Origin of the sequence: Streptomyces sp. NPDC057253 (genome assembly GCF_042669125.1) — a bacterium.
In the GTDB taxonomy this organism is placed as follows: domain Bacteria; phylum Actinomycetota; class Actinomycetes; order Streptomycetales; family Streptomycetaceae; genus Streptomyces.
This window is the reverse complement of the sequence record NZ_JBHUXV010000012.1, coordinates 1-113284: the sequence shown is the minus strand read 5'-3', so window position 1 is coordinate 113284 and position 113284 is coordinate 1. Positions and strand designations below refer to the sequence as shown.

Annotated in this window: 102 protein-coding genes, 1 pseudogene and 1 riboswitch (1 of these 104 cut by a window edge); of the genes and pseudogenes, 53 read left to right on the top strand and 50 right to left on the bottom strand. The window is 70.8% G+C overall.

Annotated features, from left to right (window positions below):
- Nucleotides 1-1163, top strand: partial view of a PLP-dependent aminotransferase family protein gene (locus tag ACFULQ_RS09585; RefSeq protein WP_383540496.1) — the 3' portion only. It extends 520 nt beyond the left edge of the window; only the last 1163 of its 1683 coding nucleotides appear in the window; the start codon falls outside the window, past its left edge; it ends in the stop codon at nucleotides 1161-1163.
- 39 nt (nucleotides 1164-1202) lie between these two features.
- On the opposite strand, the gene ACFULQ_RS09580 is transcribed toward ACFULQ_RS09585, so the two are convergent.
- Nucleotides 1203-2057: a hypothetical protein gene (locus ACFULQ_RS09580; protein ID WP_383540572.1), complete on the bottom strand. Its 855-nt coding sequence runs from the start codon at nucleotides 2055-2057 to the stop codon at nucleotides 1203-1205.
- Between the two features lie 135 nt (nucleotides 2058-2192).
- Here ACFULQ_RS09580 and ACFULQ_RS09575 point away from each other — a divergent pair, with 135 nt between their 5' ends.
- The 4 genes from ACFULQ_RS09575 (at nucleotide 2193) to ACFULQ_RS09560 (ending at nucleotide 6649) form a co-directional block, all read left to right on the top strand.
- On the top strand, nucleotides 2193-2582 hold the full coding sequence (locus tag ACFULQ_RS09575; protein ID WP_383540494.1) for a hypothetical protein: 390 nt from the start codon (nucleotides 2193-2195) through the stop codon (nucleotides 2580-2582).
- 12 nt (nucleotides 2583-2594) lie between these two features.
- Complete coding sequence (locus ACFULQ_RS09570; protein WP_383540491.1) at nucleotides 2595-3779, top strand: glutathionylspermidine synthase family protein; 1185 nt, start codon at nucleotides 2595-2597, stop codon at nucleotides 3777-3779.
- A gap of 327 nt (nucleotides 3780-4106) precedes the next feature.
- Nucleotides 4107-4958 carry an LLM class flavin-dependent oxidoreductase gene (locus tag ACFULQ_RS09565; RefSeq protein WP_383540488.1) on the top strand — a complete coding sequence of 284 codons (852 nt, stop codon included), beginning with the start codon at nucleotides 4107-4109 and terminating at the stop codon, nucleotides 4956-4958.
- Nucleotides 4959-5067: 109 nt separating this feature from the next.
- A riboswitch (ZMP/ZTP riboswitch) is annotated at nucleotides 5068-5157 on the top strand.
- A 40-nt stretch (nucleotides 5158-5197) separates the two neighbouring features.
- Nucleotides 5198-6649: a glycine hydroxymethyltransferase gene (locus ACFULQ_RS09560; protein ID WP_383540485.1), complete on the top strand. Its 1452-nt coding sequence runs from the start codon at nucleotides 5198-5200 to the stop codon at nucleotides 6647-6649.
- 36 nt (nucleotides 6650-6685) lie between these two features.
- Here the strand turns inward: ACFULQ_RS09560 and ACFULQ_RS09555 are convergent, their stop codons facing one another.
- The 4 genes from ACFULQ_RS09555 to ACFULQ_RS09540 all read right to left on the bottom strand — a co-directional run bounded on the left by ACFULQ_RS09555 (nucleotide 6686) and on the right by ACFULQ_RS09540 (nucleotide 9762).
- Nucleotides 6686-7414, bottom strand: a complete 729-nt coding sequence (locus ACFULQ_RS09555) for a hypothetical protein (RefSeq protein WP_383540483.1) — start codon at nucleotides 7412-7414, stop codon at nucleotides 6686-6688.
- Between the two features lie 58 nt (nucleotides 7415-7472).
- Nucleotides 7473-8207: a hypothetical protein gene (locus tag ACFULQ_RS09550; RefSeq protein ID WP_383540481.1), complete on the bottom strand. Its 735-nt coding sequence runs from the start codon at nucleotides 8205-8207 to the stop codon at nucleotides 7473-7475.
- A 99-nt stretch (nucleotides 8208-8306) separates the two neighbouring features.
- Nucleotides 8307-9215: a hypothetical protein gene (locus tag ACFULQ_RS09545; protein WP_383540478.1), complete on the bottom strand. Its 909-nt coding sequence runs from the start codon at nucleotides 9213-9215 to the stop codon at nucleotides 8307-8309.
- Complete coding sequence (locus tag ACFULQ_RS09540) at nucleotides 9202-9762, bottom strand: RNA polymerase sigma factor (RefSeq protein WP_383540476.1); 561 nt, start codon at nucleotides 9760-9762, stop codon at nucleotides 9202-9204. Before ACFULQ_RS09540 ends, ACFULQ_RS09545 begins: the two co-directional genes overlap by 14 nt.
- A gap of 142 nt (nucleotides 9763-9904) precedes the next feature.
- Between ACFULQ_RS09540 and trpS the strand changes: the two genes are divergently transcribed.
- Nucleotides 9905-10918, top strand: a complete 1014-nt coding sequence (trpS, locus tag ACFULQ_RS09535; RefSeq protein ID WP_383540473.1) for a tryptophan--tRNA ligase — start codon at nucleotides 9905-9907, stop codon at nucleotides 10916-10918.
- Between the two features lie 213 nt (nucleotides 10919-11131).
- Nucleotides 11132-11716: a 2'-5' RNA ligase family protein gene (locus tag ACFULQ_RS09530; protein ID WP_383540471.1), complete on the top strand. Its 585-nt coding sequence runs from the start codon at nucleotides 11132-11134 to the stop codon at nucleotides 11714-11716.
- Nucleotides 11717-11851: 135 nt separating this feature from the next.
- Here the strand turns inward: ACFULQ_RS09530 and ACFULQ_RS09525 are convergent, their stop codons facing one another.
- The gene (locus ACFULQ_RS09525) at nucleotides 11852-12607 is read right to left on the bottom strand and encodes a decaprenylphospho-beta-D-erythro-pentofuranosid-2-ulose 2-reductase (protein WP_383540468.1); all 756 of its coding nucleotides are present in this window, start codon (nucleotides 12605-12607) and stop codon (nucleotides 11852-11854) included.
- A gap of 40 nt (nucleotides 12608-12647) precedes the next feature.
- Nucleotides 12648-14021, bottom strand: coding sequence for an FAD-binding protein (locus ACFULQ_RS09520; protein ID WP_383540466.1), 1374 nt, complete (start codon nucleotides 14019-14021; stop codon nucleotides 12648-12650).
- A gap of 201 nt (nucleotides 14022-14222) precedes the next feature.
- Between ACFULQ_RS09520 and ACFULQ_RS09515 the strand changes: the two genes are divergently transcribed.
- Complete coding sequence (locus ACFULQ_RS09515; protein WP_383540463.1) at nucleotides 14223-15203, top strand: decaprenyl-phosphate phosphoribosyltransferase; 981 nt, start codon at nucleotides 14223-14225, stop codon at nucleotides 15201-15203.
- Nucleotides 15204-15300: 97 nt separating this feature from the next.
- A pseudogene (locus ACFULQ_RS09510) lies at nucleotides 15301-16170 on the top strand (YihY/virulence factor BrkB family protein); the annotation flags it as partial.
- Between the two features lie 226 nt (nucleotides 16171-16396).
- On the opposite strand, the gene ACFULQ_RS09505 reads toward ACFULQ_RS09510, so the two are convergent.
- Nucleotides 16397-17758, bottom strand: coding sequence for a D-alanyl-D-alanine carboxypeptidase family protein (locus tag ACFULQ_RS09505; RefSeq protein WP_383540461.1), 1362 nt, complete (start codon nucleotides 17756-17758; stop codon nucleotides 16397-16399).
- Between the two features lie 91 nt (nucleotides 17759-17849).
- Here ACFULQ_RS09505 and ACFULQ_RS09500 point away from each other — a divergent pair, with 91 nt between their 5' ends.
- From ACFULQ_RS09500 to ACFULQ_RS09485, 4 genes are all read left to right on the top strand, one after another.
- Nucleotides 17850-18110, top strand: a complete 261-nt coding sequence (locus tag ACFULQ_RS09500; RefSeq protein WP_330264867.1) for an SCO4848 family membrane protein — start codon at nucleotides 17850-17852, stop codon at nucleotides 18108-18110.
- A gap of 6 nt (nucleotides 18111-18116) precedes the next feature.
- Nucleotides 18117-19553, top strand: coding sequence for a metallophosphoesterase (locus tag ACFULQ_RS09495; RefSeq protein ID WP_383540458.1), 1437 nt, complete (start codon nucleotides 18117-18119; stop codon nucleotides 19551-19553).
- A gap of 226 nt (nucleotides 19554-19779) precedes the next feature.
- Nucleotides 19780-21336: an ABC transporter substrate-binding protein gene (locus ACFULQ_RS09490; RefSeq protein WP_383540455.1), complete on the top strand. Its 1557-nt coding sequence runs from the start codon at nucleotides 19780-19782 to the stop codon at nucleotides 21334-21336.
- A gap of 133 nt (nucleotides 21337-21469) precedes the next feature.
- Nucleotides 21470-21868 (top strand): ATP-binding protein, encoded by a 399-nt coding sequence (locus ACFULQ_RS09485; RefSeq protein WP_383540453.1) that lies wholly within the window; start codon nucleotides 21470-21472, stop codon nucleotides 21866-21868.
- A gap of 86 nt (nucleotides 21869-21954) precedes the next feature.
- Here the strand turns inward: ACFULQ_RS09485 and ACFULQ_RS09480 are convergent, their stop codons facing one another.
- Complete coding sequence (locus ACFULQ_RS09480) at nucleotides 21955-23409, bottom strand: sensor histidine kinase (protein WP_383540450.1); 1455 nt, start codon at nucleotides 23407-23409, stop codon at nucleotides 21955-21957.
- Nucleotides 23406-24107 (bottom strand): response regulator transcription factor, encoded by a 702-nt coding sequence (locus ACFULQ_RS09475; RefSeq protein WP_383540447.1) that lies wholly within the window; start codon nucleotides 24105-24107, stop codon nucleotides 23406-23408. The genes ACFULQ_RS09480 and ACFULQ_RS09475 overlap by 4 nt, the downstream gene beginning before the upstream one ends.
- 164 nt (nucleotides 24108-24271) lie before the next feature.
- Between ACFULQ_RS09475 and ACFULQ_RS09470 the strand changes: the two genes are divergently transcribed.
- On the top strand, nucleotides 24272-26704 hold the full coding sequence (locus ACFULQ_RS09470) for an MMPL family transporter (RefSeq protein ID WP_383540570.1): 2433 nt from the start codon (nucleotides 24272-24274) through the stop codon (nucleotides 26702-26704).
- A 6-nt stretch (nucleotides 26705-26710) separates the two neighbouring features.
- Here the strand turns inward: ACFULQ_RS09470 and ACFULQ_RS09465 are convergent, their stop codons facing one another.
- From ACFULQ_RS09465 to ACFULQ_RS09450, 4 genes are all read right to left on the bottom strand, one after another.
- Nucleotides 26711-27454, bottom strand: coding sequence for a TetR family transcriptional regulator (locus ACFULQ_RS09465; RefSeq protein WP_383540444.1), 744 nt, complete (start codon nucleotides 27452-27454; stop codon nucleotides 26711-26713).
- An 11-nt stretch (nucleotides 27455-27465) separates the two neighbouring features.
- Nucleotides 27466-27960: a thiol-disulfide oxidoreductase DCC family protein gene (locus tag ACFULQ_RS09460; protein ID WP_383540441.1), complete on the bottom strand. Its 495-nt coding sequence runs from the start codon at nucleotides 27958-27960 to the stop codon at nucleotides 27466-27468.
- On the bottom strand, nucleotides 27957-28352 hold the full coding sequence (locus ACFULQ_RS09455; protein ID WP_383540438.1) for a hypothetical protein: 396 nt from the start codon (nucleotides 28350-28352) through the stop codon (nucleotides 27957-27959). The genes ACFULQ_RS09460 and ACFULQ_RS09455 overlap by 4 nt, the downstream gene beginning before the upstream one ends.
- 142 nt (nucleotides 28353-28494) lie before the next feature.
- Complete coding sequence (locus tag ACFULQ_RS09450; protein WP_383540436.1) at nucleotides 28495-28905, bottom strand: VOC family protein; 411 nt, start codon at nucleotides 28903-28905, stop codon at nucleotides 28495-28497.
- Nucleotides 28906-29031: 126 nt separating this feature from the next.
- Between ACFULQ_RS09450 and ACFULQ_RS09445 the strand changes: the two genes are divergently transcribed.
- The 4 genes from ACFULQ_RS09445 (at nucleotide 29032) to ACFULQ_RS09430 (ending at nucleotide 33031) form a co-directional block, all read left to right on the top strand.
- Nucleotides 29032-29484, top strand: coding sequence for a TM2 domain-containing protein (locus ACFULQ_RS09445; RefSeq protein ID WP_383540433.1), 453 nt, complete (start codon nucleotides 29032-29034; stop codon nucleotides 29482-29484).
- The gene (locus tag ACFULQ_RS09440) at nucleotides 29456-29908 is read left to right on the top strand and encodes a DUF2752 domain-containing protein (RefSeq protein ID WP_383540430.1); all 453 of its coding nucleotides are present in this window, start codon (nucleotides 29456-29458) and stop codon (nucleotides 29906-29908) included. Before ACFULQ_RS09445 ends, ACFULQ_RS09440 begins: the two co-directional genes overlap by 29 nt.
- A gap of 259 nt (nucleotides 29909-30167) precedes the next feature.
- Nucleotides 30168-30560, top strand: coding sequence for a hypothetical protein (locus ACFULQ_RS09435; RefSeq protein WP_059204791.1), 393 nt, complete (start codon nucleotides 30168-30170; stop codon nucleotides 30558-30560).
- 2 nt (nucleotides 30561-30562) lie between these two features.
- The gene (locus tag ACFULQ_RS09430; RefSeq protein ID WP_383540427.1) at nucleotides 30563-33031 is read left to right on the top strand and encodes a DUF4132 domain-containing protein; all 2469 of its coding nucleotides are present in this window, start codon (nucleotides 30563-30565) and stop codon (nucleotides 33029-33031) included.
- Between the two features lie 31 nt (nucleotides 33032-33062).
- Here ACFULQ_RS09430 and ACFULQ_RS09425 read toward each other — a convergent pair whose 3' ends face one another.
- The gene (locus ACFULQ_RS09425; protein ID WP_383540425.1) at nucleotides 33063-34346 is read right to left on the bottom strand and encodes a M48 family metallopeptidase; all 1284 of its coding nucleotides are present in this window, start codon (nucleotides 34344-34346) and stop codon (nucleotides 33063-33065) included.
- A gap of 901 nt (nucleotides 34347-35247) precedes the next feature.
- Between ACFULQ_RS09425 and ACFULQ_RS09420 the strand changes: the two genes are divergently transcribed.
- Nucleotides 35248-35811: a hypothetical protein gene (locus ACFULQ_RS09420; RefSeq protein ID WP_383540422.1), complete on the top strand. Its 564-nt coding sequence runs from the start codon at nucleotides 35248-35250 to the stop codon at nucleotides 35809-35811.
- Nucleotides 35812-35820: 9 nt separating this feature from the next.
- Here ACFULQ_RS09420 and ACFULQ_RS09415 read toward each other — a convergent pair whose 3' ends face one another.
- From ACFULQ_RS09415 to ACFULQ_RS09385, 7 genes are all read right to left on the bottom strand, one after another.
- Nucleotides 35821-36171 carry a hypothetical protein gene (locus ACFULQ_RS09415; RefSeq protein ID WP_383540419.1) on the bottom strand — a complete coding sequence of 117 codons (351 nt, stop codon included), beginning with the start codon at nucleotides 36169-36171 and terminating at the stop codon, nucleotides 35821-35823.
- A complete protein-coding gene (locus ACFULQ_RS09410) occupies nucleotides 36168-36791 on the bottom strand; it encodes a hypothetical protein (RefSeq protein ID WP_383540417.1) in 624 nt (207 codons plus the stop codon). The genes ACFULQ_RS09415 and ACFULQ_RS09410 overlap by 4 nt, the downstream gene beginning before the upstream one ends.
- Before the next feature lie 165 nt (nucleotides 36792-36956).
- Nucleotides 36957-37736: a succinate dehydrogenase iron-sulfur subunit gene (locus ACFULQ_RS09405; protein ID WP_030316959.1), complete on the bottom strand. Its 780-nt coding sequence runs from the start codon at nucleotides 37734-37736 to the stop codon at nucleotides 36957-36959.
- Nucleotides 37736-39490, bottom strand: a complete 1755-nt coding sequence (sdhA, locus tag ACFULQ_RS09400) for a succinate dehydrogenase flavoprotein subunit (RefSeq protein WP_020135646.1) — start codon at nucleotides 39488-39490, stop codon at nucleotides 37736-37738. Before sdhA ends, ACFULQ_RS09405 begins: the two co-directional genes overlap by 1 nt.
- 19 nt (nucleotides 39491-39509) lie before the next feature.
- The gene (locus tag ACFULQ_RS09395; RefSeq protein ID WP_383540412.1) at nucleotides 39510-39992 is read right to left on the bottom strand and encodes a succinate dehydrogenase hydrophobic membrane anchor subunit; all 483 of its coding nucleotides are present in this window, start codon (nucleotides 39990-39992) and stop codon (nucleotides 39510-39512) included.
- Between the two features lie 5 nt (nucleotides 39993-39997).
- Nucleotides 39998-40378 carry a succinate dehydrogenase, cytochrome b556 subunit gene (gene sdhC / locus ACFULQ_RS09390; protein ID WP_007384241.1) on the bottom strand — a complete coding sequence of 127 codons (381 nt, stop codon included), beginning with the start codon at nucleotides 40376-40378 and terminating at the stop codon, nucleotides 39998-40000.
- A gap of 191 nt (nucleotides 40379-40569) precedes the next feature.
- Nucleotides 40570-41118: a 2-oxo-4-hydroxy-4-carboxy-5-ureidoimidazoline decarboxylase gene (locus ACFULQ_RS09385; RefSeq protein ID WP_383540410.1), complete on the bottom strand. Its 549-nt coding sequence runs from the start codon at nucleotides 41116-41118 to the stop codon at nucleotides 40570-40572.
- Between the two features lie 197 nt (nucleotides 41119-41315).
- Here ACFULQ_RS09385 and ACFULQ_RS09380 point away from each other — a divergent pair, with 197 nt between their 5' ends.
- From ACFULQ_RS09380 to ACFULQ_RS09365, 4 genes are all read left to right on the top strand, one after another.
- A complete protein-coding gene (locus ACFULQ_RS09380; protein ID WP_383540567.1) occupies nucleotides 41316-42923 on the top strand; it encodes a glycoside hydrolase family 20 protein in 1608 nt (535 codons plus the stop codon).
- Nucleotides 42924-43058: 135 nt separating this feature from the next.
- Entirely contained in the window at nucleotides 43059-43826 is a 768-nt protein-coding gene (locus ACFULQ_RS09375; RefSeq protein WP_383540407.1) for a DUF4328 domain-containing protein, read from the top strand.
- Nucleotides 43827-43912: 86 nt separating this feature from the next.
- The gene (locus tag ACFULQ_RS09370; protein ID WP_383540404.1) at nucleotides 43913-44425 is read left to right on the top strand and encodes a hypothetical protein; all 513 of its coding nucleotides are present in this window, start codon (nucleotides 43913-43915) and stop codon (nucleotides 44423-44425) included.
- A 76-nt stretch (nucleotides 44426-44501) separates the two neighbouring features.
- Nucleotides 44502-45113 carry a hypothetical protein gene (locus tag ACFULQ_RS09365; protein ID WP_383540401.1) on the top strand — a complete coding sequence of 204 codons (612 nt, stop codon included), beginning with the start codon at nucleotides 44502-44504 and terminating at the stop codon, nucleotides 45111-45113.
- Nucleotides 45114-45178: 65 nt separating this feature from the next.
- On the opposite strand, the gene ACFULQ_RS09360 is transcribed toward ACFULQ_RS09365, so the two are convergent.
- The gene (locus ACFULQ_RS09360; protein ID WP_383540398.1) at nucleotides 45179-45640 is read right to left on the bottom strand and encodes a DUF1877 domain-containing protein; all 462 of its coding nucleotides are present in this window, start codon (nucleotides 45638-45640) and stop codon (nucleotides 45179-45181) included.
- Between the two features lie 188 nt (nucleotides 45641-45828).
- Between ACFULQ_RS09360 and ACFULQ_RS09355 the strand changes: the two genes are divergently transcribed.
- A complete protein-coding gene (locus ACFULQ_RS09355) occupies nucleotides 45829-46260 on the top strand; it encodes a hypothetical protein (protein ID WP_383540565.1) in 432 nt (143 codons plus the stop codon).
- A 98-nt stretch (nucleotides 46261-46358) separates the two neighbouring features.
- Here the strand turns inward: ACFULQ_RS09355 and ACFULQ_RS09350 are convergent, their stop codons facing one another.
- On the bottom strand, nucleotides 46359-48602 hold the full coding sequence (locus ACFULQ_RS09350) for a peptidoglycan recognition protein (RefSeq protein WP_383540395.1): 2244 nt from the start codon (nucleotides 48600-48602) through the stop codon (nucleotides 46359-46361).
- Between the two features lie 284 nt (nucleotides 48603-48886).
- Here ACFULQ_RS09350 and ACFULQ_RS09345 point away from each other — a divergent pair, with 284 nt between their 5' ends.
- Nucleotides 48887-49504: an RNA polymerase sigma factor gene (locus ACFULQ_RS09345; protein ID WP_383540393.1), complete on the top strand. Its 618-nt coding sequence runs from the start codon at nucleotides 48887-48889 to the stop codon at nucleotides 49502-49504.
- Entirely contained in the window at nucleotides 49501-50415 is a 915-nt protein-coding gene (locus ACFULQ_RS09340) for a hypothetical protein (protein WP_383540390.1), read from the top strand. The genes ACFULQ_RS09345 and ACFULQ_RS09340 overlap by 4 nt, the downstream gene beginning before the upstream one ends.
- Before the next feature lie 48 nt (nucleotides 50416-50463).
- Here the strand turns inward: ACFULQ_RS09340 and ACFULQ_RS09335 are convergent, their stop codons facing one another.
- The 5 genes from ACFULQ_RS09335 to fxsA form a co-directional block, all read right to left on the bottom strand.
- Entirely contained in the window at nucleotides 50464-51378 is a 915-nt protein-coding gene (locus ACFULQ_RS09335; RefSeq protein WP_383540387.1) for an aKG-HExxH-type peptide beta-hydroxylase, read from the bottom strand.
- A 155-nt stretch (nucleotides 51379-51533) separates the two neighbouring features.
- Nucleotides 51534-52796, bottom strand: coding sequence for an FxsB family cyclophane-forming radical SAM/SPASM peptide maturase (locus ACFULQ_RS09330; protein WP_383540384.1), 1263 nt, complete (start codon nucleotides 52794-52796; stop codon nucleotides 51534-51536).
- Nucleotides 52797-52886: 90 nt separating this feature from the next.
- A complete protein-coding gene (gene fxsT, locus ACFULQ_RS09325) occupies nucleotides 52887-56858 on the bottom strand; it encodes an FxSxx-COOH system tetratricopeptide repeat protein (RefSeq protein ID WP_383540381.1) in 3972 nt (1323 codons plus the stop codon).
- Complete coding sequence (gene fsxC, locus ACFULQ_RS09320) at nucleotides 56855-58087, bottom strand: FxsC protein (RefSeq protein ID WP_383540378.1); 1233 nt, start codon at nucleotides 58085-58087, stop codon at nucleotides 56855-56857. Before fsxC ends, fxsT begins: the two co-directional genes overlap by 4 nt.
- 222 nt (nucleotides 58088-58309) lie before the next feature.
- Nucleotides 58310-58480 (bottom strand): FxSxx-COOH cyclophane-containing RiPP peptide, encoded by a 171-nt coding sequence (gene fxsA / locus ACFULQ_RS09315; protein ID WP_383540375.1) that lies wholly within the window; start codon nucleotides 58478-58480, stop codon nucleotides 58310-58312.
- Nucleotides 58481-58947: 467 nt separating this feature from the next.
- Here fxsA and ACFULQ_RS09310 point away from each other — a divergent pair, with 467 nt between their 5' ends.
- Entirely contained in the window at nucleotides 58948-59610 is a 663-nt protein-coding gene (locus tag ACFULQ_RS09310; RefSeq protein ID WP_383540372.1) for an RNA polymerase sigma factor, read from the top strand.
- Nucleotides 59610-60692, top strand: coding sequence for a hypothetical protein (locus ACFULQ_RS09305; RefSeq protein WP_383540369.1), 1083 nt, complete (start codon nucleotides 59610-59612; stop codon nucleotides 60690-60692). The genes ACFULQ_RS09310 and ACFULQ_RS09305 overlap by 1 nt, the downstream gene beginning before the upstream one ends.
- Before the next feature lie 244 nt (nucleotides 60693-60936).
- Here the strand turns inward: ACFULQ_RS09305 and ACFULQ_RS09300 are convergent, their stop codons facing one another.
- Complete coding sequence (locus ACFULQ_RS09300) at nucleotides 60937-61791, bottom strand: L,D-transpeptidase family protein (protein WP_383540366.1); 855 nt, start codon at nucleotides 61789-61791, stop codon at nucleotides 60937-60939.
- A 107-nt stretch (nucleotides 61792-61898) separates the two neighbouring features.
- Between ACFULQ_RS09300 and ACFULQ_RS09295 the strand changes: the two genes are divergently transcribed.
- The gene (locus ACFULQ_RS09295) at nucleotides 61899-63479 is read left to right on the top strand and encodes a methylmalonyl-CoA mutase (protein ID WP_383540363.1); all 1581 of its coding nucleotides are present in this window, start codon (nucleotides 61899-61901) and stop codon (nucleotides 63477-63479) included.
- Nucleotides 63480-63496: 17 nt separating this feature from the next.
- A complete protein-coding gene (gene leuE / locus ACFULQ_RS09290; protein WP_383540360.1) occupies nucleotides 63497-64147 on the top strand; it encodes a leucine efflux protein LeuE in 651 nt (216 codons plus the stop codon).
- Here leuE and ACFULQ_RS09285 read toward each other — a convergent pair.
- Entirely contained in the window at nucleotides 64122-65537 is a 1416-nt protein-coding gene (locus ACFULQ_RS09285; RefSeq protein WP_383540358.1) for an FAD-dependent oxidoreductase, read from the bottom strand. The two genes, leuE and ACFULQ_RS09285, sit on opposite strands and share 26 nt — an antisense overlap.
- Before the next feature lie 69 nt (nucleotides 65538-65606).
- On the opposite strand from ACFULQ_RS09285, the gene ACFULQ_RS09280 reads away from it, so the two are divergent.
- Nucleotides 65607-66263: a TetR/AcrR family transcriptional regulator gene (locus ACFULQ_RS09280; protein WP_383540356.1), complete on the top strand. Its 657-nt coding sequence runs from the start codon at nucleotides 65607-65609 to the stop codon at nucleotides 66261-66263.
- A 326-nt stretch (nucleotides 66264-66589) separates the two neighbouring features.
- On the opposite strand, the gene ACFULQ_RS09275 is transcribed toward ACFULQ_RS09280, so the two are convergent.
- Nucleotides 66590-67462: a class I SAM-dependent methyltransferase gene (locus ACFULQ_RS09275; protein ID WP_383540353.1), complete on the bottom strand. Its 873-nt coding sequence runs from the start codon at nucleotides 67460-67462 to the stop codon at nucleotides 66590-66592.
- Nucleotides 67463-67526: 64 nt separating this feature from the next.
- Nucleotides 67527-68648 carry an acyltransferase family protein gene (locus ACFULQ_RS09270; RefSeq protein WP_383540563.1) on the bottom strand — a complete coding sequence of 374 codons (1122 nt, stop codon included), beginning with the start codon at nucleotides 68646-68648 and terminating at the stop codon, nucleotides 67527-67529.
- 240 nt (nucleotides 68649-68888) lie between these two features.
- Here ACFULQ_RS09270 and ACFULQ_RS09265 point away from each other — a divergent pair, with 240 nt between their 5' ends.
- The 3 genes from ACFULQ_RS09265 to ACFULQ_RS09255 are packed head-to-tail and all read left to right on the top strand — an operon-like array spanning nucleotide 68889 to nucleotide 74381.
- A complete protein-coding gene (locus ACFULQ_RS09265) occupies nucleotides 68889-70352 on the top strand; it encodes a glycosyltransferase family 29 protein (RefSeq protein ID WP_383540350.1) in 1464 nt (487 codons plus the stop codon).
- Complete coding sequence (locus ACFULQ_RS09260; RefSeq protein ID WP_383540348.1) at nucleotides 70349-72682, top strand: glycosyltransferase; 2334 nt, start codon at nucleotides 70349-70351, stop codon at nucleotides 72680-72682. Before ACFULQ_RS09265 ends, ACFULQ_RS09260 begins: the two co-directional genes overlap by 4 nt.
- 7 nt (nucleotides 72683-72689) lie before the next feature.
- Nucleotides 72690-74381 (top strand): hypothetical protein, encoded by a 1692-nt coding sequence (locus ACFULQ_RS09255; RefSeq protein WP_383540345.1) that lies wholly within the window; start codon nucleotides 72690-72692, stop codon nucleotides 74379-74381.
- Here ACFULQ_RS09255 and ACFULQ_RS09250 read toward each other — a convergent pair.
- From ACFULQ_RS09250 to ACFULQ_RS09225, 6 genes are all read right to left on the bottom strand, one after another.
- Nucleotides 74371-75642 carry an NAD(P)/FAD-dependent oxidoreductase gene (locus ACFULQ_RS09250; protein ID WP_383540343.1) on the bottom strand — a complete coding sequence of 424 codons (1272 nt, stop codon included), beginning with the start codon at nucleotides 75640-75642 and terminating at the stop codon, nucleotides 74371-74373. The two genes, ACFULQ_RS09255 and ACFULQ_RS09250, sit on opposite strands and share 11 nt — an antisense overlap.
- Nucleotides 75639-76061 carry a GtrA family protein gene (locus ACFULQ_RS09245; protein ID WP_383540340.1) on the bottom strand — a complete coding sequence of 141 codons (423 nt, stop codon included), beginning with the start codon at nucleotides 76059-76061 and terminating at the stop codon, nucleotides 75639-75641. The genes ACFULQ_RS09250 and ACFULQ_RS09245 overlap by 4 nt, the downstream gene beginning before the upstream one ends.
- Nucleotides 76051-77073, bottom strand: a complete 1023-nt coding sequence (locus tag ACFULQ_RS09240; protein ID WP_383540338.1) for a glycosyltransferase family 2 protein — start codon at nucleotides 77071-77073, stop codon at nucleotides 76051-76053. The genes ACFULQ_RS09245 and ACFULQ_RS09240 overlap by 11 nt, the downstream gene beginning before the upstream one ends.
- Nucleotides 77074-77140: 67 nt before the next feature.
- Entirely contained in the window at nucleotides 77141-77983 is an 843-nt protein-coding gene (locus tag ACFULQ_RS09235; RefSeq protein WP_383540336.1) for an FkbM family methyltransferase, read from the bottom strand.
- 135 nt (nucleotides 77984-78118) lie between these two features.
- Complete coding sequence (locus tag ACFULQ_RS09230) at nucleotides 78119-79462, bottom strand: alpha-2,8-polysialyltransferase family protein (protein WP_383540333.1); 1344 nt, start codon at nucleotides 79460-79462, stop codon at nucleotides 78119-78121.
- Nucleotides 79462-80448 carry a glycosyltransferase family 2 protein gene (locus ACFULQ_RS09225; protein ID WP_383540331.1) on the bottom strand — a complete coding sequence of 329 codons (987 nt, stop codon included), beginning with the start codon at nucleotides 80446-80448 and terminating at the stop codon, nucleotides 79462-79464. The genes ACFULQ_RS09230 and ACFULQ_RS09225 overlap by 1 nt, the downstream gene beginning before the upstream one ends.
- Before the next feature lie 198 nt (nucleotides 80449-80646).
- Between ACFULQ_RS09225 and ACFULQ_RS09220 the strand changes: the two genes are divergently transcribed.
- From ACFULQ_RS09220 to ACFULQ_RS09205, 4 genes are all read left to right on the top strand, one after another.
- A complete protein-coding gene (locus ACFULQ_RS09220; RefSeq protein ID WP_383540328.1) occupies nucleotides 80647-81990 on the top strand; it encodes a DUF6716 putative glycosyltransferase in 1344 nt (447 codons plus the stop codon).
- Between the two features lie 149 nt (nucleotides 81991-82139).
- Nucleotides 82140-83375 carry a cytidylyltransferase domain-containing protein gene (locus tag ACFULQ_RS09215; protein WP_383540325.1) on the top strand — a complete coding sequence of 412 codons (1236 nt, stop codon included), beginning with the start codon at nucleotides 82140-82142 and terminating at the stop codon, nucleotides 83373-83375.
- 14 nt (nucleotides 83376-83389) lie between these two features.
- Entirely contained in the window at nucleotides 83390-84331 is a 942-nt protein-coding gene (locus ACFULQ_RS09210; protein ID WP_383540322.1) for an N-acetylneuraminate synthase family protein, read from the top strand.
- Nucleotides 84332-84434: 103 nt separating this feature from the next.
- Nucleotides 84435-85499 carry a hypothetical protein gene (locus tag ACFULQ_RS09205; RefSeq protein WP_383540319.1) on the top strand — a complete coding sequence of 355 codons (1065 nt, stop codon included), beginning with the start codon at nucleotides 84435-84437 and terminating at the stop codon, nucleotides 85497-85499.
- Between the two features lie 39 nt (nucleotides 85500-85538).
- On the opposite strand, the gene ACFULQ_RS09200 is transcribed toward ACFULQ_RS09205, so the two are convergent.
- Nucleotides 85539-87050, bottom strand: coding sequence for a sensor histidine kinase (locus ACFULQ_RS09200; RefSeq protein WP_383540561.1), 1512 nt, complete (start codon nucleotides 87048-87050; stop codon nucleotides 85539-85541).
- 64 nt (nucleotides 87051-87114) lie between these two features.
- A complete protein-coding gene (locus ACFULQ_RS09195; RefSeq protein ID WP_383540316.1) occupies nucleotides 87115-87795 on the bottom strand; it encodes a response regulator transcription factor in 681 nt (226 codons plus the stop codon).
- A gap of 156 nt (nucleotides 87796-87951) precedes the next feature.
- On the opposite strand from ACFULQ_RS09195, the gene ACFULQ_RS09190 reads away from it, so the two are divergent.
- Nucleotides 87952-91281, top strand: coding sequence for a S8 family serine peptidase (locus ACFULQ_RS09190; protein WP_383540558.1), 3330 nt, complete (start codon nucleotides 87952-87954; stop codon nucleotides 91279-91281).
- A 177-nt stretch (nucleotides 91282-91458) separates the two neighbouring features.
- On the opposite strand, the gene ACFULQ_RS09185 is transcribed toward ACFULQ_RS09190, so the two are convergent.
- The 4 genes from ACFULQ_RS09185 to ACFULQ_RS09170 are packed head-to-tail and all read right to left on the bottom strand — an operon-like array spanning nucleotide 91459 to nucleotide 93434.
- Entirely contained in the window at nucleotides 91459-92118 is a 660-nt protein-coding gene (locus ACFULQ_RS09185; protein ID WP_383540313.1) for a class I SAM-dependent methyltransferase, read from the bottom strand.
- Entirely contained in the window at nucleotides 92115-92372 is a 258-nt protein-coding gene (locus tag ACFULQ_RS09180; RefSeq protein ID WP_383540310.1) for a DUF397 domain-containing protein, read from the bottom strand. The genes ACFULQ_RS09185 and ACFULQ_RS09180 overlap by 4 nt, the downstream gene beginning before the upstream one ends.
- Nucleotides 92369-92575 carry a DUF397 domain-containing protein gene (locus tag ACFULQ_RS09175; RefSeq protein ID WP_383540309.1) on the bottom strand — a complete coding sequence of 69 codons (207 nt, stop codon included), beginning with the start codon at nucleotides 92573-92575 and terminating at the stop codon, nucleotides 92369-92371. The genes ACFULQ_RS09180 and ACFULQ_RS09175 overlap by 4 nt, the downstream gene beginning before the upstream one ends.
- 7 nt (nucleotides 92576-92582) lie before the next feature.
- Nucleotides 92583-93434 carry a helix-turn-helix domain-containing protein gene (locus tag ACFULQ_RS09170; protein WP_383540306.1) on the bottom strand — a complete coding sequence of 284 codons (852 nt, stop codon included), beginning with the start codon at nucleotides 93432-93434 and terminating at the stop codon, nucleotides 92583-92585.
- A gap of 199 nt (nucleotides 93435-93633) precedes the next feature.
- Between ACFULQ_RS09170 and ACFULQ_RS09165 the strand changes: the two genes are divergently transcribed.
- Nucleotides 93634-94035, top strand: coding sequence for an ATP-binding protein (locus tag ACFULQ_RS09165; RefSeq protein ID WP_383540304.1), 402 nt, complete (start codon nucleotides 93634-93636; stop codon nucleotides 94033-94035).
- A gap of 324 nt (nucleotides 94036-94359) precedes the next feature.
- Here the strand turns inward: ACFULQ_RS09165 and ACFULQ_RS09160 are convergent, their stop codons facing one another.
- The gene (locus ACFULQ_RS09160; protein WP_383540301.1) at nucleotides 94360-95226 is read right to left on the bottom strand and encodes an NAD(P)H-binding protein; all 867 of its coding nucleotides are present in this window, start codon (nucleotides 95224-95226) and stop codon (nucleotides 94360-94362) included.
- A 116-nt stretch (nucleotides 95227-95342) separates the two neighbouring features.
- Here ACFULQ_RS09160 and ACFULQ_RS09155 point away from each other — a divergent pair, with 116 nt between their 5' ends.
- The 9 genes from ACFULQ_RS09155 to ACFULQ_RS09115 all read left to right on the top strand — a co-directional run bounded on the left by ACFULQ_RS09155 (nucleotide 95343) and on the right by ACFULQ_RS09115 (nucleotide 105577).
- On the top strand, nucleotides 95343-96116 hold the full coding sequence (locus tag ACFULQ_RS09155; protein WP_383540298.1) for a TetR/AcrR family transcriptional regulator: 774 nt from the start codon (nucleotides 95343-95345) through the stop codon (nucleotides 96114-96116).
- Between the two features lie 329 nt (nucleotides 96117-96445).
- Nucleotides 96446-97663, top strand: coding sequence for a M20 family metallopeptidase (locus ACFULQ_RS09150; RefSeq protein WP_383540295.1), 1218 nt, complete (start codon nucleotides 96446-96448; stop codon nucleotides 97661-97663).
- Between the two features lie 299 nt (nucleotides 97664-97962).
- Nucleotides 97963-99024, top strand: coding sequence for a BMP family protein (locus tag ACFULQ_RS09145; RefSeq protein ID WP_383540292.1), 1062 nt, complete (start codon nucleotides 97963-97965; stop codon nucleotides 99022-99024).
- Nucleotides 99025-99224: 200 nt separating this feature from the next.
- Entirely contained in the window at nucleotides 99225-100796 is a 1572-nt protein-coding gene (locus ACFULQ_RS09140; RefSeq protein WP_383540555.1) for an ABC transporter ATP-binding protein, read from the top strand.
- The gene (locus ACFULQ_RS09135) at nucleotides 100793-101920 is read left to right on the top strand and encodes an ABC transporter permease (protein ID WP_383540288.1); all 1128 of its coding nucleotides are present in this window, start codon (nucleotides 100793-100795) and stop codon (nucleotides 101918-101920) included. The genes ACFULQ_RS09140 and ACFULQ_RS09135 overlap by 4 nt, the downstream gene beginning before the upstream one ends.
- Nucleotides 101920-103203: an ABC transporter permease gene (locus ACFULQ_RS09130; protein WP_383540285.1), complete on the top strand. Its 1284-nt coding sequence runs from the start codon at nucleotides 101920-101922 to the stop codon at nucleotides 103201-103203. The genes ACFULQ_RS09135 and ACFULQ_RS09130 overlap by 1 nt, the downstream gene beginning before the upstream one ends.
- A complete protein-coding gene (locus ACFULQ_RS09125) occupies nucleotides 103200-103592 on the top strand; it encodes a cytidine deaminase (RefSeq protein ID WP_020141239.1) in 393 nt (130 codons plus the stop codon). The genes ACFULQ_RS09130 and ACFULQ_RS09125 overlap by 4 nt, the downstream gene beginning before the upstream one ends.
- 27 nt (nucleotides 103593-103619) lie before the next feature.
- Nucleotides 103620-104897 carry a thymidine phosphorylase gene (locus tag ACFULQ_RS09120; protein ID WP_383540552.1) on the top strand — a complete coding sequence of 426 codons (1278 nt, stop codon included), beginning with the start codon at nucleotides 103620-103622 and terminating at the stop codon, nucleotides 104895-104897.
- 95 nt (nucleotides 104898-104992) lie between these two features.
- Nucleotides 104993-105577: a Uma2 family endonuclease gene (locus ACFULQ_RS09115; protein ID WP_383540282.1), complete on the top strand. Its 585-nt coding sequence runs from the start codon at nucleotides 104993-104995 to the stop codon at nucleotides 105575-105577.
- 1 nt (nucleotide 105578) lies between these two features.
- On the opposite strand, the gene ACFULQ_RS09110 is transcribed toward ACFULQ_RS09115, so the two are convergent.
- Nucleotides 105579-106502, bottom strand: coding sequence for an AEC family transporter (locus tag ACFULQ_RS09110; RefSeq protein WP_383540278.1), 924 nt, complete (start codon nucleotides 106500-106502; stop codon nucleotides 105579-105581).
- Between the two features lie 188 nt (nucleotides 106503-106690).
- Between ACFULQ_RS09110 and ACFULQ_RS09105 the strand changes: the two genes are divergently transcribed.
- A complete protein-coding gene (locus ACFULQ_RS09105; protein ID WP_383540275.1) occupies nucleotides 106691-107035 on the top strand; it encodes an STAS domain-containing protein in 345 nt (114 codons plus the stop codon).
- Here the strand turns inward: ACFULQ_RS09105 and ACFULQ_RS09100 are convergent.
- Both ACFULQ_RS09100 and ACFULQ_RS09095 read right to left on the bottom strand, forming a co-directional pair.
- Nucleotides 106919-107935: a sigma-70 family RNA polymerase sigma factor gene (locus ACFULQ_RS09100; RefSeq protein WP_383540273.1), complete on the bottom strand. Its 1017-nt coding sequence runs from the start codon at nucleotides 107933-107935 to the stop codon at nucleotides 106919-106921. The two genes, ACFULQ_RS09105 and ACFULQ_RS09100, sit on opposite strands and share 117 nt — an antisense overlap.
- Before the next feature lie 204 nt (nucleotides 107936-108139).
- The gene (locus ACFULQ_RS09095; protein ID WP_383540270.1) at nucleotides 108140-109405 is read right to left on the bottom strand and encodes an MFS transporter; all 1266 of its coding nucleotides are present in this window, start codon (nucleotides 109403-109405) and stop codon (nucleotides 108140-108142) included.
- Between the two features lie 63 nt (nucleotides 109406-109468).
- Between ACFULQ_RS09095 and ACFULQ_RS09090 the strand changes: the two genes are divergently transcribed.
- Entirely contained in the window at nucleotides 109469-110419 is a 951-nt protein-coding gene (locus ACFULQ_RS09090) for a LysR substrate-binding domain-containing protein (RefSeq protein ID WP_383540268.1), read from the top strand.
- 243 nt (nucleotides 110420-110662) lie between these two features.
- Here the strand turns inward: ACFULQ_RS09090 and ACFULQ_RS09085 are convergent, their stop codons facing one another.
- On the bottom strand, nucleotides 110663-111418 hold the full coding sequence (locus tag ACFULQ_RS09085; protein ID WP_383540266.1) for an alpha/beta hydrolase: 756 nt from the start codon (nucleotides 111416-111418) through the stop codon (nucleotides 110663-110665).
- A 113-nt stretch (nucleotides 111419-111531) separates the two neighbouring features.
- On the opposite strand from ACFULQ_RS09085, the gene ACFULQ_RS09080 reads away from it, so the two are divergent.
- Nucleotides 111532-112695 carry an adenosine deaminase gene (locus tag ACFULQ_RS09080; protein ID WP_383540263.1) on the top strand — a complete coding sequence of 388 codons (1164 nt, stop codon included), beginning with the start codon at nucleotides 111532-111534 and terminating at the stop codon, nucleotides 112693-112695.
- A 138-nt stretch (nucleotides 112696-112833) separates the two neighbouring features.
- Nucleotides 112834-113196 (top strand): ATP-binding protein, encoded by a 363-nt coding sequence (locus tag ACFULQ_RS09075; protein WP_383540260.1) that lies wholly within the window; start codon nucleotides 112834-112836, stop codon nucleotides 113194-113196.
- Nucleotides 113197-113284: the final 88 nt, after the last annotated feature.

Sequence of the window (113284 nt, the reverse complement as noted above, 5' to 3'; positions counted from 1 at the left end):
CCCGGCCCGGTGTCGCCGGGGCGCCCTCAGCCCCGGAACCCGCCCACCGGCGCACCCCCGCGCTCCCACCACCACCCGCGCTCCGACCCGCCTACAACCTGATCCCCGGCACCCCCGACCTCGCATCCTTCCCGCGCACCGCGTGGCTCAAGGCCGCCCGCCGCGCCCTCGCCGACGCCCCCTACCAGGCCTTCGACTACGGCGATCCGCGCGGCCGAATCGAACTGCGCACCGCCCTCGCCGGCTACCTCGCCCGCGCCCGCGGCGTACGCGCCGACCCCGATCGCATCGTGGTGTGCGCCGGGTTCTCGCACGGCCTGCGCCTGCTCGGCGCGGTGCTGCGGGCCCGTGGCGCACGCACGGTCGCCGTGGAGTCGTACGGCCTCGACGCGCACTGGAACCTGCTCGCGGCCGCCGGTCTGCGCACCATCCCGCTGCCGTTCGACGAACGCGGCACCGACCCGGGGCAGTTGACCGACCAGGGCGCGGTGCTGCTCACGCCCGCCCACCAGTTCCCGATGGGCGGCACCCTGCACCGCGACCGGCGCGCGGCCGTCGTCGACTGGGCCCGCCGCACCGGAGGGCTGGTCGTCGAGGACGACTACGACGGCGAGTTCCGCTACGACCGCCAGCCCGTGGGCGCCCTCCAGGGACTCGACCCGGACCACGTCGTCCACGCGGGAACCGTCAGCAAGTCCCTCGCCCCCGGCCTACGGCTCGGCTGGCTGGTGCTGCCGCCCGGCCTCATGGCGGAGGTCCTGAAGGCCAAGGGCGGCATCGACACCTGCGGCTCCCTCGACCAGCTGACCCTCACCGAGTTCCTGACCTCCGGCGCCTACGACCGCCATGTGCGCTCCGCCCGGCTGCGGTACCGGCGCCGCCGTGACGCTCTGGTCGCCGAGCTCGCCCGCCGGGCCCCCAAGGTCCACGCCACCGGGATCGCGGCTGGTCTGCACGTGGTGCTGCGGCTGCCCCCGGGCACCGAGCGGCAGGCGCTGCGGGCGGCGGCCTGGCACGGTCTCGCCGTGCACGCGCTGCACCGCTACCAGCACCCCGAGGCCACGCTCGAGCGCAGCGACGCACTCGTCGTGGGCTACGGCACCCCGCCGGACCACGCCTGGTCGGGAGCGCTGGAGGCACTGTGCGCGGTGCTGCCCGAATGACACGGCCCATTCATTTCGGCGACGGGCTCCCTGCCCGCTTCACGAAGGCCGTTGGCGCTCGGGATCCGCCGGTGCCTCCCCGAACCTGGCCAGCGCCAACGCCCCCGCGACTGCCACCACGAAGCCCAGCGCCGCCACCCACGCCATCCCCTCCCGCGTGCGGTCCCCGAGCCACACCACCCCCACCAGTGCCGGCCCGATCGTCTCCCCGATCACCATCCCGGCGGTCGCCGTGGTCACCGAACCCCGCTGCAACGCCGACGTCAGCGCCAGAAAGGCCGCGCCCCCGCCGACAAGGAGCGCATAGGTCGCCGGGTCGGCCACCAGATCCGACGGCGCGAGCGAGTCGATCAGCCGGACCGACACCTCGACGACCCCGAACCCGAACCCCGCCCCCAGCCCGAGCGCCAACGCCCGCCCCCGCTCCGGCAACCGCCCGCCCAGCAGCGCCAGCCCCAGCACCGCCAGGGCCGTCCCGAGCATCGCGAACCCGAGGCCCGCCGGCCCGCCGCGATCCCCCTCCGTCCCGGACGCGATCCCCAGCAGCGCCATCCCCGCGCACACCACCCCGACCGCACCCCATTCGGCCCCGCTCAGCCGGACCCGCAGCAGCCGCGCCGAGACCACCGCGGTCACCGCGAGACTCGACGCGAGCGCCGCCCCCACCGCGTAGATCGGGACAGACCGCAACGCGGCGATCTGCAGCAGGAACCCCAGCCCGTCCAACGCCAGCCCCGCCAGATACCGCCACTGCCGCACCGCCCGCAGGAACAGCGTCACCGCGAACGCCGACCCCTCGCTGTCACCGCCGTCCGAATCTGCCGTCCGCGTCGCCATCGCCTGCAACACGGTGGCCGTCCCGAAGCAGACCGAGGCCCCGAGGGCGCACACCATTCCAAAGAGCACAAAGTGACCTTAGGGGAGGCAGTGAAGGGTGGCCCGAATTCGGACGGGCTCTTACTGATCTCTAAGCTGTCCGCCGGACAACGCACACCAGGCCCAAAGCCTGACCAACGGGGAGACACGAACATGGCGGACGCACGCCGACAACTTCGCTCGGGCACCATCGCACTCGGCGGCGTGGGGCTGCTCGCCGCGGCCCTCACCGCCTGCTCCTCCGACCCCGACAAGCGCTGCGTCGACCGGGACAGCTACACCCTCGGCAAGGGCTACCAGGTCGTCGCCGACAAGAACTGCAAGTCCGCCACCTCCGTCAACGGCTCCTACTACTACGGCGGCAAGAAGAAGGGCAGCTGGGTCTCCGGCGGCTCCTTCACCAAGAAGTCCGGCAAGAGCTCCGGCAGTTCGTCCAGCAGCGGCGGCAGTGGGGGCAGCGGCGGGGTCGACCGCGGGGGCTTCGGCAGCGGAGGCGGCGACGGTGACGGCGGTGGCGTCGGCAAGGGCAGCTCCGGCGGCTGAGGGCCGATCACCATGCGCCGTCACACCATCGCCCCGCGCCCGGGCTGGCAGCAGACCGTCGAATCCCAGGGCCTGATCTACCCGCTCACCCGCCATCCCGACGACTCCCTGCGCCCCTACTGGGACGAGAGCGCCTACTACTCCTTCACGCTCCCCGAAGTGGAGGCTTTGGAGGAGGTCGTCGAGGAACTCCACCGCATGTGCCTCGCGGCCGCCGACCACATCGTCACCGCGAACCGCTTCGCCGACCTCGGCATCACCGACCCGCGCGTGGCCGATGCGGTCGCCGAGGCCTGGCACCGGCGCGCCGAACTCCCCTCCGTCTACGGCCGTTTCGACCTCCGGTACGACGGCGAGGGCCCGGCCAAACTCCTGGAGTACAACGCCGACACCCCCACGTCCCTCGTCGAGGCCGCCTCACCCCAGTGGTTCTGGATGGAGGAGCGCTTCCCGGGCGCCGACCAGTGGAACTCCCTCCACGAACGCCTCGTCGCCGCCTGGAAGAAGCAGGCCTCCCTCCTCCCGCCCGGCAGCCCCCTGCACTTCGCGCACTCCTCCGCCGACGAACTCGGCGAGGACCTCATGACGGTCGCCTACCTCAAGGAGACCGCCGAGCAGGCCGGCCTCACCACCGACTGGATCTCCATGGAGGAGATCGGCTGGGACCCGCTTTCCGGGCGCTTCGTCGACAACCAGCTCCGGTTCATCCGCAGCTGCTTCAAGCTCTATCCCTGGGAGTGGCTCACCACCGACCGCTTCGCGGGCCACGTCCTCGACACCCTCGACAACGGCGGCGGCACCGGCAGCACCCTGTGGATCGAACCCGCCTGGAAGATGCTCCTCAGCAACAAGGCGCTCCTGGCGATCCTCTGGGAGCTGTACCCGGACCACCCCAACCTCCTCCCCGCCCACCTCGACGGCCCCCGGGACCTGGCCACGACCACCGGCTACGTCGCCAAGCCCTTGCTGGGCCGCGAGGGCGCCGGAGTCACCATCCACGAACCCGGCACGACCGCCGCTCCCCGCGAAGAAGCCTGCTGCTACCAGGAACTGGCCCCCCTGCCCGACTTCGACGGCAACCGGGTCGTCCTGGGCGCATGGGTCGTCGAGGACGAGTCGGCGGGGCTGGGCATCCGGGAGTCCTCGGGCTTGATCACCGACGAGTACGCCAGGTTTCTGCCGCACGTGATCCTTTGAGGGGACGGCGATGGCGCGTCGGTGAGGGCGGGTGGGTTTTGGGGCTCTGCCGGAGGAGGGCCCGGCTGACCGGCCCCGGCCTCCCGAAGAGACCGGGCGAGAGGGCGTGACCACGAGCCGTCCCCGAGGTCAGGCAGCACCGCCTCTGAAAACGCGTTGTCGCCCCGCGCCCCAGCGCGCTACCGTCGGCGCACTCTGACGCACACGCTCTCCAGAACCATCGCCGCAGAACGGGAGCAGGCCCGCGCACAGCGCGCGGTGTCACGGAGGGGCGGCACCGGATCCGGCCGACCGGCGGATCCCGTACGCCCTCCAGAGGACACTCCCATGAACATCGGCCTCGGCCTGCCCATCGACGACCCCGCCCAGCTGCTCACCTGGGCCCGGCGCGCCGACACCGGCCCCTTCCGCACCCTCGGCCTGCTCGACCGTCTCGTCTACGACAACCCCGAGCCCCTCGTCACCCTCGCCACACTGGCCGGTGCCACGTCCCGCGTCCGCGTCCAGACGGAGGTGCTCCTCGCCCCCCACCACAACACCGCCCTGCTCGCCAAGCAGACCGCGACCCTGGACCGCCTCTCCGGTGGCCGCTTCACCCTCGGCATCGGCGTCGGCGGCCGGGAGGACGACTGCCTGGCCGCCGGCATCGACCTCCGCCGCCGGGGCCGCCGCCTCGACGAACAGATGACCCTGCTGCGCCGCACCTGGTCCGGCGAACCGTACGGCGAAGGTGTCGGCCCCATCGGCCCCGCCCCCGAGACCCCCGGCGGCCCCGAGGTCCTCTTCGGCGGGTTCGCCCCCGCCGCCCTCGAACGCGTCGGCCGCTTCGGCGACGGCTTCCTCGGCGCCGCCCTGCCGCCCTCCTTCATGGCCAACCTGTTCCGCGACGCCACCACGGCCTGGCAGAAGCACGGCCGCCCCGGCCGCCCCCGCCTGGTCGCCCAGGCGAACGTCGCCCTCGGCCCGGACCCCACCCTGGACCGGGCCCGCCGCAGCCTCCGCGACTACTACGCGTTCAGCGGCCACGTCGAGTACATGGAGGCCGGACTGCTCACCACCCCGCAACAGATCCGCGAGGCCACCGACGCCTACTTCGGCATCGGCGCCGACGAGGTGATGCTCTACTGCTGGGCCCCGGACCCCGACCAGATCGACCGCCTCGCCGACCTGCTGTTCTGACGTCGTCCACCGCCCCGGCAGCGAGGTCCGCAAGCCCCGACGGGCCTCGCTGCCGTCGCTCGCATGGTGGACGCCACCCAGGAGCCGTTCCGCCTGCCCGGTAGGCTGGCCGACAGGCCGTGACTGGCGCGCTGGGATGGGACGGACCATCGGGGAGCGGCCTGTGAATGACCAAGTGCCGTGCGCCTGGGCCGAACCGTGATCCGTGACCGCTTCAGCCACGCAGCCCGGAGGCCGCCATGTCAGAGCAGCAGCCCCTGTCCCCCGAGTCCACGGCCTTCCGCGCCGCCCTCGACGTGATCCGTGCCGTCGAGCCGCGCGTCGCCGACGCCATCGGCCAGGAGGTCCACGACCAGCGCGAGATGCTCAAGCTGATCGCCTCCGAGAACTACGCCTCCCCGGCCACGCTCCTCGCGATGGGCAACTGGTTCAGCGACAAGTACGCCGAGGGCACCATCGGCCGCCGCTTCTACGCCGGCTGTCGCAACGTGGACACCGTCGAGTCCCTGGCCGCCGAGCACGCCAAGGAGCTCTTCGGCGCCCGCCACGCCTACGTCCAGCCGCACTCCGGCATCGACGCCAACCTCGTCGCCTTCTGGTCCGTCCTCGCCCAGCGCGTCGAGGTGCCCGCCCTGGAGAAGGCCGGCGCCCGCCAGGTCAACGACCTCTCCGACGCCGACTGGGCCGAGCTCCGCCAGGCCTTCGGCAACCAGCGCATGCTCGGCATGTCGCTGGACGCCGGCGGTCACCTCACCCACGGTTTCCGCCCGAACATCTCCGGCAAGATGTTCGACCAGCGCTCCTACGGCACCGACCCGAGCACCGGCCTCGTCGACTACGAGGCCCTGCGCGCCTCGGCCCGCGAGTTCAAGCCGCTCATCATCGTGGCCGGCTACTCGGCCTACCCGCGCCTGGTCAACTTCCGCATCATGCGGGAGATCGCCGACGAGGTCGGCGCGACTCTCATGGTCGACATGGCCCACTTCGCCGGTCTCGTCGCCGGCAAGGTCCTCACCGGCGACTTCGACCCGGTCCCGCACGCCCAGATCGTCACCACCACCACCCACAAGTCCCTGCGGGGCCCGCGCGGCGGCATGGTGCTGTGCGACGACTCCCTCAAGGACCAGGTCGACCGCGGCTGCCCGATGGTCCTCGGCGGTCCGCTCCCGCACGTCATGGCCGCCAAGGCCGTCGCCCTCGCCGAGGCCCGCCAGCCCTCCTTCCAGGACTACGCCCAGCGCATCGTCGACAACTCCCGCGCCCTGGCCGAGGGCCTGATGCGCCGCGGCGCCACCCTGGTCACCGGCGGTACCGACAACCACCTCAACCTGATCGACGTCTCCTCCTCCTACGGCCTCACCGGCCGCCAGGCCGAGGCCGCCCTGCTGGAGTCGGGCATCGTCACCAACCGCAACGCGATCCCGGCCGACCCTAACGGCGCCTGGTACACCTCCGGCATCCGCATCGGCACCCCCGCCCTGACCACCCGGGGCCTCGGCACCGCCGAGATGGACGAGGTCGCCGGTCTCATCGACCGCGTCCTCACCACCACGGAGCCCGGCACCACCAAGTCGGGCGCGCCCTCCAAGGCAGCGCACATCCTCGATGCGAAGGTCGCGGACGAGATCTCCCACCGGGCCACCGACCTCGTGGCCGGCTTCCCGCTGTACCCCGAGGTCGACCTCGGCTGACCCTTCCTCTCTTGAGTTGTCAAAGAACGGTGACTCCTAGAGATCGATGAGTTCCTGTCGTGGTTCCTCCCGCGGCGGTCCGGCTCCCGGCCGGGCCGCCGCGCGGCGTATCAGCCGGGTGCCGCCGACCCCGGCCGCGAATCCGACGGCGAGCCCCGGCACCGCCCACCAGACACCGCGCGGGTCGGCGCCCCGGCTCCTCTGACCGCCCCCGAGGTGTCCCTCGCCGGTGTCGCCCAACAGCCCTGCCCGGTCCAGCTCTTCGAAGACGGTCCGCTCTGCCCGGTGCCAGCGGATGTCGTCGTCCTCCCGCTCCGGGGCCGGATCCGTGCGCACCCACGGTGCGCCGTCTCCCGTCAGGAACAACTGGTCCTGGCGCTCCACGGCCACATCACCCCCGGGCGCCGAGTCCGTCCGCGGCCAGCCGCCGACACCCGTGAGCCCCCACACCACGGTGATCCGCGCCGGCGGATAACGGCCCTCTTCCCAGGTGTCCGACACCCGCTCGGTGCCCGCGTACGTCGGCTCCAGCAGCTCCCACAGGCGGGCGAAGTACGGCTCGTCGGAACGCACCGCCTCCGTCCGGCCCGTGCCACCGGTGACCACCATCGCCAGGTCGGGCCCGTCGAGGTCCGCTCCCCACGCCGCCGGTGTCGCCGCGGCGGCCGCCGGAGCTCCGCACACGGCCACCGCCAAGACGGCCGGTGCGAGCGCCCATAACGCCCCGCGCGGCCCGAGCCGCAGCCCTCCGTGTCTGTTCCGCACAGCATCCCCCTCGATCGACACAGCCTCGCTATCTCAAGCTCGCGAACACCTCCCTTCGTCACACATCACGCAGTTCCTGCCGCGGCCCCGGCTCCCGGCGCGGGCGCTCGCACCGCATCCGCAGCACCAACGGCCGCAGTGCCAGGGCCAGTACCGCACCTGCCGCCAGGCCGGGAAGCGCCCACCACCACCCGGTGCCGTCATCCGCCGTCGCGGACGAACTCCTGGACACCGGCGTCTCCGCCGCACTCGGAGCCGCCTCCTTGGCGCCGCCCGTCACCTCCTGCTCCGGTGCCGGGAAGATGGCATGGCCCTCTCCGGAGGCCTCGCCCATCAAGCCCAAGTCCTTGAGCAGGGATCGCAGTTGGACGGGGTTCTCGGTGCGGTGCCAGAAGCTGTTCACCGACTCCGGCACGTTCTCCACGGTGTGTATCCACACCTCGCCCTTGTCCGCCGAGGGGAAGACCTGGTCCAGTCGCCAGGGTGAGACGTCGTGCAGCATCCAGGTGACGTTGATCTGCCGGGCGGCGAGGAGATTCGCCTCGGGCGGCCTGGTGCGGGTGCCGGCACCGGGAGGGCCGAGCAACCGCTCCAACTTCTCGTACTCCCCGTCGGAGTAGTACAGCGACGCCGTCTCCCCGCTCTCCGGTGAGACCATCAGCACGCTCGTCGGCCCGCCCGCCGACGCGGTGGGCGCACCCCACAGCGTCAGTACGAGCGCTGCCGCCAACGCCCCCAGCCCCGAAGCCAGTTCACGGCATCGGCCCCTCAGGCCGCCCTCATGCCTCTTCATGCCAGACCCCCACCAGACGATCCCCGTGCGCCCCGTCCCCGGGCCGCTTGTCACTTCTGGTACACCGCCCGGCCCGCCGGGGTTCCCACCCCGCGCGCACTATTTCGGGGTCTTCTCGGCACTCCCGTTCACCGGCCCGTCCACGGACTTCGCGATCTTCAGTGCCCGCTCCTTCGACGCCACGCCCTCCAGCCGCAGCGTCACGCTCGCTCCGCCGCCGCGATGGATCCACAGCAGCGTCGGCCCGGCGGTCCGTTCCGTGCGGGTGAAGCGGTCCCCGTCATCGCCGACCAGCCAGAAGCTGAGCAGATGGGGGCGCGGGAACCACAGGGCGTCGTCCTGCACGCCGTCGGCTCCCGTGGGACCGCCCAGCGCGATCCACTCCGGCGGCTCGCGCAACGTCTTGGCGAAGCTGGGGTCGAGTCGCTGCGGGAACTCGTCCAGCCGGATCGTGCTCCCGCCCTCCCGCCAGCACAGGCTCATCAGGAACCGCCCCTGCGGCTCGGCCGTCACCGTCACCGCACCCGGAGTGCCGAGCGCCTTCGGGACCAGTGGCTCGAACCCGGCCCGCCGCTCCGCCTGCGCGAACGACACCGAGCGACCGCAGCCGGGCACCTCGGCTCCCGGCGAGGGCACCGCCGACGGGTCGTACCGCACCTCGACCCCGCCGAAGTCGAACCAGTCCAGGACCGCGGCCCGCACCGGGGGCGTGAGCGTGAGGACCGCCAGGAGCCCGCACAGCGTCGCGGTCAGCGCACGCCACCGTGCCCGCGTCCACCGGCGCACCGCCCGCAGCCGCTCACCCGGACCCGGCGGCTGGGCCACCGGGACCGGAATCCCCTCGGCGAGTATCTGCTCCAGCACCCGCTCCACCATCGACTCGGACCCAGCCGTGCCCGGCGCGTCCAGCGACCGCCCGAGCGCCCGCAGCTCCTCGGGCAACCGGGACCCACGCTCACGCGCGCTCTCGCCGGCGCCCCCGTCGCCGTAGGACTCACTCACGCTCATCACCTCCTTCCCGGGGCTCGAAATCCGGCAGCAGTTTCCCGAGCCTGCGCAGCGCGCGGTTCAGTCGGGACTTGACCGTCCCCCGGGGCCAGCCCAGGGCCTGGGCCGTCTCGGACTCGTCCATCTCCAGCAGATAGCGGTAGGTGACGACCAGGCGGTGCTCCTCGCTCAGCTTCTCCAGCGCGGACTCCAGCGCGGCGCGGCGCTCTATCTCCACCGCCGCCACCGCCGGGTCCGCCGACTCCGGTATCAGCGGCTCGGCCTCGGCGAAGGCCGCCTCGCGGCCGGCGAGGGTGCGCTGGCGCGCCGCCGTCCGCACTGTGTTCCTCGTCTCATTGGCCACGATCGACAGAAACCACGGCTTGAACGCCGAGCCGTCCTTGAAACGGCCCAGCGCGCAGTAGGCCTTGACGAAGGCCTGCTGCACCACGTCCTCCGCGTCCGCCCCCGCCCCGAGCGCGGCGGCCGCCCTGAGCGCGATGCCCGTATGGGCCCGCACCAGCTCCGCGTACGCCTCCGGCTCTCCGGCGCGTACGCGTGCGATCACCGCGGCCTCATCGACGATGCGGCCCCCCTCCCGCGTCCTCACAGGATTGGTACACCGCCCGGACCGAATCGGTTCCCAGCCGTGGCGCTTCTGTTTCCGACCGGTTCCGGATCGGCACCCGACACCTGAGAGAATGGTGAGCATGGCCTCTGATCGACCCCGCGTGCTCTCCGGAATCCAGCCCACCGCAGGCTCGTTCCACCTCGGCAACTACCTCGGCGCCGTCCGCCAGTGGGTGGCCCTGCAGGAGTCCCACGACGCGTTCTACATGGTCGTCGACCTGCACGCGATCACGATTCCGCAGGACCCGAAGGAGCTCACGGCCAACACCCGCCTGGCCGCCGCCCAGCTCCTCGCCGCCGGTCTCGACCCCGAGCGCTGCACGCTCTTCGTCCAGAGCCACGTCCCCGAGCACGCCCAGCTCGCCTGGGTCATGAACTGCCTCACCGGCTTCGGCGAGGCCTCCCGCATGACCCAGTTCAAGGACAAGTCCGCCCGCCAGGGCACCGACAGCGCGAGCGTCGGCCTGTTCACGTACCCGATCCTCCAGGTCGCGGACATCCTGCTCTACCAGGCCAACGAGGTCCCGGTCGGCGAGGACCAGCGCCAGCACATCGAGCTGACCCGCGACCTCGCCGAGCGCTTCAACGGCCGCTTCGGCGCGACCTTCACGATCCCGAAGCCGTACATCCTCAAGGAAACGGCCAAGATCTACGACCTCCAGGACCCGTCGATCAAGATGAGCAAGTCGGCGTCCACGCCGAAGGGCCTGATCAACCTCCTCGACGAGCCGAAGGCCACCGCCAAGAAGGTCAAGAGCGCGGTCACGGACACCGACACCGTCATCCGCTACGACGCCGAGAACAAGCCGGGCGTCAGCAACCTGCTCACCATCCACTCGACCCTGACCGGCACGAGCATCCCGGAGCTGGAGCAGCAGTACGAGGGCAAGCTCTACGGCGCGCTCAAGACGGACCTCGCCGAGATCGTCGTCGACTTCGTGACGCCCTTCCGGGAGCGCACCCAGCAGTACCTGGACGACCCGGAGACGCTGGACTCGATCCTGGCCAAGGGCGCGGAGAAGGCCCGCGCGGTCGCCGCGGAGACCCTCTCCCAGGCGTACGAGAGGGTGGGCTTCCTGCCCGCCAAGCACTGAGCGCCGCACTCAGTGCCGCACAGGCTCCGGCACCGGCCGTCACCATCGACGTCATCGGCCGCCGGGGCGTACCACCGCACACCAGCACCACCGGGCAGAGCGCTGCACATCACTACGCCCGCGCCTGCCCACAACACAGCCGTGGCCGTACAGTCGATAGCCGGACGGCTGGGAACGAATCCGACAGGACGACAGGGACGAACAGGAGACGACGTGGGGACCGTAACGATCGGTGTGTCGATCGCGGTCCCGGAGCCTCACGGCAGCCTGCTCCAGGAGCGGCGCGCGGGCTTCGGCGACGCCGCGGCTCATGGCATCCCCACGCACGTCACCCTGCTGCCGCCGACAGAGGTCGAGGACAGCGCGCTGCCCGCCATCGAGGCGCACCTCACCGAGGTCGCCGCGGCCGGCCGGCCCTTCCCGATGAAGCTGTCCGGCACCGGCACCTTCCGACCGCTGTCACCGGTCGTGTTCGTCCAGGTCGCCCAGGGTGCCGAGGCCTGCACCTGGCTCCAGAAGCAGGTCCGTGACGCCTCCGGGCCGGTCGCAAGGGAACTCCAGTTCCCGTACCACCCGCACGTCACCGTGGCGCACGGCATCGACGAGGCGGCCATGGACCGCGCCTTCGAGGAGCTCGCCGATTTCGAGGCCGAGTGGCCGTGCACCGGATTCGCGCTCTACGAGCAGGGCCCCGACGGGGTGTGGCGCAAGCTGCGGGAGTTCACCTTCGGCGGCGCGATCGTGCCGCCCCAGGCGGGCCACGTGGAGCGCGGCTCCCTGCCGACCAGCCAGCTGTAACTCCGGTTACGGCCGCCACCGATCAGCTGTAACTACGGCTACGGCCACCACTGACCAGCTGTAACTCCGGTTACGACTGCCACCCAGCAGCCGTAACCCCAGTCACAAACCCCACGCAATCCGCCGTACCCACAGTTACAGCGCCAGCCTCCGGAACACCCCCCGCGGCACATGCCGCAGCACCGACATCACCACCCGCAGCACCCCCGGCACCCACACCGTCTCCGAGCGTCGGCGCAGTCCCAGTTCGATCGCCGTCGCCACGGCCTCCGGGGTGGTCGCGAGCGGTGCTTCCTCCAGGCCGGCCGTCATCCTGGAGCGGACGAAGCCCGGGCGTACGACCATGACGTGCACGCCGGTGCCGTGGAGCGCGTCGCCGAGGCCCTGGGCGAAGGTGTCGAGGCCGGCCTTGCTGGAGCCGTAGATGAAGTTGGCCCGGCGGGCCCGCTCCCCGGCGACGGAGGAGAGCACGACCAGCGAGCCGTGGCCCTGGGCCTGCAACGCGCGCGCGGAGGCCAGTCCGGCCGAGACGGCGCCCGTGTAGTTGGTCTGCGCGACCCGGACCGCGGCGACCGCGTCGCGCTCGTCGTGGGCCTGGTCGCCGAGGATCCCGAAGGCGAGCAGCACCATGTCGATGTCGCCCTCCGCGAAGACCTTGCCGAGCACCGCCTCGTGGGACTCGGGGTCCAGCGCGTCGAAGGCGACGGTGTGGACGTCGGCCCCCAGGGCGCGCAGTTCCGTGGCGGCGCTCTCCAGGGCGGGGGAGGGGCGCCCTGCCAGCCACACCGTGCGGGCGCGGCGCACGACGAGACGGCGGGCGGTGGCCAGCGCGATCTCGGACGTGCCGCCGAGGACGAGCAGGGACTGGGGGAGGCCGAAGGCGTCTTTCACGAGCAGCTCCTTGGGACGGCCCACGGGCCGGCAGGGTCGGCTAGAGGGCGAGGCGGCGGGACAGGTCCGAGGTGAACACCCCGCGCGGATCCAGCTCCGCGCGCAGCGCCCGGAAGTCGTCGAGACGCGGGTACATGGCGGCGAGCAGCTCCGGCCGCAGCCGGGAGTCCTTGGCGAGGTAGACCCGCCCGCCGACGGCGGCCACCTCGTCGTCCAGTGCGTCCAGGAGAGGGCCGAGACCGGGAAGGCGTGCCGGAAGGTCCAGGGCCAGCGTCCAGCCCGGCACCGGGAAGGACAGCCAGCCCGGGTCGGCGTCCCCGAACCGCTTCAGGACGGCGAGGAAGGACGGGCACCGGTGGCCCGAGACCCGCCGCACGATCCGGTGCAGCGCCTCCTCATGGCCGTATCCGACGACGAACTGGTACTGCACCAGTCCGCCGCGGCCGTAGACCCGGTTCCAGTGGGGCACGCCGTCCAGGGGATGGAAGAAGGCGGGGATCCGCTGGAGACGGCCGGTGCGCGCGCGAGGCGCCTTCCGGTACCAGAACTCGTTGAACAGCCCCACGGTCGTGCGGTTGAGGAGTCCCTCCGGGAGGAACGCGGGCGGGGCCGGGAAGCGCGGGGTCCGGAAGGCCAGCGGGTCCCTACGCGCGCGTGTGCCACCTTCGGGCGCCCCCGAAGACCTCAGTGCGTCCAGCGGAGCGTGGTTCCCCCTCGTCAGCACCGCCCGTCCCGTCGCCGCACCGCGGGCCAGCAGGTCGATCCAGGCGACGGAATAGCGGTACGCCTGATCGGTCGCCGTCAGACGTGCCATCAGGTCGTCGAGGTCACGCGCGCGTTCCGTGTCGACCGACATCAGTGAGGTCTCGACCGGCTGGAGCTGGACCGTCGCGGTGAGGATCATCCCGGTCAGGCCCATGCCACCGGTGGTCGCGTCGAACAGGGGCGTGCCCCGGCGCACGGTGCGGATCTCGCCGTCGGCGGTGAGGAGTTCGAAGGACAGCACATGGCGGGAGAAGGAGCCGGACACATGGTGGTTCTTGCCGTGGACGTCCGTGCCGATCGCGCCGCCGACGGTGACATGGCGGGTGCCGGGCGTCACGGGCACGAACCAGCCGAGCGGCAGCAGCACCTCCATCAGCCGGTGCAGGGAGACGCCCGCGTCGCACAGCACGGTGCCGCCGTCCGCGTCGATCGCGTGGACGCGGTCCAGGCCGGTCATGTCGAACACCGCGCCGCCGGCGTTCTGTGCCGCGTCCCCGTACGCCCGCCCCAGGCCTCTCGGAATGCCCCCTCGGGCCCCGCAGCCCCGGACCGCGGCCACGGCCTCCTCGTAGCTTCGGAGGCGGGTCAGACGGGCCACGGTGGGGGCGGTGCGGCCCCAACCCGTGACGGGAACGGTGTCGGCAGACATGCCGGTGACCGTATCGCCGCTATGGCTGCGATTCGTCCGTAAACATCCGCACTCTCCCCGAAATGGGTGATTAATGGGATGTCGCTCAATATTGCCGGAGTTCGGGTCGTGGTCCCGTGAACAGTGAGTCCACATGGACGGCATGGACAGCGCGCGCCGGGGCGCCTGGATGCGTGGTACGACAGGCCCCCGGGAGCACGCATGACGGAAACAGCGCCTCTCCGCAACGCGCCCCGTTCCACACTCCTGGAACAGCGCACCCCACCCCGCAGCACCCCACCGCCCCGCCCCCGCACCCCCGCCGGCCTCCTCCGCGGCCTTCTCAGGGCGGCCCGCCCCAAGCAGTGGGTCAAGAACGTCCTCGTCGTCGCCGCCCCGGCCGCCGCGGGCCGGCTCCTCGACCCGCACGCCCTCCCGCGACTCGCCCTCGTCTTCGCCCTCTTCACCGCCTGTGCCGCCGCCGTCTACCTGATCAACGACGCACGTGACGTCGAGGCCGACCGCGCCCACCCCGCCAAGCGCCACCGCCCGGTCGCCGCCGGACAGGTCCCCGTACCCCTCGCCTACGCCGTCGGCGGCGCCTTGGCCGTCCTCGCGCCGGTCGCGGCGGCCCGGCTGGCCTCGCCCTCGGTCGCGGCGCTCCTCGCGGCGTACATCGGCATGCAACTGGCCTACTGCGTCAGCCTCAAGCACGTCCTCGTCGTCGACCTGGCCGTCGTCACAACCGGCTTCCTGATGCGGGCGGCGGCGGGCGGTCTGGCGCTCGGCATCCCGCTCTCGCGCTGGTTCCTGATCACGACCGGGTTCGGCGCGCTGTTCATGGTGTCGGCCAAGCGCTACTCCGAGGCCGTCCAGATGGCCGGGAAAGCGGGCGCCACGCGCGCGTTGCTCACCGAGTACACCACCGGCTATCTGCGCTTCGTCTGGCAGCTCGCGGCCGGGGTCGCCGTGCTCGGCTACTGCCTGTGGGCACTCGAGGACCACCACGGCCCGCACGGCGGCCTGCTGCCCTGGCGGCAACTGTCCGTGGTGGCCTTCATCCTGGCGATCCTCAGATACGCCGTCTTCGCCGACCGCGGCACGGCGGGCGAGCCCGAGGACGTCGTCCTGGGCGACCGCGCCCTCGCCCTCATCGCCCTGATCTGGCTCGCGATGTACGGCCTCGCGGTGGCCAAGTGGTGATCGCCGGGGACACGGGAAGCGGCACGGGAACTGTCACCCTTGCGCATTTTCGGGGTACCCGCACATCGGTCGTCCGCACGGAGGGCAAGATCCGATCATGGACTGGCTGAAGAGACTCCCCGTCGTCGGGCCGCTCTGGGTGCGCCTGACGGCCACGCACGCGTGGCGGTCGTACGAGCGGCTGGACCGGGTGAAGTGGACCCGGCTGGCCGCGGCGATGACGTTCACCAGCTTCGTCGCGCTGTTCCCGCTGCTCACCGTGGCCGCCGCGATCGCCGCCGCCACGCTCAGCACCGAGCAGCAGAACGAGCTCCAGGACAAGATCGCCGACCAGGTGCCCGGCATCTCCGACCAGCTGGACGTCGGCGCGCTGGTCCAGAACGCCGGCACCGTCGGTCTCATCGCGGCCGCGGCCCTGCTGTTCACCGGCATCGGCTGGGCGGGGTCCACGCGCGAGTGCCTGCGCGCGGTGTGGGAGCTGCCCGACGAGGACGAGAACGTGATCCTGCGCAAGGGCAAGGATTTCGGCATCCTGGTCGGGCTCGGCGGCGCGGTCCTGGTCACGATCGCCATCTCCACGGTCGCCTCCGCGATGGTCGGCTGGATCACCGACCAGCTCGGCATCGACCGCGAGGGCTGGGGCAGCCTGCTCCTTCAGGCCACCGCCTTCGTCGTCGCCGTACTCGCCGACTTCCTGCTCCTGCTGTACGTCCTGACGCTGCTGCCCGGCGTCGAACCGCACCGCCGCCGGCTGTTCGTCGCCGCGCTGACCGGAGCGGTCGGCTTCGAGCTGCTGAAGCTGCTGCTGAGCGGCTACATGCAGGGCGTGGCGACGAAGAGCATGTACGGCGCGTTCGGCGTCCCCGTCGCCCTGCTGCTGTGGATCAACTTCACGTCGAAACTGGTGCTGTTCTGCGCGGCATGGACGGCGACCGGCAGCAAGGCGCAGGAGCTGGAGGACGCCGACCTCGAGGCCCAGGAGCTCGAGGCCCAGGAGCTCAAGGACCAGCAGCTCAAGGCCCAGAACGGCAACGACCAAAAGCTCGACGCCCAGGACCGCAACGACCAAAAGCTCGACGCCCAGGACCGCAACGACCAGGAGCTCGACGCCCAGGAACCCAGCGCAGGAGAACCCAGCGCAGGGGAACCCAGCACCCAGGAACCCGACGACCAGAACCGCAAGCAGCCACAGCTCAAGGACGCGAAGAGCGGCGACGTACCAGATCGGGCAGCGGCCAGCGGCGGTTGACGAGAAACGCTCCGGCCGCGAGCAGCACCAGCAGCCCACCGGTGACCGCGACGGCCGTCCACACGCCTCCGGCGCCGCCGTCGGTCGTGGCGGACGCGACGGGCCTCGCCGACGCCCCGGAGTCCCCCGAGCCGTCGGAGCCCGCGGACCCGCCCCCGGCCTGGCCCGAGGACCCCGGCTGGTTGCCGGACTGCGCGGCACCCTTCGGCGGCACCAGCTCACCCACCGGCTGCACCTTGCCGGCCGCCTTGAAGCCCCAGTCGAAGAGCTTCGCGGTCTCCTTGTAGACCTCGTTGTGCGCTTCCTTCGACGGATTCATGACGGTGACGAGCAGCACCCTGCCGTTGCGCTCGGCGACGCCCGTGAAGGTGGCGCCCGCGTTGGTGGTGTTGCCGTTCTTCACCCCCGCGATGCCCTGGTACTGCGCGATGTCGTAGTCGCCGCTCAGCAGTCGGTTGGTGTTCTGGATCTCGAAGGGCTTGCGGACGGTCTTGCCCTTCTTGTTCTTCGTCGTCGCACCCGGGAACTTCGCGGTGACCGTCGAGCAGTACTCGCGGAAGTCCTTCTTCTGGAGTCCCGAGCGGGCGAAGAGGGTCAGGTCGTAGGCGGAGGAGACCTGGCCGGGAGCGTCGTAGCCGTCGGGGCTGACCACGTGCGTGTCGAGGGCCTGGAGCTCCTCGGCGTGCTCGTTCATCTCGGCGACGGTCTTGGCGACGCCCTTGTTCATCGCCGACAGGACGTGCACGGCGTCGTTGCCGGAGCGAAGGAAGACGCCGAGCCACAGGTCGTGGACCGTGTACGTCTCGCCCTCCTTTATCCCGACCATGCTGGAGCCGGCGCCGATGCCCGCGAGGTCGGAGGGGACCACCTTGTGCTTCTCGGTCTTGGCGAACTTCGGCAGCACGGTGTCCGCGAAGAGCATCTTCATGGTGCTGGCCGGAGGCAGCCGCCAGTGCGCGTTGTGCGAGGCGAGCACCTCGCCCGACTCGGCGTCCGTGACGATCCAGGAGCGCGCGGTGATGTCCTTGGGCAGCACCGGGACCCCGCTCGCCAGATTGACCTGGGTGCCCGCCCGGCCGAGCCGCGCGCCGCCCACGGTCGACATCTTCGCCGGGGGAGTGACCGAGGGACTGGCACTCGGCGAAGCACTGCTCTTCGAAGCACTGCTCTTGGAAGCGCCCCCCGGCGAGGGCGAAGGACTGGGAGCCGCGAGCGCGAGGGGCGCGGTCAGCGCGAGGGACGACAGGGCGGCGGCGGAGGTGACCAGCAGGGATCGCCCGATGGTCTTCTTCTGGGGAGCGGACACGTTCAGGAACGTACATGGCGCGGAGGGTGAAGTCCCACCGCCCTCCCCGCCCCGGCCGCTGAACCGGACAGCGGTCCGCGATACTGGACCCATGAAGCTCAGCCGCCCCGTCTCCTGGTTCCTGCTCGCTTTCGGGGTGTGGAGCTGGATCATCTGGATCACTTTCGTCAAGAACCTCGTCAAGGACGCCAGCGGACTCGCGTTCGACGACGCGGGTGACCCGACGGGGTACTTCTGGGTGCACCTGCTGCTGGCCGTCGTCTCCTTCGTACTGGGGACGGTCGTCGGGCTCATCGGGTTGCGTGGACTGCGCGCACTGCGCGGGAACTCACAGCCGACCCCGGAGAGTTGACACAGCGTGATCATCGTTTTCGCACTGCTCGCGCTGGCCGTCCTGGTGACGGCCAACTGGTACCTGTGGCGCCGCCTGTTCCGCGACACCACCCGCGGCCCCGGCCGGGCCCGCCGGGTGGGCGCGGCGGTCATCGGCGGCGGCTGGGTGCTGGCGATCGGTGCCCTGGTCGCGGAGCGCTCCGGCGCCCCCTTCTGGCTCCAGCGCGTGCTCGCGTGGCCCGGCTTCCTGTGGCTGGCGCTGTCGATCTACCTGCTGCTCGCGGTCGTGGCGGGTGAGGTCGTACGACCCCTGCTGGGACGTTTCCTCGATCACCGGGACAGGCGTCGCGACCCGGCCCCGACCGCCGTACCGCATCCGGAGCCGGTACCGGCGGGAGCCGGAGCACCGGCGGAGGAGCGCCGCGAGACCGAGGGCGAGGCCCTGAGGCCGCCTCAGAAGCCCCGAGAATCCGGACCGGCCCCCCAGGCCCCCGGCACGATCACCCACGCCACAGCCTCGTCCGAAAGCCCGGGAGCCCTCGAAGCCCCCGAAGCCCCCGGAACTCCCGGGACCCTTGGTACTCCCAGAACCCCCGGTACTCCCAGAACCCCTGGCACTCCCGGACCCGCCGGAACCCCCACCCGCCGCCTCTTCGTCTCCCGCATCGTCGCCGGCGCCGCCGCCACCGCAGCCCTCGGCACCGTCGGCTACGGCACCTACGGCGTCCTCCGTGGCCCCAGCGTCAAGCGCGTCACCGTCCCGCTGGCGAAGCTCCCGCGCGGGGCGCAGGGTTACCGGATCGCGGTGGTCAGCGACATCCACCTGAGCCCGGTGCTGGGGCGCGGCTTTGCCCAGAAGGTCGTCGACACCATCAACGCGACACAGCCCGACCTGATCGCGGTCGTCGGCGACCTGGTCGACGGCAGCGTGAAGGACCTGGGCCCGGCGGCCGCCCCCCTCGCCGGGCTCCGCGCACGGCACGGCTCGTACTTCGTCACCGGCAACCACGAGTACTTCTCCGGCGCCGAGCAGTGGGTCGAGGAGGTACGGCGGCTCGGCCTGCGCCCGCTGGAGAACGACCGCACGGAACTGCCGTGGTTCGACCTCGCCGGTGTCAACGACATCGCGGGCGAGAGCGAGGGCCAAGGCCCCGACTTCGCCAGGGCGCTCGGCGACCGGGACACGGCACGCGCGTGCGTGCTCCTCGCCCACCAGCCGGTCCAGATCCACGACGCGGTCGACCACGGCGTCGACCTCCAGCTCTCCGGCCACACCCACGGCGGCCAGCTCTGGCCCGGCAACCTCATCGCGGAGGCCGCGAACCCGACGGTCGCCGGCCTCGAACGCTACGGCGACACCCAGCTCTACGTCAGCCGCGGCGCCGGTGCCTGGGGCCCGCCCACGCGCGTGGGCGCCCCCTCGGACATCACAGTGATCGAACTGGCGTCGAAGCAGGCCTGAACGGCCGCCCACGCACCCCCCGGCACTCCCACGGCACTCCCACGGACCCTCACGCGAAGACCCTGTGAGGACCCTGTGAAACATGGCCGAAACTTCTCGCGGTAACGTCTTGTCCAACTTGACAAATCCCTCTTCCCCCAGGTGAAACACCTGTGATTAGGTGATCCGCGCCACTAGGGGGTGGCATGTGCACTGGGGCCCACAGGGGTCCGGGGAGGGCAAACCGATGCGGTCGGTTCGCATGCGGATTCTCGCGACGCTGCTTGTTCTGGGGGCCGTGGGAGTAGGCGGCTGGCAGTTGCTCCCGTCCGACGGGAGCGCGGGCCGGACGATCAAGGTGGGGACGACCGACGAGGTCACCTCGCTCGACCCGGCGGGTGCCTACGACGCCGGTTCCTGGGCGTTGTTCAACAACGTCTTCCAGTCACTGCTGGCCTTCGAGCCGGGCAGCGCCACACCCGTGCCCGACGCCGCCGAGAGCTGCGGCTTCGAGGGCAGCGGTCTGCGCACCTACCGCTGTGTGCTGCGCGAGGGCCTGAAGTTCCCGAGCGGCCGCGAGATGACCGCCGAGGACGTCAAGTACTCCTTCGACCGGGTCAAGAAGATCAACTCGGACGTCGGCCCGGCCAGCCTGCTGGACACCCTCCAGTCGGTCCAGGCCAGTGGCCGTACGGTCACCTTCAAGCTGTCCACGCCCGACGCCACCTTCCCGTTCAAGGTGGCCACGGGCGCCGGGGCCATCGTCGACAGCAGCAAGTACCCCGCCAACTCCCTGCGCAAGGACGACGAGGTCGACGGCACCGGACCGTACGAGCTGACGTCGTACACGAAGGGCAAGAAGGCGGTCCTCACGCCCAACGGCGACTACAAGGGCGAGATCAAGGGCGCCGGCCGTCCGGTCGAGCTCGACTACTACGGCAACTCGGCCAAGCTGAACACTGCCTGGAAGGCCAAGCAGCTCGACGTCGCCTACCGCCAGCTGCCGCCGAACGTCCTCGCCGGACTCAATCCGAGCGACCCCGGCCAGCGCGTCTCGGAGGCCGACAGCTCCGAGATCCGCAACCTCTACCTCAACACCCGCACGGGCAAGCCGCTGCACGAGACCAAGGTGCGTCAGGCCATGGCCTGGCTGATCAACCGCGAGCAGCTGGCCGCCTCGGTGTACGAGGGGACCGTCGACCCGCTCTACTCGCTGATCCCGACCGGCATCACCGGCCACACCACGTCGTTCTTCGACACCTACCCGCAGCCGAGCGTCAAGAAGGCGCGCGCCCTGCTCGCCGATGCCGGTGTGACCACCCCGGTCAGCTTCACCTACGGCTACGGCCTGAACAGCGGTTCCGCCGCCGCGGAGGCCAAGGAGCTCAAGGAGCAGCTGGAGCAGGGCGGCCTGTTCAAGGTGACGCTCAAGGGTTACGAGTGGACGGACTTCCAGAAGGCCTGGGCGAGCGGGAAGCTGGACGCCTACGCGGTCGGCTGGGTGGCCGACTACCCGGACCCGGACACCTACGGCTCCCCGCTCGTCGGCACCGACGGCACCATGAACACCGGCTACAGCAGCCATGAGGTCGACCACCTCATTCAGGACAGCCGGCGGTACGCCGACCGCAACGAGGCGGAGCAGGACTTCCGCGACCTCCAGGCGGACATCGCGCGCGACGTCCCGGTCATCCCGCTCTGGCAGGCCAAGGAATATGTCGTGACCAGCGAGGACGTCGGGGGCGGCCAGTACCTCTCGGACGGCACGGGTGTCTTCCGCCTGTGGCGCCTCACCTGGATCTGACCCGACGGGATCGCGCCGTGTCCGCCACCTCGCCCGACGCATTTCCATGGAACCGGCATTCGCCCGAGTGACGCCGGGCAGCCACTCCACACAGCACCATGTGACGGAGGTGTGCGTGGGGTGAGGAGCAAACGTGTTGAGACGCAACTCCTTCCGACTGCCCCGGCATCCGGCGTCCGTCGGTCTCGCCCGGCGGCGGGTCCGTGACCATCTGGCCGACTGGGGCCACGGACCGGAGGACCCGGCGCTGGCCGACGCCGTACTGCTGGTCTCGGAGCTGGCCACCAACGTGGTACGCCACGGACCGCTCCTCGAGCGGGAGTTCGAGGTCGCGGTGACCGCCCTGGCCGACGGCTCCTGCCTCATAGAGGTCTCCGACGAGGGCCACCTCGAACCCCGCCTGCGGGTCGTCGGCGAGTCCGAGGAGACCGGCCGCGGCCTCCACCTGGTCGAGAACATCGCCGCCGCCTGGGGGGTGTGGAGCCGCGGCAGGCACGGCAAGACCGTCTGGGCCCTGATCCTGTCCACCTGACAGCAGCCATACGGCCGTACACGCCCCGCCCCTCCCCCTGCCCACCGACCCCCCTCCCCGGCACCCCACCCAGGAAGAGCCCGGCGTCAGGGGTCGGGCACCTGCCTCGCGTCCCGCAGGGTGACCGTCACCGCCAGTCCCTCGCCGGGGGCCGTGCGGACCGTCACCTCGCCGCCGTGGGCCCGCACCACACCCTGCACGATCGCGAGCCCCAGACCGCTGCCCGCGCCGCCGCCGGCCCGGAAGAACCGGTCGAAGACACGCGCCGCGTCCTCCTCGCCGAGCCCCGGCCCCTCGTCCGCGACACACACCCGGACGACTCCGTCCTCGCGCTCCACCCCCAGCCGCACCGGCACATCGGCGGGCGTGTGGGTGCGGACATTGCCGACCAGGTTGCCCAGGACCTGTCTGAGCCCGGACTCGTCGGCCCGCACCAGCAGAGAGCCCTCCGCGGCGACCTCGACCGGCCGCTCGGGCTGCTGCACCCGCAGGTCCTCGGCCGCGTCCCGCACCAGCCGGCTCAGGTCGACGTTGCGGAAGCGCAGTTCGGGCTGCTGGTCCAGGCGGGCCAGGGTGAGCAGCTCGTCCACGAGCCGCCCCATCCGGTCGGTCTCCGCGAGGACCCGGGTCCAGGCCCGCTTGCGCTCGTCCGGGTCGGACAGCATGCCCTTGTCGTACAGCTGGAGGTAGCCGCGTATCGCGGACAGCGGGGTGCGCAGCTCGTGGGAGGCGTCGGCGACGAAGCTGCGCAGCTGGGCCGCGCTGCGCTCGCGCGTGCGGTACGCCGACTCGACCTGGTGGAGCATGGAGTTCAGCGCCACCCGCAGCTGCTCGACCTCCAGGGTGGCCTCGCGGCTGGAGGGGACCCGCCGGGTCAGATCGCCCTCGGCGATCGCGGAGGAGGTCTCCACCATGTCCTCCAGCGGCCGCATCCGGCGCCGGACGCTGAACCTCGTCAGACAGGCCAGCAGCGCCAGCAGCAGGGTGCCGATCGCGAGATCGAGCTTGACGGCCTTGGCGACGCCCTGGTGGAGCACGGCGGTGGGCGCGGCCATCAGGGCGTAGCTGCCGTCGGCCAGCCGGGCCGCGGTGGCGCGGTACTCGGAGCCCTCCAGGGTGACGTCGTGCGGCTCGGAGTCGTCGGCGAGCGCGCGCGGGTCGCCGACCGCCTTCGCCAGGGTCCGCTGGAGGCCGGTCGGCGCGAAACCGAGGATCGCCACCGGGGTGCCCCGGCTGTCCACCGCGCCGAAGACCGTCTCCGGTGTGCGGTCCTTGTCGCGGTCCTCCGGCACCAGCCGGTCGCGGACGAAGCTCATGGCGCTCAGCGAGTCGATCTGGCGCAGGGTGAGCTGCGCGCCGGCCAGGGAGTCCCGGGTCTTGATGAGTTCGGTGTCGATCTGGTCGAGCAGGTAGTACCGCATGCCCATCACGCTCACGGCGGTCGCCGCGACGATGCCGATCGCGAGCAGCGCCACATTGGCCAGCGTCAGCTTGCCGCGCAGCGAGTGGATGCCGTGCCGGCACCGCGGGAGGATCTTCACGCGAGCCCGTATCCGACGCCCCGCCGGGTGGTGATCACCGGCGGCCCCAGGGTGTCCAGCTTGCGCCGCAGATAGCTGATGTAGGTCTCCACGACGGTCGACTCGGGCGGGGTGTGCTCGTACTGCCAGACATGGCGCAGGAGCTGCTCCTTGGGCACGATCCGGCCGCCGTTGCGCACCAGGAAGCGCAGCAGCGCGTACTCGGTGGGGGTGAGCTCGACCGTGCGGCCGTCGCGGTGCACCGAGTACGTCGTCTCGTCCAGCTCCAGATCGCCGTATCGCAGCGGCGGTCGCTGCGGCAGGACGTCGGCCCGGCGGGTGCGGCGCAGGACCGCGGTGATCCTCGCGACCACCTCGTCGATGTTGAACGGCTTGGTGATGTAGTCGTCGCCGAAGCCGAGGGCGCCGACGATCTCGGCGGGGGAGTCCCGCGCGGTGAGGAAGACCAGCGCCAGCTCGGGCCTGCGGGCGCGCAGTTCACGGCCGAGGGCGCGGCCGTCGCCGTCGGGCAGCATGACGTCGAGCAGGGCCACGTCCGGGCAGGTGCGCTCGGCGAGCGCGAGCGCCTCGCGGACGGTGCCCGCGATCATCACCTCGAACCGGTGGTAGCGCAGGGCGATCGCCAGGACGTCGGCGATGCTCTCCTCGTCCTCGACCACCAGCACCGTGCCCGGATGGGCCGTCTCTCCCCCACTCATGCCCCCAGTATCGGCGGACCCACTGACAGTCGGGCCGGATCGCGCTTTGGAGTTCCTTGAGAGTCATGGGTCTCTCATGTCCACGCGCGCGTGCCGCCACCGATCCTGTTGCGCAGGACCTGGGGGACCTACGGATCTACTGAGGAGAGTTGAGCGTGGCGGCATTGGCACGCTGGTGCTATCGGCACCGGCTGGTGGTCCTGTTGCTGTGGGTGGGGGCGTTGTTCGGGCTCGGCTTCTCGGCCTCGACGGCGGGCACGAACTACGCGAACGTGTTCTCCCTCCCCGACACGGACTCCAAGAGCGCGTACGACCTGATGGAGAAGGCCTTCCCGGACACCTCCGGCGACACCGACACGGTGGTCTGGAAGGTCGACGACGGCTCGGTGCGCGACCAGGCGGTCCAGGACCGGATCCGGCCCGTGCTGGACGACATCGCGAAGATGCCGGGCGTGGGAGCGGTGACCAGCCCCTACGGCGACCGGGGCGCCGCCCAGGTCAGCAAGGACGGCACGATCGCCTACGCCCAGGTGACCTTCGTCAAGCGGGCCAACGAGGTGCCCAAGGAACTCGTCCAGGACGTCGTCGACACCGCGCAGCGGGCCGAGCGGACCGGTCTCCAGGTGGAACTGGGCGGCCAGGCCATCCAGCGCGTGCAGGAGCCGCCCCAGGGCCTGTCGGAGACGGTCGGCATCGTGGCCGCGGCGGTCGTGCTGTTCCTGGCGTTCGGCTCGTTCTTCGCCATGACGCTGCCGATCGCGATCGCCGTCTTCGGTGTGGGCACGGGCCTGTTCGCCACCCAACTGCTCAGCCACACCACCGACGTCCCCGACATCGCCCCGCTGCTCGCCTCCCTGATCGGTCTCGGTGTCGGCATCGACTACGCCCTGTTCATCGTCACCCGGCACCGACGCGGCATCCTGCGGGGCCTGGACCCCGAGGAGTCGGCGGTCACCGCCCTCAACACCTCGGGCCGGGCGGTGCTGTTCGCGGGCGGCACGGTCTGCATCGCGCTCGCCGGCATGCTGGTGACGCAACTGCGCTTCCTGGACGGCGTCGTCATCGGCACCTCCCTGACCGTGGTGCTGAGCGTGCTGGCCGCCACGACCCTCCTGCCCGCCCTGCTCGGCTTCCTCGGCCCGCGCGTGCTCAGCCGCCGCCAGCGCCGCAGGCTGGCCGCCCAGGGGCCCGAGCCGGAGAGCGCCAGTGGGCTCGCCGCCCGCTGGTCGACGGCCGTCGAGAAGCGCCCCCGCAGGACCGCCGCGCTCGCCCTGGTCTTCATGGCCGTGCTCGCCATTCCCGTGCTGTCGCTCCGCCTCGGCGCGACCGACCAGGGCAACGACGACGCCTCGACGACCACCAGGAAGGCGTACGACCTGCTGGCCGAGGGCTTCGGCCCCGGTTTCAACGGACCGCTCCAGGTGGTCACCGAGGGCGGCGGGACGGACCCCCTGGTCAAGGGCCTTCAGGACACCCCGGGGGTCGCCCAGGTGGCCGCGTTGCCGCCCGCGCGGGGCGTGACGGTCATCCAGGTCGTGCCCACGACCTCACCCCAGTCCGTGGAGACGGACCGGCTGATCGACCGGCTGCGGGACGACGTCATCCCGGCCGCCGGTGTGGAGGCCCACGTGGGCGGGGTGACGGCCGTGTCCAAGGACTTCTCGACCGTCACCGGCGACCGCCTGCCGTTGTTCATCGCGACGATCATCGGACTCGGCTTCCTGCTCCTGCTGGTCGCCTTCCGCTCCCTGGTGGTGCCGCTGACGGCCGCCCTGATGAACCTGATCGCCGCTGCGGCCTCCTTCGGCGTCCTGGTCGCGATCTTCCAGTGGGGCTGGGGCCTGGAACTGCTCGGTCTCGGCAGGGAGGGCCCGATCAACGCCTTCCTGCCGGTCATCATGCTGTCCCTGCTCTTCGGGCTCTCGATGGACTACCAGGTCTTCCTGGTGAGCCGTATGCACGAGGAGTGGGTGCACACCCGCGACAACGCGCGCGCGGTGCGCGTCGGCCTCGCGGAGACCAGCCGGGTCATCAACTCCGCCGCTCTGATCATGGTCTGCGTGTTCATGGCGTTCGTGCTCAGCGGTGACTCGGGCGCGGCCGTGGCGGGCGTGGGCCTCGCCGCCGCGGTCGCCCTGGACGCGTTCATCCTGCGCACCGCCCTGGTGCCGGCCGCGATGCATCTGCTCGGCGACTCCAACTGGTGGCTGCCCGGGTGGCTGGAGAAGCGGCTGCCGCACCTCGCGGTGGAGCCGAAGGAGGAGGCGGCGCCCTCGGCAGGCGGCACCGCCGAGACCCGCGCGGACGGCGGCCCTGCCTCGGCCGTCCACGGCTTCGTCCGTACGGCGGAGGGGGAGCCGGTGCGCGGCGCCTCGGTGACGCTCCTGTCGTCCGGAGGCCGGCAACTGGACCGGGTCGCCTCGCTGGCCGACGGTTCGTACATCCTCTCGGTCCCGGCGCCGGGGACGTATCTGCTGGCGGCCACCGCCCCGTCGTACGGCTCACGCGCGCGGCACGTCGTCGTGGGGGAGGGGCCGCTGGTGTACGACGTCGAACTGCCGGAGGTCGCCGAGGGCGAGGTCGACGCCGTCAACTAGACGTGGCTACGGCTTCCCGCCGGGGTTCGGCATCACCTTCGTCATCCCCGGCAGGAAGTCCGTGAACAGCTCGTGCACCTCCCGTACGAGCGGCCGCAGCACCCGGAAGCGGGCCAGCGACACGCCCCGCGCGGTGAGTCGGGCGCCGCGCTCCGCGAGCCGGTAGCTGCGCTCGCGGCCCTCGGTGCGGTCGAAGATCCAGTACAGGACGAGGCCCATCTGCGAGAGCCACAGCAACTCGGGCAGGACGTCCCGGAGTTCCTCGGGCACCTTGGTCTTCGTCGCGCCCCGCAGCACCTCCCGGTGGACCGAGACGGCCTCCACGCGCGCGTGCTCGGACTCGGGCGAGAAGGGGCTGAGCGGGCTGTCGGGATCGGCGGCGTTCTTGAAGAACTGCACCGCGAACTCGTGGTACGGCTGCGCGATGTCCAGCCAGACCTTCAGCACCCCCGCGAGCCGCGCCTCCAGGTCGCTCTCCCGGGCCAGCACCTCCCGGACCGCCACCTGGTGCTCGGCGGCGATCCGGTCGTAGAAGCCCTGGATCAGGTGCTCCTTGCCCGCGAAGTAGTAGTACGCGTTGCCCACGGAGACCCCGGCCTCCTGGGCGATGGCCCGCATGGTCGTCTTGTCGTACCCACGCTCCTGGAACAGCCGCATGGCGGTCTCCAGGATCAGCGCGCGAGTCTGCTCGGACTTGCTCGAAGCACCGGGGTGAGCGCCCTCGTGGGGGCCGTCGTTGTTCGCAGGCACGACAAGAGAGCCTAACCAGTGGCGCGGCCGGTGCGGTCACAGCCCGGCGGGGTGTGGACCCAGCCCCGGCCGGGGTCGTACGCCCAGCCGTCCGAGCGGTGGTAGACCCTGCCGCCCCACTGGCCGCCCTGCCACTGCGCGCCGCGCCACTTGGCGGCGGCGAGCACCGCGCCCCGCGCGAGGCGGGCCCCGGAGGGGGTGCTGAGCCGGTGGGCGAGCGGCCGGTGCTCGCGCAGCGCCCACAGGGTCACGATCCAGGCGGCGGTGTCACGGTAGACCTGCCCCGCGTCGCCGACGACGGTGATCTCCTCCAGGGTGGCGCCGTGGTCGAGCCCGGGAAACCGCCGCCGGGCCTCCTGGGACCCCGCCGGGACCAGCTCCAGCGGCACCAGCTGCGGCTGCCGTACGAGCCAGCCGCGCAGGTGGGTGCAGAGCGAGCACCGGTCGTCGTACAGGACCGTGAGCCGGCGGACCGGGGTGCGGTCCGCCGTGGTGCCGCGGTTCACGCCTGGACCCAGTCCTGGGGCGCGACCGGCGGCACCTGCTCCCGCTCCATGGCGCCCCGCCGGCGGATCCGGTTGAGGACGTACACATTGGCCAGGTGCATCACGCCGAGCACCAGCAGCACCACGCCCAGCTTGGTCGACAGGGCCTCGAAGACGCCGCGGGTGTCCTCGATCGTCCCGTCGCCGCTGAGGTACAGCGCGACGAATCCGAGGTTCACGAGGTAGAAGCCGACCACCAGGAGGTGGTTGACGGCCTCGGCGAGCTTCTCGTTGCCGCGCAGTACGTCGGCGAGGAAGACCCGTCCGTTGCGGCTGAGCGTGCGGGCCACCCAGACGGTCAGGGCGATGCTGACGACGAGGTAGATGACGTAGGCGACGACCGTGCGGTCCATGCGCCTCCCCCTTCTTGAACGCGTTCAAAACGCTGACGGGAGAGACTCTAGACCTGCTTTTGAACATGTTCAACTCGCTTGCGGAGAGGCCTGCGTCACGTCGGCGCGACGGTGGGCCCCGGGCTCGCCGGCCTGCCTCGCCTCAGGTCCGCCGGGCGAGCGCCGGGCGCTTGGTGTAGTCGGTGAAGCCGAGAACGTTCCCCCATGGGTCGGCGATCTCCACCGTCCAGCCGGTGGCCACGGAGAAGACCTCGTCGAGCGGTTCGATGCCGGCCAAGCGCAGCTCCCGGGCGGCGGCCCTGGCGTCCGGGACCTCCAGCCACACGCGCGTGGCGGGCCACGGTGGCGGCCGGTGTCCGAGTGCCTCCTCCTGGCGGAGCAGGATCCCGGGTGTCTCGCCGCCTACCTTCAGCAGCGCGATCCCGGCCTCGTCGAGCCGGAAGCCGACCGTGAAGCCCGCCCGTTCGTAGAAGGAGACGGCCTCGCCGAGGTCTCCGACGGGCAGCAGCACGTTGTCGAAGCCGAGCAGTTCGTACGACTGGTCATCTGACATGTCGTCAGATTAAGCCGGGAGTGCGGAAACGGGCTTCTGCGACGCGGTGTCCGTCGGGCATGATGACCGGGCGCATTGTCGTCTTTTCGCGGGTCCTCCCGCTTCGGTCCCCAGGAGCAGTCCCCCTTGAGCGAACAGCAGGGTCACGAGCAGCAGGAGCCTCCGCACGGCTACCAGCAGCAAGGCCCCCCGCAGGGCCCGCCGCCCGGCCCTCAGCCGGGGTACCAGCAGCAGGGCTACCCGCCCCCCGGTTACCCGCCCCCCGGTTACCCGCCTCCCGGGTTCCCGCCGCCGGGCTACTACCCGCCCCCGGGGACCTACACGGGCGATCCCAACGCCCCCTACGGCTACGACCCGTACGGGCGCCCCTACTCCGACAAGTCGAAGATCATCGCGGGCATCCTCCAGCTCACCCTCGGCGGCTTCGGCGTCGGCCGCTTCTACCTGGGCAACGTCGGCATGGGGCTCGCGCAGCTCTTCACCTGCGGTGGGCTCGGCGTCTGGTCGCTGATCGACGGCATCCTCCTGCTCACCGGGAACGACCACACCGATGAACACGGCCGGATCCTCCGCAGCTAGGACGGAGAGCGCCGGGACCGGGCCCCCGGTGCCCGTACGACGCTCCCCGCTCCGCCACCCCGCGGCGGCGCCCTCGGCCGTGCTCGCCGCGGGGGCCGCCGGCGCGGTGTACCTGTACCGCACCGACCCGCACGAGCCCGGCCACCTCCTGCCGCAGTGCCCGTTCCGCATGCTCACCGGCCTGCTCTGCCCGGCCTGCGGTGGCACCCGCATGGTGTACGACCTGATGCACGGCCACTTCACCGAGGCCTGGCTGGACAACCGGGCCCTGCTGCTCGCCTCCCCGTACGTCCTCTACCTGCTGGGCCGCTGGGCCTGGTCGGGCCTGCGGGGCCGCCACTGGCGCGTCACGCTGAGCCCGCGGGGGCAGGTGGTGGTTCTCGCGCTCGCGGTGACGTGGACGGTGGTCCGCAACGTCGTGTAGTGGGCAGGTGCTCGTCCTCGCGTCGGCCTCCGCGTCGGCTGACGGTCTTGCTTCCGGTTCCGGGGCTGGCCCCGAGGGCCCGGGATCGCCCTCGCTCCGTTCCTGGGCCGGGCTCCGTGTGCTCTCCGCCCTCGCCCCGGCCCTGGCTCCCGGTCCCGTGTCCGCCCCCGCCCTGGTTCCAGCTCGCACCTCCCCTCCGCCCCGGCGGCCATCCCCGCTCCCGAACCCCGTTGTCAGTGGTGGCTCGTACTGTCGTGGCATGGGAATCGTGATGTTCGTCGACGAGACGACAAGCGGGAGCCGTAGCGACGGCTGGGGGCTGGAGATCGCCGAGGAGCGGCTCGCCGTGGGCGAGTTGATCCGGCGCCGGGTCTTCCAGGAGGTCGCCGAGTACAACGCGCGTACGCCCGCGGTCTTCCAGGGCCTGGTCCAGCCCGAGGACACCGAACGCGTGCTGAACGGCTACGCGTTGCGCACGCCCCGCCGCATAGATCCCGAGACCCAGACCGAGCTCGCCCTCAAGGCCTTCGCGGGCAACGGCTTCCTGGTGCTGGTCGGCGACCGCCAGGTCACCGAGCTCGACGAGGAGATCGACCTCGTGCTCGGCACCGAGGTCACCTTCCTGAAGCTCGTCCCGCTGGTGGGTGGCTGACCATGGGCGAGATCCAGAAGTACAAGGACCTGATCGGACGCCGCGTCGCCGACGACGACCTGGAGGAGCTCGCCGTCGACCTGCTCAGGGCCGCCGTCGCCAACAAGGGCAACTGGACCGGTCTGTGGGACGGCGTACTGGCCCGGGTGCACGACCTGCCGCCGCAGGCGCGGTCACGGATCGCCGACGGCCTCGTGACCCAGTACCACTCGGCGCAGGCGGGCCCGAACGCCCGGGAGAACGCCCTGATCCTGCTGGGCATCGTCTCCCGCGACCTGCCGCCGCACGACCGCCTGGCCGCGGAGCGTGTGGCCCTGCTCGACGGGATCTCCCGCCACCACTCCTTCTGGTACGGCGCCCGCTACGAGCACCTCATCGAGGCCGAGCTGGCCGCGGGCCGCCCGATCGCCCCCGCCGTCGTCGCCACCGTCCGCCGCTCGGTCCTGCACGCCTACCAGAACGAGGACCTGCCCCGCACGGCCAAGAAGCTGACCGAGCCGCCCCTCAACGTCGGTGAGGCATGGGCCGAACAGGCCCTGCGGGACGCGGCCGGCGACTCCGAATGGCAGGCTCTGCTGGCGCACACCGCCACCGCCACCGCCGCCAAGCCCAACGCAAAATGGGACCAGCGGGCCACCGCCCTGATCGCCGCGCTGGGCCCCGACCGGGTCCGCGAGACCGCGCTGCCCTGGCTCGCCCTCGCCGGCCGCCCCCGCACCTTCGAGCTGGAACGCGGGCCGTACGAACCGGACGTCAACAGCGCCTACGACCCCTACAACGCCAACGCCCTGCGGGGCCTGGCCTGGCTGGTCTCCCTCCTCCCGGCCCACCCCGACACCGCCCGCGCCCTCGGCGCCCTCGTCGAGACCTCCCTCAAGAAGGTCGCCGGCCTCGGCCCCCGCAACCCGAAAGTCGCCAACGCCGGAGTCAACGCACTGGCCCGCATCGACAGCGAGGCCGCCCTCGCCGAACTGGCCCGCCTGGCCACCCGGGTGACGTACAAGAACACCCTGAAGCTGCTCGACGCGGCCCTGGAGGCCCGCGCCGCCGCCCTCGGCCTCAGCCGCGAGGAGATCGAGGAACTGGCCGTGCCCGCCTACGGCCTGACCGAGGTGGGACGCGCGGAGCACCGGCTCGGCGAGGTCACCGCCGTCCTCGAAGTCCAGGGCTCCAGAGCCGTGTTGACCTGGCGCAACGCGAGCGGCAAGCCGGTGAAGAGCGTGCCCGCGGCCGTCCGGCGGGACCACGCGGAGGACGTGAAGGAACTCAAGGCGGCCGCCAAGGACATCGACAAGATGCTGTCGGCCCAGAGCGAGCGCCTGGACCGTCAGTTCCTCGCCGACCGCACCTGGTCCTGGGCGACCTGGCGTGAGCGCTACCTCGACCACCCCCTGGTCGGCACCCTCGCCCGGCGCCTCCTGTGGACGGTCGACGGCACCACGGTCGGGTACGCCGACGGCGCCCCGCGCACCCTCGCGGACGTCCCGGTCACCGAAGGCACCGAAGTCCGTCTCTGGCACCCGGTGGACCACGCGCCCGCCGAGATCGTCGCCTGGCGCGACTGGCTGGAGCGCCATGGCGTCACCCAGCCCTTCAAGCAGGCCCACCGCGAGGTCTACCTGCTGACGGACGCCGAGCGCAGCACCGGCACGTACTCCAACCGCTTCGCGGCGCACATCCTGCGCCAGCACCAGTTCCACTCCCTGGCGGCGGTGCGGGGCTGGCGCAACAAACTCCGGCTGGCCGTCGACGACGAGGCGCCACCGCCCCGCCGGGACCTCCCGCGCTGGGGACTGAGAGCGGAGTACTGGGTCGAGGGTGACGGCGGCGAGGACTACTCGGACATCACCGACTCTGGCACCTTCCTGCGCCTGCGCACCGACCAGGTCCGCTTCTACCCGATCGACGCCCCGGAGAACTGGGCGCACTGCGCGGGCGGCGAGTACCGCATGTGGCTGCGCGACGGCGCGGACCCGGTGGACCCGCTGCCCCTCACGGACATCCCGCCCCTGGTCCTCTCCGAAGTCCTGCGCGACGTCGACCTGTTCGTCGGCGTGGCCAGCGTCGGCAACGACCCGACCTGGCAGGACGGCGGCCCCGGCGGCCGTTTCCAGGAGTACTGGACGTCGTACGGCTTCGGGGAGCTCAACCAGAGCGCCGAGACCCGTCGACTCCTCCTGGACCGGCTGATCCCGAGGCTGGCGATAGCCGACCGCTGCACCCTGGAGGGCCGCTTCCTCCATGTCAAGGGCGACCGCCACACCTACAAGATCCACCTGGGCTCGGGCAACATCCTCCGCACCCCGAACGACCAGTACCTCTGCATCGTCCCGAAGTCCAACCCGGCCACCCCGCAGACCGGTTACCTGCCCTACGAGGGCGACCGGATGCTGGCGGTCATCCTGAGCAAGGCGATGATGCTGGCGGCCGACACCAGGATCACGGACCCGACGATCCTCAGTCAGCTGTGACGGTCGGGCGGGGTGCGAAGGAGGCCGCCTGTCAGAGGTTTCCGTAGCCGTCCCTGACCACTTCACGGGCCAACTTCGCGCGGACGTCAGCCAGCTCGCCGGCGATGCGTTCCGTCCGGTCGGTGTCCGCCGTCACCGCGGCGGACACCGGCGTACCGCTCAGCAGGAGCCGTCGGCGCAGATGGGTCGGCGGGTGGGTGGCGTCGACGCTGTGCCCGCGCAGCGCCCCGACCCGTCGCTGCCGCTCGAACTCGGACTCCGGGACGGAGTCCAGATGGGCGGCGAGCGCCTCCCACAGGCCGTCGGCGCTCTGCTGCCCGACCCGGCCCGAACCGCGCAGCCGGCGGCTGTTGGTCTCGCGGTGCAGGGTGGTGACGATCGAGTCGGTGACCATGAGCCGGTCCATGAGACCGACCGCGCCCTCGGTGGACCCGGTGCGGGCCGCCGCCGCGTCGGCGAGGTACTCACCGCGCTGGGAGGCCCGCGCGGTCAGCAGGTCGAGCAGCGCCAGGACGCCGGTGATGAGCAGGCGCGGCGGGACGCAGGCCAGGTTGGTGATGGCCTGGATGACGTTCGGGTTCGGCGTCGGCTGGACGTAGTAGAGCCAGGTGGACAGCGATCTGCACGCGGTGCCCACGACCATGCCGTGCCGGGTGTCGCCGTGGGTGAAGTGACCGAGCTCGTGCCCGAGGAGCGCGATCCGCTGCTGCGGGCTCAGCACCTCCCACAGCGGCAGCCCCAGCGTCAGCAGGCGCTTCCGCAGCCCGAGATGGGTCACGCCGGCGTTGGCGTCGAGGTCGACCACGACGGCGTCCACGCTCCGGGTGCCCATGGCGGCGGCGACCTCGTCGACCAGTGCGTACAGCTCGGGCGCGTCGCCGCGCAGCAGGACGCGGTCGTGGTCGGACAGCCGGTTCAGCCGTGGCCGCAGCGACCAGGCGAGCGCGAGCAGGAACAGCCCGAACGCCATGCCGAGTCCGCCCCAGCCGCGGATCAGGCCCAGCAGCCCGATGACGGCCAGGACGAGGGTCAGGCCGTGCACGGCGAGCGCGATCGCGTAGGCGAGCAGACCGGACACCGTACGCCCGCGCGCCCTGTCCCCGCCCCCGGCGCTCAACTCGTCGAACAGCCGCCCGCCGTACCGCTGTGCGATCCGGCGACGCACCCCCTCCAGCCCGCGCTTCCGCCCGCCGGGCCCCTGCGGATCCACGTTCCAGTCACAGGCCGCGCACCACGTGGTGAACCGTCTGTCCGCACGGATCTCCACCCCGCACTGCGGGCACGACGACACGATCTCTTCTCCAGCGGTACGCACCGCTGCCTCCCCCGGCCTCCGGCCCCCTCCCCAGGGAGCCGCTCCATGCATGACCGCCGCAGTGGATCACGCCCCGCGCGGCGAAGCAATCCGAATTCAGCTCCGGTCCCCGCAACCGCCCACGCGCCGGGTGCCGAGCGCGATGTCGTCCAATGCGGATGCCGTACGACGACGGGGTCGGGTCGGCCTGGTGGAGCTGCCGGCCCAGCTTCACCTTGTCGAAGGCCAGGAAGACGAAGCCGTCCGCGGCGCCCCCGTGCTCCTTGGCGGACACGGTCAGCTCGGACCGCTCCACGCCGTCGACTACACGGCGACGCGGTTGTCGCGGGCGTCGAGACGGAAGTCGACACTGCGCGGCGGCGACTTTTCGCTTGAGTGCCATGGGGCCAGTGTGCTCCCGTAGCCACTCAAGTCACGTTATCCACACAGGACTTAACCAGTGGGGACCCACCACACGTCCCGATCGCACTGTGGACCCTCCCACCGAGGGGCTTGATACAGCGCTTCATACTGAACAGCGCTCAGCGGCGGATGAGGAGGGCGAGCTTTCGTGCGACGGGTGCTTTCGGTGCATTTCGCGCCGTGCGCGCTGTTCGTCGCGGGGTTGCTCGCGTTGGTGCGAGCGGGGAGCTTCTCGGGGCGGAGTAACTGGGCTGCCGTGTGGCCGGAGCGACCCGTAGCTGTGTTCGGGGTGGTCGTGTCGGTCGTAGGTGGCGCGTCGCTGCTAGGACTGTTGTTGCAGCCGTTCCAGGTGCGAGCAGTGCGGGTCCTTGAGGGCTACTGGGACCGCTGGCCAGCCACTGCAGGGCTGGCCGGTGCACTGACGCGTGTCCAGCGTCACCGTTTGCAGGGACTACGGCAGCGGGCTCAGGGTATGGCGGGCGGTGACCGACACCGGCGCGTGCGCGAAGACGCCCTGCGCCGCCTCGCCGCTCGTCCGCCTGGTGACCTTCTGTTGCCCACGGCACTGGGCAACGCGCTGAGGGCCGGGGAGCTGACTGCCGGAGAGCGCTACGGCCTCACCACACTGCCCTCTTGGCCCCGCATCTACCTCCAGGTGTCCGATCGCATGGCTGAGGTCCTCAGCTCAGCCCGCGACGCACTCGACACGGCTGTCAACCTGTGCTGGTCCCTGCTCACGCTTACCGTGATCAGCGCGGCGGCTCTGTACGACGAGCCGACCCGCTGGTGGCTGTGCGGCACAGGTCTACTGCTGGCGGCGGTCGCGTACAAGGGCGCGGTGACGACGGCGCAGGGGTACTCGGGGCTCATGCATGTCGCGTACGACCTGCACCGCTTCGACCTGTTGGAGGCACTGCACCTGCCGTTGCCCACAGACGGGGAGAGTGAGGAGGAGATCTTCTCCGAAGTATCGGACCTGTTTGCCGGAGTCCGGCGCGAGGGCCGTGCCTACGAGCACCCAGACGCGCGGCGTGGTGGCGGCAGCCAACCTACGCAGAGGTGAGTCTGCCCTTCAGTCGGCGTGGCGGTTGCCCCAGGTGCGAGCCTTGTCCAGTTCCTCCCTGGCGTGCAGGAGTTGGTGCCAGGCGTCCCTGCCCTCGTCGTCGTAGCCTTCGCACGACGCGTGCACCGCGGGCGGTACATCGGAGAAGGGGCAGCCGACCTTGTGCTTGACGTTGTGTTCGGAGAGATAGGCGTCGATGGCGGCCGGCCCCTTCTGGAGGGCTTTCTTCCAAGCGTTCAAGAGGGAGACCCTGAGCGGCACAATGAACTGTCCCTGTACCAGTCCGAGTTCCGCTTGGCAGTAGCCGCACTTGATCGAGTGGGGTTGATAGCCGGGGAGCACCATGGCGTGCATGGTCATTCTGGGCCTCCTTGCCTGACGCGTGTGGCTCGTTTGTCGACGGCGCGTTTGAGCTTCTCTTGCCAGTAGATCTCTCCGATGGCGCAGAGCAGGACGATGCCTGCGGCACCCCATCGCCACCAGCGCTGGTCACTGTCTGGCCCGGGGGCCAGCGCCGCGGCGACACCGAATGCCAGCAGCACAGTGCCCTTGTTGAAAAGGCTGTTGGCCTGGTTGTTGTACTTCGTCCAGGTACGAAAGTCGTTGTACTGCTCGATTCGTAGCCCCGCCAGTGTCTGGTCGTCGAGGTCCTGCAGCCGATGCCAGTCGTAGACGTCCTGCCCTGAGTAGAGGAACTTCCGTGCGTGATAGGCCAATTGGATGCTGAAGATCAGGGCCATCGCCGAGAGCACGAGGGCGAGGAGAGTCGGGCCGGACAGCAGGAACAGTTTGTCCTTGACCCCCGCCACCACTCCGGCCAGGCCGAGGGCGGCGGCCGCCAGCAGGGGGGCGGCGACGAACTGGGCCTCCTTGGAGCCGTGTCCGTAACCCAGCGGGGTCGGGCGCTGCCAGGTGGGCGGCACCAGGCCATCCAGTGGCGGGCCGTCCGGTTCCGGGTCGTCGTCCGGTGGTGTCGCCACGAGCCCCCGCCCTCTGAACAGACTCGAACCAATCGCCTTGCCCTGTCCCGAAAGGAGTGTGACGCCGGTTTGTGCCACCTGGCAGGAGCGCGAATCCGCCAAAAACACCAGAGGGCCCTGTTTCCGAAGTGACGGAAACAGGGCCCTGAGGTGGAGCGGGGAAGATCAGAAGCGCCGAGTGATCAGTGCCCTCTTCACTTCCTGGATCGCCTTCGTGACCTCGATGCCTCGCGGGCACGCGTCCGTGCAGTTGAAGGTGGTGCGGCAGCGCCACACGCCGTCGCGGTCGTTGAGGATCTCCAGGCGCTGCTCGCCCGCCTCGTCGCGCGAGTCGAAGATGAAGCGGTGGGCGTTGACGATGGCCGCCGGGCCGAAGTACTGGCCGTCGTTCCAGAAGACCGGGCACGAGGAGGTGCAGGCCGCGCAGAGGATGCACTTCGTGGTGTCGTCGAAGCGCTCGCGGTCCTCGGCCGTCTGGAGACGCTCACGCGTCGGTTCGTTCGTGTCCTTCGTGATGAGGAAGGGCATGACGTCCCGGTACGCCTGGAAGAACGGCTCCATGTCGACCACGAGGTCCTTCAGGACCGTCAGGCCCTTGATGGGCTCGACCGTGATCGGCTTCTCGGGGTTGATGTCCTTGATCAGCGTCTTGCAGGCGAGGCGGTTCTTGCCGTTGATCCGCATGGCGTCCGAGCCGCAGATGCCGTGGGCGCAGGAGCGGCGGAAGGTCAGCGAGCCGTCCAGGTCCCACTTGATCTTGTGGAGGGCGTCGAGGACACGCTCCTTCGGGTCGATCTCCAGCTGGAAGTCTTCCCAGACCGCCTCGGCCGAGACCTCGGCGTTGAAGCGGCGGACCCGGATGGTGACCGTGATGTACGGGGAGTCGGCGAAGCCGGGCTCCGGCTCGCCGGCCGCGTCCTTCTTGTCCAGAACAGGGGTTGCCATCAGTACTTACGCTCCATCGGCTGGTAGCGGGTCTGGACGACCGGCTTGTAGTCGAGACGGATCGACTCGGCGCCGTCGTCGCCCACCTCGCGGTACGCCATGGTGTGGCGCATGAAGTTGACGTCGTCGCGGTTGGGGTAGTCCTCGCGGTAGTGACCGCCGCGGGACTCCTTGCGGGCGAGCGCGGAGACCGCCATGACCTCGGCGAGGTCCAGCAGGTTGCCGAGCTCGATCGCCTCCAGCAGGTCCGTGTTGAAACGCCGGCCCTTGTCCTGGATCGCCACGTTCTTGTAGCGCTCGCGCAGCTCCGCGATCTTCTCGACCGCCGTCTTGATCGTCTGCTCGGTGCGGAACACCATGACGTTGGCGTCCATGGTCTCCTGAAGCTCGCGGCGCAGCACCGCCACGCGCTCGGTGCCGGTCGAGTTGCGCAGCGCCTCGACCTGCCCGACGACCAGCGAGGCCGGGTCCTCGGGCAGCTCCACGAAGTCCGCCTTCTGGCTGTACTCCGCGGCCGCGATACCGGCCCGGCGGCCGAACACGTTGATGTCCAGCAGCGAGTTCGTGCCCAGACGGTTTGCCCCGTGGACGGAGACGCACGCGACCTCGCCGGCCGCGTACAGGCCCGGGACGACGGTGGTGTTGTCCGCCAGGACCTCACCCTCGACGTTCGTCGGGATGCCGCCCATCGCGTAGTGCGCGGTGGGCTGGATCGGGATCGGGTCCGTGTACGGCTCGATACCGAGGTAGGTGCGCGCGAACTCCGTGATGTCCGGGAGCTTGGCGTCCAGCTGCTCCGGCGGGAGGTGCGTGAGGTCGAGGTAGACGTGGTCGCCCTCGGGACCGCAGCCACGGCCCTCACGGATCTCCGTGTAGATCGAGCGGGACACGACGTCTCGCGAGGCGAGGTCCTTCATCACCGGCGCGTACTTCTCCATGAAGCGCTCGCCGTCCTTGTTGCGGAGGATGCCGCCCTCACCGCGGGCGCCCTCCGTCAGCAGGATGCCCATGCGCCAGATGCCGGTCGGGTGGAACTGGAAGAACTCCATGTCCTCCAGCGGCAGCCCGCGACGGTAGACCGCGGCCTGGCCGTCACCGGTCAGGGTGTGCGCGTTCGACGTCACCTTGAAGAACTTGCCGCAGCCGCCGGACGCGTAGATCACGGCCTTCGCCTGGAAGACGTGGATCTCGCCGGTCGCCAGCTCATAGGCCACGACACCTGCCGACCGCTTCACGCCGTCGACCTCGGTGATCAGCTGGTCCAGGACGTAGAACTCGTTGAAGAACTCCACGCCCTCCTTCACGCAGTTCTGGTACAGCGTCTGGAGGATCATGTGGCCGGTGCGGTCCGCGGCGTAGCAGGACCGGCGGACCGGGGCCTCACCATGATTCCTCGAATGCCCACCGAAGCGGCGCTGGTCGATCGTGCCGTTCGGGGTCCGGTTGAACGGCAGGCCCATCTTCTCCAGGTCGAGGACCGAGTCGATGGCCTCCTTCGCCAGGATCTCGGCGGCGTCCTGGTCGACCAGGTAGTCACCGCCCTTGACCGTGTCGAAGGTGTGCCACTCCCAGTTGTCCTCCTCCACGTTGGCCAGCGCGGCGGCCATGCCGCCCTGCGCGGCGCCCGTGTGGGAGCGGGTGGGGTACAGCTTGGTCAGCACCGCGGTGCGGCTGCGCTTCGTGGACTCGATGGCCGCGCGCATGCCCGCGCCACCGGCGCCGACGATGACGGTGTCGTACTTGTGGATCTTCATGATTCTCGCAGCCCCGTGCCTAGCGGATGTTCGGGTCGAAGGTGAAGATCACCAGCGTGCCCAGCAGGATGGTGAACACCGTGGCCGTGTAGAGCAGGCCCTTGAGCCACAGCCGGGTGTTGGCGCGCTCCGCGTAGTCGTTGATGATCGTGCGCAGACCGTTGGCGCCGTGCAGCATCGCGAGCCACAGCATCAGCAGGTCCCAGACCTGCCAGAACGGGGAGGCCCAGCGGCCGGCCACGAACGCGAAGCCGATCTTGGAGACGCCGCCGTCCAGGACGAGCTGGATCAGCAGGTGCCCGATGACCAGGACGACCAGGACGATGCCGGACAGCCGCATGAACAGCCACGCGGCCATCTCGAAGTTGCCGCGGGTCGAGCGGGGGGTCTTCTTGGTGCGCTTGCGCGGAGCCTCGATGAGGGGCGCCGGGTTGTCGACGCCGTAACCGGAGGAGCCCTCGACGGGGCCGATGCCGGAAGCGGAGGTTTCAGTGGTCGCCATCGGTATCAGCTCCCGAACAGTTCACGAGCGGCGTGGCCGAGGACGGGGTAGATCGCCCCGATCATGAGTACGACCCACAGGCCGACCACGGACCAGAGCATCTGCTTCTGGTAGCGCGGGCCCTTCGACCAGAAGTCGACGGCGATGACGCGCAGGCCGTTGAGCGCGTGGAAGAGGATGGCGGCGACGAGGCCGTACTCCAGGCACGCGACGAGCGGGGTCTTGTACGTGGCTACGACCTTGTCGTAGTCCTCGGGGGAGACACGGACGAGAGCGGTGTCCAGCACGTGAACGAACAGGAAGAAGAAGATGAGGACGCCGGTGACTCGGTGAGCCACCCAGGACCACATTCCTTCCCGGCCGCGGTACAGCGTTCCAGCCGGCACGGAAGTCCCTCCGGGAGCGGGGATTGGAGCCGCGCCGGCTTGGTCTGTCGGTCGGGCCCGGCCGGGTACGGTCCACCGGCCCCCAGCATCGTAGCGAGGCGCTGCCGCTGGGCTTACGCCGGGCCTACCGGTGTGATCAAAGTGGCACGCGGATGGGTGAGCCTCAGCGGCATCTGGGGTGGTCTCAGCTGTTATGTGCCGGGTGCGGCGCCGTGGGGGTTTCTCGCGCAGTTCCCCGCGCCCCTGAGGAAGCGAACCAGCCGTTCCCTCGCCAGGCGACGGAGCTCCTCTGCCGCCACCACCCGTTCCTCCTCCGGATCGTTTGTCAATCGTGACCGGATGCCTGCCAGGACGTGGTCCAGGGCCTCGTCGGCGGGCAGGCCGTCCAGGCAGATCACGAAGGCGTGGCCGAAGCGGGCCTCGTAGGCCGCGTGGGCCGCGTCCATGGCCATGTGGGCCGCCGAATAGGCCCCCTCCGGGAGGAGCGGGAGGGTCTCGGCCGCCAGCGCTTCCGACAGGTCCGCGACTGTCAGGTCGTACGCCGCCTCGTCCGAGGCCGCCAGGAGGGCCTCCATGGTCGGGTAGGGGCGGTGGGCCGCGATGCTCTCGGCCCAGCGGAGGCTGCGCAGGCAGTCCAGGAGGAGGCCCCGGGCCTCTGCGGCGGGGGCGATGTTGAAGGCGTCCAGGACCGTGGGCAGGGACGGTATGGCCACTCGGCCAGAAGTGTGTGTGGGCGTCACGTGTGTTTCGGCAGGGGAAGCTGTGAGCGGTGTGACGTCACGTTATCGAGTGTGGACATGACCTGTCCGACGGACATCCCAATTTCACCCGCAAGGGAGAGTTTCGGAACGGGCGGTGGACGCGTGGGTTCCGCCGAGGCCCTAGCGTGGAGGGTGTGAGCCAGCACAGGAAGCGACCGGAGAAGCAGGCGAGGGGGATGATCGCCGGGGCGGTCACCCTGACCGTGGCGGCCGGGGTGGGCCTCGGGCTGTGGGCGGGGAACGACGACAGCGCCCCCGCCGGATCCACGCGGACGCAGGCACAGGCCGAGCAGCGCTCGCCGTCGCCGTCCGCCGCCCCGCCGAGTCCGAGCCCGACCCCCAGCCCCACCCGCTCCTACCCGCTCTCCACCACCCCCCGCACCATCCCGGCCGTCCGCGCCCACACCCCGGCGCACGGCCCCGGCTGGCGGCCCGCCTCCGGGCGGCGGGTGGTCGTGAACGACGCCGGCCTCGCCGACGAGGGGCGCCTGGTCGCCGGTGAGCTGGGGCTGACGTACGCCGGGAAGAAGGACGACGTGCGCGCCGGGGACGTCCGACTGGCTCTCGACCGGGGCGCGGGCGCGGCCCCGGAGTCGTACCGCATGACCGTGCGCGGCGGGCGGGTCGACATCAGCGGGCCGGACGACGCGGGGGTGTTCTACGGCACCCGCACGCTCAAGCAGGAGGTGCATGGTGGCGGTACGGCGCCGGAGGGCGTCGTGCGGGACCGGCCGGCCAAGCCGGTGCGCGGGTTCTTCCTGGACATGGCCCGCAAGAGCTTCACGGCGGGCTGGATCGAGGACCGGGTGCGGGAGCTGGGCGACCTCAAGTACAACCGGCTTCAGCTGCACTTCTCCGACGACCAGGGGTTCCGGATCGCCTCCGACACGCACCCGGAGATCGTCTCGAAGGGGCACCTGACGAAAGCGCAGGTGCGGAAGATCGTCGCGCTCGCGGCCCAGCGGCACATCACCGTCGTACCGGAGATCGACTCGCCCGGGCATCTGGGGGCGGTCATCGCGGCCCACCCCGAGCTCCAGCTGCGCAGCGCGGCGGGGAACGCTCCGCGGGGGACCGTGGACATCTCCAAGCCCGCGGCCGCCGAGATCGTCGACGATCTGCTGAAGGAGTACGCCGACCTGTTCCCCGGCTCCGAGTGGCATCTCGGCGCCGACGAGTACCAGGCCCTGATGGTGTCCGACCCGGCGGCGACCTATCCGCAGCTCGCCACCGCCGCCCGGGCGGCCTACGGCGCCGGCGGCACCGTCGCGGACCTGACGACGGGGTGGCTCAACGACCGCGCCGACACCGTGCGGGCCGCGGGCAGGACCCCGTTCGCCTGGAACGACGGGTTCTTCCGGGGGACTTCCGTGCGGCCCGCCGCCGACATCCGGGTGGCCTACTGGACGGGCAAGGAGATCGGCGCCCGGCCGCCGGTGGAGTATCTGAGCGCGGGGCGCAAGGTCGTCAACTACAACGACGAGTTCCTCTACTACGTCCTCGGCCAGCCCAACAAGTTCTTCTACCCGAGGGGCCAGCGGATCTACGAGCAGTGGACCCCGCGGGTGGTGCGCGGCACGACGGCCGTCTCCTCGAAGTACGACGGCCAGATCCTCGGCGGGTACTTCGCGGTCTGGTGCGACTTCCCGAACGCGCAGACGCAGGCCCAGGTCGCGGCCGGCATCCGGATGCCGCTGCGGGCCACCGCCCAGAAACTGTGGGATCCGGGGAAGCCGCCCCTGAGCTGGGCGCGGTTCAAGGCGCTCGGGGACCGGCTGGGCTGAGGGGCCGGCCGAACGGGCCGGTGATTCCCGGTGGACGCGGGGGGCCGGCGAACCGTATGTTCCGCATGCCGCGCGTGAGGCTCTGGGGAGAACCTGCGCGGTCTGCCGCTCATCCACACCTCGGGGGACTTCGCCATGCTCTGCACGCGCTGCCAACACTTCGAAGCGGCACCGGACGGTGTCCTGTGCACCGCGTGTGCCACGCCCGCCGGCTTCGCGGCCCCGCCGGGCGCGGGCACGCCGAAGCTCTGGCTGCGCTCGCCGGTCGGGCTCGGGTGGGCCACCGTGGCACTGCTCGGACTGACCGCCGCCGTCGACCTCTTCGCGATCGTCACGGACTTCCTCCGGTACGACGTCACCGGCGACCTCGCCGGGGGCGACACCGGGGCCGCGCTGCTGGACCGGGCGGACGTGTCCGACACGCTGACCGCCCTGGCGGCCTCCGCGCAGGCCGCCGTGCTGCTGGCCTGTGCCGTCGTCTTCGTGATCTGGCTGTGGCGGGTGCGGGTCAACGCCGAGGTGTTCGCGCCGGAGGGGCACCGCAAGGCGCGCGGCTGGGTGATCGCGGGCTGGTTCGTGCCGTTCGTGAGCCTGTGGTACCCGCGCCGGGTCGTGCTGGACGTCTGGGACGCGAGCAGCACCGGGGACCGGCCACGCGGGCACGCGCTTGTCAACGTCTGGTGGACGCTGTGGCTCCTGACGAACGTGGTCGGGCGGTTCCTGGCGAGCATGGTGGGGGAGGCCGACACCCCCCAGGAGATCCACGACGCCATGCTTCAGATGCTGTTCGCCGACGCCGTCGACCTCACCGCCGCCCTGGTGGCCGCCGCGCTGGTGCTGCGGCTGACCCGGATGCAGGACGAGAAGGCCCGCCTCGGGCCCGCGGTGCCCGCCGCGGTCTGACGGATTTGGTCCTTCCTGCTGCGAACTGCCGTACGAATGTGGTGTATTCGGGCCCGAACCGTACCGAGCAGCCAGGGGGGCAGCGGATGGGCTACTGGGGTTACTTCGTCGTGGGCCGCGGGGAGCGACCGCTCGCCGAACTGGACGCGCTGGCCGGCGCGGAGGGCATGGTCCTGCGGGAGTCGGCGCCCGGCGGATGGCAGGTGTGGGAGTACGCGAGCGGCGAGGGCGACGTCGGCAACATGAACTCCCTCGCCCTGGAGACCGGTTCGCCCGCGCTCTTCGGATACGTCATGGACAGCGCGTCGGTGGTGGTGGAGGCGGCGGGGCCGGAGAGCGGGGGCTGGACGACCTGTCTGGCGCGCGCCGCCATGGCCCGGTACATCGGGGCCGGCGACACCGACGGGGACGCGCTGACCCTGGAGGACTACTTCCTGGAGCCCCGAGACGCGGCCGCGCGGGCGGTCGCGTGGGCGGCGGAGGCGGGGCACGAGGTGGCCGAGGAGCCACTGCTCGACGTACTGAGCGCCGACCCCGACCCGTTGGCCGAAAACCTCTTCTTCCGTATGCTCGACCGACTCGGCGTGGTGCCCCTGTGACACTCATGGGCCGTTGCACGCAGTAAGGGGAAGTGCGGGTTCCGTCAGGGGGCACCGCTTGGCGAGGGAGGCGTGGATGAGTCTGGTGGAGCTGATCGGCCAGGCCGACGAACGCGGACTGGCCGCCAGCGGGTTGGCTTGTTTGGATCGCTGTGTGCCGCTGCTGGGCGGCGACGACGAGGCCCTGCGCCCCCTGTGGGCCGACCTCGCGAGCGACACCGGCGGACCCGAACAGTGGGCCGGACTGCTGGACCAGGTCCGCGGAAAACTGGGCGGGGCAGGGGAGTTCGGGCCAACGGGGGGAGAACCGGGCGCGGACGACTCCGCCGACTCCGCCGGTGAGGACGAGGCCGTGTCGCTGGCCCGGCGGATGCTCGCGGCCGCGCCGGTCGAGCGGTCCGGGGACGAGATGCGGGAGTGGGCCGACGCCTGCTCGGTCGCCGCGCTCCGGATCCATCAACTGCTCGACCCCCTGACGGATGCCGGCGACTCGCTCGACGCCCGCCGCGAGGGCCGTACGGAGGGTATGTCCCCGCTCGTCGCCGCCGAACTCCGCCGCCAGGTCACCGTCCTGGAACTCCTCGCGAGTCACGGCCCGGCCGGCCTGCGCCCCGCCCTGGAGGTGTCCACGGAGGGCCGCCGGGTACTGCGGGCTGTGGTGTCACGGCGGAGCCGACGGCGGGGATGAAGGGGGCCGGGGGGGCTCGGAGGTAACCCGGGGGGACTCGGAGGGAACTCGGCGGCGGGCGTTGCTCAGTGGAGCAGCCACTTGACGACCGCGTCCCCGTACTGGGCCGTCTGGCCGTAGAACGCCGTCAGGTCCCGGTGCGCCGCCGCGAACACCCCCCGCGCCTCCCGCTCTGCGCCCGCCCCGCCGTACCTCGGCAGCAGGTCCTCGCGGGCGAGCCGCCACAGGGCCTCGAAGTCGGCGGCTCCCAGGTACGACGAGACCTGGTTCGCCTTGGCCGCGGTCAGCAGGAGGAAGGGCGGCTTGTCGCGGTCGCCGGGGTAGACCGGCAGTCCGCCCAGGACCACCTCGGCGCCGGCGTAGAGGAGTTCGTGGTCCAGATAGGACTTGTCCAGCACCTCCTCCCGATGGCGTCCGATGCGTTCGCGCACGGCGTCCCAGTCGTCCTCGAACAGCCGTTGCAACCAGTTGGCGCTGTTGCGCAGGGCCGAGGGCGGCACCGCGCGCAGATGGAAGTAGTCGCTCATCAGAGACAGGAGCGCACGGCGGCCCCGAAGCGTCACTGCGGCGTCAACCTCGCTACGGGGAAAGTCCTGTGACCGTCCGGCGAGTGATGCGGTGAAGGTGCGGCGGTCCTGCACCGGTGTCGCCGAAACCCCCCGATCCGTGTGACGCACGGTCCCGCCGGAACGCTGTCACCCGTGTGACGACTGATGTGACCGCTCATACGACAGCCCGTTCGACCGCCGATGTGACGACCCACCAGGAGCACCGGCGGCCCTCCGCCGCCGCCAGACCCGTGCGGTGGGCCGCCGACGCGGTCTCCACCCTGCGCGAGGGTGCCCGGGTCCGGCTCGACTACTCGGCGCAGAGCCTGTGGCGCGTCGACCGGCTCATCGAGGAGATACGCCGGGAGGGAGTGCCGTACGCCGCCCTGGAGACCGTGCTGCGCGGGCTCGGGGCCTACGCCGGTGAGGTCGTCGTCCGTCAGACCGGTGCCGAGTGGTGGGCGAGCGGCGGCGAGTACTGGGTCCGTACGCCCGACGGCCGCCTGTGGGACCCCTTGGACGAGGCCCGCCGCTGTTTCGCCGGGGACGGCTCGCTGCGGCTGCTGTGCCGTGACGCGACGGGTGCCGTACGGCGATGACCGGGCCGTCCTGAGGGACCGCTGCCCGGTGAAGCAGGACGGGCGCCCGCTCCCAGGATGCGAGGGAGCGGACGCCCGGGCCGGCGTTCAGGGTGCGGCTACTTGATGTAGACCAGGCCGTCCGTCGTGATCGTCGGGCGGCCGCTGGTGCCGACCACCACGATCTTGATCTTGTGCTGGGCGCTGGACGACCAGGACTTGGTCCAGATCGCCTGGCGGTACTTCGTGGTGGTGGACTTCAGGTCCACGGTCGCGACCTTGGTGCCGTCCACGTAGACGTACGCCTGCCCGGAGGTGGACGCCCGCGAGACCACCCAGGCGGCGGACTTGCCGGTGAACGTCCAGGTCAGGCTCGCGCCCTTGGTGCCACTGGAGTACGACTTGCCGCCGAGGTAGCTGGACGACGAACGGGCGGTCCAGCTCCCGGACTTCGTGGCCGAGGTCTCCTGAAGGATCATCGGCGTGTAGGCGGGCGACGAGGTGCGGGTGTTGCCCGCGATGTCGTACGCCTTCATCGACCAGGTGCTCGCCGAGCCGGACTTGGCGGTGCGGTTGGAGCTGGTGGTGGTCGGGCCGAAGGTGGCCGTCGTCGGGGAGAGCAGGCTGACCTGCTTCAGGGCCTGCGCGTCGGTCGCCTTCCAGCCGAGGGTGACCGGGACGGCGGCGGTCTCGACCGTGCCGGCGCGCAGGGTGATCTTCGGGGTGGTGGAGAAGACCGGCGCGGTGGTGTCCGCGACGACGGTCAGCGCGGTGGTCGTCGACTTCGCGTCGGTCTTGCCGGACTGGTGCACGGCCCGTACGGCGACCTTGTGGGTGCCGGCGGCCAGGGTCGTGCTCGCCGAGGTGGCCGTGCCCGCGGCGGTCGCGGCGACCCTGCCGTCGACCAGCAGCTCGAACTTCGAGATCAGCGAACCCGGCGTGGTCGTCGACCACTTCGCGGTGATCGCGCCCTTGGTGTAGTACGTCGAGCCGGACAGGGTCGTGCCGGTCAGCGTGGTGAGCTTCAGGCCCTGCACCGGGCCGGCCGCCCAGGCGCGGATGGTCGGCAGCTGGCCGTAGAGCGTGGTGCCGGGGCACTCGGTGGCGTAGCCGTCGCGGTGGCCGGAGATCCGGTTGAACGTGTAGAGGCTGCCCGCGGTGAAGCTGGTGCCGGCGAGGTTCTTCTGGGTCGCGCCCGCCTTCAGCTGGACCGTGGAGCTCGGGTCGACGCCGTACTGGCCGAGCTTCCAGGCCGCGATCCGGGCGACCGAGGTCAGCGCGGCGGAGGAGGCGCCGACGTCGTTGTAGTTGCCGAGCACCGCGATGCCCGCGGACTCACGGTTCCAGCCGTAGGTGTGCGCGCCGAGCACCGGCAGGTCCACCCCGCCCTTGCGGCCCTCGAAGATCGTGCCGCACTTGTCGACCAGGAAGTTGTAGCCGATGTCGTTCCACTTCTCGGTCTGCGTGTGGTACGCGTAGATGCCCCGGATGATCGACGCGGAGTCGGCGCACGAGTAGTCGTTGGTACCGGCCGTGTGGTGCACGAAGACGGCCTTCACATCGGCGTTGTAGTCCGACGGGTCCGGGCTGAGCGACTCGTCGGCGCCCCAGCCGGCGCGCGACACGATCGGCGGCTCGGGGACCGTCGAGGGGGGCGCGGTGGGGGTGGTGGCGGTCGCGGTCGGCGTGGGGGTCGGGCTCGGGGTCGTCGACGCGGGGGCCGAGGTCGTGGCCGTGGCGGTGGTCGTGGGCGTTTCGGTCGGCGTCGCCGAGGTCGACGTGGTGTCGCTCGCGGTCGGCGTCGGGGTGCCCGTCACGTCCTCGGCGAACGCCGCCGGGTCCGGGTCGGCAGCGGCGTCCCGCTGCTCCGCGGCGGTCGCGATACCCGGGTCGACGAGGTTGACCTCAAGCCCCTTGGGCAGACCGGCACTCGTGGTCCCGTCCTCGTGCACGACCTGCACCTGCACACCGTCGGAGGGTCCGACCCACAGCGGCTCGGAGGCGCCGCGCGCCCCGTTGCGCTCGTCGGGGTCCTCCGGCGGGTCGATGTGCGTCTCCAGGTCCTGCCAGCCGGTCCACTCACCCGTCTCGCTGCTGCGGGTGCGGACCTGCGCCTTGCCCTCCAGCGGCTTGGTCACCCCGGTCCAGGAGACCCCGAGCAGGGAGAACGGCCTGGTCTCGGTGCGCGGCAGCTCCCGCTTGCCGGTCGCGGTGCCCTTCAGCGCCAGGTCGAAGACCTTCACCGGCCGCTTGGGCTCGATGCCGGCTCCGGCGTCGGTCGACGGACTGGCGGCGGCGTAGGTCGCGATACCGCCGCCTCCCAGAACCACCGCGCCGAGCGTCAGCCACGCCCTCCGCTTCATGCTGAGCGGTCTGTACGCACGGCTTCTACGACGACTCACTACCTACCCCACCCCTGAATACGGTCTAACTCGGTCATAGAAATGCCACCTCTTGCACAGGTGGCACTCACACAGCGTTGAAACGATCGCAGACGTCACAGGTGTTGCGTACAGCGACCTCTGGGACAGGTGCGGGACTGTGACACTTCTGTGCGGTCGGACGCTGTTGACCGTGGGGGACATGGGCAAGGGCGACCACGCCTAGCGGGTGGAATCGCCACGAACCGGTACGGACAGGAAAGTTCTTGGGGCAAGGCGGGGAACCACGCCGCGCACAGGCGTACGACGGGGAACTGGGCGCGGCCGTTGCGCGGGCCCAGGAGGGCGACGAGGCCGCGTTCGCGGTCGCCTACCGGCTGGTGCAGCCCGGACTGCTCGGGTACCTGCGCGGGCTGGTCGGCGACGACGCCGAGGACGTGGCCTCCGACGCCTGGCTGGAGATCGCCCGGGACCTCGGCAGGTTCCGGGGGGACGGGTCAGGGTTCCGCGGCTGGACGGCGACCATCGCCCGGCACCGGGCCCTGGACCATCTGCGCCGGCAGAAGGTACGGCCCCGGTCGGCGGCGCTGGAGCAGGACATGCTGGACCTGCCCGGCCCGCACAGCACCCACGACCAGGCGCTGGAGTCGCTGTCCACCGAGTACGCCCTGGAACTGGTCCGGTCCCTGCCGCCCGACCAGGCCGAGGCGGTGCTGCTCCGGGTCGTCGTCGGCCTCGACGGCCCCGCCGCCGCCCGCGTCCTCGGCAAACGCCCCGGCGCGGTGCGCACCGCGGCCTACCGGGGTCTGAAGCGGCTGGCGCACCTGCTCGGCGCCGAGAGTGTGACGGATGAGCGCCCCCGGACGCTGGGGGAGTCGACATGACAGGCCAGGACGGCACGGCGGACAGGGACGGACACGGCATGGGCGACGAGCGGAGCGGAGCCACGCCCGACCGCGGTCGGGCCCGCCGGGGGGAGACGGGGCGGGACGGGCAAGGGGCGTACGAGGGTGTGCCCACGTCCGAACTGCCGTACGGGGAGACGCAGCCCTCGCCGCCGGAGCCGCAGTACGGGGACATGAGCTCCGTGCCGAGGCCGGCCTACGACGAGGGGGCGGGCGTACCGGAGCCGCCGTACCGCGACACGCCCCCCGTCACGAAGCCGTCGTACGACCGTGGTCGGCTAGAGGCGGTGCTCGGGGCGGCGATTCTCGGGGGCAAGGCGGACGCGGAGGGCGAGCGGCGGGCCGTGGACGCCTTTCGGGTGGCCCGGGACGCCGGGGCGCACCGGGCGCGGACGCGGCGGCGGGACGACTGGCGGCCCCGTGCGCAGCGGCACCGGGCGCGGTCCTGGAAGGCGACGCTCTCCGTGCTGCTGGCGAGTCTCACCCTCGGCGGTGTCGCCTACGCGGCGATCGGCGCGGGTGGCGGCGGCCCGGCGAAGAGCGCGGCGGGCGACGGGAGCGCGCGTCCGAGCGTCACCACGAGCGCCCCGGCCCAGTCGCCGAGCAGCCCCCGGCCCTCCGTGTCGGCCCCCGCCGACCGTCCACCCACCGCGAAGGACACCCTGGCCCACTGCCGGGTGTACGAGAAGCTCCAGGGCCGCGGCAAGGCGCCCGACTCCACCGCGTTCAAGAGGCTCGTCGCGGCGGCCGGTGGCGAGGCGAACGTGAGCGCCTACTGCGCCGCGCTGACGGAACAGGCGACGGAGGCCGCGGACGTGAAGCCGGGGCAGCGGAAGGGGCAGGCGACCGCCGAGTCGAACGCGGACAAGAACAAGTCCAAGAAGCACTGACGACGCCGGTCGCCGAGCAGCTCCGCCTTCAGCCGGTGAACCGGGCGCTCACGCACCGAGTGCCCGGCCGCGCACCGCCTCCCGCAACTCCGTCACGAACCGCCGCCCCGTGGGCAGGAGTTCGCCGCTTTCGAGGAGCGTGCCGGCGGCGGTCTCGGTGTGCTCGCGCCAGGTGGCGTACTCGCGTCGGGCACGCGCGCCCCCCGTTCCGGCGGCGAGTTCGGTGCGCCAGAAGTCCGTCACGCCCAGATGCGCGTACGTGCCCTGGAGCAGCGCTCCTGCGGGCCGGAGGTCGGGCCGCCAGGGAGCGTGGTACCGGGCGCTCGTCGGAGGGCCGTGCAGGGGCAACAGGTCGAGCAGGGCGCCGAGTTGGACATGCAAAAATTCGTGCACGAGGGTCAGTGCCAGCAGCACCGGGTCATTGGGGAGGGACGCGGCGATGGCGCCGAAAGCGCGGCGGGCCGCCGAACTGACCTCGGTGCCGTCCGGGTTGGGGAGCAGCGGAACCAGCGTGGTCAGACCGGCGGCGATGGCCTCCGCGTGCCAGGGGTGCCGGCGCACCAGCACGGTCCAGGCGGCACCCAGGGCTTGCGTCCACTGCTGTGTCTGCTCCGCGGTGAGCGGCGCGGCGAGTTCATGACCGTGCGCCTCACGGAAGGGGCCCTGGTCGGCGAGCCGCAGGTCCAGTGCCATGCCGTCGCAGTCGGCCGTGACCCGGTGCCAGGCCCGTCGGCCGGGGTCCGCCGTCACCTGCTCCAACCACCGCAGGTCGGCGGGCCGTCCGTGCTCCAGCGCGGTGAGGGTCCGGGTCAGCCCCTCGTCCAGGTAGGGGTACAGCATGACCTCGCGCCACGCGGCGCGGTCCCGCCGGTTCAGGTCGACGAGGCGGCGGTAGGCCGCTTCGGCGGTGCGCTCCTCCAGATGCCCGACTGCCGCCTGGCGCACGGCCAACGCCATCAGCATGCGTCTGCTCAGTTGCCCCCTCCGCAGCAGACCCACGGCGGCCGCACCGCCTCGAGCGCGAGCCAGGTCCCGGAGGACAGGGGCAGGGACCGTGTGCGGGACGAGACCCGTTCCGGGCCGCGGTGCAACGTCGGCCCCCTGCCCCGTCGCTGCTCTCATCGGGACGCCTCCCGCCGGGGCGCGGTCAGTGCCGCGACGTCCCGGCGCAGCCGGGCGCCGATGTGGTCGACCAGTACCGCCAGGTCGTCGCAGTACACGGAAGGAGCTGAGAAGACCGGGGTTGCTCCGGGGAAGTACCTGTGGGCGTACAGGCCGCCGCCGCACACGCGGGCGCGGGCACAGGAGCGGCAGACAGGACCGAGCCCGCTCATGCCGCGCTGCCGGGCACGGAAAGCGGGATGCGCGGCGGCGTCGGCGAAGGTGTCGCGGGACACGTGCAACCCCGTCTCGGGCGCCCCGGGATAACTCACCTTGAGCGAGTCGGCCTGCTCGATCGCCCCGTCGGTCTCCACGACGACGAGGTCGACGGGGGTGAGTCCGACCGCCTCGCTCCGCGCGGTACCGCCGAGCAGCAGCACCATGATCTCCTCGAACAGCCGGATGCCGGTCTCTCGGCGAGGAGCGCCGTACCAACGGTCGAAGATCGCGCACAGCCAGTCGGCGTACGGAGCGGGACCCGTGTGCGCGCCGGGTGCAGGCGGTGCCGTGGGTGGGGCGGTCCGGACGGTGAGCCCCGGCGGCGGGGTCTGCCAGGTCCCGTGCGGGAGTAACAGGTCCAGTCGGGGTGGAGCGAACTGCAGGAGCGCGTCGTACGTCTCCAGCGGATCCGTGGTGGGGTCGATCACGCACAACAGACCTGCGAACAGGTGCCGGTGGTCCGGCTGTGTCAGTAGTTCGAGCGCGCGGGCGGTGTCGGCATGGCTGCCTCTCCCGTCGGCCCGCCGCCGGTGCCGGTCGTGTCCGGCGGGGGTGCCGTCCAGGCTCACCCCGATCCGCACGCCGTGGCGGTCGAGAACGGGAAGCAGCCGCGGGTCCTCGGCGAGTCGGATGCCGTTGGTCTGCAGGGTGAAGCGCGGCGCGGCGATGCCGGCCAGGGCGTCCGTGACCGTCCCGAGCAGGGCTTCCAGGTAGTCCGCTCCGACCAGGAGGGGCTCTCCGCCATGCAGCACCACATGTGCTTCGGACAGTCCGTGCTCCGTGGCGTGTTCGGCCATCAACTGCGCAGCCCGCCGCACTGTCGCCGGAGCCATGCTTCTGGGCCGTTGCCGCCAACTCTGGTCGGCCGCCTCGTACATGTAGCAGTAGGTGCAGGCCAGGTCGCACCGGCTGTGGATCTTCAGCAGGAACTGCCGGAAGGGCACAGACTCCGTCCCGCTGTCCGGCGTGGCGGGCGGGGCGTTGGTGGCGGAGGTCGGCATCGGTCGCTCCGGTACGACGGCGGAGGAAAGAAGCCATCATAAGTACCTCGTAGGCCCCCGATGGCTTCCGGGGCGGATGAGGTCCGTTGATCACGTGGTCGGTGGTTCTATGTCCGAGTCGAGCCTCTTTCCGGACAGTATTGTCCGGGTCGTGGGATGACCCTCACCCAGCCTGTCCCGGGCCCTGCGCGCCGCCTCCGCCGCCAACTGCCCCGCCTCCTCAGTGCGGCCCATCGCCTTCAGGCTCAGGCCCAGGTTGGACGTGATGCTGATGGCGTCGTAATGGTCGGGTCCGAGGATGTCGAGGAAGTGGCGTCGCGCCCGCCGGTCCCACTCGACCGCGCTTTCCAGGTCGCCGGCCAGAGCGAGGTCGTTCGCGTGATTGATCATGCAGCTGAGGCTGTACGGGTGACTCTCCCCGACCACCCGTGACATCTGGTGCAGCGCCTTGTGCGACAGGTCGCGTGCGGAGTCGATACTCCCCGTCAGCCGCCGGTAGACGGAGAGATTGGTGGCGCAAGCCAATGCGACTGGGTGTTCCGCGCCCAGGTAGGTGCTGTAGCGGTCCATTGCACGCTCGGCCAGCTGTCGTGCCCGCTGCGGCTCTCCGAGCGCCGCCAGGTCGCAGGCGAGACCGCAGGCCGCGGCGAGCGTGTCCGCGTGCTCCGTGCCGTGTGCTTCGACGTACCGGGAGTGGATGTCCTCGTCGATCTTTCTCGCCTGCTCGTAGTCGCCGGCCCGGCGCAGGGCCACGGCGAGGTTGCGGCGCGTCCTCAGCGTCTCCATGTGGCTGTCCCCGAGCGTCTGCTCGTACCACTGGACCGTGGTGCGCAGCAGCTCCAGGGCCTCGCGCAGACTTCCCGTCTCCCGCAGGTCCCGGGCGTAGTTGCTGGCGAACAGCAGGGAGTAGAAGTTGTCCCGGCCGCGGGCCTCGCTCTGCTGCCGGTAAGCGAGTTCGTGGAGGTGCAGGGCCGCCCGACGATCGCCCGCGAGGTACTCCGACATACCCAGGTTGCTGGTGTACATCAGCGTGCGCGGGTGGTCGTCGCCGAGGGTCCGCAGGGCTCCGTCGAGGGTCTGGCGGTCGAGCTCCCGGGCTTCGAGGTAGCGGCCCAGCGCACGCAGGTCGGCCGCGACGTTCCCGGCTGCGGCCAGCGTGTGCGCGTAGTCCGGGCCCTTTGTGCGGTGGAACCGCTCAAAGGTGTCTCGGTCGATCTCGTACGCCCTCTCCAGCCGCCCTCTGGAGCGGAGCACGTTGCCGAGCTGGATGCGCAGCATCAGGGTCTGCGGGTCGTCGGGGTGTCCGATATCGCATTCTTTCCAGTGTTTCAGTGTGCGCTCCGCGAGTTCCTGGGCGTCAGTGTGCAGCCCGCGCTTCCACAGGTAGCGCACGGAATCGGTGACCCACTTGCGCACTTCGGGGTCCGAGCTCTCGGCGGCCAGGCTGGGCCCCAGATGAGGTAGAAGTTCCGCATAGCGGTCCCAGTCACCGGGTACGTCGGGGTCGCCCGGGTCGGCGTCCACCAGAGCGGCGTGCACGACACCGCGGGCCTGTGGTGTGCGCGCTTCGTCGACTTGGTCGCGGATGACTGCCTGTACCAGTCGGTGCACCGTGAGGGTGGCGCTGCTCTGGTCGCTCTTGGCCAGGCCGAACCGGTTGATCGCCCGGACGAGTTGAGCCACCGCCATCTCGTCGCGCGGCTCACCGGAAGGCAAGGTGAGCGCCTTGGTGACGGCCTTGCTGTAGAGCAGTCGCAACGGAATGGGGTCAGGGCCGAAAAACGAACAGATCTCCAGCATCTCGGCCGCTGCCTGGTTGACCCGGCGCAGCTCGTCCACTGCCAGGTTCCATGTCGCCGCGGCGGAGTGGGGGTAGTCCCGCTCCGGCAACTGGGTCGTCTGCAACACCTCAGTGAGGCGGTCCTTGAGCAGCGTCAGATAGGTGGCCACCGGCATGCTGCTCTCGCTGAGCCAGACTGCGGCCTGGGCGACGGCCAGCGGCAGGTCCCCCAGTTCCCTGGCCACCGCCTCGGCGTCGGAGGCCGTGAGCCCCGTGTTGAGGCGGTGCAGCAGGTCGGTGCTCTCCTGACGCTGGAACACCTCGACCTCGACCAGCCCCGCGTCGTTCACCCACGTCCGGTCGCGAGAACTGAGCAAGACGTGTCCGCCGGGCGGACCCGTCGGGATAAACGCCGCGAGTTGCTCGGGGCGTCCGGCGTTGTCGTACACGAGCAGCCAGCGGTCGAAAGGCTCCCCCCGCCGCAGCGCCCTCAGCACCGACTCCGCGGTACTCACCATGTCCTCGCCGACCTCCAGTCCGAGGCGCGGCGCGAGGTCGGCGAGGGCCGGGCGGATCAGGCCGGGTTGCGCGGCGGTGACCCACCAGACCACGTCGTAGGCCGCTTTGAAGCGATGAGCGTACTCCTGTGCGATTTGTGTCTTTCCCACTCCGCCGAGCCCATAAAGAACCTGTGTCGTGCTACCGGAAGTGAAGCCGTTGCGTAGCCGCTCCAGCAGAAAGCCTCGTCCGGTGAAGGAAACGTTCCTGGAAGGAACGCGCTGCACTGCGGGGGACGTTCCGGGAAATGGTGGGGCGGGGGAGCCGGGAACCGGTGCGACGCTGCCCGGGACGCGTGCGCGGCGCACCGGACCGACGACCGACAGTAACTGGGTCTCCGCCTCCTCGGGGGTGCAGTGGGTGAGGTCGGCGGCGAACCGGCCCCTGAAGGGGTCCCGGGCCGTGGTCTCGAACTCCTGGACGCGTACCGCCAGCAGTGACCCGTCGGCGCTCTCATGACCTCTCAGCTGCTTCCAGATGTCCTGGGCGCGCCGCTGCAGCATGTACTCGGGCGAGAGCAGGGCGAGCAGCCGTCCACGCCCCTTCAGGACGGGGGCGACCTCGGGCAACGCCCCGGCGCCTGGCTCGGCGGTGCTGTGCAATGAAACCTGGTAGCCGATCCCCTCCAGCCGGGCCGCGATCCACTCCGCCCACATCCGGTCGGCCGAGGCATAGCTGACGTGGATGCGCGGCCATGACGTCCTGGGGTCGAGGTAGGCGGCGCGCATCCGCTGCCGTTCCTCCTCCGGATGGGGGACGAGGGACCGCACCCGGCCGTCGGTGATCCACGCGGTAAGCCGTTCGAAGGCCGCGAGCAGGTTGCCCGGCTGAGAGGGCCGGTCCCGGACCGTGGCCGGGATCTCGGCGTAGGCGTAGTACTTCTTGTAGGGGATCTCGACCTCTCCCCAGTACTGGTCGTGCTCCGCTTCGGACAGCCAGGAGAGGAACGGCCCGAACTCGGCCCGCGCCAGGTCCCGGCCCCATTCGAGCAGTTCCTGTTCGCCGTCCTCGACCCGCATGGGGACCGGCAGGATACGGACGGGGTGGCGCACCTCGGAGGCCACCGACTGGGCGATGTCCAGGCCGCCCTCGATGCTCTGGTGGTTCAGCACGAACCCGTCGACGAGGACGTCCGGCATCACGGTGGTGCAGATCCCGGAGATGTCGCTGACGCCCGTTCGGCTGTCGATGAGGACGTAGTCGTACGAGGCCTTCATCTCCTCCCGCAGCACCTGGAGGAAGGAGCCGCCGCCCAGACGTTCGTAGAACGCGCGCCAGTTGAAGCTGGTGACGTCGGCGGAGTACGAGGGGGACATCCGCCCGGCAGGCAGGAAGTCGAGCCGCCCACCCCCGGGGAAGCGCAGGTCCAGGCCGGTGGTGCGGGGGCCGAGGCGTGCGTGGGAACGCAGTTCGTCGTCACTCATCACGGTGGCCTCGGGGCCGGGTCCCGGCGGCTCACCCGGGCGTATCACCTGTCCGGCGAAGGAGTTCACCATGTTGATCAGGCCGTCGGTGTCCCGCAGCTTCGGGTCCAAGAGGAAGGGGCGCAGATACCGGTGCAGCCCGGGAGCCTCGAGGTCCCAGTCGACCAGCAGTACCCGTTTGCCGCTGCTGGCCATGATCCAGCCGACGTTGACGAGGGCCATTGTGCGGCCGGTGCCACCTTTGTACGAGTAGAAGGTGACGATCCTGCCGGTGTCCTGAGCCTCGGCCTCAGAGCTCATCGTCCTGGTCCTTCTAAGGAGGCGAACGACCCGGGCGGCTCGGTAGGATCGTCCGTGCTGGAGTGGGGTGTGTACGGGACGCTCAGTCCCGGCATGGGCGGCGCCGACGGCCCGGCGGGGAGCCGGCGCGGAACGGCCTTCTCCATGAGACGGTTCTGGGCGACGACCACCATGCGGGCCAGCCGGTCCTCGAACCGTTGTCGCTCGACCTGTACTTGGAACAGCGGGTCATAGGGGTCGTTGCGCCGCATCCAATTGCGTTTGAAGACCTGCTGGAGGTCGGCCCACAGCGTGTCGTCACCGGACTCCTCGTCCGTCTCGTGACACGGCACGAGGACGCCGGTGACCGGGTGGTTCTGCCGGTCGTAGTCGGACAGCGGAGTGCGGTACCGGCTTTCCCGGGCGGCCCACGCGTCGACCAGCAGCACGGATGTCTGGTTGTTGTGCACGGCCTCGTCGAGCTTGTCGCCGAGCCCGTGATCGATCACTTCCAGGGTGCTCGTGCACCCCTCGTCGATGATCACGCGCTGAGCCCGGTAGGCCACGGTGGGATGGACCGGAGGGTGGTACGGGGTCCAGTCGAGCGGTGAGGGCCCGTAGTACTCGTGCCGCTGCCGGCCTTCGGGCAGCGGGTCGGTGACACCGGCGGCGATGAAGACTCGGACGTGACCCGTGGTCCGGCTGCCCGGCCCCGCGGGTTCCCGTCCTTCGAAGGGGCTGCGCACGGTCCCCAGGTCGAGGCCCTGCGCACGGGGCAACCGGAAGAGATCGGCCACGTGCTGCACCCGTTTCGCCACGAGTTCCAGGACGGCACGGTAGGCACGACCTCCCGGCGCGGAACGCAGCAGCCCCATCAGGCCCTGCTCCAGGTACTCCTGGCCCATAGGCGGTTCGAAATACTGGTACTTGCTGATCTCCGGCGGCATCGCATGGTGCAGGGGGCCCCACAGGACAGGTATGAGCGCCGGCACCTCTATGTCGGTCTGCTCGCGATATCTCAGCAGCCGGGATTCGAAGGCGGCCCATTCCTTGCCGCAGTAGAGACTGTTGACGTAGGCGGGCGAGCACAGGGCCACCAGGGCTCGACAGTGGCCGATCTCGTTGCCGAGCGCGCTCTCCCAGTCCATGCCCAGGCCAAGGCGCTCGATGTCGAGGAATGGCTGTTGTCCGCTGCAGTCGGCGCCCAGACGGACCAGCTCCGCCACCAGGTCGTCGTAAAAACGACGCACGAAGGCGCTGCCTCGGTCGTCCCTGCGTGCGTAGCTCAGGAAGAAATAAGGCTCTCGCTCCAAGGCACCCCCCGGCCGTCACATCCGGCCGCAGGCGTTTCACCGCGCCTGTGAGCCGGATGCGTGCGTGGCAACGTGATACCCGGTTGGGCGGAGGCTCAACTCACCTTGGGGGAACGGATCGTTGTTGGCCGAAAGGCGGCGAGGAGAACTGCCGACGGGTCAGACAAGCGCCGAGGCGAAGGCGGCGAAGCTCTCGCCTGAGGGGAACCGCACCTCTTGGAGCACCGACGCGAGGACCGTGTCCGGCAAATTCTCCAAAGTGTCCATGGACAAGTCAGTGATGTCCACCAGGTCCGAGACGTACTCGGAGTCGCTCGTCTCTGTCAGCACCTGTAGTGCCCTTCTCCCTCGCACGTGCCACGCCAGGGCAGCGGGCGACGGGACAGAGCCTAGTGCCAGAGCGGCTCTGTGGCGCACCGGGGAGGCCCGGAGTCGGGGCGACATCCCCCGCGGAGACGGCCGGGGCCGCCACCCCCCACAGGAGAGGCCCCGGCCGTCGCGCGGCACGGGCCGCGCGGCGGCCCGTACTTCCTTCAGCGCCATCCGTGCGGTTTCTGTCACACCCCGCCGTCACACCTCACCGACACACCCACCCCACCCCGCCGACACACCCACCCCCGATCACGACCCGGCCGCTTTTTGTACGGACATGGACGAGCAGCGGTTTCAGGTCGTAACGTGCCTTTCGCGCCGGGCGCGGATGTTGAATGATCAACGGGACTCTCCAGCGATCATCACCGCCCTCGACGGCTCGAAGCGGCGACCATCGATCGCGACCATGTATTGAGGATTCACGGGTGCTGGGGGACGACGCGGAGTTGACTGCCGCGGTGCTTGCGGCACAGGACGGGGACGAGACCGCGTTCCGTACTGTGTACCGCGCCGTGCACCCGCGGCTGCTCGGATACGTCCGGACACTGGTCGGCGATCCGGACGCCGAGGACGTGGCCTCCGAGGCCTGGCTCCAGATAGCCCGTGACCTGGACCGCTTCGACGGCGACGCGGACCGTTTCCGCGGCTGGGCCGCCCGGATAGCCCGCAACCGCGCCCTGGACCACATACGGATGCGCGGCCGCCGCCCCGCCATCGGCGGTGACGAGACCGAGCTGACCGGCAAGCCCGCCGAGTCGGACACCGCGGGCGAGGCCATCGAGGCGCTCGCCACCGGCACCACCCTCTCGCTCATCGCCCGGCTGCCCCAGGACCAGGCCGAGGCCGTCGTACTGCGCGTGGTGGTCGGCCTGGACGCCAAGACCGCCGCCGAGACCCTGGGCAAGCGTCCGGGCGCCGTACGGACGGCCGCGCACCGGGGTCTGAAACGGCTCGCCGAACTCCTGGGCGCGGATCCGGAATCCGCCGGTGCGCTCGATGCCCTGCCGCCCCAGAGAGAACCGCAGGACCGTGCGGTGACGTCCGCGACTGTGACGCATATGCGTCCGCGGACGCAGAAGGACATGTGATGGCCGACGAGAGCTACAGGTGGCTGGACCTCGAGACAGCGGAGCGGTTGCTGCGCGGCGAGCCACTGGAAGCCGTCGACGAGGCCACCCGCGACCAGGCCCGACGCCTCGCCGAGACGCTGGCCGCGCTGACCGCGGAACCCGCGCCGACCAGCACCGAACTGCCCGGCGAGGAGGCCGCGCTGGCCGCCTTCCGCAAGGTCCGCGCGAACCGTGCCGACGACTGGGTGAGCCCTCCCGCACAGGACCGGCACCGGGCCGGGGGCGACCCCGCCGACGCCGGTCTCGTCCGCATCGGCGCTCCCGGTCCGAAGGCCGCGCCGCCCCGTCGGCGCCGCCCCGCGCACTTCGCCCTGGCCGCCGTACTGGCCGCCGGCGTGGTGGGCGGAGCCGCGATCGTGGCCGGAACCGGAGTCCTGGCGCCGTCCGGCAACGACGAACCGGAGCCCGGCTCCTCGGTGTCGGCGGACGTCTCCCCGGACCACCCCCTCGTCTCGCCCTCGCCCCGGGGCCCCGAGGTCGCGCCCTCGCCCGGGGGTTCCCCGTCCGGCGTGGCCGGCTCGCGCGACACCGCCCGCGGTGACACCGGCGGGGCCCGCGGCTCGGCCTCCGACGGCCTCGACGGCCGTCCCGGCAGTGGCGTGAAGTCCGCCCTCGCGGCCTGCCGCGACCTGCGCGAGGGCAAGGAGCTGACGCCGACCCGCAAGCGCTCCCTGGAGGGCGCGGCGGGCGGCTCGCCGCGGGTGTGGAACTACTGCAAGGGCGTCCTGTCCGCGGCCGGTGCCGGGGCCGGCTCCGACGACCGCAAGGGCGGCCGCCGGGGCGAGGACGGCGACAAGAACGACGGCAACAACGACGACAAGAGCGACGACAAGCACGGCGACCACGACAAGAGCGGGCACGGCCGGGGTGACGGCGACGGGAACGGCGAGGGCGACCAGGACGGCCACAACGGCAGCCAGTTCATGGCCCCCCGCAGCACCGACCCCACCTCCGGCACCCCGCTCGTCCCGAGCCGGGCAACGATGTCACCGAGCCCCGGGCCGGCCCCGGAGCCGAGCCCGTCGTACAGCGCACTCTGAGCTTGCCGAGACCCGGACCCGGACGATCATAAAGCGCTGACCTGCGCCTTTCATCCCCACCGCGATTCCCGCCCCGCTGGGTGTGACGTTTTCGGTCGCCGTGGCGCAGTACTGAGTGAGCCGACTGGTCATCGGCCGTCGCACAGAGCCGGGGTTCCCCCCGTACCTACGGCTCGTGCACCTCGGCGCGGGCGGGACACGTTCCCCCGGTCCCGTCCGCGCCCCTAACTCCTCCTCGCGCACCTCACCAGTGGACGACGACCTTGTCGCCGTTCCGCACCTGGGCGAACAGGTCCGCGATCGCCGCCTCGTCCCGCACGTTGACGCAGCCGTGCGAGCCGCCCGCGTAGCCGCGGGCCGCGAAGTCGGCCGAGTAGTGCACCGCCTGGCCGCCGCTGAAGAACATCGCGTACGGCATGGGGGAGTCGTAGAGCGTCGACACATGGTGCCGTGACTTCCAGTAGACGCTGAACACACCCTCCCGGGTCGGTGTGCCCACCGAGCCGAATCGGACCGACACGGTCATGACCGTCCGTCCGTCGATCATCCAGCGCAGGGTCCGGCTGGTCTTGCTGATGCACAGCACCCGCCCGGTCAGACACCGCGGGTCCGGCGCGTCGGCCGGCTGCCCGCCCATCAGGTACAGCTCCCACTTGCCCGGCTCGTGCGTCATCGCCTTCAGCCGCTTCCAGGTGACCGTGTCGGTCTTCCCGGTCCTCGGCAGCCCGCGCTTGCCCTGGAACCCCTTCACCGCCCGCTCGGTGAGATCGTCGTACGACCCCGTCGGGCCGTCGTAGAGCCAGGCGACCTGCCGCAGCCGGGCCTGGAGCTCCCGCACCCCGCGCCCGGAGTCGCCGCGCGACCACAGCACGGCGGCGGGCGCGGCGGAGCTGCTCGGCGGTGCCGTGCCGGGCGGTGCCGCACCGGCCCCGGGATCCTCCTGCGTCGGTGGCGTGCTGCGCTTCGGGACCTCGATCCGCACCGGCAGCCGCCGCTTGCCGTCGCCGCCGTCCTCGCCGGTGCCCTGCACCGTGCAGCCGCAGGCCAGCGCCAGGACCAGCAGTGCCGCGAACCCTCGCCCCATGCCCGTAGTACGCATCCGGACCCCCTGCCGTCTCACCGACATCCCCTGGATGTCTCCCCACCCGCGCCCGGTCGCGAACGACCCGGCGGCGATCCGCCCGGGACCGCAATACCGTGGTGGGCATGACGCGTGAGTCGGAGTCCGGACTGCCCATCGAACCCGTCTACGGTCCCGAGGCCCTGGACGGCTGGGATCCCTCGGAGAAGCTCGGTGCGCCGGGCGCGTACCCCTTCACGCGGGGCGTGTACCCGTCGATGTACACCGGCCGGCCCTGGACCATGCGCCAGTACGCCGGTTTCGGCACGGCCGTGGAGTCCAACGCCCGCTACCGGCAGCTGATCGCCCACGGCACCACGGGCCTGTCGGTAGCCTTCGACCTGCCCACCCAGATGGGCCACGACTCCGACGCCCCGATCGCGCACGGCGAGGTCGGCAAGGTCGGCGTCGCCATCGACTCCATTGACGACATGCGGGTGCTGTTCGACGGGATCCCGCTGGACCAGGTGTCCACGTCGATGACGATCAACGCGCCGGCCGCCCTTCTGCTGCTCCTGTACCAACTGGTCGCGGAGGAACAGGGGATCGCCCCGGACCGGCTGACCGGCACGATCCAGAACGACGTGCTGAAGGAGTACATCGCGCGGGGGACGTACATCTTCCCGCCGAAGCCCTCCCTCAGGCTCACCGCCGACATCTTCAAGTACTGCGGGGCCGAGATCCCGAAGTGGAACACCATCTCGATCTCCGGCTACCACATGGCCGAGGCGGGCGCCTCGCCCGCGCAGGAGATCGCCTTCACCCTCGCCGACGGCATCGAGTACGTCCGTACGGCGGTCGCGGCCGGCATGGACGTCGACGACTTCGCGCCCCGCCTCTCCTTCTTCTTCGTCGCCCGTACGACGATCCTGGAGGAGGTGGCCAAGTTCCGTGCCGCCCGCCGGATCTGGGCGCGCGTCATGCGCGAGGAGTTCGGCGCGCGGAACCCCAAGTCCCTGATGCTCCGCTTCCACACCCAGACCGCGGGCGTCCAGCTGACCGCCCAGCAGCCGGAGGTCAACCTGGTCCGGGTGGCCGTGCAGGGCCTCGCCGCCGTCCTCGGCGGCACCCAGTCCCTGCACACCAACTCCTTCGACGAGGCGATCGCCCTGCCGACCGACAAGTCCGCCCGTCTCGCCCTGCGCACCCAGCAGGTGCTGGCCCACGAGACCGACGTGACCGCGACGGTCGACCCGTTCGCCGGCTCGTACGCCGTCGAGCGGATGACCGACGACGTCGAGGCGGCCGCGCTGGACCTGATGCGCAAGGTCGAGGACCTGGGCGGCGCGGTCGCCGCGATCGAGCACGGCTTCCAGAAGGGCGAGATCGAGCGCAACGCCTACCGCATCGCCCAGGAGACCGACTCCGGCGAGCGGATCGTGGTCGGTGTCAACCGCTTCCAGCTGGACGCGGAGGACCCCTACGAGCCCCTCCGGGTCGACCCCGCCATCGAGTCCCAGCAGACCGAACGCCTGGCCCGGCTCCGCGCCGAACGCGATCAGTCGGCGGTGAACGCGGCCCTCGCGGCCCTGAAGAAGACGGCCGAGGGCGAGGACAACGTCCTCCGCCCGATGAAGGACGCCCTCAGGGCCCGGGCGACGGTCGGCGAGGTGTGCAACGCACTGCGTGAGGTGTGGGGCACCTACGTTCCCTCGGACGCGTTCTGAATGCGACACTCGTCCACATGTTCGGTGTCATCGACCTCCCCACCTACCTGGCCGGCCTCGTCCTGATCGTGCTGCTGCCCGGCCCCAACTCGCTCTACGTCGTCTCCGTCGCCGCGCGCCGGGGCGTGCGGGCCGGGTACACCGCCGCGGCCGGGGTGTGGTGCGGGGACACCGTGCTGATGACCTTGTCCGCGGCCGGGGTGGCCTCCCTGTTGCAGGCCAACGCCGTGCTGTTCGGGATCGTGAAGTACGCGGGGGCCGGGTATCTGACGTGGCTCGCGGTCGGGATGCTGCGGGCGGCGTGGGGGCTGTGGCGGTCGCGGCGCTCGCCGGTCGCGGACGCGGAGATCTCCGACGCCGGTCCGGGTGAGCGGCCGTATCGCCGGGCCCTGGTGATCAGCCTGTTCAACCCCAAGGCGATCCTGTTCTTCGTCGCCTTCTTCGTGCAGTTCGTCGATCCGGGGTACGCCTACCCGGCGGTCTCGTTCGTCGTCCTGGGCGCCTTCGCCCAGCTGGCCAGCTTCCTCTACCTCACCGCGCTGATCTTCGGCGGGACGAGGCTGGCCGACGCGTTCCGCAGGCGCCGGCTGCTGTCCGCGGGGGCGACCTCGGCGGCGGGCGCGCTGTTCCTCGGCTTCGCCGTCAAGCTGTCGCTCGCGAGCGCGTGATCCCCCGGCCGAGATAGCCCGCCAGCTGTGCGGCGTCCTCGCCCGCCCAGCCCACATAGCCGTCCGGACGCACCAGGAACAGTCCCTTCCCGTACGACGGCTGCTCGTCACCGGTGACCACCCGCACCGGCTCCGGCAGTTCGGGTGCCTCGACGCCGACCGCGACCAGCGTCCAGTGCGGGCCGCGGAACGCGTCGAAGAGCCGTACCCCGGCCAGCTTGCCGTCGGGGGCCCGGTCGCCCGCGCGGAGCCCGGCCGGCTCCGTGCGGGTCTCCTCGGTCAGGGACGAGTCCCGGTATCCCAGGCCGAGCTGCCGGGTCGCGTCCCCGCGGCGGATCTCCCCGCGGTGCACGCCCGTCGAGATGCCGAGCATGTGCGCGGCGACGGGCCTGCGCTCCTCCTCGTAGGTGTCCAGCAGGGCGGCCGGGGCCCCGGACCGCAGGACCGCGCCCAGCTTCCAGCCCAGGTTGTAGGCGTCCTGGACGCTCGTGTTCAGCCCCTGGCCGCCCGCCGGGGAGTGCACGTGGGCCGCGTCGCCCGCGAGGAGGACGCGACCGGAGCGGAAGGCGTCCGCGAGGGCCGCGCGGGGTCGGAAGTCGGAGGCCCAGCGGACCTCGGTGACGGACTCGGGGGCGAGGTGGGAGCGGGCCGCGACGACCTCGCGGATCGCGTCGGGGGAGAGGTCCACCCGCGTGCCCTCCGGGAACTGGGCCACGACCTGGAAGTCCTCCGTGCCGGCCAGCGGGCAGATCGCGAGGTAGCCGGCGCCCTCGCCGCGCGGCGGGAAGACATGCCAGTTGTCCCGGTCCAGGCCCGCGATGCGGACGTCCGCGACGAGCATCGGGTTCGGGTCGACGGTCTCCCCGGTCATGCCGATCCCGAGCGTCCGGCGCACGACCGAGCGGCCCCCGTCGGCGGCGACCACGTACCGGGCGCGGACGTCCTCGCCCGTCGCGAAGCGCACGGTCACGCCGTCCGCGTCCTGCTCCAGGCCGACGACCTCCCGTCCGAAGGACACCCACCCGCCGAGCTCGACCAGCCGTGCGAACAGCACCTCCTGGGTGCGCCACTGCGGCACCATCCACGGGGCGTTGTACGGCGAGTCGTCCGTCACCTCGACCGGGTCGAACATGTGGTGCTCGCCCACCCGCTCGCCGTCCTGCCAGATCATCCCGACCGGGTACGGGCCGCCGACCGCGAGGATCGCGTCGAGCACGCCGAGGTCGTCGAAGACCTCCATGGTGCGCGGCTGGAGGCCCTTGCCGCGTGAGCCCGGGAAGAGCCGGTCCGCCTTCTCCACGACCAGCGCGTCCACGCCCCGCCGGGCGAGGTCGATGCCGAGGGCGAGGCCGGTGGGGCCGGCGCCGACGACCAGTACGTCCGTGTTCATGCCTGCTCCTTAACGCTGTTAAGTGCCGTCGGCTCCGAGCGTGCCCTTAACGCTGTTAAGCTGTCAAGCGTGAGTACGGAGAAACGCCCGCCCCTCGACCGCGCCCGGGTCGCCGACACCGCCCTGAAGCTCCTGAACGAGGTGGGGCTCGACGGCCTCACCCTGCGGGCCATCGCCAGGGAACTCGACGTCAAGGCGCCCGCCCTGTACTGGCACTTCAAGGACAAGCAGGCCCTGCTCGACGAGATGGCGACCGAGATGTACCGGCGGATGGTCGCGGACACCGACCTCGATCCGTCCGACACCTGGCGGGAACGGCTGCTCAAGGCCAACCGCGGACTGCGCACCGCCCTGCTCGGCTACCGCGACGGCGCCAAGGTCTACAGCGGCTCACGCTTCACGGGGCTGGTCCACGTCGAGCAGATGGAGGACACCCTGCGCCTGTTCACGACCGCCGGATTCACCCTCGCCCAGGCGGTCCGGGCCCAGTCGACGACGTACTACTACACCCTCGGCTTCGTCACGGAGGAACAGGGCGTGGAGCCGCTGCCGGGCGAGCGCCGGGAGGGCTTCGACGTGACGGAACGCGCCCGCCGGATGGCCGACTTCCCCCTGTCGGCAGCGGCGGGCGCGGAGATCTTCCAGGACTTCGACCGGCACTACGAGGAGGGCCTCGCGCTGGTGCTGGCCGGGATCGAGCGGCAGTACCGGCCTAGCGGGTCGTGACCTCGCGTGCGGCGCGGGTGGCGAGGGGGAGCGGCGCGGTTTCGGAGGGGGCTTGGGCGGCGGCGGGTGCCGTGTGGTGCCGGGAGTGCGGGAGCGGGGGCGCCTGCCTCTTCTGCTCTCGCGCCCGCGCCGCCGGGATGGAGCGGCAGTGCCGGTCTACCGGGTCCTGACTTTGCGTGCGGCGCGGGTGGCGAGGGGGAGCGGCGGGGCTTCGGAGGGGGCTTGGGCGGCGGCGGGTGCCGTGTGGTGGCGGAAGTGCGGGAAGGGGGGCGCCTGCATCTTCTGCGCTCGTGCCCACACCGCGAGGATCGAGCGGCAGTACCGGCCTAGCGGGTCGTGACCTTGCGTACCGCGCGGGTGAGCGCCGGCGGGAGCAGGTCCACGGCGATGCGGCGGGCCGGGGAGCGGCGGGGCTTCGGAGGGGGGCTCGGGGCGGCCACCGGCTCCACGTAGTGCCGGGAGCGTGGGAACGGCGGTGCCTGCATCTTCTGTGCCCGCGCTCGCACCAGCCGGTGACCGGCCGCCTCCTGGACGCTCAGGCCCACGTCCGTCCGCTCCCGCAGCATCGCGAGGAGCTCCTCCTGGACCGGCTCCGGATCGCCCCAGGTGGCGTACAGCTTCTGCGTGCTGAGACAGATCGGCCGCAGATCGCGGGTGAGTACCGCCTCCCACACGGCGACCGAGACGCCCGGGGTGTGCTCGGAGCGGAAGTCGTCCAGGACGACGATCCCGTCGGGGAGCAGGATCTCGCGGGCGGCGCCGATGTCGCCGTACACGTGCTCGTACAGGTGCGAGGCGTCGATGTGGACGAACCGGCAGGTGCCCGGTGCCACTTCGCCGGGGACCACCGAGGTGGGCCCCTCGATCACCCTCGGCAGAGTGTCGTGGAAGGAGAGGTAGTTCCGCTCGAAGGCCTGCCGGGTCAGGGAGGCGTACGACTTCGTGGTCTCCGCGCGGTTGGCGCCGTCCGGTGCCTCGCCCCCGAACAGGTCGCACACCGTGAACCGCTCGCCGTCCCGCAGGTGCTGCCCGAGCAGGATCGCGCTCTTGCCCAGGTACGCGCCCAGTTCCAGCAGGTCACCCGGCTTCTCCTGGCGCTGCAGGAACCAGCTGAACAGCATCTGGTCGAGCGGCGGGAACCACCCGGGCACATCGCGGAGTTCACCGGGATACCTGTACGTGTGCTGTGCGTCACCCATGAGACCAGTGTGCTCATCCAGCGGCGGCGCAGCGGTCGGCGAAACGAACGTCGGGTGAACAGCGTCAGAGCGTCCTGTTGAGCGCGGTCCGCAGCCGCGGGCCCAGTCGCTCCTCCACGAAGCGGTTCAGCAGCCAGGCCAGGGTCAGCATCGAGGCGATGGTCAGGGCGAAGGTCACGGCCGACGGCAGGCCCAGATCGCGGTGGAGGACCTTGATCACCACCCAGCCCAGGTGTTCGTGCACCAGGTAGAAGGGGTACGTCAGCGCCCCGGCGACCGTCAGCCAGCGCCAGTTGGCCCAGCTCAGCCAGCCCAGCGCGATCGCGGCGACCGCGAGGAAGCCGAAGGCGACCACGAGCACGATGCCCAGCGAGGTGCGGTGCGCGAAGGCGTGGGGGTCGGAGACATTCCACAGCGACCGGACCGCGTAGTGCTGTCCGATCAGGAAGCTGACCACCACGATGCCCCACGCGTACACGTCCCGCCGGTCGCGGTGGACGAGGTAGAGGCCGACCCCGCCGATGAAGAAGGAGGCGTACTCGGGCATGAACACCGTGTCGAGCAGCGGCTGGTGCGCGGTCTGGGTGATCGCCGCCGCCAGCGTCCAGCCGGCGCAGAACATGATCACCCGGCGCCGGGACGCCCCGGGCAGGACCACGCACAGCGCGAACAGCGCGTAGAAGCGGACCTCCGCCCACAGCGTCCAGCAGACGCCGAGCACCCGGTCGACGCCCAGCGGCATCTGGAGCATCGTCATGTTCACCATGACATCGCTCGGGGAGAGCGCCTTTTGGGCGACCATCGGCAATGCGAACACCGCCGTGACCAGCAGAACCGCGGCCCAATAAGCGGGCAGCAGCCGGGCGGCACGGGAGGCGAAGAACGACTTCAGGGGACGCCCCCAGCCGCTCATGCAGATCACGAATCCGCTGATCACGAAAAAGACCTGGACGCCGAGGCAGCCGTAGGAGAAATAGGTGTGCAGCGTCGGGAACTGGTGTTGCGCGGAGGCTCCCCAGGACCCGGTGACCTCGCCGCCGCGGCCGCCGTAGTGGTACGCGGCCACCATCAGCGCGGCCACCAGGCGCAGTCCGTCCAGGGCCCGCAGCCGGGTCTCGCGTGGGCGCGGTGCGGGCAGTTCCCCGTCCGGCCGCCGGGGCAGGTCGGGTGCCGGCCGGACGGTCATGCTGGTCACGGATATCCCCTTCGCAAGCTCTGAAGAGCCTAAGTCACTCCTGTGGATGCGCCTCAGCACGTTAGTCCGAATCACGACGATGTCTTACGCGCCGAGTCAACGATTGGCCTTCTGGTCCCGGTGAGTTCACCTGAAAGTCGTTTTGGCTTCCTAAGTTCGCCCGGAATCCCCCCACGTCGCAGTAAACCCGTGAACTTGCCTTTGCTTTGGCAAGAAAACAACAGGAGAGTCATGACGACGGTCCAGAAGAGGCGTGCACGCGCGCGTGGAGGGGAGCTGGACGACTGTCTGCGGGCCTGCGCGGCCCACAGCGGCAAGGTCGTCGGGAGCGTCGACCGCCGCCGGGTGGAACTCGGCGAACAGCTGCGCAAGCTGCTCGTCGTCTGGGGCACGACCGCCACCGCCGCCCCGGCCACGTCCGCCCCCTCCGGTGCGACCGCCCTGCTGAAGCGCGCCGTCAAAGGTGCCCCGACCCCCACGGCGAACATCCCGGCCGAACTGCTCGACGCGCTGCTGGCCGTCGGCAACAAGGCCCTGGAGTGCGGCTACGACGACGAGCTGAACCTCGCCCTGGTCATCAGCGACACCGTCCTCGCCCAGCGGAGGAACTCCCGCGCCGGCTGGCGGCTGCGCGCCCGGCTCCTGGAGGCCCTCGGCGAGGAGGCCGAGGCGCTGGAGGCGTACGAGAAGTACCTGAGCCTCACCGACGACGACGGCTTCGGTGTCCGCGCCCGCATCGCGGGCCTGCGCATCGCGGGGGAGAAGGAGCGCGAACTCCTCGAACTCCTCAAGGGTCAGGTCCCCGGCGCCCGCGCCTACGCCGACCGCCCCGCCACCGACGTGTGGGCCGAGGGCCTGACCGCGCACGCCGTCGGCGACTGGGCCGAGGCCGAGCCCCGGCTCGTGGGAGCGCTCCTCTCACTGGCCGGCGAGAACGCCCCCGTGCAGGAGCGGCAGGAACTGCTCAGCCAGTACCTCGACCTGCGCTCCACCGAGGACACCGACCGCGCGGCGCTCACCCGGGCGGTCGAGCTCTACGCCGAGCAGCGCCGCAACCGCATGCGCGGCCCGGTCGAGGATCCCACCGTCGGCGGCGTGCAGTGGATCACCCTGGGCGAGTTCCGCAACCAGATCGCCGGCAAGTCGATCTGTCTGATCGCCAACTCCGGGCGCGTGGCCACGAGTTCGCTGGGCGCCGAGATCGACGCGTACGACCTCGTCGTCCGCTTCAACTCGTACCGGCTCGACCCGAGGCACACCGGTGGCCGCACCGACATCCACGTCACGATCCACAAGCACGGCTTCAACTGGGACCAGCGGGTCACCACCCGCCTCGTCTTCGGCGGGGTCTCCGGCGACTGGAAGTACTCGCTGCGCAACCGCCTGGTGCCCGGCGCCCAGACCTACCTCGGCGACGAGTCGCTGCGCTGGCCCCTGCGCAACATCGGCAAGGTCACGACCGACGTCTGGTCCGGCATCCCGACCTCCGGCTTCAACATGCTGTGGCTGCTGGACTTCCTCGACGTGAGCCCGAAGCTCGACCTGATCGGCTTCGACTTCTACGAGAGCGGCGCCTACCGGGTCCCGGAGGCGATGAAGCTCGCCATCACGTCCGTGCACGAATACACCAGCGAGAAGGCATGGGTCATGGAGCGGGCCCAGAGCGTGACCGACATGAGGATCTCCCTGCGATGACCATCAACTCCCTCACCGGGACCGCCGCCCCCCTGGCCCCGGTCACCGACGCGCACGCCCTCACCGGCAAGCGGAAGATCGCCTTCGCCAGCTTCGTCGACGAGAACTACCTGCCCGGCTTCCTCGCCCTGCTGCGCAGCCTCGCGCTGACCAACCCGGACGTGTGCGAGGACTTCGTCGTCCTCTACGACGACCTGCGCCCCGGCTCGATCGCGCGGATCCGCGCCCTGCACCCGCGGATCGTCCTCAGACGCGTCGACGCCGAGCGCTACGACTCGTACAAGAAGGGCGACCAGGACAACTACCTGGTCCGCAAGGCGTACTTCATCCTGGACGTCTTCAGGATCCGCGAGTACGACACCATCATCACCCTCGACACCGACATGGTCGTCCTCGGCGACCTCGGTGAACTCCTGAGGCTGCGCGAGGGACTCGCGGCCGTCCCGCAGTTCTTCTACGGGCAGCACAAGCTCAACTCCGGTCTGCTGGTCATCCAGCGCGAGTACCTGAGCGACTCCTTCTGCGCCCAGCTCGACAAGTGCGGCCGCTCCGGCGACTACGAGCTCGACAAGCACGACCAGGGCATCCTCAACGCCGTCCTGGACGGCGACTTCGTGCGCCTCGACGCCCGCTACAACTTCGTCAAGCGGCGGCTGTCCGGTGACCTCCCGGTCCCCGACGACACCGCGATCCTGCACTTCACCGGCCGCCACAAGCCCTGGCAGGGCGGTGAGGCGGGGTACAGCAAGGCCGAGGAGCGCTGGCGCGAGTTCGAGCTGTCCGACGCCGAGTTCCAGGCCGCCTACCTGGATCAGCAGACAGCCCTGCACCACGACCTGGTCGTGCACTACGGCACCCCGCACGTCGCCCGCACCGGAGACGTCGAGGCCGCCCGCAAGGTGGCCGCCGCCCACATATCCGCCGGCGACTACCAGGACGCCGTCGACATCCTCGGCAGCGTCCGCATCCCGCTCGACGAGGCGTGGCCGCACGAGGTCCTCGGACACGCCCTGATGAGCGTCTCCCGCTACGACGAGGCGAGGACCCAGCTCCTGCTGGCCTCCGCCGCCCCCAACCGGGCCGCCACCGCCTACGCCCGCCTCGCCCAGATGGCCTGGGTCCACGGCGACAACACCGAGGCCCTGCGGTACGCGACCGCGGGCACGGCCGTCGACCCCACCCACCGCTCCAGCCGGCTGTGGGCGCAGCGCGCCTCCGCCGTGCCGTCCCAGGAACTGGGCGCCCCCGAGGACCAGTTGGCGCACGTCGCCTTCTACATGGACCGGCAGGGCAACGCGGGCGACAAGCTCCTCCCGGAGAGCGTCCGCTCCGCCTTCGGCCCGGACACCACCTCCCGCCGCTGGCACTCGGTGCACGCCCACCGCCTCTTCGACGAGGCCGCCCTCCAGCGCGTCAACCGCCGGCGCGGCCTGGTCATCGGCGGCGGCGGACTGTTCATCCCGGACACCATGCCCAACGGCAACAGCGCCTGGCAGTGGAACGTCCCGGACGAGCTCCTCAAGCGCGTCGACGTGCCCATCGCGGTCTTCGCCGTCGGCTTCAACGCCTTCGACGGCCAGTCGTACCGGGCGAACCGCTTCCGCGACTCGCTCCGGCTCCTCGTCGAGAAGTCCGCCTTCTTCGGACTGCGCAACCACGGCTCCATCGAGAAGGTGCGGGCCATGGTCCCGTCCCACCTCCACGACAAGATCCGCTTCCAGCCCTGTCCGACCACGGTCACCCGCCAGCTGGTCCCCGGCTGGCAGGACCCCGGCAAGCGCGACGACACGATCCTCATCAACGCCGCCTACGACCGCGCGGGTCTGCGCTTCGGCCACGACTACGGCTACTTCCTGGCCCAGATGGCCAAGGCCGTCCGTGACCTGGGCGAGCTGGCCGAGGTGCAGTGCGTGGCGCACTCCCTGGACGACGAGAAGATCGTCTTCGACCTGCGGCGCGAGCACGGCATCTCGATGCCGGTCATCCCGATGTACGACTTCGAGAACAAGGAGATCCTCGACCTCTACGCCCGCACCAAGCTGGTCATCGGCATGCGCGGCCACGCGGGCATGATTCCCTTCGGCTGCGGCACCCCGATCATCAGCCTCATCTCGCACCCGAAGATGGCGTACTTCCTGCGGGACATCGAGCGGCCCGAGTGGGGCGTCTCGGTCCACGACCGCCACCTCGCCGACCGGCTGGTGGAGCGCTCGAAGGACCTGCTCGCCGACCACGACAGGACGGTCGCCGACGTCCACGGCCGCCAGCAGGAGCTGTGGAAGGTCACCGAGGCCAACGCGGCCGACCTGCGGGTCCTCCTGGGCGGCTGAGCACACCATGACGACGACCCTGGCCGACGGCACCTCCGTACGGCCCACCGCGCCCAGCGGCCGCCGCTCACCCCTCAGGTGGGCGGCGGTCGCCGTGCCGTCCGCGGCCGCCCTGGTGTACACCGTGCTCACCCGCGGCCTCACCGGCGACCTCCACTACGTCCTCGCCGCCCTGCGCACCGGCCGGGCGGCCGGTTACTCACCCTCCGAGGTCTTCACCCACCGCCCGTTCTTCTACCGGTGGTTCGTCGCCCTCCTCGACCGGCTCGCCTTCTTCGGAGGCACGGCGGTGCGCGAGGCGGTGATGAACGCGGCGGGTGTCCTGCTCGCCGCCGCCGCGGCCTACGCCCTGTACGCGGCCCTGCTGCGCCGGACCACGGTCCGCGAGGCCGCGCTGACGGCCGGTGCCACCGGCCTCGTCCTGGCCCTGGCCCCCCGCAACGACTTCCTCCAGCCGGAGTGGACGGCCGTCGTCCTCACCGTGTTCGGCGCCGCCGCGGCCCTCGGCCCCCGGCGGCCCTGGCCCGCGGCCCTGCTCGCCGCGCTCCCGCTCGGCCTCGCGGTGATGATGAAGTACTCCACCGCCGCGACCGCCGCGATCGGCGTGCTCCTCGTCTACGCGGTCGACCGGGGCCGGGCCGTACGCGTCACCGCGGTCGGCATCCCGGCGGCTCTGGCCCTGTTCGGGCTGAGCGTCCTCGCGGGCACTCGGGAGTGGCAGTGGACCGAGGACATGCCGCAGATCAACCAGTCCGCGCTCAGCCGGACCGGCATCCACCCGCACTTCATCCTCGAACGCACGGTGGACTTCCTCGCCGACCGCGCGGTCACCAGCCCGGTGCTGCTGCTCGCGCCGGGCGCCCTGCTGCTCGTCCTGACCCGGGTGCGCGGCCGGCTGCGCCGCACCGAACTCCTCGTGATCGCCGCCCTCATCGGCCTCGCCGCCCAGGCGGTCGTGGTCGTACAGGGCAACTGGTTCCTCTACCACGGCGCGCAGATGCCCGTCGTGGCGGCGGTCCTCTGGGGTGTCGCGGTGGGCGGCGCCCGCAGATCCCCACCGTGGTGCTTCGGGGCCGTGTCCCTGCTGTACGGCGTCCTGCCCGTGGTGTACGCCCAGCTGCCCGGCAGGTTCCAGCGGCCGTGGGAGGTCTGGGCGGCCGGACTGGTCGCGCTGTTCGCGGCCGCGCTGGACGTCCTGCTGGAGAAGCGGCTGCGGAACCGCTCGGCCGTCCTGGTCGCCCTGTCCGGCGTCGTCCTGCTGGCCGCGAGCATCTGGCCCGGCTCCCCGCACCTGGTGCTGCACGGCAAGGTCACCGTCACCGGCGCCGGGTACCTGGAACAGCAGCGGCGCACAGCCGAGGAGGTCGACAAGATCGCCGCCCAACTGCCCCCCGGCGCCCCGGTGCTGTACCTGGCCTTCGGGGAGACGGCGTACGACCTCGACCACCCGGCCCGGTGCCGCTACCCGATCGCCACGTTCCTCCAGCGCACCCGCTATCTGCCGGACGTGGCCGAGCTGAAGTCGTTCAAGGAGAACGCCGACTGCGTCGACCACGATCCGGCCCCGTACGCGGTCCTTGAGCGGCCCTGGTTCCAGCCGGGCCACGTGGACCCGGAACTGTGGCGCCGGGTCACCGCCGTGTACGACTGCCCGACCGGGAGCCCGGGGGAGCGGCTGGTGCTGTGCGTCAGGCGTTGAGCCCGAGCGCGGCGGTGACCTCACGGGCCATCGCCACCGAGTAGCTCTGCCCCCGGTCCTGGGGGTAGATCTGGGCCATCGTGGCCAGCGTGACCCGGCTCATGGGCGTCTCATGGGCCGGGATCAGCGCCCGGTACTCGGGCGTCACCACCGGCTGGGCGAACCCGGCCTTCGAGAAGTGCCAGGTCTGGATCCAGGACCGGTCGAAGGCCGGGTTGATGCGCTTCAGATACGGCACGAACTCGTCGAGCAGCTGACCCGGGTCCGTGGTGAACCGCCGGTCCTCGCGCTCCACGTAGTTGCCGACGTAGAGGATGTGCCGGCCGCCGTACACCGACGGGTCGATCATCTTCGTGTGCTCGACCACCGCGAGGAACGGGAAGTCCGGCTCGTTGATGTTGAGCCAGTAGTACGGGATCGCGCTGCGGTCCAGCTCCAGGACGAAGCAGGTGGCGCCCAGGTACTGGTTCTTCCACACCGCGCTGTCGTCGGGCAGCCCGGCCGCCTTCGCGAAGGCGGGCTGCGGGGTGGTCACGATCAGCCGGTCGAAGGCGTACGACGATCCGTCCGCGCAGGTCACCATGGCCTCCTCGGCCCCGTCCTGCCGGATCGACCTGACCGACTTGCCGAACTCGACCTTCCCGCCGCGCTCCTCGATCCCGTCCTTGAGCGCCGCGTAGACCCGCTCGAACCCGCCGTCCACATAGCCGAGTTCGAAGGTCCGGCAGTGGATCCGCGCCCACAGCCACGCCATCGACACCTGTTCGGCACGGTCGCCGAACTTGCCGCGCAGCAGCGGCTCCCAGATCGCGGCGGTGGCCTTCTTCCCGGCCCGCTTGCGCAGCCAGGCCAGTGCCGTGAGGTCGTTGTAGCGGTCGCCGCCGTTGCGGACCGCCTTCAGCACGGCCGAGGAACCGGCGAAGCGCAGGGCGTCGACCGGGCCGAACTCCGGGAAGCGCAGCATGTCGAGGGGCGTGGTGAAGTCGATCAGCTTCCCGCCCCGGTAGATGCCGGTGGTCGGCTTGTGGAAGCGCAGCGCGTCACCGAGCCCCAGCTCCTCGATGAGCGCGATCATCGCCTTGTCGCTGCGGAAGATGTGGTGGTAGTAGCGCTCCAGCGGAACCCCGCCCACCTCCAACGACGCGGCCAGACCACCGAGTTCGTCGGCCGCCTCCAGGACGGTGACCTGGTGTCCGGCGCGTACGGCGTCCCAGGCGGCGGTGAGGCCGGTGGCACCCGCGCCGATGATGCCGAGGTTCATGCGAAGCTCCACTTTCTGTTGAGCACGAACTGGAGCGCCAGGACCAGCGGCAGCGAGGCCGCCTTGATCAGGTTGGCGTCGATCCCCAGGCCGTCGGTGAAGGCGAGGAAGAGCAGGTTCGTCAGGGCGATGCCGGTCAGGCCGACGGCGTAGAACCGCAGGAAGCGCACGACCAGGCGGTCGCGGCGCTCGAAGGTGAACCGTGCGTTCAGCACGAAGTTGTTGGCGATGCCGAGCGTGGTGCTGATCGCGTTGGCGAACTGCTCGTTCATCCCGGCCGCGTTGTGCAGCAGCAGGAAGACGACGAGGTCGAGGGCGACCCCGCTGCCGCCGATCAGGGTGTAGCTGAGCAGTTGCCGGGAGAGCCGTCGGGGGGCGGGCGCGGTGGTGGTCCCGGGTGCCGTGGTGTCAGCGCTCACCGTCGCCGCCGATCACGTCACGCACCAGGTACAGCGGCCGGCCCTGCGCCTCGCTGTAGATGCGCCCCACGTACGCGCCGATGACGCCGAGAGACAGCATCTGCGTGCCGCCCAGGAACAGCACGACGCACATCATCATCGTCCAGCCGGAGACGGTGATGTCGGGGCGGAAGAACTTCATCGCGAGCGCGTAGAGGATCCCGAGCAGTGACAGCGCGAGCACCACGAAGCCCAGCCGGGTGATCATCTTCAGCGGGGCGGTGGAGAAGCTGGTCATGCCGTCGATGGCGAGGCGGGCCATCTTGCGCAGCGGGTACTTCGTCTCGCCCGCGAAGCGTTCGTCGCGGTCGAAGGCCACCTCGGTCTGCCGGTAGCCCATCGAGGCGACGATCCCGCGGACGAAGCGGCTGCGCTCCCGGTACTTGCGCAGCTCGTCCGCGACCCGCCGGTCAAGGAGGCGGAAGTCCCCGGTGTCCAGCGGGATGTCCACGTCGGTCGAGGAGCGCAGGACCCGGTAGTAGAGGTGGGCGGTGGCCCGCTTGAACGCGGTGTCCTGCCGGGAGCGCCGACGGGCGTGCACGATCTCGGCACCCTCCCGCCAGGCGTCCACCAGCTCCAGGCTGACCCGCGGCGGATCCTGAAGATCGGTGTCCATCACGATCACCGCGTCGCCCCGGGCGACGTCCAGACCGGCCGTGATGGCGATCTGGTGCCCGAAGTTGCGGGCGAAGTCGACGACCCGGACCCGCGCGTCCTTCTCGGCGAGATCCTTCAGGATCTCCAGCGAGCCGTCGCCGGAGCCGTCGTTGACGTACACCAGCTCGAAGTCCAGCTCGGGGCGTTCGCCGAGCGCCGCGGTCAGCTCGGTGTGGAACGCCGTGATGCCGTCCTCCTCGTTGTAGACCGGGAGGACGTACGAGACGAGGGAGCGGCGCACGGGCTCCGGTCCCGGAGGCGTCAGCTGCGCCGGGACGACATCGGGTATGCGCGGTCGAATGTCCTGCTGGGGCATTCGGAGAAGCTATGGAAGGTCTGTGAACTTCGGCCGAACTGGCCGTGGCCGGGAGCCGTCCTCACTCTCAACCGTTGGGCGTGAAGAGCAGGTTCCGCGTCTTGGCCGGACGGGGGGCGTACCACGGCACGAGGGTGCCGTCGTGCTCGGTGACCCAGTGGCAGTCGTAGCCGAGGGGCTCGAACTCGGCGAGGAGGATCTGCATGTCCGCGTCCCGCAGCGCCTCCAGCAGGACGGTCGGCCGGTCCCGCTTGAGGACCTGGCGGGCCCCCTTGAGGACCGACAGCTCATGGCCTTCGACGTCGATCTTCATGAGGTCCAGCCTGGTCTCGGCGAACACCTCGTCGAGGCAGACCAGGCGGATCCGCTTCTGCTCGGCGTCGGCGGCACCGCCCTCCAGGGTCGAGCCCGTGGACAGCAGGTTGCCCGCGAAGCGGACGCTGATCTCCGCCCAGCCCGCCTCGCTGGACACGCCCGCCTGGTAGAGCCTGACGTTCTGGGCCGCGTTGGAGCGGACGTTCACCGACAGCCGCGCGTGGATCTGGTCCACGGGCTCGAAGGAGTGCACCTTGGCCTTCGGGTTGGCGAGGGCGGCGATCAGCGAGAAGTAGCCGACGTGCGCCCCGACGTCCGCGATCGTCGTGCTCCGCGCGGCGAGCCGGGACCAGGTGGCGAGGCTGCCCGGCTCGTAGCCGAAGCGGCCGTTCCACAGTGTGTCCAGACCGACCGCGTCGTCATTCACGCAGAACATCACAAAAGGCGGGCAATAAGGGGAGTCGATCTCCACATAGCCGCGATAAGGGAATTTCTTCCGGTGGGTGCGGATGATGTCGCTGGTGGCGACCGGCCGGACCGATGGTGCGTGCGCCAGCATGCGGGCGTTGGCTTCTTCGAGCTGGGGGATACGCATCCCGCGATCGTAGGGACGCAGCAGAGGCCTGTCACAGGTTTCGAAAACCCCGGAAAGGCCAGGTCGCAAGCGGATGACCTGGCCTTTCCGAAAAGCGTCGCACACGGGTTTCCCGTGGTTCACCCAGTGTTCCGCCTAACGTTTCACAGCCTTCTTCAGCGCCCGCGCCCGCCGCACCACCCGGCGTGCGGCCGCGTTGCGCGGCAGGAAGGCCAGCCGCTCGGGGATGCCGCCGGGCAGACCGAGCGCGGTGAGGCGCTTCTTGCGGAAATAGCGGCGGGTGCGCGGGCCGAAATGCTTCGAGAGATAGCGTTCCGCGACCGGGCGCAGCGGCGGGTGGATCTGCGGTTGCAGGGTGAAGCTCAGCGCGGGGATCAGCTCGTTGAGGGTGCCGGCGGGCACCGCCTCCTCCCCGCTCCTGCCCTCCAGGTCCGGCAGTACGGCATCGGCGAGCACCACCGGCACCCGGTTGCTGTTCTGGTACGGCGTCAGCCGCTCCAGGAGCAGCTCGGTGCCGATGCGGGCCGCCGGCAGGTCGTAGAGGGCGGAGGCCGTGAACAGCGCCGTCGAGAAGCAGCCGACGACCAGCGCGGGCCGCGCCCTCTCGAACAGCACCTCGGCGAGCACCGGCTCGTCCAGGACGGTGAGCGCCACGCCGAGCTTCTCCGCCTCGGACTCCAGGGCCCGGCTGAAGCGGGCCGGTGCGCTCGGGTGCGGCTTGAAGACGACCGTGCGGTGCCCCCGGGCGACCGCGCCCTTCAGCATCCGTACGTGCAGGTTCTCCTCCTCCTCGGGCGAGAGGATGTCCAGCGCGGAGAGGTACTGCCCGAGCAGCAGGGCCGCCTCGTCCGGAACCCGCGGCAACTCCTCGACCGCGGCGGTGATCTCACCCATCGCCTTGAGGAACGCGGACGTCGGCACCACGACCGGCGGCACGTCGAACTCGGTCAGCAGCATCGGCGTGAGGCCCGGGATCAGGTCCAGGTGGAGCAGGCGGCGCACCCGGGTGCCGACCAGCGGGTCGAGCTTGTTGCGGGTGGGGCCGTAGCTCATCAGGCCGTCGGCGTAGACGTCGACGGGGGCCCCGGTGAAGAGCTGGGCGACGGTGAGGGCCGGGGTGACCTGGATGGACTCCAGGACCAGTTCGACCCGGTCCTCGCCGAGTCCCCACAGCAGCCGCAGATAGCGCTCGAAGAGGGGGATGTCGTCCGGGCGGGGTGCCCAGGAGCCCGGGTGGAAGGGGCGGATGGCCTCGTTCCAGGACAGCACCTCGTCGAAGTGGTCGCGCAGCGGGGCGAAGCCGGGCATCTCGTCCAGCGGCACCGAGGTCTCGGGCGTGGCGGTGTTGTTGAACACCAGCAGCACCCGCCGCTCGGCCTCCTCGAAGAGGTCCGAGTCGATCGCGGCGGCCAGCGTGACCGCGCCGTACAGCGTGGAGGCGCAGAAGATCTGGGTCGTACGGGAACCGGTCGGGGACATCACGCGGCCGCCTTCGCAGTCGTGGCCCGCCGCCGCAGCCGCCGCAGCTTGACGGCGCGGCTCAGGTCCATGGTGTCGAGCACGTCACCGAGCATGTCCTGCGGCATCCGCTTGACGGCGGCCGCGCTCAGGGTCCGCAGCTGCTTGGCCACGGCCGGCTCCCACTTGGACTCGTCGGACAGATGGTGGGCGATGATCGCGCAGTAGGTGCGCACCGCCTTCGGCAGCAGCCGGTCGGCGTCCGGGTCCGCCGCCGTCTCCTCGATGACCTGGTCGAAGGCGCGGATGAAGTCGAGCTGGCGGGCGTCGCCGATCTGGGTGAGGGAGGAGGCCACCCCGCGCCGGTAGAACACACCGAGCAGGCTCAGCACGGCGAACGACTCGGCCTCGCGGTGCAGCTTCCAGATCCACGGCCGGTCCTCGGCGGTGCGCAGCCCGTGGGTGAAGTGCAGCAGTCCCCTGTCGAGCAGCCGCCGGTGGTAGGCGCCGGCCCACGCGTACGCGTAGTCCACGGAGGTCGAGCGGTCGGCGGGCAGGATCGCCTCCCGCGGGTTCAGCACCTCGTTCCGCCGCCCGATCGGCACCCGGTGCACGGTACGGGCGCGCGCGACGGTCTGGACATGGTCGGTGCGGACGAAGTCGCAGCCCAAGTCCTCGATGGCGGTGACCAGTTCGGTGAGGTAACCGGGCGCGAGCCAGTCGTCACCGTCCAGGAAGGTCAGGTACTCGCCCCGAGCCGCGTCCAGGCCGGTGTTGCGCGCGGTGGCCAGCCCTCCGTTGGTCTCGTGGTGGATGACCTGCACCTGGGCGACGTCCGAGAGTTCCTCGGCCGCACGGTCGAGAATGGCCGGAGTTTCGTCCTTGGATTTGTCGTTCACCAGCACGAACTCGAAGTCCCGCCGGGCATTCAGGCGAAGACTTCGGAGGGTGTCCGGGGCGTATTGCTGCACGTTGTAGAACGGCACGATGACGGAGAGCTTAGGCACCCGAGAAACGCTAGAAGGCGGTCCGGCAGCAGAACTTTCCGGCAAGGGGACTGAAGGTGAACTCGATGTGTCGGAACGGTGCATCCCGTGTACTTCCCGGTCTTCGACGGGCCAGTTCGGCTCTCGGTGGGCTGTTGTTAACTTTTCGTTGATTCGCGGTTGGGCCGCACCTAGAAATTGCTTCCTAGCGTCTTCGTCGTGCCGCCAAGTACACCGAAGTCCCTTCGAATCGCCGTCCTCGCGGACTCCGACACCCGCTGGAAATGGGGTGCGCTGACCGCCGACCGCATAGCCCCGGGTCCGTCCATGGAAGCCGCACCGCGCGGCGGGGCGCAAGTCGGCCTCGCGCTGGACGGATTCCTGCTGCGCGGCCGGGCCACCCCCACCGCACGCCAGCTCGAAGAGGTCGGCGTGCGCGCGGACTCCCTGCGGGAGGTCACCGCCGTCGAGTTCCTGCGCGCCATGGCCGAGACGTCGTACGACATCGTCGTCCTGGCCCTGGTCGGCGGCGGGGTCCAGGCGATGCTGCACGGCCTCTCGCGGGTCTGGGAGGGCCTGGAGAAGCGGCCCGTGGTCGTCACCGGCTATGTCGGCGTCGTCTACGAGAAGCTCGCCGACGGCCTGCTCCTGCGGCACGGAGCGGACCTGGTCCTCGCCAACTCCCGCCAGGACGCCGAGCGTTTCCGCGCGGTGTACGAGGGCGTGGGCGCCGACGCCTCCGCGGTGACCGAGGTGGCGCTGCCGTTCCTCGGCGGCGCGGCCTACGAAGGTGAACACAGCCCGTACACCGTGGTGTTCGCGGTCCAGCCCTCGGTGCCGGACAACCGCAGGGACCGGATGTACCTGCTGGAGCGGCTGGTGCGGCACGCCCGGCTGCACCCCGAGCGCGAGGTGCTGCTCAAGCTGCGCTCCAGGCCGGGCGAACACACCACCCACATCGAGGAGTTGCCGTACCAGAAGCTGGTCCAGCGGCTCGATCCGCCGGCCAACTTCCGCCTGGTGTACGGGAACATGGGCGAGGTCCTCGACCGCACCGACCTGCTGGTCACCATCAGCTCCACCGCCGCCCTGGAGTCCCTGCACCGCCGCATCCCGACGGTCGTCCTGACCGACCTGGGCGTGCGCGAGGTCCTCGGCAACCACCACTTCGTGGGCTCCGGCTGCCTCGCCTCCTGGGACCAGCTGGACGCCGGACACCGGCCGGTGCCCGACGAGGAGTGGGTGGCCCGGCAGGGCGTGGTCGCCGACGGTTCCTACGCGCACGCCTTCGACCCGGCCCGCGAACGCATCGCCAAGCTGCTGGCTTCGTCCGAGCTGCCCCCGCTGACCCCGTACTACACACCCGTCACGGCCCCCGGCTACCTCCCCGGCATCCTTGCCCGCCACCACCTCGGCCCCGACGGCACCCCGCTGCCCGGCGCCCCCGCCGCCGACAAGGAGCCCGGCCCGGTACGGCAGATCGTGCGCCGCGCGGCCCGGGGCGCGTACCGGCACGGGGTGCAGCGGGTGGCCCCGGTGATCCGGCGGATGGGGGAGCTGTGAATCAAAGGTCCCCTGAGCCCACTTGGGGGCGCGGGGCTGTATCCATCAGCGGCTCCGCCGCGGGGCGCGACCAGCCCCCACCGCCCCGCACCCGACGAACGACCCAATCCTCCCGACCTCTTCGCCAGGCAGCCCAAGGAGCGCAGCTCATGTCCCACCCGCAAGCCGCCCCACACGCCACCGTGCGCCGCGTGCTCGCGGTGATCCCCGCGCGCGGCGGTTCCAAGGGCGTGCCCGCGAAGAACCTCGCCTCCGTCGGCGGTGTGCCGCTGGTGGCCCGGGCCGTGCGCGAGTGCCGGGCCACCCGGCTGGTGACGGACGTCGTGGTCTCCACCGACGACCAGGCCATCGCCGCCGCCGCCCGCTCGGCCGGCGCCGAGGTCGTGCTGCGGCCCGCCGCCATCGCCGGTGACACGGCGACCTCCGAGGCGGCCGTGCTGCACGCCATGGACACCCACGAGGCGCTGCACGGCGCGGCCGTCGACGTGGTGATGCTCGTGCAGTGCACCAGCCCCTTCATCGTCCGTGAGGACGTCGAGGCGGTCGCGGCGGCGGTCGTCGAGGGCGGGGCCGACACCGCGGTGACCGTCGCCCCCTTCCACGGCTTCATCTGGCGCGACGAGGTCGACTCCACGCAGGAGCCGGGCGGTTACGGCGTCAACCACGACAAGTCCTTCCGTCCCCGCCGCCAGGACCGCCCCCAGGACCTCCTGGAGACCGGTGCCGCCTACGCGATGGACGCGCCCGGCTTCCGCAAGCACCAGCACCGCTTCTTCGGTCGCACCGAGCTCGTACGGACCGACCCCGCGCGCGTGCTGGAGATCGACGACCCTCATGACCTCGCGCGGGCAAGGGCGCTGGCGCCCCTGTTCGACGCGGACCGCCCCGGCGCCCTGCCCTCCTTCGAGGACGTCGACGCGGTCGTACTGGACTTCGACGGCACCCAGACCGACGACCGGGTGCTGATCGACGCCGATGGAAAGGAGTTCGTCTCCGTGCACCGCGGCGACGGACTCGGCATCGCCGCCCTGCGCAAGAGCGGCCTGAAGATGCTGATCCTCTCCACGGAGCAGAACCCGGTGGTCGCCGCCCGCGCACGGAAGCTTCAGATCCCCGTGCTGCACGGCATCGACCGGAAGGACCTCGCACTCAAGCAGTGGTGCGAGGAGCAGGGCATCGCGCCCGAGCGCGTGCTCTACGTCGGCAACGACGTCAACGACCTCCCGTGCTTCGCCCTCGTGGGCTGGCCCGTGGCGGTCGCGAGCGCCCACGACGTGGTACGCGGCGCCGCCCGTGCGGTCACCACCCTCCCCGGTGGCGACGGCGCGATCCGAGAGATCGCCAGCTGGATCCTCGGCCCCTCTCTCGACTCCCTCACCAAGTAAGGAAATCGCCAGCCATGTCTGTCAACTCCCGTCTGCGCACCTTCGGTACCGAGCGCATCGCAGGACCCGGCCAGCCCGTCTACATCTGCGGCGAGATCGGCATCAACCACAACGGCGAGCTGGAGAACGCCTTCAAGCTCATCGACGTGGCCGCCGAGGCCGGCTGCGACGCCGTGAAGTTCCAGAAGCGCACCCCCGAGATCTGCACCCCGCGCGACCAGTGGGACATCGAGCGCGACACCCCCTGGGGCCGGATGACCTACATCGACTACCGCCACCGCGTGGAGTTCGGTGAGGACGAGTACCGCCAGATCGACGAGTACTGCAAGGAGAAGGGGATCGCCTGGTTCGCCTCCCCGTGGGACACCGAGGCCGTCGCCTTCCTGGAGAAGTTCGACGTCCCGGCCCACAAGGTGGCCTCCGCGTCCCTCACCGACGACGAGCTGCTGCGCGCCCTGCGCGCCACCGGCCGTACGATCATCCTCTCCTCCGGCATGTCGACGCCGAAGCAGATCCGCCACGCGGTCGAGGTCCTGGGCAGCGACAACATCCTTCTCTGCCACGCCACGTCGACCTACCCGGCCAAGGCCGAGGAGCTCAACCTGCGCGTGATCAACACGCTCCAGGAGGAGTACCCGAACGTCCCGATCGGCTACTCGGGCCACGAGACGGGCCTCCAGACCACGCTGGCGGCCGTGGCGCTGGGTGCGGTGTTCGTCGAGCGCCACATCACCCTCGACCGCGCGATGTGGGGCTCCGACCAGGCCGCGTCGGTGGAGCCGCAGGGCCTCCAGCGCCTCGTCCGGGACATCCGCACCATCGAGGCCTCCCTCGGCGACGGCGTCAAGAAGGTCTACGACTCCGAGCTCGGCCCCATGAAGAAGCTGCGCCGCGTCACGGGCGTCGTCGCGGAGGCGGAGATCGCCGCGGCGGCGGGCGAGCCGGTCTCGGTCTGAGCCACCAGGCGCCGGGTCCTCGGACGTCCGTCGTCCGGGGACCCGGCGCGCCTACTGCTTACGCGCCCTCATGAGCGCCTTACGACGGGACGGTCGTACGTCGATGAGCCCCCGCGCCGGGAACACCGGCCCCCACACTCTCGCGTTCGTGGAGAGTCCGGTACAGCTCCTGAACGTGCTGGAGTGGGCGCACACCCACGCGCCCGCCGCCGAGCTCACCCTCGTCGTGCTGTCCCCGACCGACCCCATGACCCGCGGCCAGCTGCGCCGGATGGCGGAACTTGCCCGCGAGGAGGGCCACGAGGTCCGCTGGGAGGAGGCGAGGGGCGGCCCCGGGGCCCCCTTCCAGACCATCGGCGGCCTCGCGGGCAGGCTCCGCAGGGCGGACCGCATCGTCCTGGGCGACCCCTTCTCCCGCTACGTCCAGCTGCTGCTGACGATCACCCGCGCCCCCGACCTGGTCGTCGTCGACGACGGCACGGCCACCATGGAGTTCGTCGCCCAACTGGCCCGCGGCGAGCGCCTCGTCCGCTGGCACCGCAAGGGCGGCCGCCCGAGCCCCCGCGACCTCGCCTTCGCCCCGATCTCCGCGGCGGCTCGCAAGCGTCTGACGCCGGCGGAGGGCCGCGGGGTCGAGATCTTCTCCTCGATGCCGATGACCCAGACGCCGGCGGGAGTTTCCGTGTCGGTCAACTCCTTCACCTGGACCCGCGCCCGCTTCGGCCCGCCGCGCATCACCAAGGGCGCGGACATGGTGGGCACTTCACTGGTGGAGACGGGAGTCGTGGACGCCGACCGCTACCTGGAGGCGGTGACCGGCCTCGCCAAGGCCCATGGCGCGACCCGGTACTTCGCCCACCGCCGCGAGTCGACGGAGAAGCTCCACCGGCTGGCCGTGGAGACGGGCCTGGAGATCGTCCGCCCCGACCTCCCCCTCGAACTGATCGCCCGCCGGGGCCCCATCGGCCGTACGATCCTCAGCTTCCCCTCGACGGTCGTCCACACGCTCCCCCTCGCCCTGGCCGGCACGGAGGTCCGCGTCTCGGTCTGCGACATCGACCCGGACTGGCTGACGGAGACGGCCTCGCCCCGGGCCCAGGGGTTCCTGTCGGGGGTGACGGGCTCGGCGAGGGATGTGCACCGGCTGTCGGCGGTGGCCACGGGGTGAGTCCCGACGGGGTGAGTCGTGCTGCCTGGGTGAAGCGCGCTATTCCTCGGCCGGGGTGGGGGCTTGGGGGAGGTGCAGTCGGAAGCATGCTCCGAGCGTTCGGGGGGTGAGGGTCAGGGTGCCTTGGTGGCGGTGGGCCAGGTCGCGGGCGATGGCGAGGCCCAGGCCGGTGCCGCCGTGGTCGCGGGAGCGGGCATCGTCGAGGCGGACGAAGCGTTCGAAGATGCGCTCGGCGTCTTCGGCGGGCACGCCCGGTCCGTCGTCGTGCACCGTGAGGTCGACCCGGCCGTCCTGGTTCCCGACGGTGATCTGGATGCGGTGTGTGGCGTGGCGGGCGGCGTTGTCGATGAGGTTGCGCAGCAGTCGCTCGTATTCGTCGGGGTTTCCGTGGACGTATGCGGGGCCGTCGCTGTCGCAACTCAGCTTCCACGGCCGTTCGTCGAGGGGATACTGCTCCGTCAGCCGGGCGGCGAGGGCTGCCAGGTCGACGGTCTCGGGGCCGGCTGCGGGGGTGCGGGTGTCGAGGCGGGCGAGGAGCAGCAGGTCCTCGGCGAGGGCTTGGAGGCGGCGGGTCTGCCGTGCGGCGGTGGTGGCCGCGGCGGGCCAGTCGGTGCGTTCCGGGTAGGCGAGCGCGACCTCCAGGCTGGCGAGCAGTGTGGTGAGGGGGCTGCGCAGTTCGTGGGCGGCGTCCGCGACGAAGCGGCGCTGCTGGGCGGCGGCGTCGTCGAGGCGTTGGAGGGTGGTGTTGATCGTGGTGGCCAGGGCGGCGATCTCGTCCCCCGTGTCGGGGACGGTGACCCGTTCGCGGGGGTCGTTCGCGGTGACCGAGGCGGTGAGGACGCGGATGGCCTCGACCGGCCGCAGCGCGACACGGACGGCGAAGTAGGCGACGGCGGCGATCAGTACGAGGCTGACGAGCCCGGCCCGCAGCAGCAGACGGTCGGTGGCCTCGGTGATGGTCCCGGCGATGTCCTCGGCTGCGTGCGGGAGCACCACCACATAGACCCGCAGCTGGGCGTCGGCGGCGACCCCCAGAGCGGCGACCGCGTCGCTGCTCAGTTCATCGGCCCTGACATCGTCGTACATGACCTGGTAGGTTCCGCCGTCCTTGCCGAACCGGTCCCCGGGTGCGGAGTCGGGGCGCGCCGGCAGGCGCACGGGGCGGGTCGTATAGCCCCAGTTCGACCCCTCGTCGGATGGGGCCGGCAACTCGGCCTTCGGCGGGGCGGGCAGCACATGGCGGGTGCCGGGATCGAACTCCTCCATGCCTCCGCCGTAGGCGACGGCGGCGCGTCGGCCGGTCGCGACGATCTCGTACGGCACGGTGCTTTGGCGAGCGGGGACCGCACCCTTCTCCAGCTGATCGACGAGAGCCAAGAGCTGTTTCTCCGTCTGCCCTTGGGCGATCCCCGTGCTCTCGCGGTAGACGTCGTGGTGTACCCACCAGCCGATGCCGGCCAGGATGACGGCAGCGGCCGAGGCGGCGGCCAGGGCCGTGCGGGCTCGCACCGAACGCGGCCACCAGCGGCGTCGCGGCCCGGTCGCCTTCACGGTCGGCCACCGGCGGCGTCGCGGCTCAGTCGCGCTCACGGTCGGCCACCGGCGGCGTCGCGGCTCAGTCGCGCTCACGGTCGTCCACCAATCGGTAGCCGCTACCCCGCACGGTCTGCAGGGACTGTCGGTGGAAGGCGGCGTCGACCTTCTTGCGCAGTGCGCTGACGCGCGCCTCCACCAGGTTGGGATCCCATGCTTCGTCGGGCCACGCGTGATAGAGCAGATCCGCTTTGGAGACCGCCTGACCCGCCCGGCGGGCCAGTAACTCCAGCACGGCGAACTCCCGGGGGGTGAGGTCCACCCGGGCCCCGGCCCGGCGGCAGACCCGGCCGGCGACATCCAACGAGAGGTCGCCCACGGCGAGGACGGGTGGTGCGACCGTGGCGGCTCGTCTGACCAGGGCCCGCAGCCGTGCGACGAGCACCAGGTAGGAGAAGGGTTTGGCCAGGTAGTCGTCGGCCCCGGTGTCCAGGGCCTCCGCCTGATCCCAGTCCCCGTCCTTGGCGGTGAGGACCAGGATGGGGGTCGCGTTGCCCTCCCGGCGCAGTTGGGCGCAGACCTTGTAGCCGTTGAGTCCGGGCAGCATCAAGTCCAGTACGACCAGGGCGTATTCGCCGTTCCGGGCCATCCACAGGCCCTGCCGCCCGTCGTGGGCGAGGTCGACGCTGTAGCCCTCGGCGGTCAGACCGGTGTGCAGGGTGTGGGCAAGGTCCACCTCGTCTTCGACCACCAGGATGCGCATGCGGTGCAGCCTCGCACAGCGTCGGGCCGCCTTCCTGATCGGCCGGTCAGGTTGGATCAGCATCCGGTCAACGAGGTCCCGGCACGCTGGCGGAGCGTCTTCGCCGGAAGACGACAAGTTCTCGGAGAGCCTCCAGGGGGAGACTTGCGCAGACAAGTGAAAAGAGCGTGCGCGGCCACGATCGCCACGGCGGCAGCCGTGGCCCTGGCGGCGGGCATGACCGGCCCGGCGTCGGCGGAGGCCGAGCGTGCAGCCGATGACCCGGCCGGCGCCTCGGCCGTGCGGACCGCGCCCAAGCACCGCATCACCCTGATCACCGGCGACCGCGTCGTCGTAGACGCCAAGGGCCGTGTCGTCGGCCTGGAGCGGGCCAAGGGCCGTGCGGGGATACCCGTCCAGATCCGCAAGGCCGGAGGACACACCCTCGTCGTGCCGGCCGACGCCGCGCGGCTGATCGCCACCGGCAAGCTCGACCAGCGGCTCTTCGACGTCAGCGAGCTCGACAGGTCGGCCAACCGCAAGGCGCAGAAGCGGGGACTCAAGCTGATCGTCGGCTACCGCGGCGCGGCCGCGGCGGCGAGGGCGGACGTCCGTGACGCCGGTGACACCGAGGTCCGCAGGACTCTCAAGTCGCTGAACGCGGACGCGGTGCTGACGCCCAGGGGCGACGCGCCCGACCTGTGGGCCGCGGTCACCGACGAGGGGTCCGAGGGCGCGAGGACCGCCTCCGGTGTCGCCCACGTCTGGCTCGACGGGGTCCGAAAGGCCGGCCTGGACACGTCCGTCCCGCAGATCGGCGCCGACAAGGCGTGGGCCGCCGGGTACGACGGCAAGGGCGTCAAGATCGCCGTCCTCGACACCGGTGTCGACGGGACCCACGCCGATCTCAAGGGGCAGGTCGTCGCCGAGAAGAACTTCTCCACCGCCGCCGACGCGACCGACAGGTACGGCCACGGCACGCACGTGGCGTCCATCGCGGCCGGTACGGGCGCCAGGTCCGCGGGCAAGTACAAGGGCGTCGCGCCCGGAGCCGAGCTGCTCAACGGCAAGGTGCTCGGCGACGACGGCTACGGCGACGACTCCGGCATCCTCGCCGGTATGGACTGGGCGGTCGAGCAGGGCGCCGACGTCGTGAACCTCAGCCTGGGCGGCGGGGACACTCCCGACATCGATCCGCTGGAGGCCCAGGTCGACAGGTTGTCCAAGGAGAAGGGCACCCTCTTCGTGATCGCCGCGGGCAACGACGGGGCCGAGCAGACGATCGGCTCCCCGGGCAGCGCGGCAGCCGCGCTCACCGTGGGCGCGGTCGACGCCAAGGACAAGCCGGCCGACTTCTCCAGCATGGGCCCCGGCCTCGACGGACAGATCAAGCCCGATGTGACCGCGCCCGGCGTGGACATCACGGCAGCCTCGGCGCCGGGCAGCGTCATAGCCGAGGAGGTCGGCGAGAAGCCGGCCGGCTACGTGAGCATCTCGGGTACGTCGATGGCGACCCCGCATGTCGCGGGCGCCGCGGCGATCCTGAAGCAGCAGCACCCCGACTGGACGTACACCCAGCTCAAGGGCGCGCTGATCGGCTCCGCCAAGGGCGGCGCCTACACGCCGTTCCAGCAGGGTTCGGGCCGGATCCAGGTCGACCAGGCCATCAAGCAGACCGTGGTCGCCGACCCGCCGTCAGTGAGGTTCGGCCTCCAGCAGTGGCCGCACACCGACGACACGCCGGTCACCGAGAAGGTCACGTACAAGAACCTCGGGATCACCGACGTCACGCTGACCCTCGCGGTGGCGGGCACCGACCCGAAGGGGCAGGCCGCACCGGCCGGCTTCTTCACGCTCGGCGCGAGGACGCTGACCGTCCCGGCGGGCGGCTCGGCCTCCGCCGACCTCACGGTCGACACCAGGCTGGGCGGCACGGTCGACGGCGCCTACACCGCGTACGTCACCGCGACCGGTGGCGGCCAGAGCGTCCGCACGGCGGCGGCGGTGCAGCGCGAGGTGGAGTCGTACGACGTCACGTTGAAGTTCCTCGGCCGTGACGGCAAGCCGGCGAAGTACTACGGCGCCGGCCTGGACGGTGTCTCCGGGCCGGCACAGGACAAGTGGTACGCGCCCTACGACGAGTCCGGCACCGTCAAGGTCCGTGTCCCCAAGGGCGGTTACATCCTCAACTCGTCCGTCTGGGTCGACCCGGACGACTACGCCAAGGGCTTCGACTGGGTGACGCGGCCGAAGCTGAGCATCACCAAGAAGGCCACGATCACGGTGGACGCGCGGACCGCCAAGCCGGTGGACATCACCGTGCCCGACGCGGCGGCGAAGTCGGAGGTCGCTACGCCGATGTACACCGTCGGCGTACCGGACGGCAGCAACTCGTACGGCTGGTGGCTGGACTCGTACGCCAACTTCCGCACCGCGCACGCCGGCCCGCAGGTCACCGACGGCAGCCTGTACCAGCAGTGGGGCGGTCACTGGACCAAGCCCGCCGAGGAGTACGACACCCTCGCCGGGAGCAAGGTCAAGCAGCTCGCCACCGGCTACACCAAGCACTACAAGGCGAGTGAACTGGCCACGGTGAAGGCCGGTCTGGGCGCCTCGTCGAGCGGCAAGAAGGGCGTGGTCTACGCCTGGGGCGAGCTGCCCCGCAGTACCAGCACCTTTGCGCCCGGGGTTCAGCAGACGCTGCCCGGCACGCGCACGCTCCGCCTGTCCACCGCGGGCGGGGCGAAGTGGAAACTCGACTTCGAGCAGCACGGCGGGGTCGACGAGTCCGGCGCCCCGATCGTCGAGGCCTTCTACACGCTCGGCACCCCGGAGACCTTCAAGGCCGGCAAGAGCTACGAGAGGACCTTCAACACGGCTGTCTTCGGCCCGCGAGTCGGCTCAAGCCTGGGTATCTACCGCGAGGGCAACGAGATTTACGGCTCCCTGCCGCTGTTCAGCGACGGCGACGCCCACTCCGGCGCCTCGCGCTACTCGTCGGCCACCACGACCCTCTACCGCAACGGCACCAAGGTCGGCTCGAACAGCGACCCGCTGGAAGGGGCGGGCGTCTTCAAGGTCCCGGCCGGCGACGCCGCGTACAAGCTGACCACCTCCGTCAAGCGCAGCGTCAAGGTCGCCGCGGCCTCCACCCGCGTCGACGCGAGCTGGACCTTCCGCTCCAAGAAGGCCGACCTGGCCAAGCTGCCCGCGTCCTCGATCCGCTTCGACGCGGCCGTCGGCCTGGACAGCAGGGCCCCGGCCGGCAGGAAGGTCTCCGTCCCGGTGACCGTCCAGGGCTCGGCAGCGGGCTCGAACCTGAAGTCCCTGTCGGTGTACGTGTCGTACGACCACGGCCGGACCTGGAAGAAGGTCACCGTCAAGAACGGCAGGATCGCGGTCACGAACCCGGCCAAGGGCAAGGGGATCTCGTTCCACGCCAAGATCACCGACAAGAAGGGCAACAGGTCGACGATCTCGATCTACAACGCGTACTTCGGGAAGTGACCTGATCCGGCGGATCACCGACGGCCGGCCCGCGGGGAGCTCTGCTTCCGGCGGGCCGTCCGAGCGGTGAACCGGTACGTGGCAGGCCCTCCGCCGCCCCGCGACGAACCTGAAGGTAGATCCATTCTTACGTAGATTGAATCTTCCTTCAGTCTGGTCTACCTGTCGGGATGTCGCCTACGACGGTTTCCTCGCCACCAGGTACGCCCGGGCCAGTTTCTCCTCGCCGAGGGGTTCCCTGAGCACCCGGAGGATGACCTGGAAGCCGGCCCGGGTGAGGGGCTCGGCCACCGCCTCCGGGGTGCGCAGCCAGTAGTCCAGGGAGATCTTGTGGCCGAAGCGTTCGTCGAGGTGCATATGGGTGCCGCCGGGCTCGTACTGGAAGCCGATCAGGGCGTGGGCGCCGGGGGCGAGGACTCGGTGGAACTCGGCGAAGGCCTGGGGGAGGTGGTCGTCGGGGACGTGGATGATCGAGTAGAGGGCCGTGATGCCGCCGAGCGTCTCCGCCGGCAGGTCCAGCGAGGTCATCGAGCCGACGTGGAAGCGGAGGTCCGGGTGGGCTCGGCGGGCCAGTTCCACCATCCGCGGTGAGACATCGACACCGAAGACCGGGACGCCGAGTGCGTGCAGCGCCGCGGTCACGTGTCCCGGTCCGCTTCCGATGTCGGCCACCGGCCCCTTCCCCTGCTCCTTCACCAACTCCGCGAACCCGGTGATCTGGGCTCTGTCCAGCGTGGGGACACCGGCCCAGTCGGAGAACTGCTCGGTGTAGGGCTCGGCGATGGTGTCGTACGCGGTGCGGGTGGCCCGTATGAACTCGGGAATCTCGGCGATCACGCGCCGACCCTAGCGGGGCGTATCGGGGCGGGGGGCGGAGTTTCCCTGACGGTCATCGGGGGGGCGTGCTGTGGGGACTTCAGGCTTTCGAGGAAGGCGGTGAAGGTGCCGGGCGGGAAGGTGAGGGTGGCCCGGGTGGGGGCCTTGGAGTCGCGGATGGCTATGTGCGTGGGGCGGGTTGCGATCTCGACGCAGGCGTTGCCGTCGCCACCTGCGGTGAAGGACGACCTCTTCCATCGGGTGGAGGCGGTCATCGGGTGCCGGAGCCGGAGTGCGGGGACTTCAGCGCTTCGAGGAAGGCGGTGAAGGCCTCGGTCGGGAAGGCGAGGGTGGCCCTGGTCGGGGTCTTGGAGTCGCGGACGGCTATGTGGGCGGGGGAGTTCGCTATCTCGACGCAGGAGTCGCCGTCGCCAGGGCCGGAGTAAGACGACTTCCGCCAGTTGTCGGGGGTGCCCATGGATTCCTCACAACTCGTTCGCCAGCTTGTGGATGAAGTCCCGAGACTGCGCGGTGTCCAGCGAGACAGCTTCCACTTTACGGAAGAGCGTTCGAAAGGCTCCTAGCTGGGCTTCGGAGTCGATGAAGGAGGCGCCGTGGGGGCCGTCCCGTACGACGGTGTCCAGATTCGGTACGGATCCTGCTGCGTAAGTCATCGCGCTCGCGGCGCCGGCGAAGTCCTCCAGGTCGAAGGGGATGACGCGCACAGTGATGTGGTCCGCCTCGGAGAGCTGTAGGACCCGGGCGAGCTGGGCTCGTGAGGCGGCGCGGTGACTGACCATGATGCGCAGTGCCGCCTCGTGGATGACGGCCTCATACGGCTTGGGGGCGGGACCTTCAAGGATGACCTTGCGTCGCATTCGGTGCTGGACCCGCAACTCCAACTCCTCGTGAGGGAGTCCGGGAACCCTGTACGCGTACACGGCGCGGGCGTAGTCCTCCGTCTGGAGCGGGCCGGGGATGTAGAGGAACTGGGCCTCTCGCAGGGACGTGGCGTGGTGTTCCAGCTCGGCGAGATCCAGGAACGGTGTGGGCAGGTGCCCCCGGTACTCCTCCCACCAGCCGCGAGTGCGGTCGGTCGCCATGGCCGCCAGGGCGTCGATCAACGCGCTGTCGGCGCAGGAGTAGTGAGCGGCCAGGCGGCGAAGGCGTTTCTCGCTCACTCCTGCGACGCCCGACTCGATCTGGCTGACCTGCGCGGTGCTCACTCCCAGCAGGTCGGCTGCCTGGCGGTTCGTCAGCCCTGCCGCTTCGCGGAGCCTGCGCAGCTCTACAGCCAGGCGCATTTGACGTGCGGTCGGGTCGCGCCTCAACGCCATCGCGTGCTCCTTCCAACGCGCCTGAAGGGCGCGGCTCGTTCGGAGTCAGATTACGGGATCGGCTTGCGAAACCTAAACGCTAATCCCTACCGTCGGTGATGCACCGCACACTCTGCGGAAGTGCACCGCTCCGTCCTGCCATGACGGACGCGGCACCGCCACCGCGCCCAACACCCCTCAACCGAAGTGGAGTTGACCCATGCCGGAAAACGACCCCTGGGAGTACACGCTGTACATCCCGAACGACGTCCGAGCAGTCACCGTCGCCCGCCGCACTCTCCGGCTCATCCTGACGATGCACGGCCTGATCCGTCTGACAGACACCGCGGAGCTGCTCGCCGCGGAGTTGGTCTCCAATGCCGTACGGCACACCAAGGGGCCGGCCGCGCTGCGGGTGCGGTGGTCGGCTGGGGTGCTGCGGATCGGGGCCTGGGATGCGGATCCTCAACCTCCCGAGCCGCCGGGGGAGTTCGGTCTGCTGGAGGAGGAAGGGAGAGGGCTGGCGTTGGTCGAGGCCTGTGCGGATCTGTGGGGGTGGCAGCCGTTGGCCAGGGGTGGGAACCGGGGGAAGTTCGTGTGGTGTGAGCTGGGGGCCGCCTAGACGTGGCCGTCGGGCCGCCCGCTTCTTTCGCAGTGTCGTGCTTCCGTGAGCCGAGTAAAGGGCGCTCGCGCGTCGCCTCCGGCGATGGCCCTCCGGGCCACCCTTGACTCGGCTCACTCCAGCACGGGGGAGAAGCGAGCGGGCGGCCGGGGGACAGCGGGGGCCAGGTGGGTGTGTCGGCGCATCTCTTGGGCTCTGGGGCGGGGTTGAGGGTGCGCGGGCGCGCCGCAAGCGAGCTGGCGGTTCGGTGAGGTCCGCGTGGGCATCGCTCGGTGGGTCCGGCGGTCGCCGCCCGGGCGCAGCCCGTGCGTGGCGGGACCTCGGTCACCGTGACCCTACGACCGCCTCCACCAGGTCCTGGACGGTCCTCGCCGGGTGGCCCACCGTCGTCTCCAGCGCGGGGTTCGTCACGGCGAACTCTCCCTCTCGTGCCGCGGTGAACATCGTCAGGAGGAACTCCGCGAGTGGGCGCGGCATGCCGTCGGTGACCGCCGTGGACGTCCACGCGGCGTCGTCCATGACGACCCGGGTGACCGTGCGGCCGGTGGTGCGGCCGAGTATCGCGGCGACCTCGGCGAAGTCCAGCGTGTGGGGGGCCGTCAGTGGGGGCGTGATGCCGTCGAGCGGGGTGTCCTCGGTCAGGGCGGCCACCGCCGCGTCCGCCAGGTCCTCGTGGGCCGTCCAGGACACCGGGCCGTCCTGGGGTACGGCGAGCGTGCCCGTCTCCAGTGCCGTGCCGACGTAGGAGCGGAGCGTGGCCGCGTAGAAGCCGTTGCGCAGGGCGGTGAAGGGGACGCCGAGCTGCTCCAGATGCTTCTCCGTGGCCGCGTGCACCCGCATCGGCGGGAAGAGCGACGTGGGTGAGGCGGCCTGGTGGCTCGTGTACAGGATGCGTTCCGCGCCCGCGTCCCTGGCCGCGTCGACCGCGGCGATGTTGGCCGCCGTCGCGGTGGCCCCGTCCCTGATCGCCGTGGAGACGATCAGTACGCGCTCGGCGCCCTCGAAGGCTTCCTTGAGTCCGTCGGGTTCGGTGAAGTCCGCCGCCCGGACCCGGACACCTCGCGCGGCGAGATCCGCCGCCCTCTCCGGATCGCGCACACTGACGCCCACCTCCCCGGCCGGCACCCGCTCCAGCAGACGCTCGACGACCAGCGCCCCCAGCTGTCCGGTCGCTCCCGTGACGATCAGCATCTTCGACTCCCTCGCGATGGCGGCTGTTTCCAGTGGAACCACTTTTACGTTATCACTGATACTTCCACTGGAATCAAGAGCGGGTGATGGGTGGTATCGGCGATACCATCGCCGTCATGCCGACGAACACGCAGCGGCGGGACGCCACCCGGGACCGCATCCTGAGAGCCGCCGCCGACCTGCTGCGCGAGCAGGGGCCCGCAGCGGTGACCACCCGGCGCGTGGCCCAGGAGGCCGGGTTGCAGCCGCCCGCCCTCTACCGCCTCTTCCAGGACAAGGACGCCCTGCTGGACGCCGCCGCGGAGCACGTCTTCGCCGAGCACGTGGCCGCCAAGCGGACCGTCGGTCTCTCGGGTGACCCGGTGGCGGACCTCCGCGTCGGATGGCACACGCAGATCGGCTTCGGGCTGGCCAACCCGTACGTCTACAGCCTGCTGCTCGATCCCGTCCGCGCCCGGGACACCCCGGCGCAGGCCCAGGGGATGCGGATCCTCGCCGAGCGGGTGCACCGGGTCGCCGCCGCGGGGCTGCTGCGGGTGAGCGAGGAGCGCGCCGTCAACCTCATCCACGCGGCCGGGGTCGGCACCATCCACACGCTGCTGACCCTGTCGCCGGGGGAGGTCGACCCGGGCCTCTCCGACGCCGCGTTCGACGCGATCGCGCGCGCCATCCTCGTAGAAGAGCCCGCCACCCTCCCGGAAGAGCCCGCCAGCCTCCCAGAAGGGCCCGCCAGCCTCGTAGAAGAGCCCGCCGGCCTCGCAGACGAGCCCGCCGTGCCGGCTCCGCCGACCCCCGCTGCCGTCGTCGCCGCCTTCCGTGCCCTCGCGCCCGAGCTGCCCCAGCTCAGTGCCGCCGAGGCCGCTCTGCTCGACGAATGGCTGGGGCGTTGAGCCGGGTCGGCGTCAGCGGGGTCCCGCCGCCGTCCGGGTGAATTCCGCGCCCAGCGCACCCCCGCGCACTCTCTGTCGCCACCCCGTGCCCGGCGGTGATGATTCCGGGACTCTGCCCCGGTTTCGCCCCCACCCGGTCCCGACAGGTGAACAAACCGGCGCGTGGAGGACTGGCCGTGGTATCCGTGGGGAAACGGAGTTTCTACCCACCTCCAGCCAGTCCCATGCTTCGAGCGGCCAGATTTTCCTCCCCTGACGGGTTGAAGTTTTGTTGATCGAGGGTCAGGCAGCCACTGAGGCGTCCTACGCTTAAGAGGGTGAAGCAACTGATGTCACCAGAGTCCGAGGTCGATGCCGCCGGAGATCAGCTCCCCGGCGCCCTTTCCGCGTCGCTGCACGCAGAACTCGTCCACTTCCGGCGCGACTTGCACATGCACCCGGAACTCGGCAACCAGGAGTTCCGCACCACCGCGGCGATCAAGGAACGGCTCCAGCGGGCCGGGCTGAAGCCCCGGGTGCTCGCCGTCGGGACCGGGCTCGTATGTGACATCGGCGACTGGGACGGGCGCACGCCCATGCTCGCCCTGCGTGCCGACATCGACGGCCTCCCCATCCCGGACACCAAGACCGAGTGCTCGTACCGGTCGACCGTGCCCGACCGGGCGCACGCCTGCGGGCATGACGTGCATACGACCGTCGTGCTCGGCGCCGGGCTCGTGCTCGCCGAGCTCGACCGGCAGGGGCTGCTGCCCCGGCCCGTGCGGCTGCTCTTCCAGCCCGCCGAGGAAGTGCTGCCCGGCGGGGCCGCCGACGCCATCGACTGCGGGGTGCTGGAAGGCGTCGGGAAGATCCTCGCCGTGCACTGCGACCCGCGGGTCGACGCCGGGAAGATCGGGCTGCGGACCGGTGCCATCACCTCCGCCTGCGACCGGCTGGAGATCGCCCTGGACGGCCCCGGCGGGCACACCGCCCGGCCGCATCTCACCACCGACCTCGTCACCGCCGCCGCCCGCGTCGTCACCGACGTACCCGCCATCGTCGGCCGGCGCGTCGACACCCGGGCCGGGCTCGCCGTGACCTGGGGCCGCATCGAGTCGGGGCACGCCCCGAACGTCATCCCGCAGCACGCCGAGCTCTCCGGGACCGTGCGCTGCCTCGACCTCGACACCTGGCGGCAGGCCCCGGACGTCGTCGTGGCCGCGATCGACGAGGTCGCCAATCTGCACGGGGCCAAGTCCGAGATCAACTACGTGCGCGGTGTCCCGCCCGTCGTCAACGACGCCGAGGTGACCGGGCTGATCCGTGCGGCCATGACCGCCCGGCGCGGAGCCGACTCCGTCGAGAGCACCGAGCAGAGCCTCGGCGGCGAGGACTTCTCCTGGTACCTCCAGCAGGTGCCGGGCGCCATGGCCCGTCTCGGCGTGCGCACGCCGGGCGAGCGGACCGTGCGCGACCTCCATCAGGGTGACTTCGACGCCGACGAGTCCGCGATCACCGTGGGCGTGGAACTCTTCACGGCGGCGGCCCTGCTGGACGCCGCGAGCTGACTCCACCCCGACCGGCACCTGACGAACGGCCCCCTCGGGGGCCGTTCCGCCGCCCGGCGCAACATGCTCGTAAGCCAATCGTGCACTCATCGCAATCCGGGTGTGCGAAGGCCGAAGACCCTCAGTTCAGACGCTGTTTGCCTCGAATCGATAACGGCTTCGGAAGAGGTCTGTTTCCGACATCTACGCGCGTTACGATGCCGCGAAGCCGACGCCGCAGGGGCGTCCGGGCCCGAGCACTGGCATGGTGCTCACATGAAGCGCCGACAAGGCGCTCAGGTCAGGTGAAGGAGCCTCCCGTGCGCCGGGTAGCCAAGCTTTCCGCTGCGTGTATCGCGACCGCAGCTCTCGCACTGACTGCCACCGCGTGTGGCAGCACCTCCTCCGAGAACGACAGCTCGTCCTCCTCCTCGTCGTCTGACGGTGGCAAGGGCGGCATCAAGATCGGTCTCGCCTACGACGTCGGCGGCCGTGGCGACCGCTCCTTCAACGACTCCGCCGCGCGCGGTGCCGACAAGGCCTCGAAGGAGTTCGGCGGCTCCCTCAAGGAGCTGACCGCCAAGAGCTCCGACACCGAGGCCGACCGCGAGCAGCGCCTGACCGACCTGGCGGACGCCGGCTACAACCCGATCGTGGCCGTCGGCTTCTCCTACGCCACCTCGATCGACAAGGTCGCCCCCAAGTACCCGAAGGTCAGCTTCGGTCTCATCGACTCGGTCGCGAAGGCCACGAACGTCGACAGCATCACCTTCACCGAGGAGCAGGGTTCCTACCTCGCCGGTGTCGCCGCGGCGCTGAAGACCAAGAAGGACCACGTCGGCTTCATCGGCGGCGTGGACACCCCGCTGATCAAGAAGTTCGAGGCGGGCTACGCCCAGGGCGTCAAGGACACCAACCCCAAGGTCAAGGTCGACGTCCAGTACCTGACCCACGGCTCGGACTTCTCCGGCTTCGCCGACCCCGCCAAGGGCAAGGAGGCCGCGTCCGGCATGCTCGACAACGGCGTCGACGTGATCTACGCCGCGGCCGGCTCCTCCGGCAACGGCTCGATCGAGGCCGTCTCCGGCGTCAAGGGCGCCTGGGCCATCGGCGTGGACTCGGACCAGTACAACATCCCGGGTCTGTCCAAGTTCAAGAACTCGATCCTGACCTCGATGGTCAAGAACGTCGACGTCGGCGTCTACGACTTCATCAAGTCCGTCCACGACGGCAAGCCGCTGACCGGCAACCAGCTCTACTCGCTCGCCAAGGGCGGTGTGGGCCTCTCCACCAGCGGTGGCTTCATCGACGACATCCAGCCCAAGCTGGACGAGGCGAAGAAGAAGATCGTCGACGGCACCATCACGGTCAAGACCAGCTGACCTGACGGTTCCCGCCGGAACCCGGGCTCGACGAGGGGGCCTCGACAACCCCCTCGTCGAGCCATAACAATGTGTCAACTCTACGCGTGTAGCATGGAGTTGCCGCGCTAGCGTCGCCGACGCCTGCCCTCCCCTACGCAGCCCCTTTTCCCCGAGGAGAGTGCGCCATCAACGCGTCCAGCCCTCCCGCTGCCGTCGAACTGCGCGGCATCACCAAGCGATTCCCCGGCGTCGTCGCCAACAAGGACATCGACATCACCGTCCGCACGGGCACCGTGCACGCCTTGTGCGGTGAGAACGGTGCCGGCAAGTCCACCCTGATGAAGATCCTCTACGGCATGCAGCAGCCGGACGAGGGCACCATCACGGTGAACGGCGAGACGGTCACCTTCCACACCCCCGCCGACGCCATCGGCCGCGGCATCGGCATGGTGCACCAGCACTTCATGCTCGCCGACAACCTCACCGTCCTGGAGAACGTCGTCCTGGGCGCTGAGAAGCTGTACGGCATCGGCGCCAAGGCCCGCGCGAAGATCCGGGAGATCTCCGACGCGTACAGCCTGAACGTCCGCCCCGACGTCCTCCTCGAAGAGCTCGGCGTCGCCGACCGCCAGCGCGTGGAGATCCTCAAGGTCCTCTACCGCGGCGCCAAGACCCTGATCCTCGACGAGCCCACCGCCGTCCTCGTGCCCCAGGAGGTCGACGCGCTCTTCGACAACCTGCGCGAGCTCAAGGCCGAGGGCCTCACCGTCATCTTCATCTCCCACAAGCTCGGCGAAGTCCTGTCGGTGGCCGACGAGATCACCGTCATCCGCCGCGGCACCACCGTCGGCACCGTGGAGCCCGCCGGCACCACCTCCAAGCAGCTCGCCGAGCTGATGGTCGGCAGCGAACTGCCCACCCCGGAGACCGAGGAGTCCACGGTCACCGACGTGGCGCTGCTCAAGCTGGACGGCCTGCGCCTGGCCCAGACCGACCTCGACGGCGTCGAGCGGATCATCCTCGACGACATCTCCTTCACCATCCACAAGGGCGAGGTCCTCGGCATCGCCGGCGTGGAGGGCAACGGCCAGTCCGAGCTGGTCGAGGCCATCATGGGCATCCGCGACCCCGACTCCGGCACCGTCACCCTCGACGGCACCGACATCTCCCACGTCCCCACCCGCCACCGCCGCGAGGCCGGCGTCGGCTACATCCCCGAGGACCGCCACCGCCACGGCCTGCTCCTCGAGGCCCCGCTGTGGGAGAACCGCATCCTCGGCCATGTCACCGAGAAGCCCAACTCCCGCGGCCAGCTCCTGGACATCAAGGGCGCCCGCACCGACACCGAGCGCATCATCCAGGCGTACGACGTCCGCACCCCCGGCATCGACGTCACCGCCGGCTCGCTGTCCGGCGGCAACCAGCAGAAGCTGATCGTCGGCCGGGAGATGAGCCACGCACCCAAGCTGCTCATCGCCGCCCACCCCACCCGCGGTGTGGACGTCGGCGCGCAGGCCGCGATCTGGGACCACATCCGCGAGGCCCGCCGCGAGGGCCTGGCCGTGCTGCTGATCTCCGCCGACCTGGACGAGCTCATCGGGCTGTCCGACACCCTGCGGGTGATGTACCGCGGCCGACTGGTCGCCGACGCCGACCCCGCCACCATCACCCCCGAGGAGCTGGGCTCCGCCATGACCGGCGCGGCCACCGGCCACCTGGAGCACGCAGAGGGCTCCACAGGGGACTCCGCAGCGGTCTCCGCCGAGGACGACGAGGACGACGCCCGATGAACAAGCTGACCCAACGCATCGACAAGGAGCGGCTGCTCCTCGGCATCGCGGCCCCGCTGCTCGCGGTCGTCGCCGCGCTCGTCGTCACCACCCTGGTGATCCTCGCCACCGGCAAGAACCCGGGAGCCGCCTTCAGCGACATGCTGACCTACGGCTCCGCCAGCGACAGCCAGGTCTACATCCTCAACAAGGCGACCACGTACTACCTCGCGGGCGTCGCGGTGGCCATCGGCTTCCGGATGAACCTGTTCAACATCGGCGTCGACGGCCAGTACCGCATCGCCGCGTTCTTCGCCGCCGTCCTCGGTGGCGCGCTGACCACGCCGGGCTGGATCTCCATCCCGCTGATCATCCTGTGCGCCATGGGCACCGGCGCCGTGTGGGCGGGCATCGCGGGCGTGCTGAAGGTGACCCGCGGCGTGAGCGAGGTCATCTCGACGATCATGCTCAACGCGATCGCCACCGCGATCATCGCCTACCTCCTCCAGCCCGGAAAGCTCGCCGAGCTCCAGGCCGGCGGCACCGTCGTCTCCACCAAGCCGCTGCCGGAGTCGTCGTACTTCTTCCAGATCGACACCGGCGCGGCGGGCGAGCTGTGGGGCTTCATCGTGATCGCCGTGCTCGTCGGCATCGGGTACTGGTTCGTGCTCGGCCGCACCCGGTTCGGCTTCGACCTGCGCACCGTCGGCCAGTCCGAGTCCGCCGCCGCCGCGAGCGGTGTCTCCGTGAAGAAGATGGTCGCGACCAGCATGCTCATCTCCGGCGCCATCGCCGGCCTGATCGGCATGCCGACCCTGCTCAACGACAGCCACCAGTTCAGCAACGACTTCCCCGTCGGCATCGGCTTCACCGGTATCGCCATCGCCCTGCTCGGCCGCAACAACCCGGTCGGCATCGCGCTCGGCGCCCTGCTGTGGGGCTTCCTGGAGCGCACCACCAACCACCTGGAGTTCGAGGGCTACGACAAGGAGATCCTCGGCGTGATCCAGGGCGTCATCGTCCTGTGCGTCGTCATCGCCTACGAGGTCGTACGCCGCTACGGGCTCAAGCGTCAGCAGCAGCGGGTCGGCGCCGAGCTCGCCGCCCAGGCCGCCACCCCGACCCAGAAGCAGGAGGTGGCGTGATGACTGCCACGATGACCGACACGCCGCCCCCCGCGGCTCCCAAGGCGGACTCCGCCGTCCGGTCGGGCCGCTCGCTCGGCCAGATCCTGATGATCGTCGCCGGCGCGCTGCTGCTCGTCGCCGCGGTCCGCGTCATCTCCGGCTCCGACCAGCTCACCTCCGAGGGCCAGGTCTCCGCCGCCCTCAGCCTCGCCGTGCCGATCGGCCTCGCGGGCCTGGCCGGTCTGTGGTCCGAGCGCTCCGGCGTGGTCAACATCGGCCTCGAAGGCATGATGATCCTCGGCACCTTCGGCGCCGGCTGGATCGGCTGGCAGTCCAGCCCCTGGCTCGGCCTGCTGTGCGGCGTCGGCTTCGGCGTCGTCGGCGGTCTGCTGCACGCGGTCGCGACCGTCACCTTCGGCGTCGACCACATCGTCTCCGGTGTCGCGATCAACCTCCTCGCACTGGGCACCACCCAGTACCTCGCCAAGCTGTTCTTCGTCGACGGCAAGGCGGCCGAGGAGGGCGGCAACCCCAAGCAGTCCCCGCCGGTGGACTCGCTGCCCAACTTCGACGTCCCGGGCCTGTCCAGCGGGCTGCACTCCATCGAGAACCACCACTGGTTCCTGATCTCCGACATCGCCGGCATCCTCGGCGGCCTGGTCACCGACCTGTCCGTGGTGACGGTCCTCGCGGTCGCGCTGTTCGTCGGCAGCTGGTGGCTGCTGTGGCGCACCGCGTTCGGTCTGCGCCTGCGCTCCTGCGGTGAGAACCCGATCGCCGCCGAGTCCCTCGGTGTCAACGTCTACAAGTACAAGTACATGGCCGTGGCCGTCTCCGGCGGTCTCGCCGGCCTCGGTGGCGCCTTCCTCGCGCTGGTCACCTCGCACAGCTACCTCGAGGGCCAGACCGGCGGCCGCGGTTACATCGGTCTCGCCGCCATGATCTTCGGCAACTGGCGGCCCGGCGGCCTCGCCATGGGCGCGGGCCTGTTCGGCTACTCCGACGCGCTCCAGCTGCGCAACGGCGGCGAGACCGTCCACGCGCTGCTGCTCCTGCTGTTCGTGCTGCTCATCGCGATGGCAGGGTGGAAGCTGTACAAGAAGGCGCACTGGCAGGGCGGCATCAGCCTCCTGGTGGCCGCGGGCGTCCTGGTCTGGTACCTGGTCACCGACGAGGTGCCGAGCGACTTCGTGGGTGCCACCCCGTACGTCGTGACCCTGCTGGTGCTGTCGCTGTCCGCGCAGCGCCTCAGGATGCCCAAGGCGGACGGCATGCGCTACCGGAAGGGCCAGGGCAAGTGACGGGCGTCGACTGGGGGGCACTGCGGGCGGCCGCCCGGGACGCCATGTCCCGGGCGTACGCCCCGTACTCCGGCTACCCGGTCGGCGTGGCCGCCCTGGTCGACGACGGCCGTACGATCACCGGCTGCAACGTCGAGAACGCCTCCTACGGCCTCGGCCTGTGCGCCGAGTGCGGCCTGGTCTCGGAGCTGCAGAACACGGGGGGCGGCCGGCTCACGCACTTCACCTGCGTGGACGGCCGGGGCGAGGTGCTCGTCCCGTGCGGCCGCTGCCGCCAGCTGCTCTACGAGTTCGGCGGCGCCGATCTCCTCCTGGAGACCCCGGAGGGGATCCTGCCGCTGTCGGAGATGCTCCCGCAGGCCTTCGGGCCGGAGCACCTCACCAAGTAATTCCCGGAAGGAAAGCCCTGCATGGCCATGGACGCCATCTCCGTCATCCGCACCAAGCGGGACCGCGGCGAGCTCAGCGACGAGGAGATCGACTGGGTCATCGACGCGTACACCCGCGGGGAGGTCGCCGATGAGCAGATGTCCGCGCTCGCGATGGCGATCCTGCTCAACGGCATGAACCGCGGCGAGATCGCCCGCTGGACGGCGGCGATGATCGCTTCGGGCGAGCGGATGGACTTCTCGTCCCTGTCCCGCCCCACGGCGGACAAGCACTCCACGGGCGGCGTCGGCGACAAGATCACGCTGCCGCTCGCGCCCCTGGTGGCGGCCTGCGGTGCGGCCGTCCCCCAGCTCTCGGGCCGGGGCCTCGGCCACACCGGCGGCACGCTGGACAAGCTGGAGTCGATCCCCGGCTGGCGCGCGCTGCTGTCCAACGAGGAGATGCTGCACGTCCTCGACACCACCGGCGCGGTGATCTGCGCGGCGGGCGACGGCCTGGCCCCGGCCGACAAGAAGCTGTACGCCCTGCGGGACGTCACCGGCACGGTCGAGGCGATCCCGCTGATCGCCTCCTCGATCATGTCGAAGAAGATCGCGGAGGGCACCGGCTCGCTGGTCCTGGACGTCAAGGTCGGCACCGGCGCCTTCATGAAGACCATCGAGGACGCGCGGGAACTGGCGTCCACGATGGTGGGCCTGGGCACCGACCATGACGTCAGGACGGTCGCGCTCCTGACGGACATGTCGACCCCGCTCGGCCTCACGGCCGGCAACGCCCTGGAGGTCCGTGAGTCGGTGGAGGTCCTGGCGGGTGGGGGCCCCTCGGACGTCGTGGAGCTCACCCTCGCGCTGGCCCACGAGATGCTGGCGGCGGCGGGCATCCGCGACGCCGACCCGGCGAAGGCGCTGGCCGACGGTTCGGCGATGGACGTCTGGCGGCGGATGATCGCGGCCCAGGGCGGCGACGCGGACGCGGAACTGCCGGTGGCGCGTGAGCAGCACGTCGTCAAGGCGCCGTCCTCGGGCGTCCTGACCCGCCTCGACGCCTACGGCGTCGGCGTCGCCGCCTGGCGCCTCGGCGCGGGCCGGGCCCGCAAGGAGGACCCGGTGCAGGCGGGCGCGGGCGTGGAACTCCACGCCAAGCCCGGCGACACGGTGACGGAGGGCCAGCCCCTCCTGACCCTCCACACGGACACTCCGGAACGCTTCGAGTACGCCCTCCAGTCGATCGAGGGCTCCTACGACATCGGCGCGGCGGGAACGGCCTTCACGGCCTCGCCCGTTGTGCTGGAACGTATCGCCTGACCAGGTAATTCCCCTTTTGGGTGAACGGGATCGGTGGACCCCCACCGGTCCCGTTCGGCATGCTGGGATCGGTGACGCAACCGAAGGAGACCGCGATGAGCGCACTCACCGTGGGCCACGACCCCGAGCAGAGCTGGGACGACCTCGTCCGGTTCTGGGAGGAGATGGACTGGCCCGAGGGCAGCAAGGTGGAGATCATCGAGGGGATCATCACCGTGTCACCTGCTCCCGCACCCCGTCACAACGTGATCGCGGAACGCATCCAGCGTCGCCTGTACTCCGTGATCCCCGCAAACTGGGGGGTCTATCAGACACAGGCCATCGCCGTCCCCTCGCGGCTCGGCATGTTCATCCCAGACATCCTGGTCGCCCCGGTCCAGGAGTGCACTGAGGCGGACACCTATCTGCCGGCCGCCGTGGCTGAGCTCGTCGTTGAGGTCACCTCCAGGAAGAACGCTCGCCACGACCGCGTGAACAAGCCCGCCGCCTACGCCTCCGCCGGCATCCCCCTTTACCTCCTCGTCGACCGCTGGGCACCCGAAGGTCCCACAGCGACCCTCTACGGAGAGCCCCAGGGAGACGTCTACCGCCCGCTAGCCGTCGCCAAGTTCGGTGAGCTGCTCACCCTCCCCGCGCCCTTCGACCTCGTCATCGACACCGGCGAGTTCCCCGAGACGTGACTCACCCCAGCAGCGCCGCCACGACCACCAGCACCGGTACCGACAACACCGTCGACACCAGGATCGAATCCCGGGCCAGGCGTTCGCCCACGCCGTAGGTGGAGGCGTAGGTGTAGAGGTTCTGCGCGGCCGGGAGGGCCGACGTGACCACCACGTCGAGGAGTTGGGCTCCGTGGAGGCCGAAGACACCGGCCGCCAGCACCCACGCCGCCGCCGGCTGCCCCACCGACTTCAGCACCACCGAGAGCAGCACGAGCTGCCGTTCCGGGCCCCGGCCGGGCATCGTGCTGCCGCACAGGGAGATGCCGAACGCGAGCAGGACCGCCGGGACCGACATGCCGCCGATGAGGGTCAGGGGATCCATCACGGGGGCCGGCACCTTCAGACCCGCCGCCGAGACCGCCACGCCGGCCAGCGAGCCCACCGCGATCGGATTGCGCAGGGGGGTGAGCAGGCGCCGCCACAGCGGACCCTTCTCGCCCTCGCCCGACGCCAGGTCCAGGACCGTCAGCGCGACCGGCGTCACCCCCACCAGCTGGAACAACAGCACCGGCGCCACCAGCGACGCGTCGCCCAGGACGTACACCGCGATCGGGATACCGAGGTTCCCCGAGTTGACGTACGACGAGCACAGCGCGCCGATCGTCGTACGGCCCAGCCCCCAGCCCCGTACGACACCCACCGCCACGAAGACGCCCGCCGCCGCGGCCGTGCTGAGCGCGGTCACCAGCAGGCGGCTGGAGAAGATCACCGACAGGTCGGCCCGGGCGAGCGTGGTGAACAGCAGGGCGGGGGAGGCGACATGGAAGGCGAGCTTGGTCAGGACCTCGCGGCCCTGGTCGCCGAGGTAACCGCGCAGGCCGATGAGATAGCCGACCCCGATCACCACCGCGATCACCGCGAAGCCGGTCAGCACTCCCTGCACGGGGACTCCCCAAGGCTGAGGAGGGCGTGCGGTATCCAGTCAGGTGCTGATGGGTGGCGCATACAGCTAACCCTCGGGGGAAGACGCCACCCAGGTCAACGTGATCCTTCCCGCGCCGAGAGGCGGCCGCGCTCACGCCACGGCCGATGAGTTAGGCCCACCCGCCCGGTCTACCGATCGTGGACGCCATGACACCCGCTGTACTCGTGCTGACCGGCCCCGTCACCCGGGACGAGGTGAGGGGGCTGAGCGACGAGGTCCGGGCCCTGTTGCGGACGACCCGCGCCGGGGTGGTGGTGTGCGATGTCGCCGGGCTCGGGCCGCCGGGGCTCGGCACGGTGGACCTGCTGGCCCGGCTGCAACTGGCCGCCAAGCGCGCCGGGGGACGGATCAGACTGCGCGACCCGGACCCCGCGCTACACGCCCTCCTTGACCTCGTCGGCCTCCGCTTCGAGATGGAGGGGGACGCCGAACAGGGGGAACCAGCGCTGGGTGTCCAGGAAGAAGTGGAACCCGGTGAGCCGGCCGTCTGAGATCTCCAGCACCTGGATCGACCAGGGGGTCCAGCCGCCCTTCTCGGGGTCCGGCTTGTACTGGGCGAAGCCCGGCAGGCCGTTGACCTCGACCGGGATCAGACGGGAGCCCTCGCAGGCGGAGCCCAGGGTGGTCATGAAGCCCGTGATGTCGTCGTGGCCCGTCAGCCACAGGTCGAACGGCGGCATCGTCATGATGGCGTCCTCGTGGAGGAGGGCCGTCAGGGCCGTCATGTCATAGCCCTCGAACGCCTTCACATAGCGGTCCAGGAGCTTCTGCTGCTCCTCGTCCAGAGGGTCGGAGACGGCCGCGTCGGCGCCCTGCTCCTCCCGCTCGGCGAGGGTGGCGCGGGCGCGCTGGAGGGCGCTGTTGACCGAGGCGACGGAGGTGTCGAGCAGCTCGGCGACCTCGCTGGCCTTCCAGGCCAGCACTTCGCGCAGGATCAGCACCGCGCGCTGCTTGGGGGGCAGGTTCTGGAGGGCGGCCATGAAGGCGAGCCGCACGGTCTCCTTGGCGACGGCTGCTTCCGCCGGGTCCTCGACGGTCGGCAGGACGCGGTTGTCGGGCATCGGCTCCAGCCAGGTGTGGTCCGGGCGGGGGGAGAGGGCGGCCTGGGCGAGGGGGGTCGACTCCGAGAGGTCCATGGGGCGGGCGCGCTTGTTGCCGGCCGTCAGCATGTCCAGACAGACATTGGTCGCGATGCGGTACAGCCAGGAGCGGAGGCTGGAGCGGCCCTCGAACTTGTCGTAGCTCCGCCAGGCCCGGACCATCGTGTCCTGCACCGCGTCCTCGGCCTCGAAGGAGGAGCCGAGCATGCGGTAGCAGTACCCCGTGAGCTCGGTGCGGTGCTTCTCGAGCCTGAGGTCGAGATCTGTCGTCGTCGCCGTGCTGTCCGTCATCGTCCACCCACCCCTGTGGCCGTGCTGTGTCGCGCCTTTGCGCCCAGTACTCGGAAACTACCGCAGGGGTCTGACAATGGCGTGCCGAGTGGGTGAACGTGCAGGTCAGGGATCTTCTGGGGCCAGCACAGGGCTGAGATCGACCCGAGCAGAAGACTCCCCCTGGCCGACCGACCTCGACCAGGGGGAAGTCAGACGTGCGGCTCAGGCCGTCGCGAGCCGCTGCTGGACCCGGGCCGCACGCGTTCCGAGGACGGTGATCGTCACGACGCCGAGCACCGCGAGGAGGCCCACCGTGACCGTCCCGGCCCAGCCGCCCGCGTGGAAGGCGAGTGCGCCGACCGTGCTGCCCGCGCTGGAGCCGATGTAGTAGGCCGACTGGTAGAGGGCCGAGGCCTGGGCGCGGCCGTGGGTGGCCGTCTTGCTGACCGCCGACGAGGCGACCGCGTGGCCCGCGAAGAAGCCGCCCGTGATCAGGACCAGGCCGAGCAGCACCACGGGCAGGGAGTCCGCGAGGGAGAGCAGCAGACCCGTCGCCGTCGTACCGCCCGCCGCGTACAGCGCGCCCCGGCGGCCGAGGCGGCCGACCAGGCGGCCCGCCGTGGACGCGGACACCGTGCCCACCAGGTAGACCAGGAAGATCGAGCCGATGATGCCCTGGGGGAGCGAGAACGGCGCCTCCGTCAGGCGGTAGCCGATCACCGTGTAGACGCCGCCGAAGACGGTCATGAACAGCGCGCCGATGGCGTACAGCCGGCACAGCAGGGGGTTGGAGAGGTGGGCGCGGACCGTGCCGAGCAGCACGCGCGGCTTCAGGGAGCCCGCCTTGAAGTGCCGGGGCGCCGGCAGCAGCAGACGGAACGCCACCGCACAGGCCACCGCGATCGCGCCGATGACCCCGACGGCCACCCGCCAGCCCCATTCCTGCGCGACCCAGCCCGTGATGACCCGGCCGCTCATCCCGCCGACGCTGTTGCCGGCCACGAACAGACCGATCGCCGTGACCAGGGCCTTCGGGCGGACCTCTTCGGCCAGATACGCCGTCGCGGACGCGGGCAGCCCGGCCAGGGCCGCCCCCTGCACCGCCCGCAGCGCCACCAGCGCGGGCAGCGAGGGCGCGAAGGGGACCAGGAGACCGACCGTCACCGCGACGGCCAGCGAGGCCGTCATGACCGTACGGCGTCCGAAGCGCTCGGAGACGGCGCTCATCGGCAGCACGAACAGCGCCAGTCCGCCGGTCGCGGCCGCCACCGTCCAGCTCGCCTCGCTCGCCGCCACCCCGAACTCGCCCGAGATCAGCGGGAGAAGAGCCTGTGTGGAGTACAGCAGCGCGAAGGTCGCGACACCGGCGAGGAAGAGGGCGAAGCTCATCCGGCGGTAGCCGGGGCCGCCCGGGGTCAGACGGGAGTCGGGGGTGGAGACGGGGGATGCGGCGCCCAGGTGGATGGACGCCTCGGTACTGGCAGGCATGCCTCGAAGTTACGTACGGCTCCTCTTATCCGTCCAATGCATGGATTCGCCATAATCGTTCCCATGGTGCATCAGCAGAGGTCACAGGCTCACCTGTCACCGTCCAGTGACACAGAAGACATCGTCGCGCTGCTCGCGCCACGGCTCGCCCACTTCGCCGGCGTCGCCCGCACCGAGCACGTGACCCGGGCCGCCCAGGAGATGGACGTACCCCAGTCGACGCTCTCGCGTGCGATGGTCCGCCTGGAGCAGGACCTCGGGGTCGACCTGTTCGCCCGCATCGGACGTACGGTCTCCCTCACCCCCGCGGGACGCACCTTCCTCGTCTCGGTCGAACGGGCCCTCGCCGAAATCCGGCGGGCCGCCGACGAGGTCCGTGCCGACGCCGATCCGGCCACCGGCAAGGTCGCCTTCGGGTTCCTGCACACGATGGGCTCGGAGACCGTGCCCGGCCTGATCCGCGCCTTCCGCGCCGACCATCCCCGGGTGCGCTTCAGCCTGGTCCAGACCTACGGCGAGGCGATGATCGAACGCCTGCGCGCGGGCGAGCTGGACCTCTGTCTGACCTCGCCGGTCCCGGCCGCCCCGGACCTCGTCGCCCGGCGCCTCGACGAGCAGAAGCTGCGGCTCGTGGTCCCCGCCGACCACCCTCTCGCGGCCCGCAAGCGCGTCCGCCTCGCCGAGGCCGCCGACGAGGCCTTCGTCACCCTGGAACCCGGCTACGGCCTCCGCCGCATCACCGACGACCTCTGCCAGGAGGCCGGCTTCAAGCCGCGGATCGCCTTCGAGGGGGAGGAGGCGGAGACGCTCCGCGGCCTGGTGGCGGCCGGCCTGGGCGTGGCCCTGCTGCCCCCGCCGGCCTTCCCCCGCCCGGGGGTGGCGGAACTGACGGTCACGGCCCCGAGAGCGGCCCGCGAGATCGGCGTCGCCTGGCTGGACGGCCACCCGGACACCCCACCGGTGGCAGCCTTCAAGAAGTTCCTCTTGTCGAGAAGGGGCAGCCTGTTGCCCTGAGTGAGCGCCTACGTGGGTGCCGGGTTCGGTTGTCGAGCGGGTGCGGGTGCGTTGTGGCTGGTCGCGCAGTTCCCCGCGCCCCCGCTGCGCTGGGCTTGGGCCGGGCGCCTACTGATGTGCCGGGTCCGGTTGTCGGGCGGGTGCGGGTGCGTTGTGGCTGGTCGCGCAGTTCCCCGCGCCCCTGGGTGGGGCGTCCGGACGCTCTTGCAGACGCGTACGGCGTGAAGGGGACGGGCCCGCGGCCTACCGCCTGCGCCCGAAGCCCGAAGCGAGCGGCATTCGCAGGCCCAGTGGCGGAGGCGCGGCCAACGCATCCCGCACAGGCCGGGACAGTGGGTGGCCGAACAGGGCTCCCAGGACGAAGTCCTGGGTCAGTGCCTGTACTTCGGAGCGGTACTGGTGCAACCTGTGTCCGTCGGAGTGGACTTCGAAGCGGCACACCTCCCGGTTGGCCTTCTTCGCCCGGGACGCGAGCCGGAACGACAGTTCGGGATCCGTCCGTTGGTCGTTCGTGCCGTGCACGACGAGCACGCGCCGCCCCACGAGCTGCTTCACCGGTTCGGGGGAGGCCGCCACATCCTCCTCGGGCAGCCAAGGCGCGATCGCCACCACGGAGTTGACGGCCTCGTGACCGCCCGCGTGCAGCGCCGCCCGCCCGCCCATGTCGACACCTACCAGAGCCACGGGAACGTCCCCGTAACGCCGTACGACCTCGTCCGCGGCCCAGTTCGCGTCGTGCGCGAGATGCGCCTCGCTGCCGTTCCACCCGCGGTAGCGGTAGTGCACGAGGTGCGCCGCCAGCCCGTCCCTCTGGCCCGCGCGGGCCAGCCGCCGCCCCAACGCCCGTACGGCGGACGGCAGTCGCATGGCGGAGGGCCTGCGCAGAGAGGTTTCGTCGCCGCTCGGAAGGAGCAGCACCACACCGCTCACCGCCGCCGGCTCCGGGCCGAGTGTCCTGCCCAGTCGGGCGCTGCGAACCGGCGTCGCTTGCTGTGCCATGACAGAACAGTGTCAGAAGCGCGGGTGTACGACACGAGGCCGGGCGGTCACCGTTACGTATCGACGGATTCGTACATTGGGTGATCTACGCGCGTAGGCGTTAGAGTGCGGAAATGACGAGCAAGACTGACCGGATGGGGAACTCCCCGAGCTCGGACCAGATCCGCCGGGCACCCAAGGTTCTGCTGCACGATCACCTCGACGGCGGGCTGCGTCCCGGCACGATCGTCGACCTCGCCCGGGAGACCGGGTACGGCGGGCTCCCCGAGAAGGACGCGGACCGGCTCGGCGTCTGGTTCCGCGAGGCCGCCGACTCCGGTTCGCTGGAGCGGTACTTGGAGACCTTCTCGCACACCGTCGGCGTCATGCAGACCCGCGAGGCGCTGGTGCGGGTGGCCGCCGAGTGCGCCGAGGACCTCGCCGAGGACGGCGTCGTCTACGCCGAGGTGCGCTACGCCCCCGAACAGCACCTGGAGAAGGGCCTGACCCTCGAAGAGGTCGTCGAGGCCGTCAACGAGGGCTTCCGGGAAGGCGAGCGCAGGGCCAGGGCGGCCGGCCACCGCATCCGCGTCGGCGCCCTGCTCACCGCGATGCGGCACGCGGCCCGTGCCCTGGAGATCGCCGAACTCGCCAACCGCTTCCGCGACCTGGGCGTGGTCGGCTTCGACATCGCGGGCGCCGAGGCCGGCTACCCGCCCACCCGGCACCTCGACGCCTTCGAGTACCTGAAGCGCGAGAACAACCACTTCACCATCCACGCCGGCGAGGCCTTCGGGCTGCCGTCCATCTGGCAGGCCCTCCAGTGGTGCGGCGCCGACCGGCTCGGGCACGGGGTGCGCATCATCGACGACATCCAGGTCCACGAGGACGGCACCGTCAAGCTCGGCCGGCTCGCCTCCTACGTCCGGGACAAGCGGATCCCGCTGGAGCTGTGCCCCAGCTCCAACCTCCAGACCGGGGCGGCCGCCTCGTACGCCGAGCATCCGATCGGACTGCTGCGGCGGCTGCACTTCAGGGCGACCGTGAACACCGACAACCGCCTGATGTCCGGCACCAGCATGAGCCGGGAATTCGAGCATCTTGTCGACGCGTTCGGCTACACGCTCGACGACATGCAGTGGTTCTCCGTCAATGCGATGAAATCAGCGTTCATTCCTTTCGATGAACGACTCGCGATGATCAATGACGTCATCAAGCCCGGATATGCCGAGCTGAAATCCGAATGGCTGTTCCAGCAGACGGCCTCCACCAGCGGTTCTGTGGCGGAGGAAGGCTGATCCCGGGAATTCTCCGGTACGGAATGCGGGCGGGTGTTCACAATCCGTCCGCATTTCGATGTTTGCGGCGGGCGGGTGTGCATGTTTACGGTCGTGGACCGCTCACATCCCCGTAAACCCATTTCGAGGACGCAATTCATGAAGCAGTCTGCTGCCAAGACCCTCGGTGTCGCCGCCCTCGGTGCCGCCTTCGCCGCGGCCGGCGCGGGTGCCGCGAACGCCGCTCCGGCGGTCCCGGACGCCTCCCAGGCGCTCGGCACCGTCTCCCAGGGGCTCCCCACCGAGAACCTCACCAAGGCGCTGCCGGGTGCCGGTGAGGCGCTGGCGCAGGCCCAGCCGGCGCTCGGCGCGGGCCTCGCGGCCGCGCAGCCCGCCGCCGAGCGGGTGCTCGCCGACGGTCCGACCGCGCCCGTCGCCGGTCTCCTCGGCGGTCTGCCGGTCGGCAAGATCCTGCCCGGCGGCGGCGCCGGCACCGGTGTGAACGGCCTGCCGCTCGGCTGAGCCACGGAGCCATGAGGCGGGCCCGGGACCGTGCGGGTCCTTGAGGCCCGCCGCTCCTCGCACGCGCCGGTGGGGCGCACCCCTGGAC

Bases quoted from the DNA above. Each gene is read 5' to 3' on its own strand.
- ACFULQ_RS09580 (WP_383540572.1), bottom strand. From the start codon at position 2,057: ATGGTGTGCGCCCTCGGGGCCTCGGTCTGCTTCGGGACGGCCACCGTG.
- ACFULQ_RS09575 (WP_383540494.1), top strand. From the start codon at position 2,193: ATGGCGGACGCACGCCGACAACTTCGCTCGGGCACCATCGCACTCGGC.
- ACFULQ_RS09570 (WP_383540491.1), top strand. From the start codon at position 2,595: ATGCGCCGTCACACCATCGCCCCGCGCCCGGGCTGGCAGCAGACCGTC.
- ACFULQ_RS09565 (WP_383540488.1), top strand. From the start codon at position 4,107: ATGAACATCGGCCTCGGCCTGCCCATCGACGACCCCGCCCAGCTGCTC.
- ACFULQ_RS09560 (WP_383540485.1), top strand. From the start codon at position 5,198: ATGTCAGAGCAGCAGCCCCTGTCCCCCGAGTCCACGGCCTTCCGCGCC.
- ACFULQ_RS09550 (WP_383540481.1), bottom strand. From the start codon at position 8,207: ATGAAGAGGCATGAGGGCGGCCTGAGGGGCCGATGCCGTGAACTGGCT.
- ACFULQ_RS09545 (WP_383540478.1), bottom strand. From the start codon at position 9,215: ATGAGCGTGAGTGAGTCCTACGGCGACGGGGGCGCCGGCGAGAGCGCG.
- trpS (WP_383540473.1), top strand. From the start codon at position 9,905: ATGGCCTCTGATCGACCCCGCGTGCTCTCCGGAATCCAGCCCACCGCA.
- ACFULQ_RS09520 (WP_383540466.1), bottom strand. From the start codon at position 14,021: ATGTCTGCCGACACCGTTCCCGTCACGGGTTGGGGCCGCACCGCCCCC.
- ACFULQ_RS09515 (WP_383540463.1), top strand. From the start codon at position 14,223: ATGACGGAAACAGCGCCTCTCCGCAACGCGCCCCGTTCCACACTCCTG.
- ACFULQ_RS09500 (WP_330264867.1), top strand. From the start codon at position 17,850: ATGAAGCTCAGCCGCCCCGTCTCCTGGTTCCTGCTCGCTTTCGGGGTG.
- ACFULQ_RS09490 (WP_383540455.1), top strand. From the start codon at position 19,780: ATGCGGTCGGTTCGCATGCGGATTCTCGCGACGCTGCTTGTTCTGGGG.
- ACFULQ_RS09475 (WP_383540447.1), bottom strand. From the start codon at position 24,107: ATGAGTGGGGGAGAGACGGCCCATCCGGGCACGGTGCTGGTGGTCGAG.
- ACFULQ_RS09455 (WP_383540438.1), bottom strand. From the start codon at position 28,352: ATGGACCGCACGGTCGTCGCCTACGTCATCTACCTCGTCGTCAGCATC.
- ACFULQ_RS09450 (WP_383540436.1), bottom strand. From the start codon at position 28,905: ATGTCAGATGACCAGTCGTACGAACTGCTCGGCTTCGACAACGTGCTG.
- ACFULQ_RS09440 (WP_383540430.1), top strand. From the start codon at position 29,456: ATGAACACGGCCGGATCCTCCGCAGCTAGGACGGAGAGCGCCGGGACC.
- ACFULQ_RS09435 (WP_059204791.1), top strand. From the start codon at position 30,168: ATGGGAATCGTGATGTTCGTCGACGAGACGACAAGCGGGAGCCGTAGC.
- ACFULQ_RS09430 (WP_383540427.1), top strand. From the start codon at position 30,563: ATGGGCGAGATCCAGAAGTACAAGGACCTGATCGGACGCCGCGTCGCC.
- ACFULQ_RS09415 (WP_383540419.1), bottom strand. From the start codon at position 36,171: ATGACCATGCACGCCATGGTGCTCCCCGGCTATCAACCCCACTCGATC.
- ACFULQ_RS09405 (WP_030316959.1), bottom strand. From the start codon at position 37,736: ATGGCAACCCCTGTTCTGGACAAGAAGGACGCGGCCGGCGAGCCGGAG.
- sdhA (WP_020135646.1), bottom strand. From the start codon at position 39,490: ATGAAGATCCACAAGTACGACACCGTCATCGTCGGCGCCGGTGGCGCG.
- ACFULQ_RS09395 (WP_383540412.1), bottom strand. From the start codon at position 39,992: ATGGCGACCACTGAAACCTCCGCTTCCGGCATCGGCCCCGTCGAGGGC.
- ACFULQ_RS09380 (WP_383540567.1), top strand. From the start codon at position 41,316: ATGATCGCCGGGGCGGTCACCCTGACCGTGGCGGCCGGGGTGGGCCTC.
- ACFULQ_RS09375 (WP_383540407.1), top strand. From the start codon at position 43,059: ATGCTCTGCACGCGCTGCCAACACTTCGAAGCGGCACCGGACGGTGTC.
- ACFULQ_RS09370 (WP_383540404.1), top strand. From the start codon at position 43,913: ATGGGCTACTGGGGTTACTTCGTCGTGGGCCGCGGGGAGCGACCGCTC.
- ACFULQ_RS09365 (WP_383540401.1), top strand. From the start codon at position 44,502: ATGAGTCTGGTGGAGCTGATCGGCCAGGCCGACGAACGCGGACTGGCC.
- ACFULQ_RS09360 (WP_383540398.1), bottom strand. From the start codon at position 45,640: ATGAGCGACTACTTCCATCTGCGCGCGGTGCCGCCCTCGGCCCTGCGC.
- ACFULQ_RS09350 (WP_383540395.1), bottom strand. From the start codon at position 48,602: ATGAAGCGGAGGGCGTGGCTGACGCTCGGCGCGGTGGTTCTGGGAGGC.
- ACFULQ_RS09340 (WP_383540390.1), top strand. From the start codon at position 49,501: ATGACAGGCCAGGACGGCACGGCGGACAGGGACGGACACGGCATGGGC.
- ACFULQ_RS09335 (WP_383540387.1), bottom strand. From the start codon at position 51,378: ATGCTGATGGCGTTGGCCGTGCGCCAGGCGGCAGTCGGGCATCTGGAG.
- ACFULQ_RS09330 (WP_383540384.1), bottom strand. From the start codon at position 52,796: ATGCCGACCTCCGCCACCAACGCCCCGCCCGCCACGCCGGACAGCGGG.
- fxsT (WP_383540381.1), bottom strand. From the start codon at position 56,858: ATGAGCTCTGAGGCCGAGGCTCAGGACACCGGCAGGATCGTCACCTTC.
- ACFULQ_RS09305 (WP_383540369.1), top strand. From the start codon at position 59,610: ATGGCCGACGAGAGCTACAGGTGGCTGGACCTCGAGACAGCGGAGCGG.
- ACFULQ_RS09300 (WP_383540366.1), bottom strand. From the start codon at position 61,791: ATGCGTACTACGGGCATGGGGCGAGGGTTCGCGGCACTGCTGGTCCTG.
- ACFULQ_RS09295 (WP_383540363.1), top strand. From the start codon at position 61,899: ATGACGCGTGAGTCGGAGTCCGGACTGCCCATCGAACCCGTCTACGGT.
- leuE (WP_383540360.1), top strand. From the start codon at position 63,497: ATGTTCGGTGTCATCGACCTCCCCACCTACCTGGCCGGCCTCGTCCTG.
- ACFULQ_RS09285 (WP_383540358.1), bottom strand. From the start codon at position 65,537: ATGAACACGGACGTACTGGTCGTCGGCGCCGGCCCCACCGGCCTCGCC.
- ACFULQ_RS09275 (WP_383540353.1), bottom strand. From the start codon at position 67,462: ATGGGTGACGCACAGCACACGTACAGGTATCCCGGTGAACTCCGCGAT.
- ACFULQ_RS09270 (WP_383540563.1), bottom strand. From the start codon at position 68,648: ATGACCGTCCGGCCGGCACCCGACCTGCCCCGGCGGCCGGACGGGGAA.
- ACFULQ_RS09265 (WP_383540350.1), top strand. From the start codon at position 68,889: ATGACGACGGTCCAGAAGAGGCGTGCACGCGCGCGTGGAGGGGAGCTG.
- ACFULQ_RS09260 (WP_383540348.1), top strand. From the start codon at position 70,349: ATGACCATCAACTCCCTCACCGGGACCGCCGCCCCCCTGGCCCCGGTC.
- ACFULQ_RS09255 (WP_383540345.1), top strand. From the start codon at position 72,690: ATGACGACGACCCTGGCCGACGGCACCTCCGTACGGCCCACCGCGCCC.
- ACFULQ_RS09250 (WP_383540343.1), bottom strand. From the start codon at position 75,642: ATGAACCTCGGCATCATCGGCGCGGGTGCCACCGGCCTCACCGCCGCC.
- ACFULQ_RS09240 (WP_383540338.1), bottom strand. From the start codon at position 77,073: ATGCCCCAGCAGGACATTCGACCGCGCATACCCGATGTCGTCCCGGCG.
- ACFULQ_RS09235 (WP_383540336.1), bottom strand. From the start codon at position 77,983: ATGCGTATCCCCCAGCTCGAAGAAGCCAACGCCCGCATGCTGGCGCAC.
- ACFULQ_RS09230 (WP_383540333.1), bottom strand. From the start codon at position 79,462: ATGTCCCCGACCGGTTCCCGTACGACCCAGATCTTCTGCGCCTCCACG.
- ACFULQ_RS09215 (WP_383540325.1), top strand. From the start codon at position 82,140: ATGTCCCACCCGCAAGCCGCCCCACACGCCACCGTGCGCCGCGTGCTC.
- ACFULQ_RS09210 (WP_383540322.1), top strand. From the start codon at position 83,390: ATGTCTGTCAACTCCCGTCTGCGCACCTTCGGTACCGAGCGCATCGCA.
- ACFULQ_RS09205 (WP_383540319.1), top strand. From the start codon at position 84,435: ATGAGCCCCCGCGCCGGGAACACCGGCCCCCACACTCTCGCGTTCGTG.
- ACFULQ_RS09195 (WP_383540316.1), bottom strand. From the start codon at position 87,795: ATGCGCATCCTGGTGGTCGAAGACGAGGTGGACCTTGCCCACACCCTG.
- ACFULQ_RS09180 (WP_383540310.1), bottom strand. From the start codon at position 92,372: ATGACCGCCTCCACCCGATGGAAGAGGTCGTCCTTCACCGCAGGTGGC.
- ACFULQ_RS09175 (WP_383540309.1), bottom strand. From the start codon at position 92,575: ATGGGCACCCCCGACAACTGGCGGAAGTCGTCTTACTCCGGCCCTGGC.
- ACFULQ_RS09170 (WP_383540306.1), bottom strand. From the start codon at position 93,434: ATGGCGTTGAGGCGCGACCCGACCGCACGTCAAATGCGCCTGGCTGTA.
- ACFULQ_RS09165 (WP_383540304.1), top strand. From the start codon at position 93,634: ATGCCGGAAAACGACCCCTGGGAGTACACGCTGTACATCCCGAACGAC.
- ACFULQ_RS09160 (WP_383540301.1), bottom strand. From the start codon at position 95,226: ATGCTGATCGTCACGGGAGCGACCGGACAGCTGGGGGCGCTGGTCGTC.
- ACFULQ_RS09155 (WP_383540298.1), top strand. From the start codon at position 95,343: ATGCCGACGAACACGCAGCGGCGGGACGCCACCCGGGACCGCATCCTG.
- ACFULQ_RS09150 (WP_383540295.1), top strand. From the start codon at position 96,446: ATGTCACCAGAGTCCGAGGTCGATGCCGCCGGAGATCAGCTCCCCGGC.
- ACFULQ_RS09135 (WP_383540288.1), top strand. From the start codon at position 100,793: ATGAACAAGCTGACCCAACGCATCGACAAGGAGCGGCTGCTCCTCGGC.
- ACFULQ_RS09130 (WP_383540285.1), top strand. From the start codon at position 101,920: ATGACTGCCACGATGACCGACACGCCGCCCCCCGCGGCTCCCAAGGCG.
- ACFULQ_RS09120 (WP_383540552.1), top strand. From the start codon at position 103,620: ATGGACGCCATCTCCGTCATCCGCACCAAGCGGGACCGCGGCGAGCTC.
- ACFULQ_RS09115 (WP_383540282.1), top strand. From the start codon at position 104,993: ATGAGCGCACTCACCGTGGGCCACGACCCCGAGCAGAGCTGGGACGAC.
- ACFULQ_RS09105 (WP_383540275.1), top strand. From the start codon at position 106,691: ATGACACCCGCTGTACTCGTGCTGACCGGCCCCGTCACCCGGGACGAG.
- ACFULQ_RS09100 (WP_383540273.1), bottom strand. From the start codon at position 107,935: ATGACGGACAGCACGGCGACGACGACAGATCTCGACCTCAGGCTCGAG.
- ACFULQ_RS09095 (WP_383540270.1), bottom strand. From the start codon at position 109,405: ATGCCTGCCAGTACCGAGGCGTCCATCCACCTGGGCGCCGCATCCCCC.
- ACFULQ_RS09090 (WP_383540268.1), top strand. From the start codon at position 109,469: ATGGTGCATCAGCAGAGGTCACAGGCTCACCTGTCACCGTCCAGTGAC.
- ACFULQ_RS09085 (WP_383540266.1), bottom strand. From the start codon at position 111,418: ATGGCACAGCAAGCGACGCCGGTTCGCAGCGCCCGACTGGGCAGGACA.
- ACFULQ_RS09080 (WP_383540263.1), top strand. From the start codon at position 111,532: ATGACGAGCAAGACTGACCGGATGGGGAACTCCCCGAGCTCGGACCAG.
- ACFULQ_RS09075 (WP_383540260.1), top strand. From the start codon at position 112,834: ATGAAGCAGTCTGCTGCCAAGACCCTCGGTGTCGCCGCCCTCGGTGCC.